Source organism: Aliiroseovarius marinus (assembly GCF_004360145.1).
GTDB lineage: Bacteria > Pseudomonadota > Alphaproteobacteria > Rhodobacterales > Rhodobacteraceae > Aliiroseovarius > Aliiroseovarius marinus.
On the sequence record NZ_ML178713.1, the window covers coordinates 113,130 to 226,293 of the forward strand.

Below are 113,164 nucleotides of genomic sequence, written 5' to 3' on the forward strand. Positions count from 1 at the left end.
GGCGCGGCAAACGGGGCGAGATCGACCTGATTGTGCGTGACCGTGACGAGGTGATTTTTGTCGAAGTCAAGAAATCCAGCGATTTCATGCGTGCTGCCGAAGCGCTGTCGAAGGCCCAGATCAAACGGCTTTATCTGACGGCAGCTGAGTTTCTGTGTGGTGAGCCCAAGGGCGACCTGACCCCCAGCCGTTTCGACGTGGCTTTGGTGAACGCGGCGGGTGAGGTCCAGATCCTTGAAAATGCGCTGGGTTACTGAATTGGGGTAATGACCCCATTGCGCCACGGGCGGCTCTGCCCCATTTATGGGGGACTGAATTCAGACGGAGCCCCCTATGTCGCTTAAAGTTGCCATCCAAATGGACCCGATCGACCATGTCGACATCAATGCCGACAGCTCGTTCCGAATTGCGGAAGAGGCGCAGGCGCGGGGGCACAGCCTGTTTTACTACACGCCTGACCAACTGTCGTACCGCGAAGGCCGCGTCATCGCCCGCGGTTGGCCGCTGACCGTTCGCCGTGAACAGGGCAATCACTTCACGCTGGGCGAACTTCAGGACATCGATCTGGCCGAGGTGGACGTGGTGTGGCTGCGCCAAGATCCGCCCTTCGACATGGGCTATATCACCACGACCCACATTCTGGACATGATCCACCCGGACACGCTGGTGGTGAACGACCCGTTCTGGGTGCGCAACTACCCTGAAAAGCTGTTGGTTCTGGAATTCCCCGACCTGACGCCCCCCACCATGATCGCCCGCGATTTCGAGACGCTGAAGTCGTTCAAACACGCGCATGGCGACATCATCCTGAAGCCGCTCTATGGCAATGGTGGCGCAGGGGTGTTTCGGCTGGATGAAAACGACCGCAACCTTGCCTCGCTGCACGAGCTGTTCGCCGGCATCAATCGCGAACCCCTGATCGCGCAAAAATTCCTGCCCGACGTCTCGAACGGTGACAAGCGTGTGATCCTTGTGGATGGCGAACCCGTCGGCGCGATCAACCGCGTGCCCGCAGCCGGCGAAACCCGCTCGAACATGCATGTCGGCGGACGGCCCGAGAAGATCGGCCTGACCGAACGCGACCTTGAGATCTGCGCTGCCATCGGCCCGCTTCTGCGCGAGAAAGGCCAGATATTTGTCGGTATCGACGTGATTGGCGACTATTTGACCGAGATCAACGTGACCTCGCCCACCGGCATTCAGGAGCTTGAACGGTTCGACGGCACAAACGTGGCCGAAAAGATCTGGCAGGCCATCGAAGCCCGCCGCGCATGAGCTGGCTGCGCCGCCCTCTGAACCTGTGGTTGCGCCTGACGGAACGTCCGGCGCTAACCCGCGCCACGCCCCATACGGTGCATCGCGTGCGCAGAAGGTTCGAGAGGGTGACGCGCCTGACGCTGCCTCCTCCGCGCGGTCTGCGGTATGATTGGCATGATCACATGACGCGCCCGGTGATGGAAATTGATCCGGGTGTGGCCAGCGATGCGCCGATCCTGTTGTACTTCCACGGTGGCGGTTATTTCTTTGGGTCACCCAGAACCGTGCGCAACATGGTTGGCCGCATCGCGCATGCGTCCAATGTTCGTGCGCTTTTGCCGGTCTATCGTCTGGCGCCGGAGCACCCATTTCCAGCCGCTCCAGAGGATGCGCTTGCCGCCTATTGCGACGTGATCGCTGCGCATCCCGATCGTCCCATCATTCTGGGCGGAGACAGCGCCGGGGGGGGGCTGGCGCTGGTGTTACTGTCGCAAATCGTAGCGATGGGGCTGCCAAAACCCGCGTTGACGGTCGCCTTGTCACCGCTGACGGACATGTCCACCAGCGGCGCGTCGATCAAAGACAACGATGCGACCGAAGTGGTTTTGCCTGCTGAACGGATGGACGATCTGGCCCGGTATTACCTTGACGGTGCTGATCCCCTCCACCCGCTCGCCAGCCCGCTGTTTGCCGAGTTTACCGGGGCGACGCCGGTCCTGATCACCGCCAGCCGGTCCGAGATTTTCTTGGATGACGCCCGCCGCATGGCGCAGGTGCTGGAAGATCACGGCGTGTCCGTCGATTTGCACGAGGCCGACGGCCTGCCGCATGTCTGGCAGATGTTTGCGGGAAGATTGCCCGAGGCCAATCACTCGGTGCGCCGCATCGCGGCGGCCATCGAGCAAGCCCTTGCAGATCACACAGTCTGACCGACCAGACGATACCCCAATGCCTCGGCCACATGGCTGCGCCCGACGCCGTCCGCCCCATCCAGATCTGCAATCGTCCGCGCCACGCGCAGCACACGATGATATCCGCGTGCAGACAGCCCGAAGCGATCTGCTGCCTTGTTCAAAATCTCGCGCCCTTCGTGATCGGGGGTGGCGACCTGCGTCAGAAGATCGCCTTCAATGTCACAGTTTGTCGTGACCTCGGGCTGATCCGCATAGCGCTCGGTTTGGCGGGCGCGGGCCTCGGCCACACGGGTGGCGATGGTTGCGGATGTCTCGCCTGTCGCTGGTAGATCGAGATCCTGAAAGCTGACCGGAGGCACTTCGAGCCGTAGGTCAAAGCGATCCAGCAATGGCCCCGAAATCTTGCCCATGTAATCCGCGCCGCAATTGGGCGCGCGGTTACAGGCGCGGGCCGCGTCGGTCAGGTATCCGCATTTACAGGGATTGGCCGCGGCCACCAGCAGGAAGCGACTGGGATAGCGCAGATGTGCATTGGCCCGTGCCACGGTCACGTCACCGGTTTCCAAGGGCTGGCGCAGGGTTTCCAGCGTCTGGCGGTTGAATTCGGGGAATTCATCCATGAACAGGACGCCGTTATGGGCCAGACTGATCTCGCCCGGTTTTGCGCCGCGCCCTCCGCCGACAATCGCGGCCATCGAGGCGGTGTGATGCGGCGCACGGAACGGACGGGTTTGCGAAATTCCGCCCGCATCCAGAAGGCCTGAGACCGAATGGATCATCGAGGTTTCCAATGCCTCGCGCGCGGACAAAGGCGGCAGGATGCCGGGTAAGCGCGCGGCCAGCATGGATTTTCCCGATCCCGGCGGGCCAACCATCAACAGGTGATGCCGTCCGGCGGCGGCGATCTCTAACGCTCGCTTGGCACGCTCTTGGCCTTTGACCTCGGCGAAGTCTTTCAAGGTGGCTTGCGTCGTGACCTGCCCTGCCGAGGCGGGCACAATGGGCGACTGCCCGGTGAAATGCTGCAACACGCCCGCAAGACTGTCGGCAGCCAGCACTTTGGTGGCGTCGATCCACGCGGCCTCGGCCCCGCAGGCTTTGGGGCAGATCAGGTCCAACTCGTGCTCGGCGGCGGCGAGGGCCGCGGGCAGGGCGCCCAGCACGGGGATCAGCGATCCATCCAGAGACAGCTCTCCGATCGCCAGTGTGTCCGCCAAGTCTTCGCGGGGAATCAACCCTGCCTCGGCCAGCAGGGCCAGCGCGATGGGCAGGTCGAAATGCGAGCCTTCCTTGGGCATATCGGCGGGCGACATGTTGATGGTGATTTTGCGCGGAGGCAGGGCGACCGACATAGACGCCAACGCCGCGCGCACCCGTTCGCGCGCTTCCGAGACCGCTTTGTCCGGCAAGCCCACGATGGCAAAGCTGGGCAATCCGGGCGAGAGGGCGCATTCGACCTCGACAATCTTGGCGTCGATGCCTTCGAACGCCACCGTGCTGATGCGTGCGACCATTGTTACCCTGCGATCCAACCTGCCCCGTTTCAGGCAGGCTAGACCGGCATGGTTAGCAAAGGGTTAACGCGCCTTAACCCTTCTGCGCCACCATGTTCATGAAAGCGGGCCACGCTTCTGGGTCGTTTACCGTCTTGTCGCGGCAGCCGGGATTGCAGAAGCCCCAGACCTGTCCGTTCAGCGACAGGAAATCGGTGACCGGATCGCCCGAATACGGGCAGGTATCGTTGATCGACGGGCCGTCGCAGGCGTGGGCCGCCAAGGGGGCGGGGCCGGGCCAGTCCGACAGGGGTACCCCGTCGATATAGGGCACCGGATCATAGGATTTCAGAAGCCCAACCGCGCGCCAGCGGCGGAAAGCAGGATCGGCCAAATGCGCGGCGACATAGGCTTGTGCTTCCGCGCTGACCGGCAGGCCGAACCCGGCGATCCGTGCGGCCACGGGGGCATAAAACACATCTGCCAGCGAGTAATCTCCAAACAGCCACGGGCTGTCGTCACGGCCGAATTTCGCGCGGGCGATGGTCCAAAGGTCTTCGATGCGGGCGAGGTCGGCCAGAACCTCGGCGGCGGGGTCAAACCCGTCGACCACACCCAAAAGCTGCATCGGGCAATCCTCGCGCAGAGCGCCAAAGCCCGAGTGCATCTCGGCCACCAGCCAACGGGCCAGCGCACGGGCGGCGGGGTCTTCGGGCCAAAGGCCTGCATCGGGGTGGGCCTCGGCCAAGGTCTCGGCCATGGCCAGCGTGTCGCCCACCGGGATGCCCTCGGGTGTTTTCATCACGGGCACAAAGCGTGCCGGGGCCAAATCGGCCAAATCTTCTTTCAATGTGCCGGTGTACAGCCCGGCCAAATGGGCGCGTTACGGGATGTTGAACGCTTCGAACATCAGCCAGCCGCGCAGCGACCAGCTCGAGAATGTGCGGTCGCCAATGTAAAGGTTATAGGTCATGCAATGAGCCTAGCGCAGGATGTGGCGCGATCAATTTCCAATTTGTGACGGGCCTGTTCACGGCAGGTGATTGATTGCCTCGACCGACCACGCGGCCCCGTCCCAGTGCAACTGTGTAACCGACAGGTTGTCGATCTTGTGGCCAAGTGCGTCATAGGCGCTCATGCCGCCTGCGCGTGCGATTTGGGTCAGGATCACGCCAAAATGGGCCACTGCGATGATGTGCCGGTGGCCTGCGGCATTCAGCCCGTCCACCACGCCCGACACGCGTGCGGCCAGTTGGTTCCAACTTTCGCCCCCCGGCGCGACGTGATCCCCGGGCGTTTCCCAGAACGCGCGTGACAGCTCTGGATCGCGGGCCGAGACCTCTTGCCAGCCCAGCCCGTCCCAATCGCCAAAGTGAAATTCACGTAGGTCGGGGTGATGGGGCAGGCGGGGCCGTTCACCCCCGATGGCGTCTGCCGTGGCCGAGGCGCGGATCAGGTCGGACGAAATCACCGCCGCCTCATCCGGTAGGTGGTTCGACAAACGCGCCAAGGCGTCCGTGTCCGACAGGTCCGCAGGCAGATCTCGCCAACCCACCATGTTCTTGGCATGGGTCGGGCCGTGACGCACCCACCACCACGTGACAGGCGTGGTCATGGCGCACCCTCGGGCAGGGTGCCTTTCAGCGCCAAGGGCAGACCGGCCATCACCGTGACCACCAGATCGGCACGCCCAGCGATGCGTTGGTTCAACTCGCCCTGCGCCTGTCGGAACCGCCGCGCCAAGGCGTTTTCTGGCACGATCCCTGCGCCGACCTCGTTCGAGACGACGACCACAGGGGCCGCGCAGTTCTCCATCGCTTTGAACAGAGTCGTTTCCGCTGCGCCCAGATCGGTTTCCGCGAACAACTGGTTCGACAACCACATGGTCGCGCAATCGAACAGAACCACTTCGGTCGCATGCGCACAGTCCAGCGCGACGGACGCTTCCAAGGGTGTCTCGATCGTGCGCCAACCATCACCGCGCCGCGCTTGGTGGCGGGCGATCTTGTCGTCCATCTCGGCGTCAAAGGACTGCGCGGTGGCGATGTATAACATCGGACGCGTGGTGGCGGTGACCAACCGCTCGGCATAGTCGGACTTGCCGGATGCCGCGCCGCCCAGCACGAGGGTCAAAGGGGGAAGTGTCATGCTCATCCATCTGACGTGGCATTGCGACACAGGGTGCGTCAAGGCGAAAGCGCTTGAGGGTGGCGGGACTGCACCCTAGCCTGACTGCATGAAACAGTTTCTGATTGCCCTGACCCTGTTTGCCACGTCCGCCTTGGCGCAAACCGCTGATGACTTGGCGCGCCTAAGGGCGACGGATGTCGTCATTCTGGGCGAGGTGCATGACAATCCGACCCATCACGACATGCAGGCACAGATCGTGCAGGACGTGGCCCCCGCCGCGCTTGTGATCGAGATGTTGGGGCAGGAGGACGCCGACGCCTTGACCGCAGATCCCGCCGCGTTCGCAGAGCGCTGGGCAGACACCGGTTGGCCGGATTTCCAGATGTATCTGCCGATTTTTCAGGCGCATGAGGGCCCAATCATCGGCGCCGCTGTCCCTCGCGAGATGGCACGCGCGACCTATGCTGATGGGGTTGAGGCGCATTTTCAGGGGGATGCGGTGGCCTATGGATTGACCGACGCACTGCCTGAGGATCAGCAGGCGCAACGGATCGAACTGCAGTTTCAGGCCCATTGCGAGGCGATGCCGCGCGAGATGATGGGTGGGATGATTGAGGTGCAGCGTCTGCGCGATGCGACGCTGGCCGCCGGTGTGGTGCAGGCGATGGCGGATACCGGCGGACCCGTGGCGGTCATCACCGGAAACGGTCACGCGCGCAAGGATTGGGGCGTGCCGTCCTATCTGGCGCGTGTTGCGCCAGAATTGCGCGTGATTTCGGTCGGGCAGAGCGAAGATGGCGTGCCGCCCGAGGGTGGGTTTGACATCGTTCTGGATGCGCCTGCACCGGATCGCCCTGACCCGTGTGCGCAGTTCAAATAGAAGCTCCCCATTGAAAGGCAGGCTGCGGTCCCGTAACTGTTTGATTGTACTTCAAAGGGGATCCCCATGCTGGCTGGCAAACACATCCTTCTGATCATCGGCGGCGGTATCGCGGCCTTCAAATCCTTGGACCTGATCCGGCGTCTACGTGAACGCGGGGCCGAGGTCACGCCCGTGATCACCAAAGCCGGGCAGGAATTCGTGACACCTCTGTCCGCGTCGGGGCTGGCGGCGAACAAGGTCTATACCGATCTGTTTGACCTGACGGACGAGGCCGAGATGGGCCATATCGAACTGTCCCGTGCTGCCGACTTGGTGGTCGTCGCGCCGGCCACGGCGGACCTGTTGGGCAAGATGGCGGGGGGGCTGGCGAATGATCTGGCCTCGACCCTGCTCATGGCGACAGACAAGCGCGTGCTGGTCGCGCCGGCGATGAACGTGCGCATGTGGGAGCATCCGGCCTGTCAGCGCAATGTTGAGACTTTGAAAGGCGATGGCGTGTTGTTCGTCGGTCCGAATGAAGGCGCGATGGCCTGCGGCGAGTTCGGTCCGGGTCGCATGTCCGAGCCGCTCGAGATCGTGTCGGCCGTCGAAGAGGCGCTGATGGATGGGCCTTTGAAGGGCAAGCACGTGCTTGTGACCTCGGGCCCGACGCATGAACCGATCGACCCGGTGCGCTATATCGCCAACCGCTCGTCCGGGGCGCAGGGCACCGCGCTGGGCCGCGCTTTGGCCGCACTTGGGGCGGATGTGACTTTTGTCACGGGCCCCGCAGATGTGCCGCCGCCCGAGGGGGTAAAGGTGGTGAAGGTGCAATCGGCGCAAGAGATGTTGAAGGCTGTGAAAAAGGCGCTGCCCGCCGATGCTGCAGTGTTTGCGGCCGCCGTGGCGGACTGGCGCGTGGCGTCGGCTTCGGACAGCAAGATCAAGAAGGACGGCAAGGGCAGTCTGCCGGTTCTGAAGTTCGCCGAGAACCCGGACATCCTTGCGACCGTCAGTCAGATGAAGAAAGGCCGCCCGCCGTTGGTCGTGGGGTTTGCGGCAGAGACGGACGACGTGATGGCCAACGCCACGTCCAAGCGTGAACGCAAGGGCTGTGACTGGATCGTCGCCAATGATGTCAGCCCGGAAACCGGGATTATGGGTGGGTCTGAGAATGCCGTGACGCTGATCTCTGAGGGTGGCGTCGATGTTTGGCCGCGCATGGGTAAGGACGGCGTCGCCCGTCAGCTGGCCGCGCGGATTGCGGATGCTCTGAAAGGGAATGGCTGATGCCTCAGATCAAGGTTACGCGCGACAAGGACAGCGACGCATCTGTTGCATTGCCGTCTTACGAAACAGCGGGCGCGGCAGGCGCGGATTTGCGGGCCAACCTGCCTGCCGAAGATCGCGCGACCGGCTGGACCCTTGCCCCGATGGAGCGGCGGATTGTGCCGACCGGATTGCGTGTTGAGATCCCAGATGGGTTTGAAATGCAGATCCGTCCGCGGTCCGGCTTGGCGGCCAAGCATGGTGTGACGCTCGCCAATGCGCCGGGGACAATCGACAGTGACTATCGCGGGCCGCTTGGGGTGATCTTGATCAATCTGGGCGCCGAGCCGTTCACCGTCGGACACGGCGAGCGCATCGCGCAGGCGGTGATCGCCCCCGTGGTGCAGGCGGAGTACGTTCAGGTGGACGCGCTGGGTGATACCTCGCGCGGGGCTGGTGGGTTCGGGTCAACGGGGCGCGGTTAAGATGGCGTGGGTCCTTCTGACATTGGCACTGATCTGGTTGGGCGGCGCGTATATGCGGTTCACCAAGCCGCAGCGCTGGTATCTGACGGGGCTTGTGGCAGTGGTCGTTTTGCTGAGCTTCGCGGTTCTGCCTGCTGGCAATCCCATCGCCGCCGGTTTGGGCGGCAACTTCACCATCTGGGCGGTGTTCTTTGCGATGATCGGTCTGATTGCGCTGTATGGGCGTGGGTTAGCTTGGCTGAAATCCCGCGTGCCAGAGGCGCCGGCGGCAGACACGGATGACGGCCCTTTCACGGATACTGAGCTGGATCGCTACGCCCGCCACATCGTCCTGCGCGAGATCGGAGGGCCGGGGCAGGTGGCGCTGAAAGAGGCGCGCGTGCTGGTCATCGGCGCTGGGGGGCTGGGTTCGCCCGTGCTGCTGTATCTGGCGGCGGCCGGGGTTGGCACCATTGGCGTGATTGACGATGACGTGGTCGACAATTCGAACCTGCAGCGGCAGGTAATCCACCGTGACGCCGACATTGGCGTGCCCAAGGTCTTTTCAGCCGAAGCCGCCATGAAGGCGCAAAATCCCGCCATCGAGGTACGCCCGTATAATCGCCGCCTGACGGAGGATATCGCCGAGGATTTGCTGGCCGACTATGACCTGATCCTCGAAGGCTCGGACAATTTCGAGACGCGCTATCTGGTCAACCGCGTCGCCGCCAAGCTGGGCAAACCCGTCATCGGCGGCGCGCTTAGCCAGTGGGAGGGGCAAGTCTCGACCTTCGATCCCGCGCGCGGCGCGCCATGCTATCAATGCATCTTCCCCGAGGCCCCGGCCCCCGGTCTGGCGCCGTCCTGTTCAGAAGCCGGCGTCGTCGGTCCGCTGCCCGCCATTATCGGCGGCATCATGGCGACGGAAGCGGTGAAAGAGATCACCGGCGCGGGCGAGGGGCTGCGCGGCCGGATGATGATCTATGACGCCATGTATGCCGAGACGCGGGTGATCAAGACCAGGCGGCGCGAGGGGTGTGAGACGTGTGGGTGAGCGAGCAGGACCGCGACGAGCGGCCCAGATGGTCGCCCGCCCTTAGTGAAACCAAGCCAGCCTATAGGAAAGAGCTCAGATCTTCTTCTGTTTCTTCGGAAAGACGACCGCGTTCCGTGAAAATGGCTACAGCATGCTCGGCAAACTTGGACAAGTTGACCCATTCTCTGGAGCGTTTTAACCATGCAACGTCCTGAGTGTCCTCGTGAACAGTATTGGCTGCAAGGTCGACAAGTTTCAGGAACTCTAAAACAGCGTTTCGTTCTCTTGCGCTGAATACATATGGCGCGTCATCATAGTCTAAAGGAAGTAGGTCATCCGTAAGGTTGATGATTTCAAATGCACCAAATCGCGCAATCGCATCGACTGACGCCACTACTTCGAACAACTCGATTACTCGGTTGCGAAGCCGTTGATAGAGCAATTGCTGGGTTATTTCTTCCATAGAGATTCTTGTAGTTTAGATCGGGCCAGCGCCTCAAGATATGTCTTGGGAAATCGGGTGCTTCACATTGAAAGACATCTTACTCTCTTCCATTCCCCATCCTCTCCCCCTAGCTTTCCCTCAAAGGAGATCCCCATGAACAACCCACTTTTGTCCGCTTGGGACACGCCCTTTGAGCTGCCGCCGTTTGATCTGATCACCGACGCCGACTTCGAACCGGCCTTTCATGCCGCGTTGGACGACACCCGCACGGCGATTGCGGCGATCACGGACAACAAAGACGCGCCGACATTTGCCAACACGATCGAGGCGCTGGAGCTTGCAGACGCGCCACTCGACCGGGTTCTTGGGGTGTTTTACAACGTGGCCGGGGCCGACAGCAGCCCTGCGCGGGAAGAGTTGCAGCGGACGTTCTCGCCCTTGCTTGCAGCGTTTTCGTCCGAGGTAACGATGAATGCGGATCTGTTCCAGCGGATCGAGACGCTGTGGCAGTCCCGTGACACGCTGGATCTGAGTGATGAACAAGCCCGCGTGCTGATGCTGACTCGCCGTCGCTTCGTGCGGTCTGGTGCTCTGCTGGAAGGCGCGGATCGGGATCGGTTGAAAGAGGTTCTTGAACGGCTTGCAACGCTGGGGACTGAATTCACCCAGAACCTTCTGGCGGATGAGCGTAGCTGGTTCATGCCCTTGGGTGAAGGTGACTTGGAGGGGCTGCCCGATTTCGTGCTCGACGCCGCCCGCGCCGCTGGTGCGGAAAAGGGCGTGGATGGACCTGCTGTCACGCTCTCGCGTTCGGTCATCACGCCGTTTTTGCAGCACTCGACCCGCCGCGATCTGCGTCAGAAAGCGTACGAGGCCTACACCGCGCGTGGGGCCAATGGCGGCGACACGGATAACCGCGCGATTGCCGCCGAGACGCTGAAACTGCGTGAAGAACGGGCGCGGCTGTTGGGCTATGACAGCTTCGCCGCCTTCAAGCTGGAAACCGAGATGGCGGGCACGCCTGACCGGGTGCGCGAACTGCTGATGCAGGTCTGGGAACCGGCGCGGGATGCGGCCAACAAAGACGCCACCCGCATGACCGAAATGCTGCACGCAGACGGCCACAATGGTGATTTGGAGCCGTGGGATTGGCACTTCTATGCGGAACGCCGGCGCGAGGCCGAGCATGATCTGGACGAGGCCGAGATTAAGCCGTTCCTGCAGCTCGACCGCATGATTGAGGCGTCGTTTGACACTGCGAACCGCCTGTTCGGGCTGGAATTCGCGCCCTTGGACGTGACGCTCTACCACCCCGACGCCCGCGCGTGGGAGGTGACCCGAAATGGCCAGCACATCGCGGTGTTCGTGGGAGACTATTTTGCCCGTGGCTCGAAGCGCTCGGGTGCGTGGTGCTCGGCAATGCGCAGCCAGCAGAAACTGGCGGGCGACATCCGTCCCATTGTGGTCAACGTGTGCAACTTCGCCAAGCCCGAAGACGGACAGCCCGGTCTTCTGTCGTGGGACGACGCGCGCACGCTGTTTCACGAGTTCGGCCACGCGCTGCACCAGATGCTGTCTGACGTGACTTATCCGTCGATCTCGGGCACGTCCGTGGCCCGCGATTTCGTCGAACTGCCCAGCCAGCTTTACGAACACTGGCTGGAGGTGCCCGAGGTGTTGGGCAAGTTTGCCACCCACGCCAAGACCGGCGAGGCGATGCCGAAGGCGCTGCTGGATAAACTGCTGGCAGCATCGACCCATGATACCGGGTTCCAAACGGTTGAATTCCTGTCCTCGGCAATTGTCGATCTGGACTTCCATGATAGCAAAGCCCCGGCTGATCCAATGGAGGCGCAGGCGGCGACGCTGGACCGTATCGGCATGCCTGCGGCCATCCGCATGCGCCACGCCACGCCGCATTTCGCGCATGTGTTTGCGGGCGACGGATATTCGTCGGGCTATTACAGCTATATGTGGTCCGAGGTGATGGATGCTGACGCCTTTGACGCGTTCACAGAAACGGGCAATGCGTTCGATCCGGCTATGGCCGCGAAACTGGAAGAGCACATTCTGTCGAAAGGCGGATCAGTGGATGCCGCAGACCTATACACCGCCTTCCGGGGCCGTTTGCCCGGGGTCGAGCCGCTTCTGAAAGGGCGCGGGTTGGCGTAGAGTCCTGACCTTAAACCTTCTGGGGGTCGTCTGGATGTGTTTCGACCCCCACAGGATCCTTGTGGATCAGCACATCCGTATTCGGGTAAGCGCGCAGAATGGCGCGTCGGAGGCTGGCGCCGATCGCGTGCGCCTCGTCCAGCGTTTGTGCGCCGTCCAGCTCGATATGCAGGTTGATAAAGGTGATCGAGCCTGACCGGCGGGTTTTCAGATCGTGAAATCCGTGGATGCCGGGATGGTCGCGGGCAATCGCCTCGACCCCTTCGATCACGGCGGGATCGGCGGCGCGGTCCATCAAGGCGTCCCACGCGGTTTTGAAGATGCGCAACGCACCCACGGCCAGCATGATCGCGGCGCCGATGGCGACAATGCTGTCGATTTGCTCCATCCCGAACCACGCAGCCGCCCACAGCGACAGGATCGCGCCGATATTGGGAATAAGGTCGCCCAGATAGTGCAGGCTGTCGGCTTTCACCACCGCTGACCCGGTGCGCGTGGCCACATGGCGCTGCCACAGGACCAAGACCAGCGTCAGCACGATCGAGACGACCATGACGAAGATGCCGCTTTCATGGGCCATGATCGGGGCCGGTTCCCCTGACAACAGGCGCGCCACAGCAGCCCACGCGATGATCCCGGCGGACACCAGAATGAACAGGCTTTGTCCTAACGCGGCCAGATCCTCGGCCGAGGAATGGCCAAAGGCGTGATCCTCGTCCGCGGGACGTGACGCGTACCAGATCGCGGCAAGCGCCCCCAGCGACACCATCAGATCCATTGCACTGTCTGCCAGCGATGCGGCCACGGACAGCGCCTGAGTTTCGCCAAGCGCCCATAGCTTCAACGCCACAAGCGTGACAGCGACAAGCGCAGAAGCGGCACCCGCCGAGAGGTTCAGTTTGGTGTCGTCAGGTTTATTCATATGTCTGGGCTAGCCCACGCGGGCGAGGGGCGCAAGTTGCGTGCGCTACTTGATCTCTTCATCGGGGCCAACGCCCCAGATCGTATCTTTGGTGGTCCAACCGCGAATCCCATCTGCTTTCAGCCGGCACCAGACCGGTCCGCAGTTTTCGATCCGCGCGATTACGCCCGCCTCGAGATAGGCGTTGATCTGGCTGTCAGGGTCCGCGCGGCTGTAGAGTGGCGTCAGGTCTTGATCGACAATTGCGGTACGTGCGCCGGACAAAAGCGAGTAGTGGACCCAACCGCCAACACCATCGCGATCCTGCACTTGGCGCCAATGTTCGAACTCTCCGATGACGCGCAGGGGCATGCCGCGTTGCGTGAACACCCAGTCGATGCGATGGCGCAGCGACGGACCGCGGCGCACGTTGCCTTCTGACCCTTTCAGGGACACGAAGCGGGGAATCGGCAGGTTGGTGACCGCGCCGCGCTTCACTTGAGGCTCGGCGGCTGGATCAGTCTGCGCATAAGTGATCTGCGCGGCCAGAATAGCAGCGCATATGGATGCCGCAAAACGGATGCCAAATCGAAAACTCACACTGATCTCCTGCTGCCCAACACCGCCCGCGCAATTTTATTTCGTCTGCGATCCGGAGAGAGCTTGTACCTTGCCTCGTTCCTTGTCACTTTGTCAGGGACACGCGCAAAAGAAAAGCCGTAGGGAGGGCTGGCATGAGTGCTGAACGTCTAAGTGTTGTTGTGACGCGACGGTTGCCCGAGGTTGTTGAGACCCGGATGATGGAACTGTTCGATGTCGAGCTTCGCGACAATGACAAACCGATGAGCCAGGCCGAACTTGCCGACGCGATGAAGCGTTGCGATGTGCTGGTGCCGACGATCAACGACCGGATTGACGCCAATATGCTGGCCGGTGCGGGCGAACGCCTGCGTCTGATCGCCAACTATGGCGCGGGTGTGGACCATATCGACGTGGGCTCGGCCCGTCAGCGCGGCATTCTGGTGTCGAATACGCCGGGGGTCTCGGCTGATGACACCGCAGATATGGCCATCGCACTGATTCTTGCTGTGACCCGTCGCTTCCCGGAAGGCATCCGCATGATGGCATCCGGCGAATGGGAGGGCTGGTCGCCCACCGCCATGCTGGGCCGCCGCATTCAGGGGCGCCGCGTGGGCATTCTGGGCATGGGCCGCATTGGTCAGGCCGTCGCCGCCCGTGCCCGCGCCTTTGGCATGCAGGTGCATTACCACAACCGCAAACGTCTGCATCCGCAGATCGAAGAACAGTACGAGGCGACCTATTGGGAAAGCCTTGACCAGATGGTCGCGCGCATGGACGTGATTTCCATCAATTGCCCGCACACGCCGTCGACCTTCCACCTGATGAACGCACGTCGCTTGAAGCTGCTGAAGCCCGATGCGGTGATCGTGAACACCTCGCGCGGGGAAGTGATCGACGAAAACGCGCTGACCCGCATGCTACGCGCGGGCGAGATCGCGGGCGCCGGTCTGGACGTGTACGAACACGGGAACGAGATCAATCCCCGTCTGCGCGATCTGCCCAACGTGGTGGCGCTGCCGCATATGGGCTCGGCCACGGTCGAAGGGCGCATCGAGATGGGCGAGAAGGTTCTGATCAACATCAAGACCTTTGCCGACGGCCACCGTCCGCCCGATCAGGTCGTACCCGGAATGCTGTAATCTGCCATGCGCCGCCTGCTGGCCCTTCCCGTGATGGTAGGCTTCGCCTGCGTGCTGGCCGGGGTCTATGGCATCGTGCACAACCAGATCAGTTTCACGATCGGGCCAGACTATTTCTATGCGCTGAAGTTCCCTCAATTCCGCATCCCCGAGCTTTTGCAAAGCCGGGTGGGGGCTGCCTATGTCGGTTGGCAGGCCAGCTGGTGGATGGGGCTGGTGATCGGTATTCCAATTGCAGTCATGTCGCTGGGGATCCCGTCGCCCGCACAGGCGCGCCGCGTCTTTTTGCGCGCGGCACTACTGGTTGTTGCAATCACACTTGCGCTGGGTTTGGTCAGCTTGGCGTTTGAGCCGCCGATGGACCATATCCCGGTGCCCGCCGCGGCCAAGGATCCCATCGGATACGGGCGGGCGGCGATGCTGCATGATACATCTTATCTGGCGGGATTGATCGGGTTGGTGGTCGGGCTGATCTATGTGGGGGCGCAGGTGCGCGCGGAACGCCGGAAGGCCTTGAAGCCCCGATCCGAGGGGCAATAGCATGCTGAAACATGCCGCTCTTGTTGCGCTGATCTGCTTGGCCGGCTGTTCACGTCCGCTGTCCGAGAACGAGGTCCAGATGTCGCAGACCCTGTTCGGAGACACTCTGGACACCAGCAAGGTCCGCGTGCGGGCTGGGATCGGCCTCTTGCCCCTGCCAAGGCCAAAGCCGATTGCCGAAGACGCACCAAAAACCGCGCCCCGCGACATTCCAAAAACCGTGTGTGACCGCGTGCCCCAGCCGGACCGGGAATGGGAGTTTCCGCCGGGCTTCGCCTTGTGGAATCACATCTATCTGAAACGCGCGCTTTATCGCGACGATATGTTCGCGGGCTGGCCCAAAAGCCTGCCCATGCCCCACGCGCTTCTGATGGCACACGAGCTGGTACATGTCTGGCAATGGCAGAACCGCGCCCGCACGGGCTATACGCCCTCGAAATCAGGCGCTGAAAGCTTTCAGCCCGGCGATCCCTATTACTGGCCGGGCCGCGAGGCGGGCGCTTTTCTGTCCTACAACTTCGAAGCGCAAGCCGCCTTGGTCGAAGACTATATGTGCATGACGCTGTTCGTTCCCGACCATCCCCGCCGCAAAGAGCTTGAGGCGCTGATCACGCCTGTGATCCCCGTCGACCAGTTGTCTGACGCTCTGGGGCGCTGAATCCGCCACCTATGTCGTTTTCATTCTGTGTAAGGTCGGGCAGGTTCGGACCTGACCGCTGCCTTTCGGCATCTATGATGCAACAGATTTTTCCCAAGGGAGTCGCCCCATGAAAACCAATGTAAAAGCGCTTGTCGTCGGCGGTGGTGCCGTCGGTACGTCGATCGCCTATCACCTGGCCAAAGCTGGCTGGGATGATGTGATGCTGATCGAGCGTGACGAGCTGACCTCGGGCTCGACCTGGCACGCTGCCGGTCTGCTGCCGCTGTTCAACATGTCCTATGCGACGACCCACATCCACGACTACTCGGTCAAGTTCTACAAGACGCTGGAAGAAGAGACCGGCCTGAATGCGGGCTTCGCCGTTGTGGGCAACCTGCGTATGGCTCAAACCGACGAGCGTATGGATGAATACCAGCTCTATGCCTCGACCGCGGATACCGTTGGCATCAACTACGAATTCCTGACGCCGGATCAGATCAAAGAGCGCTGGCCGCTGATCGAGACCTCGGACCTGAAGGGCGCTCTGTATCACACCGAAGATGGGTACATTAACCCGGCAGACGTGACGCAGGCGATGGCCAAAGGCGCCCGTCAGCGCGGCGTGGAAATCGTGCGCAAGCTGCAAGCCGACGCGTTCAACTGGACCGGCACCCACTGGGAAGTGACCTGCACCAAGATGGTCGAAAAGGGCGGCAACCTGATCGAGTCGGACGAGCAGGTCGTCATCACCGCCGAGCACGTCGTGACCGCCTCGGGTAACCACGCACAGCGCACCGCCAAGATGCTGGGCATCAAAATGCCCGCCATCCCGGTCGAGCACACCTTCATCGTCATGGACAAAGATCCCGAGCTGGTGAAATGGCGCGAAGCTGGCAACCCCGAGCACCCCGTTGTGCGCGACGCCGACAACGAATCCTATGCCCGTGAAGAACGCGGCGGCTGGATCCTTGGTATTTACGAACGCGGCGCACCCGCCCGCTTTGAGCATGGCGTGCCAGACAGCTTCCGCGCCGACCTGTTCCCGCTGGATCTGGACCGCATCGCGGATCAGTACATGGCAATGGCCGAGCGCGTGCCGTCCTGTGCTGAATCGGGTCTGAAAGACGACTTCAACGGCCCGATCTGCTACACCCCCGACGGCAACCCGCTGGTGGGTCCGGCACCGGGTCTGCGCAACATGTGGCTGGCGGAAGGTTTCAGCTTCGGGATCACCGCTGCTGGCGGCACCGGCTATTATCTGGCTCAGATGATGGTCGATGGCGAAGCCGAGATCGACATGGCGTCGCTTGACCCCAAGCGTTACTCGTCGAACTGGATGACCACCGAGTTCGCAGCGCGCAAGAACGAAGAATGCTACGAGCACGTCTACATCCTGCACCACCCGGATGAAGAACGCCCGGCATGTCGCCCTCTGCGTACCTCGCCCGCCTATGACCGCCAGAAAGAAAAAGGCGCTCAGTTTGGTTGGGTGAACGGTTGGGAACGTCCGAACTATTACGGCCCCATCGACGCGCCTTCGAACTTCGATGAAGAAGCACGTTCGTTCCGCCGTGGCGGCTGGTGGCAATATGCCGTGGACGAGGCGAAAGCTGTGCGTGAAGGCGTTGGCCTGATCGACGCAACCGCGTTCACCAAGCACGTCGTCAAAGGCCCCGGCGCGACCGCGTTCCTGGACTGGTTCACCTGTAACAAGCTGCCGCGCGTCGGCCGGATCAACCTGACCTACGCTCTGACCTCGGCAGGTACCACCCGCACCGAGTACACCATCGTCCGCAATGGCGAGAACAACTACTACCTCGTCTCGGCCGGTGCATGGACCGAGTATGACGCCGACTTCTTGCGTAAGGCGGCCGAGGACAAGATGGACGAGTTCGGCTATATCGAGATCCAGGACGTGACCACCCAGTGGGGCGTTTTCGCCATCGCCGGTCCGAAGTCGCGTGATGTTCTGAAAGAGATCATCGTCGATGCCGATCCGGAAAACGCGCTGACCAATAAGGCGTTCCCGTGGCTGTCGGCCAAGCAGATCGAACTGGGCATGTGCCCGGTGAATGCGATCCGTGTGGCCTATACCGGCGAGTTGGGTTGGGAACTTCACCACCCGATCGAGATGCAGAACTATCTGTGGGATCTGCTGGTCAATGCTGGCGAAAAGCACGGCATGAAGCTGGTCGGCGCCCGCGCCCAGAACTGGCTGCGTCAGGAGAAATCCTACCGCGCCTTCGGGACCGAGCTGGGCCGCGACGCGACCCCGGCCGAAGCCGACCTGCCGCGCTTTATCGATCTGGAGAAGGACTTCCACGGCAAAGAGGCCATGGTGGCCACCGGCGTGCGCGTGAAGTGCTGCACCCTTCTGATCGACGGGCCGGACGATGCGGATCCGTGGGGCCGCGAGGCGCTGTTCCTGGATGGCAAGAAAGTGGGTCGTCTGACCTCGGGCGGCTATTCGGTCGCGTTCGAGAAGTCGATCGGCATGGGCTATCTGCCGCCGGAACTGGCGGTGCCGGGCCAGAAGCTAAAGGTCAAGATCATGGGCGCGCTTTACGACGCCGAGGTCACGGTCGACAGCCCCTATGACCCGAAAAACGAAACGATCCGCGTCAACGGCTGATCGGTTCAAGATTGACGGAAACGGCCCCCAAGCGGGGCCGTTTTTGTTTGCACTGTTGACGGAATGTTTTCTTTTTGTTCTTGTGGGTTCAAGTGCCCAAGTTACGTGCGCAGGAGATAGCCATGGCAGAGAAGATCAACGGGTCGTGTCACTGCGGGGCCGTGACGTTCGAGGTCAGCGCGCCGAAGTTTGTGGTGTCCTGCAACTGTTCCATGTGCCGCCGCTATGGCGCGCTTTGGGCGCATTGCCCGCCCAATAAGGGCGCAATCCTGTCGGGGCAGGACCACACGAAAACCTACAGCTGGGGCGATCACATGATCGACTTCCACGCCTGCAAGACGTGTGGCTGCATCACCCATTGGGGGCCGGGGAAAAATGCGGATCAGGATCGGTTCGCGGTGAACCTGCGCATGGCGCCGCTTGAGGTCATGAACGCGTTGACTGTCCGCCATTTTGACGGGGCGGACAGTTGGGAGTTCTTGGACTAAGCCTTACTTCGATAGCTTTTCCATGATGTCGTCTACAAAGGACCCATCGCCATCTGCATCCAAAAGCGAGGTCAGCGCGGACAGGTCCGGACCGCCTTGCTGGCTGCCGCCCAGAAGACCACCGACAAGGCCCATCAGGCCGCCACCAGCCCCCTGCGATTGCGCCGCTTGCAGCGCATCGATCGAGGCATCGGGCATTTGTTTTTGCAGACCACCTTGCGCCATCGCGCCCAATGCGGGCAGGAAGGCCATGATCTGCTCCATGCCAATACCGGTACGTTCAGCCGCTTGTTCGGCCAGCGCGTTGGTGCCGTTGTCACCCAGCAACCCGTTCAGGAAGTTTGCACCCTGTGCCGCGCCTTCAGGGCTGGCCGCTTGGGCGGCGTCGTCAAACAGTCCAGCCTGTGCTTCGCCTTTCAGCGCGCCCAGGATGCTGTCCAGCCCACCGCTTTCGGCCTGCTGTTTGGCGGCCTTACCGATCACCGGGGCCAATAGGTTGGTCAGGTCTCCGGCCTGGGCCTGATCCAGACCGACCTGTTCTGCCAGAGCCGACAGGCCCTGACCATTCTGTGCTTGTTGCAGCAATTGCAAAAGGGACATGGTGTTCTCCTTATCTAGGTTGCCGTCAGAATGACCTGTGGGCGACGCTGACTTAAGGGGAAAGCAGGGCGTTTCGTACCCACGCTGCGGTTGGCTAGATCGAGATCGGGACCAGATGGTTGTCCCAGGCCCAGTCCCCCACGACTGGGATGAGTGTCTCAATGCCGTTTGCCCGATGCACAAGACCGCCATCACGGGTGATCATCAACCCACCGGTCGGGGCGCGCGCAACGCCTGCGGCAGTGCCGTGCTGGGCGGATCCATTGGGCAAGCCATCGGCGTTGAAGAACAGCACATGGCTGCCCTTGGGACCGGTTACGGCGATCTCGCCTGTCTCGGCGCAAGTGGCGATAGAGCCCGCATAGTGTTTCAGGTGCCGTTCGTCCGGGTGGGACAGGAAACCGGGATCGGCACCCGGTACGTGACGCAGAACCAGAGGCACATCGCGGGTGGGCGACCCCTGCCATTGCAGCGCGGCAACCACGTGGCCTTGATGATCCAGTGCGATATGGCGGATCGAGTTTTGATGCATCTCGCCGTCCAGCGCGACCTGATCTGTCATACTGCCGTTTGCGTCCAGATATGTCAGGTTGGTTTGCATGCTCGGCAGGTTCAACTTGGCACGGCCCATGTCGGGATGGGTCTGGATGCCGCCATTCGCAACGACAAGTCCCCCGCCCGGCAGGGTTAGAACCTCGTGCGGGCCGATGCCGCCGGACGTGACTTCTCCGATGCGTTTATATCCATCGGTCGCATCCCAGATGCCCAGCACGCCCGCAGGCGCGTCATAGTCGTTCTCGGTGGTGAACAGCAGCGCCCCGTCGGGCGAGAACGTCCCGTGCCCATAGAAATGTCGCCCCTCGGGGCTGTTTAGGCGGGCGATTTCGGTGCCAGAGGCGCAGTCAATGATGACGGCAAACCGACCGGGGCGGCGGGCGAAGGCAACGGCTTCGGGCCGGGTTGGGTGCAGGGCGGTAGCGTGTCCACGTCCGGGGATCGGGATTTGAAAGAGCACGTCCCCGCCGGTATTCAGCCCCACTAGCCATGTCGAGTTGTCGGGCATGTTCCCCGCAGTCACGAAATCCGGCGCACCTGCGTCGGCCCAGACCGGAAGGGGCAGGGCGGCGGTGCCCAGCCCGGCCAGCACGTTGCCAAAGAAATCACGGCGGCGCATGGGGTCAATCTCCGTCCCCGGCGCTAAAGCCGGATTGTACGCCCAGATCTGGGCTGACGTTTTCGTCCAGATGCGTTTTCAGATGGTCAAGTTTGGACATGATCCCCTCGATCCGAATGCGCATCAGAGGGTCCTCGACCGCGTCGGCCAGAGGGCCCCCGATGGCGTCGATGCGGGTCCGCAGTTCATCAAGGATCTTGAGCGCCTCGTCGCGCGCGGGGGGCGATATCGCATCGGCAAAACCCAGATCGATCAGGGCGACAATCCCGTCAATCTGCGCAGTTAAAATCTGATTGGTCAGCCCAGAGCGCCAAGCCTCGGCCCGTTTGGGGAAGGCGCGTTCATAGGTGCCAAGCGGGCGGGATAGGCGGTGGTCTTTCAGCCGCAGGATCGAGAAGTCGATGGCGGTGTAGATCTGCTTGGTGAACTCGGGATGACCCAGATACACCGGATTGTCCGGCCCCGCCTTGCGCACCAGATCCGCCCAGCCGTCCGCCGCGAACCAGCCGTCGTAAAGGCTTTGTGCGATCTGGGACAGGTTGCCGGTGATGCCGACCAGCGCAGGGCAGGTTTGAAGGTCCTCAAACAACAGGCGCTCGATGGCAGGTAGCCCCTGCAGCGCAGCGCTGGACGCGCCGACAATGGCGGGATCGCCCTGTTCTGCATCAGGCCGTTTCAGGTGTTGGAGCAGCGCCCGCCCGGTGAAATTCTTCTTGTCGGGGAAGAAGTTGACGGTCAGCGCGGCGGCTTGTTGTTCGATGGGGCCGAATTGATATGCATCGAGCGGCGCCCACGCCAGCCACGTGGCCTCTAGCGCGTCGAGAACCGGTTCGCGGGCGCCTCCGTTACAATGGATCGTCGCCGTCTGTGCAAGCGCGGCGCTGGCATCGCGAAACGCGCTGAACTGGCTTTCGATCACGGTCAGAGCGCGGTCCGAAATTCCGGCGTGGTCTATAGCAGCGGGCGCCTGCGCAGAGAGGATCTGGGCGGGCAGAAGGCAGGCGGCTGCAAAGGCGAAAAGACGCATCAGAGCGACTCCAGAAATGTGATCAGCGCGGCCCGGTCCGGCGCGTCCATCAGGCGCACGGTTTCGCGCGCGGTGAAGGCTTCGCCGCCATGCCACAGGATGGCTTCAAGTAAGGTGCGCGCCCGCCCGTCATGTAGGAAACTGGCTTGTCCGCTGACTGCAGCGGTCAGGCCAATGCCCCACAAGGGCGGCGTGCGCCACTCTTGCCCCGAAGCTTGCCACTCGGGCCGGTGATCCGCCAGACCTTCCCCCATATCGTGCAACAACATGTCGCTATAGGGCCAGATCAGCTGGAACGACCGCGCGGGGTCGTCGGGCAGGCGGTGGGTGACGAAGGCGGGTGTGTGACAGGCGGTGCAACCGGACTGATAGAACAGCTCTTTGCCGCGCAGAACCTGCGCGTCCGAGGCATTGCGACGTGCGGGCGGGGCGAGCGTGGCGACATAGGTGGTCAGCACGTCCAGCACGGTGTCGCCCAGTTCAACCCCGTCCTGTGCATCGGTCCCGCCATGACGTTCGCGGCGGCAATCGGCTTGCACCTCGGTGCAGTCACCCCAATGGGCCGGGAAGAGGGTCGATGACAGGCCAATGTCCCCGTTCGCGGCATCGGCGGATTGCTGGCGCAGGGTCGGGCTGCCCGCTTTGTGGCCGAAGCGGCCCAGCATAGGTTGGTCGAACTCGCGCGACCAGACGACGTTGGGGCGGCCCGAGATGCCGTCGCCATCCGCGTCATCCGGATCGGCACCTGCCAGAATGTCGGCCTCGGGGATGGCTTCCAGCAGGCCCAGCCCAATCATCTGCGGGGCGATGCGCGGCGAGGTCATGGTGTCGGGTGCCAAATCGCCCAGCGTGCTTTCCTGAACCGAATAGCGCGGTGCGCGCAGCGTGATGATGGTTCCGTCGCCCAGTGTGACGGGCATGTCCTCATAGGTGATGCCCAGCATACCTTCGGCTTGGTGGCCCGAGATCGCGCGGGTCTGCAGTTGGAGCCCATAGGTCGGTTCGGGCTGCATCCCATTGCCGGGCACGGACAGGCGCAGGACCAAACCGGTGTGGTTGTCTGGCCCAGCGACAACGCCGCGCCCGTCGTTCAGATGACAGGCAGAACAGGCGCGCGTGTTGTAGAGCGGGCCAAGACCGTCCGACGAAATGGTAGAGGCAGGCGCCTGCACCCAGAGCTTTTCGAACATGGCTTCGCCCAGCGTGAAGTCGAGTTTTTGATCGGTGGGCAGATTGGGGAAGGGCGTTGAGAACAGCGTGCGGGGGTGCGGGGCCATCTGCGTGGCCGCCCCGGCGCTGCGGGTCTCATACCCGTTGGGGGACGAGAAATCGGTGGGCGGCGCAAGAGCTGCCTGGATGCGCGCACGTTCGGCAGATGTAAGGGGCGCCGGGGACAAATGCGGCTCACCCCAGGGGCCGAGGTCTTCGGCGCGGCACGGCATTGCAGCCACCACCATCCATACCAAGAAAGCTGTTTTGCGCATTGTCTCTGCCTCTGTTTCAAGGGCGTTCTAGGCTGGGATCGCAGCGAGGTAAAGGTAGTTGACAAAAATACTCTGAAATAGCCCGCGACATATGCGCAACGTGCCTCATCGGCAGGGATTTTGCGAATTCCTAGAAATGGGTTACGCTTGTCTCAGATTCCGAGGCAATTTTTTTATGTCTGAACATATTTCGAAAACTGACGTGACCATGGGGTCCGATAGAAGCTTTGGCTTGGTCTTTGGCAGTGTCGCTGCATTGATCACCTTGTATCTGTTGATCCGCGGGGGGGCGGCTTGGCCGGTCACGGCTGCGCTGGCAGGGGGCTTTTATGTGCTGGCGCTTGTCCGTCCGGGGCTGCTGAACCCGCTTAACAAGCTGTGGTTCAGATTCGGCTTGGCTTTACACGCGATCATATCGCCCTTGGTGATGTTTCTGGTCTTCGTAATTGCCTTCGTCCCGATCGCGCTGATCTTTCGGGCGAAGGGCACAGATCCTTTGGACCGAAAATTTGACCCCGATGCGCAGTCCTATTGGAAGCCGCGGACGAGTAAGCCGGAAAGTATGTCTCGGCAGTATTAGTAATGATTTTTGGATGGGTGGAGAGAAAACATGTCATTTCTAGGAGAGCTTTGGTCCTTCCTGCGGGTCAGGAAGAAATTCTGGTTGGCGCCAGTCTTTTTGATCCTCGTGATTTTCGGCGGCTTGATTGTGCTCAGTCAGGGGTCGGCTATTGCACCGTTTCTGTATCCACTGTTCTAATGTGATATGACCTATATTCTTGGTATCTCGGGGCTTTATCACGACAGTGCTGCGGCCTTGATCCATGACGGCGACGTTATGGCGGCCGCGCAGGAAGAGCGGTTTACGCGGCAAAAACACGACGCGCGGTTCCCCGAGCACGCGATCCGCTATGTGTTAGACGAAGCAGGCATCAGCCTGTCCGATGTCGATCACGTGGCCTTCTACGACAAGCCGTTTTTGAAGTTTGAACGCCTGCTGGAAACCTATGTGGCGACCGCGCCGCGTGGGTTTGCCTCGTTCCGGGTGGCGATGCCGATCTGGCTGAAGGAAAAGCTGTTTTTGCGCCGGTTTCTGGTGAAAGAGCTGCAGAAGCTGTGGCCCAAGTTTGACATGTCGCGGCTGTTGTTCTCCGAACACCACATCAGCCATGCAGCCAGCGCCTATTACCCCTCGCCGTTTGACGAGGCCGTGGTGCTGACCATTGATGGCGTGGGCGAATGGGCCACGACCACCTTGGGCATCGGACGCGGGAGCGATCTGGAGATCTTGAAAGAGATCCACTTTCCGCATTCGCTGGGCCTGCTCTATTCCGCCTTCACGCATTACACCGGGTTCAAGGTGAACTCGGGCGAATACAAGGTGATGGGCTTGGCGCCTTATGGCGTGCCCAAATACAAGGATCTGATCCTTGAGAAGTTGGTCGATGTGAAAGAGGACGGGTCCTTCAAGCTGGACCAGCGCTATTTCAACTACACCGCCGGACTGACCATGACCAACAATGCCTTTTCCAAGGTGTTTGGGGAGCGTCACCGCAAACCGGAAAGTGATCAGCTGACGCAGTTCCACATGGATATCGCAGCCTCGATCCAAGCGGTGACGGAAGAGATCGTCCTGCGCATGACCCGCGCGGCGGCGGCTGAATACGGGATCGAGAACCTGTGCATGGCGGGCGGTGTCGCGTTGAACTGCGTGGCCAATGGCAAGATCCTGCGTGATGGCGCGTTCAAGCAGCTTTGGGTGCAACCTGCCGCCGGGGATGCTGGCGGTGCGATCGGGACAGCGCTGGCCGCGTGGCATCAAGAGCTTGGTAATCCCAGCTTGTCGCATGACGGGGACCAGATGAAGGGGGCCTACCTTGGGCCCTCGTATGACACCGACCAGATCTGCGCTGAGCTGGACAAGCTGGGCGCGGTTTATACCACCATGACCGAAGATCAGATGATCGCGGAAACCGCTGCTGCCATCGCCAATGGCAAGGCTGTCGGGTGGTTCCAAGGCCGCATGGAGTTCGGACCGCGTGCCTTGGGGGGGCGGTCAATTCTTGGTGATCCCCGCTCGCCCGAGATGCAGAAGACCCTGAACTTAAAGGTGAAATACCGCGAAAGCTTCCGCCCCTTTGCCCCATCTGTCCTACGCGAGGACGTGGCGGACTGGTTCCAGTTGGACGATGACAGCCCCTATATGCTGATCGTCGCGGATGTGGCCGAGGCGCGCAAGAAGCCCATGAGCGCCGAGGACGAGGCGCTGTTTGGCATCGATAAGCTGAACGTTCCCCGGTCCGAAATCCCGGCGGTGACCCATGTGGACTATTCGGCGCGGATCCAGACGGTGCATGCGGATACCAACCCGCTCTATCACCGGCTGATTACGCAGTTCAAACGGATGACGGGCTGCCCGGTCGTGGTGAACACCTCGTTCAATGTGCGGGGCGAGCCGATTGTCTGCACACCCGAAGACGCGTTTCGCTGCTTCATGGGGACCGAGATGGATGTGCTGTCCATCGGCAATGTGATCCTGCGCAAGCCCGATCAGGATCCCGCGTTGAAAGAGGACTATACGTCGAAATACGAGCTGGATTGATGAAGCGTAGGCGTTGCGGAAAAGGTGTCTTGGTATGATTTCGCGGATTGGATCGATCCTGTGTCTTATCGTCGCTGGGTATTTTCTGGCAACCGCAGGCTATGCGCTGATCAATGCCTCGGATTTCGCGGTCGGGACGGCGCGGGTGATGCGCTATGTGATTGTGCCGGGTGTGATTGGAGCGCTGTTCCTGCTGGTGGCGCTGCGGGTGAAAAGCGACCGAAAGCTGTTGGTCGGGATCTATGCGTTTTCGGCTTTGATCGGGCTGTTCGCGTTCGAGGCGCTGCTGACGTGGCGCTCTATTCAGGGCGCCGTCGGGTTGTCGGGGTTCATACAGGATGATGACGCCTCGTATGACCGGTATAAGCGGACCATCCCGCCATCCTACACGCTGAAGGCGCTGAACTGGGATCTGGGCGTGACCTCTCTGGCCGAGATGTCGATGGGTGCTGTGCCGGGGGAAGAGGTGCTTCTGTGCGCGCGCGATGGGCAGCCGGTGACCTATGTTGCGGATCGCTATGGGCTTCGAAATCCTGACACGGTGCATGACGGGCCGGTCAACCTGCTGCTTTTGGGGGATTCGTTCACCGAAGGCATCTGCCTGCCCGAGGGCGAGGATATCGCTAGCCAGATCCGCGCCGAAGAACCCGCGATGGTAAATACCGGGACGCGCGGGGCAGGGCCGCTTTATGAACTCGCGGTGCTGCGTCGGTGGGGGCCTAAACTGCGCCCGGAACACGCGGTCATTTTCTTTTTCGAAGGCAACGACTGGCAAAATCTGGACGGAGAACTGACCCTTGGTTTTCTGACCGAGGCACTTGACCCCGCAAAACCTGTGGGGCCGGTTGAAAGTGCCGTGAACAGCGCACAGGCGATCGAGCGCGTGTTGTCCGGTTGGTGGAGCGAACAGCGCCAGTCGCTGGAAGGCTACCTGAGCCGCAGATCGTGGCAGCGAAATTTCCTGGCGTTGCAGCAATCTGCGTTGGTGATGGGGATTCACTATCCCAAGGCGACCGTGGACAAGCCCGAATACCTGCAGATCCTGCGTGCCGCGAAGGCGACCGTGGACGAATGGGGCGGGGGGCTAACGCTGGTCTACGTGCCGCAGGTGGATCGGTTCGTGGGGCTTTTGCCCAGTGCCTCGGTCTATGACGAGCTGCGCAATCGGGTGCGCGATGCCGCGGATCGGGCTGGGCTGGCCTTCGTCGATCTGGTGCCCATCATTGCAGCACAGTCACCGCCCCGATCCGTTTTTGCTGCCGATGGACATTTCAACGCGTTAGGCGCGCGCCTGACCGCAGAGGCGGTGCTGGCGCATTTGGGGAAGTGAGGCGCTAGAGGCGCGCTTTCGACCGCACGAATTGCTCGATGGCCGGGGCAGGGACGGCACCCGCCTGCCGGGCGATTTCTTTCCCGCCTTGAAACAGGATCAGCGCCGGAATGCCACGAATGCCGAATTTGCGCGAGACATTCGGGTGGTCCTCGGTGTTGATTTTCGCAAAGCGGGCATCGGGCGCGACTGATCGTGCGGCTTGCTCAAACGCAGGGGCCATCATCCGGCATGGGCCGCACCACGGCGCCCAAAAATCCACCAGAAGCGGCGTGTCGTCATTGCGCTGTGCCTTGGCCAGCGTAGCCGGGTCCAGTTGACGGACCTTACCGTCATTCAGCTTGGTTCCACAGGTGCCGCATTTCGGACCCGCCGACAGTTTGTCTTTTGGCACACGGTTCACCGCGCTGCATTCCAGACAGGTCATTTTCAAAGCGTTCGACATGACGGGCTCCATTTATATTCCGTAAATCGCATATGTGTCCTGCCTTCGGGCAGGTCAAGATCAAACGGTGCTGAGAAGAATGCTGGTTTCACTGTTGGTGATTCCTTCGACCACCCGCACCTCGCGCAACACGCGGTCGAAATCGGTCAGGCTGTCCGCGGTCAGCTGCGCGACCAGATCCCACTTGCCGTTGGTCGAATGCAGCGAACGTAGCTGAGGAAGCCCGCGCAATCGCTTGATTACGGCGGTGGTGGACCGCCCCGACACCTCGATCATCATGATCGCGTGTACGCCGTCCGGCCCGTGATCTTCCCGTGCTCGGATGGTGAACCCCAGCACCGCGCCACTGTCCAGAAGCCGGTCCAGACGCGACTGCACCGTGGCGCGCGACACGCCAAGGATCGTCGCCAGCTTCGAGATCGGCGCCCGCCCGTCCTCGCGCAGGATGGCAATCAGTTCTCGGTCAAGGTCATCGAAAATATGCATATCTATTAGCTAAATAAGTTATAGCAAATTGTCAAAAAGTGACGCTCAGATTGTGCAATAATGATCTACTTGATGAAATAGTGACATTGTTAATCTGTTCATAGTCTCCAATGCGAACAGATTCACAATGCCCCAGACATCGCTTCAGGCCCCGAGTGCCGTCATCATGATCCGCCCGCACCATTTCCAGCCCAACGCGGAAACAGCGCAGGATAACGGGTTTCAAACCAAACCTGTAAATGGCACGGCGCAAGAGCTTGCCAAGCGCGCCCATGACGAGGTGTCGGGCATGGTGGACGCCCTGCGCGGCGAAGGGATCGAGGTGAACCTGTTCGAAGACCCGCGCGAGGATCGCCCGGATGCGGTGTTTCCCAACAACTGGTTTTCGACCCATCCCGGCGGGCATGTGGCGGTCTATCCGATGTACTCGCAAAACCGCCGGATCGAGCGGCGTCAGGACGTGCTGGAAATGCTCAAGACGCGCTATCGTGTGCAGGACATCATCGACTATTCGGGGCTCGAGCAGGACGGTCTGTTTCTGGAAGGCACCGGTGCGATGGTGTTGGATCACGTGGAGCGCGTCGCCTATGCAGCGCGCTCAAAACGCACCAGCGAGGTGCTGTTGGAGCGCTTCTGCACCCATTTTAACTATGAGCCGATGGTGTTTGACGCCCATGATGCGGACGGGCTGCCGATCTATCACACCAACGTGTTGATGTGCATCGGGACGGATGTGGCGCTGATCGGGTTGGATACCATTTTGGATGCGCACCGACGCGAAGAAGTGCGCGAACGTCTGGCGCGCGGTGGGCGCGACGTGATCGCTTTGTCGCAAAAACAGATTGCTGAGTTCGCCGGGAACGCCATCGAGCTGCAGGGCAAAGAGGGCCGCGTCTTGGCCATGTCGGCACGCGCACTGGCTGCCCTTGAGCCCGAACAGAAATGGCGCATCGAAGCGCATCTGAAAATCCTGCCGCTGAATATCCCGACCCTTGAAATGGCTGGCGGGTCGGTGCGCTGTACCATCGCCGGCATTCACCTCAGCCCCCGCCCCGTAGCAAAGCCCGAAGGAGCCGCCGCATGACGAACATTCACCTTCTAGGCGTCCCGATGGAGGAAGGCGCGGGTCGTCGCGGCTGCATCATGGGCCCCGCCGCCTATCGCACGGCTGGGTTGGCCGAGGAATTGGCTGCATTGGGCCATGACGTGACCGATCTGGGCGATGCCGCGCGCGATGATGTGAACGCGGTCGAGACCGAGCACACCCACCTGAAGTTCCTGCCCGAAGTGGCCGGGTGGACGCGTAGCCTTCACGCCCATGCGTTCGAGCAGGCGCAAGGGGACGCGCTGCCAATCTATATGGGCGGCGATCACGCACTGGCGCTGGGAACCGTGACGGGCCACGTGGCGGCGGCGGCCCAGATGGGACGTCCGCAATACGTGCTGTGGCTGGACGCGCATTCGGATTTCAACACGCCGGCCAGCTCGCCCAGTGGGAATATTCACGGCATGCCGATGGCCTTTGCCTGCGGTTTGCACGGATTTCCAGATCTGCTGGGTAAGCCGTTGCCAGCGAAGCTGGACCCCACAAAGCTGTGCATGATGGGGCTGCGGTCCGTGGATCGCGAAGAGCGTGATCTTCTGCAAAGCTCGGGCGTGCAGGCCCATGACATGCGTGCGATTGACGAACATGGCGTGGCGCGGATCCTGCGTCCGTTCTTGGACGAGATCGCTCAGGAAGGCGGGCTGCTGCATGTCAGTCTCGACGTCGATTTCATCGAACCCGACATCGCCCCTGCCGTCGGCACCACCGTCCCCGGCGGCGCGACCTTCCGCGAGGCGCACCTGATCATGGAGATGCTCCATGACAGCGGCCTTGTTACCTCGCTCGATCTGGTCGAGCTGAACCCTTTCCTTGACGAACGTGGCCGCACCGCGCGTCTGATGGTCGACCTCACGGCAAGCCTGTTTGGCCGCCGTGTCCTTGACCGTTTCACCACCAGCTATTGAGGCCCAGAATGCCCCCTCTTCCTTCCGAACTTGCCTATGTCCCCTTCGTCTCGGTCGAGCACATGATGGGCTTGGTCCATCACATCGGGATCGAAACCGTCCTGCGCGATCTGGCGGACGAGATCGAAGCCGATTTCAAGCGCTGGGAGCTATTTGACAAAACACCCCGCGTCGCCAGCCACTCGGATGTGGGGGTGATCGAGCTGATGCCGACCTCGGATGGCGAGATGTATGGGTTCAAATACGTAAACGGCCACCCGAAGAACACCAAAGAGGGGTTGCAGACGGTGACGGCGTTCGGGCTGCTCGCGGATGTGGACACCGGCTATCCGAAGCTCTTGACCGAGATGACGGTGCTGACCGCCCTGCGTACCGCCGCGACCAGTGCGATGGTCGCCAAGCATCTGGCACCCAAAGGCTCGAACACCATGGCGATGATCGGCAATGGCGCGCAGTCTGAATTCCAATGTCTCGCTTTCAAAGCGATCTGCGGCATCGACACCGTGCGACTTTACGACATTGACCCGGCGGCGACTGCGAAGGCCGCGCGCAACCTCGCGGGCAAGGGGCTGACCGTGGTGCCGTGCGCGTCCGGTGAAGAAAGCATGGAAGGCGCGCAGATCATCACGACCTGCACCGCCGACAAGCAATACGCGACGATCCTGACCGACAACATGATCGGCGAAGGTGTGCATATCAACGCCATCGGCGGCGACTGCCCGGGCAAGACGGAACTGCACAAAGACATCCTGCTGCGGTCCGATATTTTCGTGGAATACCCGGAACAGACCTGGGTCGAAGGCGAGATCCAGCAGTTGGACCACGGTCACCCGATCACCGAGATGTGGCAGGTTATCACCGGTCAGGCCAAGGGGCGCACGTCGGACAAGCAGATCACGCTGTTCGACAGTGTCGGCTTCGCGATCGAGGACTTCTCGGCCTTGCGCTATATCTCGAAAGCGATCGAGGGCACGGCTTATTTCACCCGGCTAGATATGCTGGCGGACCCGGATGACCCACGCGACTTGTTCGGGATGCTCGAACGGTCGAAGGACTGACATAGAAAAAGGGGCGCGTACCGGTCTGGTCCGCGCCCCTTTTTGTTCAATGCGAAGCGATCAGGCGATGAAGTTTTTATACGCCGCTTCGTCCATATAGTCGTCCAGCGGACCGGTGTCAGAGGCTTTGATCTTGAACAGCCACGCGTCGCCTTCGGGGTCGTCGTTGACCTTGCCAGGCTCATCCACCATGGCCTCGTTCACTTCCGTGATCTCGCCATCCAGCGGGCTCAGGATGTCGGACGCGGCTTTCACGCTTTCGATCACCACGATCTCGTCATCTTTCGAGACCGTGTCGCCTGCTTCCGGCAGTTCCAGAAAAACAACGTCGCCCAGCTGCTCGGCGGCGTGGGTGGTGATGCCCACGACGTAAACGCCATCTTCTTCGCGCAGCCACTCGTGCTCTTCGGTGTAGTACATTCCGTTTCTCCTGAAGGTTTTCACCTGACCGTATCTCTGCCTGCGCGCCTCGGCAAGAGCTTGTATCCCGCTGCATGCGGGTGCAGTCTGCTGCTATGACGACCCCGGTGAATGATCCTCATTTCTTTGGCTACGGTTCATTAGTGAACCGGCAGACGCACAGCTATGACAACCCGCGTGCGGCGCGGGTGACAGGGTGGCATCGCGCGTGGCGGCGGTCTGAACATCGGGCGCTGTGTTACCTGACGGCGGTGCCGGACAGTTCGGATTATATCGAGGGGATGATCGCCTCGGTCCCCGGTGCGGATTGGGCGGCGTTGGATGAACGTGAACGCGCCTATGCGCGGGTGACTTTGGGGTCTGAGATCCGCCATGATGGCGGCGATCTGGACGTGGCGATCTATGCGATTGCCCCGGGTGAACATCACGCGCCGACAGACGACAATCCGGTACTGCTCAGCTATCTCGACGTGGTGGTGCAGGGCTATTTTCGCGAATTCGGGTTGGACGGCGTGACCCATTTCTTCGAGACGACCGAAGGCTGGAATGCGCCGATTTTGAACGACCGTGCGGACCCGATTTACCCGCGCGCGCAGGTGCTGAGCGCGGAAGAGACCGCGCTGGTCGACGAAGGCCTGTCCCGCTTATCGACGGTTGTGAAAGAGCGAAATGAGACGGGTCTGTCGCTGGTACGGATGCGCGGTACCGGGGCATAGTCCGGCCTCGGCCTTGCGCAGCACATTCGCCGACAGGACCATCGCAACGCCTGCAAAGATCAGCCCGCCTGCCGCTTGGCCGATCAGCACGCCGGGGGCACCCCAATAGGCAGCGCCGATGATGACCAGCGGGATGGTGCCCAGCGTCTGGCGACCCCAGTTCACCCATGTGGAATAGAACGGGTGGCCCAGATTGTTGAAGCTGGCATTGGTGACGAAGATCACGCCGTTGAAATACCACGCCAGCGCCAGCGGGCCGCAAAAGAGGAAGACCAGCTCTCGGCTAAGGCCCTCGGCGCTGAACAGATCCGCGATGGCACCGCGCGCCAGATACAGGATGCCGGTAACGACCAGCACCACGACCAGCACGAACAACAATCCGTCGCGGATCGATCCGCGCACCCGGTCCAGTTTTCCTGCGCCGAAGTTCTGGCCCACGATGGGGCCGATGGCCCCGGAGAGGGCAAAGATGGTCCCGAAAGCCACGGGGGTCAGGCGGCCGATGATTGCCATGCCCGCGACGGCGTCCTCGCCAAATTCGGCCATGGATCGCGTAACATAGGCCTGTCCTACCGGGGTGGCGAACTGGGTTAGGATGGCAGGCAGGGCGATGGTGGCGATGGCAGGGAAGTCCACGCGGAACTCGGCCCGGGTGGGGCGATCCAATCCGCCGTAGAATTTGAAGATCGGATAGATCGACATGACGGCGACCGTCAGGCGGGCGGCGACGGATGCCAGTGCGGCGCCGGTCAGGTCCAAGTTGAGGCCGAAGATCAGGATAGGATCGAGGATCGCGTTCACCACGCCCGCGCCGATGGTGGCCATCATGGCGCGGCGGGCGTCCCCGTGCGCGCGCAAGATCGCGCCGCCGACCATGCCGGCGATCAGGATGGGCAAACTGGGCAGGATGATCCGCAGATAGGACGTGGCAAGGGCCAGCGTGTCCCCTGACGCGCCCAAAAGGGCGACCAGATTGGGGGTGTAATACCAAACTATGGCCGCGAAAACGGCCCCGATAATCATGCCATAGAACAGTGCAGTGGCGGCGCGGCGGCGGGCGGTCTGAGGATCACCCTCGCCCAAAGCCCGCGCCACCAGAGCACCGGCTGCGATGGACATGCCGATCCCAAAAGACGAGGTAAAAAACAGCAGCGCACCGGCGTATCCAACCGCCGCAGCCAACTCGTCCCGGCCCAACATCGAGATGAAGATCATGTCGACCAGATCGACAAGGAAAATCGCCATCAACCCGATCGATGATGTCAGCGACATCACCGTGATGTGCCGAAGTAGACTGCCCTCTAGAAACTTCGCCTGTGCCTCGGCCATGATCGTCACCTTACCTGTTCGCTACCCGCCAGCATGACGTAGAACGACGGTTAGCGCCAGAGGGCGGGGCGCACAGGGTATGTGCGGGGATGTGGGAGCGGGTCAGCTGCGGCGCAGAAGGACCACGCCGACCCACGCAAACCACAGGATGAAGCCCAATCCGAAGACCATGCCAAAGGCTTCGAGTGGCGGTAGGATGGTCAACAGCCCGCAGCCTCCGATGACAAAGCCAAATGCGTTCAGCAGGCGCGGCAGGATGCCCGAGCTCCACGCCGCCAGCCCGACAGCGATGACCCAGACGGATCCTGCAATCTCGTTTCCGCCGCCAAGGCCGTTCTCGATCGTGGTGACCATGTGCCAAAGCTGGGCGGCTTGTTCGGGCGATCCTGTGTGCGATAAGGTTTCGGCCAGGCCAACATTCGCGATCATGCCTGCGCCCATGACCAAAGTGGCCCAGATCAGGCCAAAGCCAAGTGACAGGTCAGACAGGACCGGCGCATGCGGGCGCAACAGCGCACGCAGGGCGATGACCAGCGCGGCCAGCGCCACCGCGTTCACCACGTAGATGACGAGATACCAGACCGACAGCGTTGCCTGTTGGGCGCTTAAAAAGGCGAGCAAATCTTGCGGCGTGGGCGCGGACGAGCCAAAGCCTGCAGGCTCTAGCACCGTGACCATGATCACGATGCCGAAAAGATATGTGGCGGCGCAGACAAGCCCGCCAATTGCGCCAGTGGTGCGGTATCCGGCCATGATGTGCTCCCTCGGGGTTTGCAACCTGAGGTGAAGTTAGCCTTTGGCGCGCACCACTTGCAACAGCGGCATCAGCGATGACATGTCCGGGCCGCGCTCCATGCCGGTGACGGCTTTGCGCAGCGGCATGAACAGGCCTTTGCCTTTGCGGCCGGTGGCCTCTTTCACGGCCGAAGTCCAGTTCGACCAGCTGTCAGCGTCATAAGGCGCATCGGGCAGAAGGGTCATGGCTTCGGCGATGAACTCCTTGTCCTCGTCGTCAATAAGTGGCTCGGCGCCGTCGCGGCAGAGGATCCACCAGCCTTCCAGATCGCCCAACGTGGTGATGTTTTCGCGGGCGACGGACCAGAAGGCCTCGGCCATGTCGGCGGGAACACCAATTGCGTCCAGCTTGTCGGCCACTGCGTCAACGGGCAGGGCCGCAAGATAACGGGCGGTCAGCGGGAACAGGTCCTGCACGTCGAACTTGGTGGGCGCTGCGCCGAAGGTCGACAGGTCGAAGCCCTCTATGATCTCGTCCAGCGAGCTGCGCAGCTCGACCGGTTGCGACGATCCCAGACGGGCCAGCAGGCTCAGCAGCGCCATCGGCTGGACGCCCTGTTCGCGCAGGTCGCGGATTGCCAGCGTGCCAAGACGCTTGGACAGCGCCTCGCCCTGCGGGCCGGTCAGAAGCGAGTGGTGGGCAAAGCTGGGCACTGCGCCGCCAAGGGCCTGAATGATCTGGATCTGCGTGCCGGTGTTGGTCACGTGGTCCGAGCCGCGCACGACGTCGGTGATGCCAAAGTCGATGTCGTCACAGACGGATGCCAGCGTATACAGGAACTGCCCGTCACCCCGGATCAGCACCGGGTCCGACACGGATGCTGCATCGATCGACATGTCGCCCAGAATGCCGTCGGTCCAGTTGATCCGTTCGTGATCCAGTTTGAAACGCCAATGGCCCTGACCGCGTTCGGCGCGCAGGGTGGCTTTCTCGTCATCCGACAAGGCCAGCGCCGAGCGGTCATAGACCGGCGGCTTGCCCATGTTCAGCTGCTTCTTGCGCTTCAGGTCCAGTTCGGTCGGGGTCTCGAAACACTCATAGAAACGGCCCATGTCACGCAGTTCCTGCGCTGCGGCCTCGTAGCGGTCCAGACGGTCCGACTGTTTTTCAACGCGGTCCCAGGTCAGGCCCAGCCATTCCAGATCTTCCATGATCGCGTCTGCATATTCCTGCTTCGAGCGTTCCGGGTCCGTGTCATCCAAACGCAGGATGAACTGGCCACCCGATTTGGCAGCGATCAGATAGTTGAACAGCGCGGTGCGCAGGTTGCCCACGTGGATATAGCCGGTGGGCGAGGGGGCGAAACGGGTGGTGGTCATGGGTTGATCTCCTTGGCGGTCCCTCTTTCATATTGGCCCGGATTTGTCCATAATATTCCCATGGAAACGTCTGCCCCAAGTTTGGCGCAGATCGAGCAACTGGCGCTAGAAGCGCGTGCCCATCTGCCCGACCCCTTTGCCGAGCCCGCCTTGGATGTTGGTATTCAAGTGGCCGAGATGCCGGATGCCAGTATTTTGGCAGACAATGATATCGGTGATCCCTACACGCTGACCGGGCTATATGTCGGCATCCCCATGACCGAGAAATCCGTCAGCGATCAGCCGCTTGCGATGGATGCGATCTGGCTGTTTCGCCGCGCGATATTGAACGAACTGGCGATCCGCCACGATGTCACCTTGGCCGAGCTGGTGAATCATATCGTCGTGCATGAATTCGCGCACCATTTTGGCTGGTCGGATGAAGACATCGCCATGATCGACCAGTGGTGGGAATAGCGCGCTTAGGTCGGCTGAACCGGCCATATCTGGTTTAGGTCTGCCAAACCCGCACGGATCAGCTCGGCCAGCACGTCCAGATCAATATCCGCCAGTTTGTTCACATAAAGGCAGGATTTGCCCATCTTGTGCTTGCCCAGACGCGCCAGAATGTCCCCGAAATCCGCATAGCCCGGCATGATATAGATCGAGTGGCGCGTCTTGCGGGGTGAAAATCCGGTGGCCAGAAAATCGCCCTGCCGCCCGCTGTCATAGACATAGTGGTACTGCCCATAGCCAATGATCGACGGCCCCCACATAATGGGTTGAAACCCGGTCACCTCGCGAAACAGGCGGTCAAGCACCTGCGCGTCGTCGCGTTTCGCGGCGGGTTCGACGGCGGTGATGAAGGACTGCACGCTTTGATCCGTGGGGACAGTTTTGTTCTGGGACATGGCTTTCACAATCCGGTGACGAGTGATCCAAGAGGGCGAGATTAGAGTATACTTCCCGATAACCAAACCAACAAATTAAGGGAGATACTGATGTCTGAGTTTCCAATTCCCAAGCTGTCCCGCCGCCACTTTATGGCGCTCGGCGCGGCGGCCCCGACCCTTGGGCTGGCATCGCAGGCAAGGGCGATGGCACCGCAACTGGGCGCGCAAACCATTGACGCCCGCCGCTTCAAACTTGGTGCATTCGAGGTGACGACGCTGCTGGCGGGCGCGCGCACGGTGCCGGATCCGCAGACGATTTTTGGTATGAATGTCGGTGCGGATGAGTTCGCTCAAGCCAGCGCCAGCGCCAACATTCCCACGGATGCCGCGCAGTTTTTCTTTACGCCCACATTGGTGAATACCGGCGTTGATCTGGTGCTGTTTGACACCGGCTTGAACCCCGAGGGGATCCGCGCAGCGGTGACGGCGGCGGGCTACACCCCCGAGGATGTCGATATCGTTGTCATCACCCACATGCACGGCGATCACATCGGCGGGTTGATGGGCGATGCAGGCGCCACCTTCCCGAATGCGCGCTATGTTACCGGCGCGGTCGAGTTCGATCACTGGGCCAAAGCGGGCAATGAGCGGTTCGATGCCAAGGTTGCCCCGCTGGCCGAACAGATGACGATGCTGAACCCCGGCGACGCAGTTCTGTCGGGGATCGAGGCCGTCGAGGCCTTTGGCCATACGCCCGGTCACATGGCATTCCGCTTGGACAGCGACGGACAGTCGCTGCTGATCGCAGCAGATTTCGCCAACCACTATGTCTGGTCGCTGGGCTATCCCGAGTGGGAAGTGAAGTTCGATATGGACAAATCAGCCGCCGCCGCGACACGCAAATCGCTTTTGGGCATGTTGGCGGCCGAGAAGATGCCTTTCATCGGCTACCACATGCCGTTCCCGGCCGTCGGCTATGTCGAAGCCCGTGATGCGGGTTTTCAATACGTGCCGCACAGCTATCAGCTGTTGATGGGATAAAAGTTGCAGGCGGGGTGGGTTATGTACCGTCCCGCCAGCGGTTCACGATCGGATAGCGGCGATCCAGCCAGAAGCTGCGCTTGGTCAAACGGGTGCCCGGCGCGGACTGGAAGCGTTTGTATTCGCTGATGTAAATCAGGTGCTCGACCTTTTTGACGGTCGCCTTGTCAAAGCCTTCTGCAACCAGCTCGGCTACGGATTTCTCGTCGTCAATAATCCCCTCAAGGATCGCGTCCAGCACGTCATAGGGCGGCAGGCTGTCTTCGTCCTTCTGGTCCGGGCGCAGCTCGGCAGAGGGCGGCTTGTCGATGATCGAGACCGGGATGACCTCGCCTTCGGGGCCTTTCATCCAGTCGCGGTGATTGGCGTTGCGCCAGCGGCATTGCTCGAACACGCGCGTCTTATAGAGGTCCTTGATCGGGTTATAGCCACCCGACATGTCGCCATAGATCGTGGCATAGCCCACCGCGACCTCGGATTTGTTGCCGGTGGTCAGAAGCATCGCGCCGGACTTGTTGGACAGCGCCATCAAAAGCAGCCCACGCAGGCGGGACTGGATGTTTTCTTCGGTGATGTCGGGTTCCAAGCCTTCAAAAAACGGGGCGAGCGTATTGGTGATCGCGTCGCGGCCTTCCTTGATCGGCACGAAGTCATAAGTGCAGCCAAGGCGGTTTGCGATGTCTTTGGCGTCGTCCAGCGACCCTTGCGAGGTGTATTCGGACGGCAGCATCACGCAGCGCACGTTTTCCGGGCCAAGCGCATCGGCGGCGATGGTGGCAACGATCGCACTGTCGATCCCGCCGGACAGGCCCAGCAGCACCTTTTTGAACCCGGTCTTGCCCATATAGTCGCGCAGGCTTTCGACCATCGCGCGGTAGTCTTGCTCCCACTCGTCGCCATGGGTGGCGATGGGGCCGGGCGTGATGCGCCAGCCATCGTCCGTGCGGGTCAGGTCGATGTGCTGAATCTCCTCGTCAAAGGCGCTCATTTTCAGGGCCATTTCGCCGCCGGGGTTCAGCGCGAAGGTACCGCCGTCGAACACTTGATCATCCTGCCCGCCAACCATGTTCAGATAGACCAGCGGCAGACCCGTTTCGACCACGCGGCCCACCATGTGGTTCAGGCGCACGTCGAACTTGTTGCGGTAATAGGGCGAGCCGTTGGGGATCAGCAGAAACTCGGCACCGCTTTCAGCGAGCGTTTCGCAGACGTCCTCGGCATGCCATGCGTCTTCACAGATCGGGGTGCCGATGCGGATCGGACCCATGGAATACGGACCTTGCGGGTCGGCCGAGGTAAAGTGACGTTCCTCGTCAAAGACAGTCTCGTTCGGCAGGCGCTGCTTCAGGATCCGCGTGGCGATCTTGCCGCCTTTCAGGATGTAATAGGCGTTATAGAGGTCTTTGCCATCGTGATACGGCGCACCAATGCCCATCGCGGGACCGTCCGCGCAGTCTTTCGCCAGCGCCTCGACCGCGTCCATCGCGTCGCGGAAGAACTGCGGGCGCATCACCAAGTCCTGCGTCTGATAGCCGGTCACGAAAGCCTCGGGCAGGGCCAGCATATCGCTGCCAGCCTCTTTTGCCGCATGCCATGCCTCGCGGGCCTTGTCGCAATTGCCAGAGATGGCGCCCACGGTCGGGTTCAGTTGTGCCAGTGTCAGGCGGAAATTGTCACTCATCGCGCTTGTCCTTCTTCCCGGCAATGCGGGGGGATGGTTCGGCACAGATGTAGCAGGTTTGCCCGCAGGATAAAGGGGTGGTGCGGGAAAAGCGTTGTCTACGCTTTTTGGACGGCATAGTCTGTGCCCGAATGGGCTTCGGCCGTCCAAGAATAAGTCAAAGAAATTGAACGAGGTTTCGAGATGCAAAGCCCCCTGATCGGATTTCGCAGCATGGTCGCTTTGGCGCTTGTGTTGCCCACGGTGGCTTTGGCGCAGGTCGATACCAAGCAATACGAAGACGGATCGGTCTACGAGGGGACGTTCAAGGACGGGCTGCAGCACGGGATGGGCACGCTGACCCTGCCGTCGGGCTATGAGTATACCGGCGAGTTCATTGAGGGCGAGATCGTCGGTCAGGGCGTTGCGCGCTTCCCCAATGGGTCGCTTTATGAAGGCAGCTTTGCCAAGGGTAAGCCGGAAGGCTTTGGCAAGATCACCTTTGCCGATGGCGCCAGCTTTGAAGGCGACTGGGTGGACGGCAAGATCAATGGCTCTGGCATGGCGCTGTATGCCAACGGCCTGCAGTACGAAGGTGGATTTCGCAACGCAATGCATCACGGTCAAGGGAGGCTGCAAAGCCCGTCCGGCTATGTCTATGAGGGCGATTGGGTTGCGGGTGTAAAGGAGGGTCGGGGCAAATCGACCTATCCGGACGGCTCGGTCTACGAAGGCGGTATGCGCGGCGGAGAACGCGACGGTGCGGGCAAGCTGACCCAGCCCGATGGCATGATGTACGAGGGCAACTGGACACAAGGCCAAATGGACGGTGACGGCGTGCTGACGCAGGCCAATGGCGATGTCTATTCGGGCCAGTTTCAGGCCGGGTCTCGTCAAGGGGCCGGGACGGTCGACTATGCCAACGGGGATCGCTACGAGGGCGGTTTTGACGCTGACCAGCGCCACGGACAGGGCGTTTTCGTCGGCACCGACGGCTATCGCTATGAAGGCGGCTGGGTTGCTGGCGTGATCGAGGGGGATGGGAACGTGACCTATCCCGACGGGTCCGTCTACAAAGGCCAGTTCCGCGCAGGTCTGCCCGATGGTGTGGGCATGATCACCTATCCCGATGGCGGCAGCTTTGAGGGTGACTGGAAAGGCGGCGTGATTGAAGGCAACGGCGTGGCGCTGCTTGCCGATGGTGCGCGCTATGAAGGGGCGTTCAAGGATGCGCTGTTCGACGGCGAAGGCACGTTAGAGACCGCCGATGGTGCCAGCTATACCGGTGGTTGGCAGGCAGGCAAGTTCCACGGGCAAGGTGTTTCGAAACTGGCGGATGGGTCAGTTTACGAGGGCGGGTTCGTGAATGGCGCACGCGAAGGGCGCGGCGTCTACACCACGGCAGATGGATTCAGCTATGACGGCGATTGGGCCGCGGGTGTGTTCGACGGGCAGGGTGTTGCGATCTATCCCGGCGGTGACCGCTATGAAGGTGGCTTTAAGGGTGGCAAACGGCACGGGCAAGGCGTGGTCACGCGCGCTGATGGCAGCCAAGAGGAAGGCGTCTGGGAAGACGGCCTGATCGCAGGTGCAATCGAGACGGCTCCGGCCCCTGCATTGGACAGCGACGCGGCGGCGGCTGCGGCAGAAGCGGCGGGCGCGGCTTCGACCGCGGGGGCGACTGATAGCGAATAACACCCGCCAGATTGGCCCCCGTCGGGTGATTTTCCCGAAAAAAGGACTTTAACTCGACGGAAACCGACGTATATTTGCGCCCATGACCACGCAGACCCATATCGCTTTCCGCCCCGCACTGGGCCTTCTGCTACTGCTTAGCCGCCTCTGAGCGTGCCGTTTTGGCGCGACCGCTCAGGGGTACCGCCGACCGCGCCACGAACCGGCCCGAACCTTGTGGGCCACTAAGGCTAAGAACTTCTATCTAAAGAGACCAAGATAATGACCAATCCCTCGGATCACGTGTTGATTTTCGACACCACTTTGCGTGACGGTGAACAAAGCCCCGGCGCGACCATGACCCATGACGAAAAGCTCGAGATCGCCGAGATGCTGGACGAGATGGGCGTGGACATCATCGAGGCGGGCTTCCCGATTGCGTCGGAAGGCGACTTTGCTGCCGTGTCCGAGATTGCCGAGCGTTCGAAGAACTCGGTGATCTGTGGCCTGAGCCGCGCGAACTTCAAAGACATTGATCGTTGTGCCGAAGCGGTGCGCAAGGCCGCCAAGCCGCGCATTCACACCTTTATCGGCACCTCGCCCCTGCACCGCGCCATTCCGAACCTGACCCAGGACGAGATGGCCGACCTGATCCACGAGACCGTAAGCCACGCGCGCAACTTGGTGGACAACGTACAGTGGTCGCCGATGGACGCGACGCGGACGGAGCATGACTATCTGTGCCGCGTGATCGAGATCGCGATCAAGGCGGGTGCGACCACGATCAACATCCCTGACACTGTGGGCTATACTGCCCCGCGCGAAAGTGCCGACCTGATCCGCATGCTGATCGAACGTGTGCCGGGCGCGGACGAGATCGTGTTTGCCACGCACTGCCACAACGATTTGGGCATGGCGACTGCCAACGCCTTGGCCGCTGTCGAAGCCGGTGCGCGCCAGATCGAATGCACCATCAACGGCTTGGGCGAACGTGCTGGCAACACCGCATTGGAAGAGGTCGTCATGGCCCTGAAAGTGCGCAACGACATCATGCCGTACTCGACCAGCATCGACACCACCAAGATCATGAACATCTCGCGTCGCGTGGCGCAGGTGTCGGGTTTTGCGGTGCAGTACAACAAGGCCATCGTCGGTAAGAACGCTTTCGCCCATGAAAGCGGCATCCACCAGGATGGCATGCTGAAGAACCCGGAAAACTTCGAGATCATGCGCCCCGAAGACATCGGTCTGGCTGGGACATCCTTGCCTTTGGGCAAGCACTCAGGCCGGGCAGCGTTGAAGGCGAAGCTGAACGATCTGGGCTTTGATGTAGGTGACAACCAGTTGAAGGACGTCTTCGTGCGCTTCAAGGAACTGGCCGACACCAAGAAAGAGGTGTTCGACGAGGATATCGTCGCCCTGATGACCGACGGCACCGATGACGCCAATGACCAGCTGCAGGTGAAATCTCTGCGCGTGGTTGCGGGCACCGAGGAAAAGAACACCGCCGATCTGACCATGACCGTAAACGGGGTCGAGCATAAGGTTAGCTCGGAAGGGGACGGACCCGTGGATGCCGCGTTCAACTGCGTGAAGATGATCTTCCCGCACGAGGCACGTCTGCAGCTGTACCAAGTGCATGCCGTGACTGAAGGCACCGACGCGCAGGCGACGGTCTCGGTGCGGATGGAAGAGAACGGCAAGATCGTGACCGGCCAGTCTTCGCACACTGATACGATCCTGGCATCGGTTCGGGCTTACGTGAACGCGCTGAACAACCTGATCACGCGTCGCGAAAAGACCAAGCCCGAGGGCGTCTGATCTGAAACAAGGTGCGGGCAAAGCAATTTGCCTGCATTTTTGCGTTTGGTTCGAAAAGTGAAAGTCGAGCGCCGATAATTTGGGCGATCTTTCACCAATTGTTCGATTTCTCCCGTCCTTGGCGATAAGCCGCTCGCCCGTTTGTATTAGGGCTTTCACCGCAGGGCTTAGAGGCTTATATATCCACCGGTCTGCACCCTATGGGAGTCGCGGGCTCAAAGGGGATAGGAACGGGATAGGCATCCAAATGGCAGGGTTTTCGAGATTGTTTTCGTCGGACATGGCGATTGACCTTGGGACCGCGAATACGCTGGTCTACGTAAAGGGCAAGGGCGTCATTCTGAACGAGCCCTCGGTTGTGGCCTATCACGTCAAAGATGGTGTGAAGAAAGTTTTGGCGGTCGGTGAAGACGCCAAGCTGATGCTGGGCCGCACCCCCGGATCGATCGAAGCGATCCGCCCGATGCGTGAAGGCGTCATTGCGGACTTCGATAGCGCGGAAGAAATGATCAAGCACTTCATCCGCAAAGTGCACAAGCGCACGACCTTCTCGAAACCGAAAATCATCGTCTGCGTCCCGCACGGCGCGACCCCGGTTGAAAAGCGTGCCATTCGCCAGTCGGTCATGTCCGCAGGCGCACGCCGCGCCGGACTGGTGGCTGAGCCCATCGCCGCCGCCATCGGGGCAGGCATGCCGATCACCGATCCGACCGGCAACATGGTTGTGGACATCGGCGGCGGGACGACCGAAGTGGCGGTTCTGTCGTTGGGCGACATCGTCTATGCGCGCTCGGTGCGCGTGGGTGGGGACCGGATGGATGATGCGATCATCAGCTATCTGCGTCGCCAGCACAATATACTGGTGGGCGAAACCACCGCAGAACGCATCAAGACCACCATCGGCACCGCACGGATGCCCGATGACGGTCGTGGCACCTCGCTTATGATCCGCGGGCGTGACCTGCTGAATGGCGTTCCGAAAGAAACCGAGATCAATCAGGCGCAGGTCGCCGAGGCGCTGGCCGAACCGGTGCAGCAGATCTGCGAAGCCGTGATGACCGCGCTGGAAGCCACGCCGCCGGATCTGGCGGCTGACATCGTCGACCGTGGCGTTATGCTTACCGGTGGCGGCGCGCTGCTGGGTGAGCTGGATCTTGCCCTGCGCGAGCAAACCGGCTTGTCGATTTCGGTCGCGGATGAAAGCCTGAACTGCGTGGCGCTGGGCACCGGCAAGGCGCTGGAGTTTGAAAAGCAGCTGCGCCACGTCATCGACTACGACAGCTGATCGGGTCTGCCCCGCCGGTGGGGCGCGCCCGTCGGGTAACCGGAGGCCAGATTGGCACGCAAACCGAACCAGACCGAGGAATACGGCCGTCCGCTGCGCAGGCTTTTTGTCGGCCTGCTGATGCTGTGCCTGTTTCTGGTCTTTCTGGTCTGGCGGATCGACAGCCCGCGGGTCGAACGCTTCCGCGCCAATCTGATTGATACGGTGGTGCCAAGCTTTGACTGGGCGATGGTGCCGGTGACCAAGCTGGTCGGGATGGTCGAGGACTTCCAGTCTTACCAACGCATCTACGAACAGAACCAAGAACTGCGCCGCGAGTTGCAGCAGATGAAGGCGTGGAAAGAAGCTGCCCTTCAGTTGGAACAGGAAAACGCCCAGCTTCTGAACCTGAACAATGTGCGGCTGGATGCGCAGCTTTCCTATGTGACCGGTGTTGTGCTGGCCGACAGCGGTTCGCCCTTCCGGCAGTCAGTGCTACTGAACATCGGCACCCGCGATGGGCTGGTCGATGGCTGGGCAGCGACCGATGGTCTGGGGCTGGCCGGGCGGATTGCAGGCGTGGGGAAAAGCACCAGCCGCGTGATCCTGCTGACTGACAGCAACAGCCGCATTCCCATCACAGTCCAGCCCTCGGGCCAAGATGCGCTGCTGGTCGGCGATAACTCGGCTGCGCCGCCGATCGAGTTTCTGGAAAGCCCTGAAAAGGTCCGCCCAGGCGACCGCGTGGTGTCGTCTGGCGACGGTGGCGTGTTCCCGGCAGGGCTTTTGGTCGGGCATGTGGCAATGGGCACCGACCGGCGCCTGCGCGTCCGATTGGCTGCGGATTATGAACGGCTTCAGTTCCTGCGCGTGTTGCGCAGCCACCCCGGCGAAATGGTCGAGGGCGAAGGCAGTTTGATCGTCGCAAGCCCTGCTGTGCCACCCGAACCGGTCGATGCCGCCCCCGAGGACGGAGGGCAGGGCGAATGACCGATCGCGTCACGCTTCTGCGCTGGGCCTTCTGGGGGCTGCTCGTCGCGATCTCGGCGGGTCTTCTGTTCGTGAAAATGCTGCCGCTGGACCTTAGCGCCGGGCGCTTCCCTGGCCCTGACATCTTCATGGCTGTCGTTGTCGCATGGATGCTGCGCCGTCCCGACTATGTCCCCATCCTTTTGGTCGCTGCGCTGATCTTCCTGACCGACCTGCTGTACCAAGATATCCCCGCCGTGGGCGCCTTGATGGCGGTGATCGGGCTCGAGGTTCTGCGCCGCCGCGAACCCGGCCTGCGCGAGCAGTCCTTTGTGGTGGAATGGGGCGTCGTCGCCGCCGTGTTGTTAGCCATGCTGCTGGCCGAGCGGTTTTTTCTGGCGATTTTCTTTGTCGACCAGATCCCTTTTGGCCGCGCCTTGTTGCAGTTTGTCAGCACCGTCACGATTTATCCGGCCGTGGTCTTCACCTCGGTCTTCGTGTTGGGGGTTGTGAAACTGCAACCCGGTGACGATCCAGTGCGGAGTCAGGCAGCATGAAGCGGTCCCCCCAAGATACCGAGGCAAGCGCCCGCAAGATCACCCGGCGGGGCTTGTTTCTGGGCGGGCTTCAGGTCTCGTTCGCGGCGATGCTGGTGGGACGGATGCGGTATATGCAGGTCGAACAGGCCGATGAATATCGCGATTTGGCGGAAGAAAACCGCGTGAAGTTCTCGCTCCTGCCGCCCGCGCGGGGGCTGATCTATGACCGCAACGGCGTGTTGATCGCGGGCAATGAACAGAACTATCGGATCGTCATCGTGCGCGAGGATGCGGATGACCCCGAAGCCGTACTGAACCGTCTGCGCAAGATCGTATGGCTCGACGATGCGGACATAAAACGCACCTTGGATGAAATGCGCCGCCGTAGCGCCTTTGTGCCGGTGACCGTCGCCGACCGCGTCGCGTGGGAAGACGTGGCCGAGGTCGCTGTGAACGCCCCCGCGCTGCCCGGCATCACCGCCGAGGTCGGCCTGTCGCGCAGCTATCCGCGCGCCGACGATTTCGCCCATGTGATTGGCTATGTGGGTCCCGTGTCGGACTATGACCTGTCCAAGCTTGAAGATCCTGATCCTCTTCTGCAAATCCCGCGTTTCCAAATCGGGAAAAGCGGCGTGGAAGCGAAGATGGAGCTGGATCTGCGCGGATCCGCTGGGACGCGCGAGGTCGAGGTCAACGCCGTCGGTCGTGAGATGCGCGAGTTGGGTCGCGAGGAAGGCCGCGCGGGCGACAACATCCAGCTAACCGTGGATGCCGACCTGCAGGCCTATGTGCAAGCGCGACTGGCTGGCGAAAGTGCCGCTGCGGTGGTGATGGATACCCAGACGGGGGACGTGCTGGCCATCGGCTCGGCGCCCACGTTTGATCCCAACAAGTTCGTGCGCGGGATTTCCAGCAAGGACTACAGCGCGCTTCTGAACGACAAGTATCGTCCGCTGGCCGCAAAACCGGCGCAGGGCACCTATCCGCCCGGATCGACCTTCAAGATGGTCACCGCGCTGGCCGCGCTGGAAGAAGGCGTGATCGACCCGGGTGAAACCGTCAAGTGCTACGGCCATGTCGAGGTCCACGGGCGCCGGTTCCACTGCTGGAAACGCGGGGGGCATGGGTCAGTCGATTTGGCGAAAAGCCTGCGTGAAAGCTGCGACATCTATTATTACGACATCGCCCAACGCGTCGGGATTGAAAAGATCGCCGAGATGGCGCGCAAGCTGGGGCTGGGCGAGCGCCATGATCTGCCGCTGTCCGCCATTGCGCAGGGTCTGATCCCGACCAAGGCGTGGAAACGCGAGGCGCGGGGTGCAGATTGGGTGATCGGTGACAGCCTGAACGCGGGCATCGGGCAGGGCTTCGTTCTGGCCTCGCCCTTGCAACTGACTGTGATGACTGCGCGGCTGGCGACGGGGCAGGCGATTTCTCCGCGGCTGGTGCGCTCGGTTAATGGGATTGAGACCCCCGTCCGCAATGACGGCCCGCTTGAGATCAGCACCAGCAATCTGAATGCCATCCGCGAGGGGATGTACGAGGTTGTAAATGCCCGACGTGGCACGGCAGGACGGTCCAAGATCGTGGGGGACGACCTGCGCATGGCAGGGAAAACCGGCACCAGTCAGGTCCGCAACATCACCGCTGCCGAACGCGCGCGTGGGGTGTTTCGCAACGAAGACCTGCCGTGGGAACGGCGCGACCACGCGCTGTTTGTCTGCTACGCGCCCCATGACAACCCGCGCTATGCGGTGACCGTCGTGGTGGAACATGGCGGCGGCGGATCGACAGCGGCGGCGCCTATCGCGCGCGATGTGATGCTGCAGGCGTTCTATCAAGGCAAGCCCCCGCTGGAAGCCTATCCAGCGAACCAGCGCGGCACGATCCAGACCCGCCAACGCGACATCGAAGAGATGCTCGAGATGCCACATGACGAACGCGTCAAAGCTGCCGAGGGTCGGGCATGAGTTATCTTGAATATAACGTCAAAACCGTCCCCTCGGGATTGCGCAAGGTGCTCTATCTGAACTGGTCACTTGTGCTGCTGCTGATCGCGGTGGCCAGCGTCGGCTTCCTGATGCTGTTTTCGGTCGCAGGCGGCAAGATGGACCCGTGGGCGATGGCGCAGATGAAGCGTTTTGCCTTAGGCATGTTCCTGATGTTTGTGATTGCGATGGTGCCCATCTGGTTCTGGCGCAACATGGCCGGGGTGGGATATCTGCTGTCGCTTGTCCTACTGGTCCTGGTCGAGGTCATGGGCTCGGTCGGCATGGGCGCGCAGCGCTGGATCGACCTTGGTTTCATGCGCTTGCAACCGTCCGAGCTGATGAAGATAACCTTGGTGATGATGCTGGCGGCCTATTACGACTGGCTGGATATCAAGAAGGTCTCGCGCCCGCTTTGGGTGCTGATCCCGGTGATCCTGATCCTGCTGCCGACTTTTCTGGTGCTGCGCCAACCGGACCTGGGCACCTCGATCCTTCTGGTCACCGGCGGTGGCGTGATCATGTTTCTGGCAGGCGTTAGCCTGTGGTATTTCGGGGCGGTCATTGCTTCGGGCGTGGGGCTGGTTACCTCGGTGTTCATGTCACGCGGGACGGAATGGCAGCTGCTGAAGAACTATCAGTACCGCCGGATCGATACGTTCCTTGATCCGTCCTCGGACCCGTTGGGAGCGGGCTATCACATCACCCAGTCCAAGATCGCACTGGGGTCCGGGGGCTGGACCGGGCGGGGCTTCATGCAGGGCACGCAGTCGCGCCTGAACTTCCTGCCGGAAAAACACACCGACTTCATTTTCACCACGCTGGCCGAGGAATTCGGCTTTCTGGGTGGCGCGTCGCTGCTTACGCTCTACGTGCTGATCCTGATCTTCTGCGCCGTCTCGGCCTTCCAGAACAAGGACCGCTTCAGCTCGCTTCTGATCCTTGGGATTTCCGTCACCTTCTTCTTGTTCTTTGCGGTGAACATGTCCATGGTGATGGGCCTTGCCCCGGTGGTCGGGGTGCCGTTGCCGATGGTTAGCTATGGTGGATCTGCCATGTTGATTTTGCTGGTCGGATTCGGTTTGGTCCAAAGCGCACATGTGCACAGAGCGAGACAAAAGTGATGCCCATCAACGTCCTGTATGCCGGCAATCCCAAGCGTTGGGATGTCTATCACCGCGAGATCAGCAAAGCGCTTGATGAGATTCAGATCGAGGCGACGCTGTCCTGCGATCTGCCCGCCGATCAGGTGGATTACATCGTCTATGATCCCAACAGCGCGCTTCAGGATTTTACACCCTTCACCCGCGCCAAGGCGGTGCTGGGCCTGTGGGCAGGGGTCGAGCGGATCGTCTACAACCCGACGCTGACCCAACCCTATGCGCGCATGGTGGATCAGGGGCTAAGCGAGGGCATGACCGAATGGGTCGTGGGCCATGTGCTGCGTCACCATCTGGAAATGGATCAGGACATCCACAACACCACCCCCGCTTGGGGCCGTCTGGCCCCACCGCTGGCCCGCAACCGTCGCGTCGGCATTCTGGGGTTGGGCGAACTCGGGCGCGTCTGTGCCAAGGCACTGACCGATCTGAACTTCCCCGTGTCCGGCTGGAGCCGGGGTGCCAAGTCCATCGACGGCGTCACCTGTCTGCACGGCGATGACGGGTTGGAGCAGGTGCTGCGCAACTCGGACATTCTGGTTCTATTGCTGCCCGCTACCAAAGCGACTGAGAATATCCTGAACGCCGAACGGATCGCGATGCTGCCCGAAGGTGCCGTGATCATCAACCCGGGCCGTGGCCCGCTGATTGACGATGCCGCCCTGCTGGACGCGCTGGATCGCGGCCACATCGCCCACGCCACGCTGGATGTGTTCCGCGTTGAACCGCTGCCGGATGACGACCCCTACTGGGCCCACCCGAAGGTGACGGTCACACCGCATATCGCCTCGGACACCCGCCCTGACACGGCAGCTAAGGTCATCGCCGAAAACATCCGTCGTGGCGAGGCCAAGGAACCCTTCCTGCATCTTGTCGACAAGAAAGCAGGCTATTAAGCCCCCATCCTCTTGCCACAAATACCTTGGGGTGAATGCGCGCAGCGCAGAGGGGCAACGCCCCTACAGGCTCACAACGTGAGCCACCTTAGCCCTAGAACTCCATCCAGATCGTAACCGGCCCGTCATTCACCAGCGACACTTTCATGTCTGCCCCAAAACGCCCCTGCGCGACCTCTATCCCATGCCCGCGCAGCTGGTCCGCAAAATAATCATACAGCCGCTCGCCCTCGTCTGGACGGGCCGCCGTTGAGAACCCCGGACGGTTCCCGCGCGAGGTGTCGGCGGCCAGCGTGAACTGGCTGACCACGAGCGCCGCACCACCGGTATCCAGCAAGGATCGGTTCATCTTGTCCGCGTCATCCTTGAAAATCCGCAGCTTCGAGATTTTGGCCGCCAGCGTGTCGGCATTCGCCTCGGCGTCGCCCTCCATCGCGCAGACCAGAACCAGAAGGCCGGGGCCGATTTCGCCAATAACCTCGCCGTCGACACGAACGGTGGCCTCGCTGACGCGTTGGATCAAAGCTCTCATTTACTGTCCTTTCCGTGCCAATGCACCCATTCGTCCAGATCTGCCCGTTCGGTGCGGAAGCTGTTGGCGGGGTGCTCCTCGTCGCTCAAACCAAAGGCAATGCCGCACAGGATCACGCGATTGTCGGGCAGATTAAACCAGTTGCGCAGGAACGGTGCGAAGGCGGCGACGGCGGCTTGTGGGATTGTCGCGACACCTTGGGCGGTGGCGGCCAGACAAAACCCGGTCACGAAGCCCCCGCAATCTAGATAGGCATAGGGGCCAAGCTCGGCGGGTGCGGTGATCAGTGCAATATGCGGCGCGCCGAAGAAGCGGAAGTTTTCCAGCATCTGCTGGCCGGATGCAGCACGATCCCCCGGCGTCACACCCACGCTTTTGTAAAGCTGCAAACCACAGGTCTTGCGGCGGCGCTGGTGCAGGCCAGTGTAGGCGCTGGGCCAGTCGACGTCCGGCGTCTGCGCAGCTTCCATCGCATGGGCATAGAACGCGTCGCGCAGCCGGTCGGTCTCAACCGCGGTGGTCACTTCGACCTGCCACGGTTGCGCGTTGCACCAGCTTGGCACCTTCTGGGCGGATTGCAGGATTTGCTCGATTACCGGCGCGGGGATCGGATCCGGGCGGAAGGCGCGGCAGGAGTGTCGGGCGCTGAGAAGCGCGTCGAATTGGTCGGGGGTCATTGGCGAACCTCTATTGGCTTTGCGCCGACAGATAGCCGATCACGCCGGCCACGATCAGCCCCAAAATCACCGCGAAAGTGATCTTCCAGACCGAGTAGGGGCGCTCCCCTTGGACCCGTCCATTCTGCCCGTTCACCACGAAGCGATAGGTCTTGCCGCGGTATTTATAAGCGGCCAGCCAGACCGGCAGCAGGATGTGCTTGAAGGTCAGGTCAGACATATCCGTGTCCATCGAGGTGACACGCTGGCGATCCCCACCAATGTCAAACTTCACATCGCGCAGGATGATACGGTTCATATAGTCACGCGCTTCGGTAAAGCCCTCGTCCAAATCGACGGTGTAGCCCTCGGCGCGGAAACCCGCCAGAAACTCGGGGCGATACGGCTCCAGTCGCGACAGATCCCACGGCTCCAGCGAGTCGGTGTATTTCTTCGGCAGACCTTTTGAGGCCAGCACCAGCACATCGTCAAAGAACCGCGCCACGCGGCCGGACACGGACGTCCAGCGTACCGTGCGCGTCGTGCGCTGTTCGCGTTGGCCATTCACCGTGACGGTCCGGGTACGTTCATGCACGATCCCACGCTGGCCGGTGTAGTGTGTCTTGGTGTCCGCATCGAAGGTCCAATAGGGCACATAGATGCCCGTCATCTTGCGGCCCTTGCGGGCGTATTCCTGCAATCCGTTCGGGGCGAACCACAGGCGGCCCAGCCAGTCACTCATGGCCTTGCGCGCCTCGCGCTCTTCGATCTCGAACGGGGCGAGGCCTTTGGGTTTGATATGCCGATGTGTGCCGGTATCCGTGACGACCGGTGTGGCGCAGAAGGGGCATTCGGCGGCATGGGTTGTGCTGTCGAATTCGAATTGGGCGGCACAGTTGGGGCAGCTCACCACCCGCGTTTCTTCCATCTCGTGATCCGGAAGATCAGCGGACAGCGCGCGCTTCAGGTCCAGCTCGCGAATGACGGGTTGGGCGGGTTGGCGATCCTCGATCGGCGCCTTGAAGCCGCAATGGTCACAGGTCAGCTGATTGTGCTCGGGATCAAATCGCAGATCCGCGCCGCATTGGTCGCAGGGAAAGCGATGTTCCTCGATAGGCGATTGAGTGTCTTCGCGCGGATAGGCCATCCGGAGTCCTCAGAGATATTTGTGCAGCACTTTCGGGACCATGATGCGCAGCGCGTTATCCTTCAAGCCGAAATGCCGCCAAATGTGAAACCCCGCATGGGCCAGCATCAGGATGATGAAGGCATCAAAGGCGATCTCGTGAATTTCTTCGGCGATATTATGCAGCCCTTTGGGCGCGTTGCCCGGGTTGATTTGCACCAGACCGAATGCCCGAATGGCGAACGGCGCGGCAAGACCGGCGAAGGCACCGGTGGCGACCGTCACAGGTAAGCCGATTTGCAGCACCTTGTGCGACAGCGCGTGGAACTGTTTGCCCCAGCCGGGCAGCTTTGGCCCCGCCCTGCCTGCCAACCCTTTTGACAGGTACATGCCAAGCCAGATCGCAGCCACCAGTGCCAGAAGGATGCCCATGCCCGAATGCGTGGCCAGGCCAAGCCCCGGATTGCCGCGTATTTCCTCGGGTTCGACAAGGAAGAAATACAGGATCAATCCAAAGGCCAGCCAGTGAAGCCATTTGATGGTTGTGCGACGGGTCACAGATCAGGCACCCGGCGGGGGCGGCGGCAGGATGGTGAAAAGCTGGGCCAGCTCGGCCACGTCCTCGGCGCGCATCCAGCCGTCTTGGCCGGGGGTCCAGACGTGGCTGTCGCGGGTCAGGCTGCCTGCGGTCGCCATGCGCCCCATCGCGGCCTTGGAAAACGGGCCTTTGGTTTCGCCGTTCTCGGCCACGTGCCAGACATGCTCCACCGGCGGCGGGGGCGGCGGTGTTTGTGCGCGTGCAGCCGGGGCAGCGGGTGCGGCGCCCCACGGGCCGGATTGCATCTGACCGGCCATGCCCATGCCCATCGCGGCCCCCATGCCGGCCCCCATCGACGATGCCATGGCCGAATTCTCGGCCCCCATCGCCTCGGCGGCGTTGAACTTCATGTAGTTGTCCAGATTGCCCGCAATGCCCATCGACGTGCGCTTGTCCAACACCTCTTCCACGGCTGGGGGCAGCGAGATGTTCTCGATGTAAAACTCAGGGATCGACAGCCCGTATTCGGCGACAATGCCCGAGATCTCGGTGGCGACGATCTTGCCCAGATCAGCGGTGTTGGCGGCCATGTCCAGAACCGGAATGCCTGCGCCTGCAATCACGCGACTGAAGGCTTGCACGATGATGTTGCGGATCTGGAAGCTGATCTCGTCCATCGTGAATTCGCCATCGGTGCCGACAATCTCCACAAGGAATTTCGCCGGATCCGTCACGCGGACCGAGTACGTGCCATAGGCGCGAATGCGGGTCGGGCCGAATTCCGGATCACGCAACATGATCGGGTTCTTGGTGCCCCATTTCAGATCGTTGAAGCGGGTCGTGTTGACGTAGTAGATCTCGGACTTGAAGGGCGATTTGAAGCCGTGATCCCAGTGATTCAGCGTCGTCAGGATCGGCATGTTGTTGGTCTCGAGCATGTAAAGCCCGGGCGTAAACACATCCGCCAACTGGCCTTCATGCACGAACACGGCGGCCTGTCCTTCGCGCACGGTCAGTTTCGCGCCGTACTTGATCTCGTGATCTTCGCGTTCGAAACGCCAGACCATCGTGTCGCGCGTGTCATCCACCCAATGAATGACGTCAATGAATTCTCCGGTCAGAAAATCAAGAATACCCATGGTTAAATCCTCCTGGGGGGCAATGGGGTCACGCAGAGCCGCCCTTAAGTTCGGCTGCAATTTTGGTAAAGATCGGGCGCGCCTGATCGGCGGTCATGCCGGGCTGCAGGCGCTTGTCATAGAGCATCTGCAACAACAACTCGTCATGCGAGGTCAGAAGCCCGAATTCGTCGGAATCGTTGAAGATCGAGGGACGCGCCTCTGGGCTGTCATTGGGCAGACCAAGGCCTTGCGCCAACTCCTCGTGGATACAGGCCGCGCGCATCAGGTCGGGCAGTTCGGCCCGGATGACCGCGACGGCACGCTCGATCTGGTTGTTGTCGCCCCGGTCGGCGGCGAAGATCACGCAATGTGTGTCACGGTTCAGATTGGCGATTTGAGAAAGGTCGGCATCACTGATGCCCGGCACGGCACGGCGCAGTGCGGCGGCACTGGCGCGGCGTTCGGTTTCGGTCAGGATCATGACGGTGAAGTTCACACCCAGCGGAACGGCGCCCGTTGCGGCACTGATTGGATGGCCGGTCAAACGGGCCAGTCGGGCCACGTAGGGCGCAAAGACCTGCCGGTCGATCTCGCGCTGATCTTCTGGCACCGCGTCCCCGAAGCTCAGCCCAAAGCGCACGGGTCGGGTCCAGCGTGTCAGCCTAACTGCGTGTTCCTGAGTGATCCGGCGATCGCCTACCTTGCTGTATTCGCTGTTGAAGGCGATGCGTTCAAAATTCCGCGCCAGCATCACGTCGGTGAAGGGCGTGTCCGGTCCGCCGCCGTCACGGCGCAGCTGGTCATGCACCAGACGGCTGGCCTGTATCTTGGCATAGTAATTGCGCAGATAGGCGCTGCTGTCTTTCGTATGGCCAACCGTTAATTGTGGAAGGGTTTCAATAGGCTTAGGTGGTGCCGAGGCTTGCGTCTGCAGCGTGCAGCCCGCCATAGCAGTCAGGGCCGTCATCGCGATAACGGCCCTTGATATCTTGTGAAACGCGGTTCTGCTCACCTGTTTGCCTTTCGGGTTTTCGCCCTTCTTAGCTGTCCGACACGCTTTCGGCCAGATTGTGGCCCGATGCGGTGCCACGTGCCTTGGCGGCAGCCAAGGTCTCTTTCAGCTCGGCTTCCATTTTCACCAGTTCTTCTTCGGCAGCGGCGCGCTTGGCTTTGCCTTCGTCGGCGATGGCCAGGCTTTCCTCGATCGTCGCGATCAGGGTGGCGTTGGCCGATTTCACGGCTTCGATGTCGAATACGCCGCGCTCCATTTCCTGACGGACCATGCGGTTGGCCTCTTGCAGGTTTTCGGCGTTGGCGGTCAGCAACTCGTTGGTCAGGTCGGTGGCGTCCTTCACCGCGGCAGCGGCTTCGGCCGAGCGCTGGATGGTCACGGCCTGCGCCAGCTGGGTTTCCCACAGCGGTACGGTGTTCACCAAGGTTGAATTGATCTTGGTCACCAGCGACTTGTCATTTTCCTGAACCAGACGGATCGAGGGCAGCGACTGCATCGTCACCTGACGGGTCAGTTTCAGGTCATGCACCCGGCGTTCCAGATCATCCCGCGCGGCGCGCAGGTCACGCAATTCTTGGGCTTTGATCACGCCATCCTCTTCCGGGGCGGCAGCGACTTCGGCTTCTTTGGCGGGGATCACGGTCTCGTCCAGCTCGGCCAGTTTGGCCTCGCCTGCTGCGATATACAGGGCCAGCTCGTCATAGAAATCGAGCGTCTTTTCATAGAGCTTGTCCAGCGACTTGATGTCTTTCAGCAGCACATGTTCGTGGTTCAAGAGGTTGTCAGTGATCTTGTCGATCTGGCCCTGAACATCCTCATACCGCGCCATGAACTTGGCGGCGGGCGCCATGCGGCCCAGCAGTTTTTCCCACCAGCTGCGCTTGCGGCGCATGTCGAGTTCACTGATCGAGAAGCCGCGGATCGTGGTGACGATGTTGCGCAGGCTATCGCCCGCCGGGCCAACATCCTTGTTGCGCACGCCCTGCAGCATGTCTTGGCTTATCACCTGCAACTCTGACTGCGCGGCCGAGCCGAATTCGATGATCGACTGCGAGTTCGCCATGTCGATCTCGTCCATGCGCTTCTGGATCTCGGCGCTGGTGGGCTTGTCGGCCTCGGCCAAAGGAACCAGAGCGGTCGAGGGCTCGGGCAGAATCACGGCGGTGGCTTCTTCAATCTCTTTCAGGGCGGCTTGCGCCTGTTCGCGGGTCGTCTGGGTCATCAAATTATCCTCGTCACTTAATCTTCGCTTCGCACACCTTCGCGTGCCAGCCGTTCGCGCAGAACCTCGATTTCGACATCAAGATCGCTGCGATCATCTTTCAGGAATTGCTTCGTTTTGGCCGCAAAGTTTGCTTCCAAATCATCCAGCAGCGTTTCGTAATCCCCCAGCGCGCCGCCATGCGGGTCGCGCAGGTGGATGTCGACAAATTTGGTCGTCGCGTCGCGCGCGCCCAGCAGATAGACGCCCAAATACTTCCGGGCCGAGGTCAGGTCGCGCGGGTCGTCCTCGACCGTGCGGAACATGTCGCGGGCGGTGGCGATGAACTGATCAAGACGCGCCTCAACCCGGCGGTCGCGGATGCGGGACACGGCCTCGCGCATGGCGTTCAGGTGCTTTTCAGCCTCGCCCACGGCGCGGGCCACGCGGTCGGTCTGAAACTCGTCCACGCCCTCGGCGCCCTTATTGCGCAAGGGATCAGGGCCAAACGCGGCCAGATGCAAACCAGCGCCAAGTGCGCCAAAGATCGCCGCGTTCAGGGCCGAGCCGCCCGCAAAACCCACCAGCGACAAACCGGCGCCCATCAGGACCGTTCCGAAAAGCTTGCGCGGGATCGCAGGGCGGCGGGCGATTTTGCGGGCATCATAAGCCTGATGGGCCATGACGCCATCACGGGTCAGCCAGGCCGATCCGATCAGAATGCCGAAGGCCACGAGGGTCAGGGCCATCTCTGTCGGCGGTTGAAAAAATGCGCGGATCGCAAGGGGCAGGGGGGCAAGGAACAGAAAGTTCACACGCCCGGCGCTGCGGGCTGGTTCTTGCCCGTCAAATGGACGTCGGGTGGGTGGCGGGGTTTTGGGCTGTCCACCGGGGCTGAACTCGCCCCCATATCGCTGTGCCATTACGCGCCCCCCATGATCGAGACATAGAGGATCAGCGCGAGAAGCATGAAGAATGCAGTTTTCTGCAATCCATTTTCCGACACGTTCGGGCCCCCTTCCAGAAACGGCGCATCAACACCCAACAAGGCCGGGACGCGGATACGCGCCGTGCGGCCTTTCAGATCAACACCTTCCATGTGTTTTGTATCAGGAAGAAGAATAAGCGCGGTGGGGTGATAAACAAGGGGGAATGGTTCTGAACACTCCCCCTTGGCGGGAAATGACGCAGTCGGATTGGACCCGCGGCATGGGTGGCCGCAAAAGGCGCTTTGCGTTTCGGCATATACATGGCTGGACTTGCGCATCAGAGTGACATTGCGGGTCTACGCAATCCGTCATGCGTATGTCGTTTTTGAATGGCGCGGCGTGTCGGGAGGTCGCTATGATACGCGGGTGCTTTAAGGGGAACATCATGGCGCTGGACGACAAAAAAGGCATCTGGAAATCGGGCAAAGGCAAAGGGCGTCGGACGCCCAAGGGCCGTCAGCTGAACATGGACGCACTGGAGCGTGTGCAGGCGTTGCTGGGCGACCGTCCGCGTCGCCGCGACCTGCTGATCGAGTTTTTGCACCTGATTCAGGACGAATACGGCCATTTGTCCGCCGACCACATCCGCGCACTGGCGCAGGAGATGGGCACTGGCCAAGCCGAGATTTACGAGGTCGCCAGCTTCTATGCCCATTTCGATGTGGTGAAAGAAGGCGAGACCCCTCCGCCCGCGTTGACCATCCGCGTCTGTGATTCCCTGTCCTGCGAACTGGCGGGAGCCGAGGCGCTGCAAAAAGCGCTTGAGGATGGTCTGGACGCGTCCGAAGTGCGCGTCGTGCGTGCGCCCTGCATGGGGCGCTGCGATACCGCGCCGGTGCTTGAGCTGGGTCACAACCACATCGACCACGCCACGTTTGATAAAACGCTGGCGGCGCTGCAGGCTGACGACACCCACGCCCATATCCCCGACTATCAGGATCTGGCCGCCTATCAAGCCGAAGGCGGCTACGCCAAACTGGCCGAGCTGCGCGACGGCGGTGACTGGAAAGACGTTCAGGAAACCGTTCTGAACGCGGGTCTGCGCGGCCTTGGCGGCGCGGGCTTCCCGTCGGGCACCAAATGGGGCTTCGTGCGCGCAAATGAGGGTCCGCGTTATCTGGCCGTCAACGGTGACGAGGGCGAACCGGGCACGTTCAAAGACCGCTATTATCTGGAGCGCACCCCGCATTTGATGCTGGAAGGCATGCTGATCGCCGCTTGGGCGGTCGAGGCCGAGACCTGCTTTATCTACATGCGCGACGAATACCCCGCCGTGCTGGAGATCCTGCGCCGCGAGATTGCAGCGCTGGAAGATGCGGGCATCGTCGCCCCCGGCTTTATTGACCTACGCCGTGGTGCGGGTGCTTACATCTGCGGCGAAGAAAGCGCGATGATTGAATCGATCGAAGGCAAACGCGGCGAACCGCGTCACCGCCCGCCCTTCGTGGCGCAGGTCGGCATCTTCAACCGCCCGACGCTGGTCCATAATGTCGAGACCCTGCTGTGGGTCGCGCGTATCCTACGTGAGGGGCCGGAAATTCTGACCTCGGTCGAGAAGAATGGCCGCAAAGGTCTGCGGTCCTATTCCGTATCCGGTCGCGTGGCCAATCCGGGTGTGCATCTGCTGCCCGCAGGCTCGACCATCACCGACATTATCGAGGCCGCTGGTGGCATGGCCGACGGTCACAGCTTCAAAGCCTATCAGCCGGGCGGCCCGTCCTCGGGTCTGTTGCCCGCGTCGATGGCCGACATTCCGCTGGACTTCGACACGCTGCAACCGCATGGCACCTTCATTGGCTCGGCCGCGGTGGTGGTTCTGTCCGATAAGGATAGCGCCAAAGAGGCCGCGCTGAACATGCTGCGCTTCTTCGAGGATGAAAGCTGCGGTCAGTGCACCCCGTGCCGCGTTGGTTGCGAGAAAGCTGTGAAGCTGATGCAGGCGGACAAGTGGGATCAGGATCTGCTGGAAGAGCTGAGTCAGACGATGGTTGACGCGTCGATCTGTGGTCTGGGGCAGGCGGCGCCGAACCCGATCCGTCTGACCATGAAGCACTTCCCTGACGAAGTTTGATCTGGCGAAGTTTGATTTTCCAACTACGGTTACGTCAAGCTTGACCCGCGCGTCACGCGCGGGTTGGCTGGGCGCGTGTTGACGGTGGTCAATACGTCGTTAACCCAGTTGGATTATCCAAAGACATGGCCCAATTGCCCCTCATCCTCGGCCTGCTGATCTCGCTAGCCTATTTCCCGCTGACCTCGCGCGCGCCTACGTGGCCCCGCTCGATCATCAAGACGATCCCGCTGCTGGCGTTTTCACTGGCCGCCTATGCGGGTGGAGGTTCCGCCTATCTAGTGGCCGGATTGTTCCTGTCTGCTCTCGGCGATTTCGGCCTGTCGCGGGATGGGGACGGCCCGTTCCTGTACGGCCTCTCTGCCTTCGCCTTGGCGCATCTACTCTACATCCTGCATTTCCTGGGCCTGTCCGGCGCCCCCATCTATGACGCGTTCACCACCGCGCCTATCCCTGCGCTTGTGCTGGTGGGGCTGATGGTCTCGACCGAGCTTTGGTTGGCGACCCATACGGGGCATCTGCAATGGCCTGTGCGGATCTATGTGATCATCATTGGCGTGATGGGGCTGACCGCGCTGGCGCTGCCCTTTGGGTGGACCGTGATTGGTGCCGGGTTGTTCATCATCTCGGACGTCATTCTGGCGGTCAGCCTGTTTCGGATGTCCGACACTTATCACCACCGGCTGAAGGCAGGCTATGCAATCTGGGGCTTCTATATCGCCGGGCAGGTGCTGATCCTACTGGGTGGACTGCCCGCGCCCGCGATCAGTTAGCCTGCCCCCTTCCATCCGCCCCCAATGTGGCTTACTTGGAAGGGAAAGGGACTATGAGGGCGCTTAGATGGCATTCTTCTCGAAACTGAAGGACCGGTTGTTCAAATCGTCGTCGAAGCTTGAAGAAGGGCTTGAGGCGATCGTCGAGGACGGCGGCGAAGAAGAGCTGGTCGAGGCGGCAGAGGCAGAAGCACCTGCCGAGACGCCGGAACCCGCACCGGTTGACGTACAAGCGCCCGTCGAGGAAGCAACTCCCGAGCCCGAGCCCGAGCCCGAGCCCGAGCCCGAGCCCGAGNTGTCGCCGAAGCGCCGGTCGAGGTGACGCCCGCACCGGAACCTGTGACCCAAGCCGCCGAAAAGCTGGTCGAGGACGCGCCGCAAGCCCCTGAAAAATCGGGCCTTCTGGGCCGTATGTTCGGGCGTCGCGAAGCGCAGAAGGTTGTGCGCCGCACGGTTGACGACGACATGCTGGAAAGCCTTGAGGATCTGATGATCACGTCCGATATGGGCGTCGACACCGCGATGCGCGTGACGGCGAACATCTCGGAACGTCATTTCGGCAAGAAGCTGTCGGTGGACGAAATCAAGGCGGTGCTGGCCGATGAGGTCACTCGGATTATGGAACCCGTCGCGGTCCCGCTGCCAATCTACCCCAAACGCCCGCAGGTCGTGCTGATCGTCGGCGTCAACGGCGCTGGCAAAACCACGACCATCGGCAAGCTGGCCAGCCAGTTCACCGCCGCCGGCAAAAAGGTTGTGATCGCTGCGGGCGACACGTTCCGCGCCGCTGCGGTCGAGCAGCTTCAGGTCTGGGGTGACCGCGCGGGCGTACCGGTTCTGACGGCGCCCGAAGGCTCGGACCCCGCGTCGCTGGCGTTCGACGCTATGACACAGGCCGAGGCCGATGGCGCTGACCTGCTGATGATCGACACGGCCGGGCGTCTACAGAACCGGTCCGACCTGATGGAGGAGCTGGCCAAGATCGTTCGTGTCATCAAGAAAAAGGATGAAACCGCGCCGCACAACACGCTTCTGGTTCTGGATGCGACGACAGGTCAGAACGCACTGTCTCAGGTCGGGACGTTCCAAGATCTTGCCGATGTGTCGGGCCTTGTGATGACCAAGCTGGACGGCACCGCGAAAGGCGGCGTGCTTGTGGCACTGGCGGACAAGTTCGCCTTGCCCATCCATGCCATTGGCGTGGGCGAGCAGATCGACGATCTGGCCCCGTTCGACCCCGAAGAATTCGCCCGCGCGTTGATCGGCATTACGGATTGATAGGGCATGAGCGACTGGCTCACCTCGCTTGAAGGTACGCCCGCCGGGCATGACCTTGCACTGGCGCTCGCCCTGTTCGCGGCCTTCCTGCATGCGCTCTTTGGCGCACTACAGAAAGGGCGGCATGATCCGTGGCTGTCACGTGGGGCGATTGATTTCAGCTATGGCGTGATCGCCGCCCCCTTTGCGCTGTTCGTGGTGCCCTGGCCCGAACCGCATATGTGGCCGATCTTCGCAATCGTGTTCCTGATCCACGTGGGCTACAAGCTGGCACAGAGTTATACCTATGTGCTGGGCTCTTACACGGTGGTCTATCCGGTGGTGCGCGGCACCGGGCCGCTGTTCACTGTGATCGGCGCAGGCTTCCTGTTCGGCGAAAGTTTCACTGGGATGCAATGGGTCGGCGTCCTGACCCTTGTTGCCGGGATCTTCGCGCTGGCAGCCTATAACCTGCGCCATTGGCCGCTTGGCCGCGCGCAATTGAAACCCGCCCTTGCCATGGCGGTTCTGACCGGCGGTTTCGTGGCCGCCTATACCACCTATGACGCCTATGGCATTCGCGCGACGGCGGACCCGTTTACCTTCCTTGCGTGGTTCTTTTTTATCGACGGGTTCTTCATGCCGGTGATTGCAGCCCTTAGATGGAAGAACATGGCCGAGCGTCCCGCGCTTGCTCCATTGATGGGGCGCGGTGTTTTGGGCGCGTTCGTGGCGTATTTCAGCTTCGGCTCAATCATGTTGGCCACAAGGCTGGGCGGCGTGGGCGAGGCGGCGGTGCTGCGTGAAACCTCGACTGTGTTCGCAGCGCTGATCGGCTGGGTCGTGCTGGGTGAAAAGGTCGGGCCGCGACGGTTGGTGATGATGGCTTTGATTGCGGCAGGGGCCGTGCTAGTCGAAATGGGCGGATGAAGGAGTTCCCATGACAGAGAAACAGGTAAATCCCGCCCTGCGTGGCGCGTTGGAATACGGACCCATCATCCTGTTCTTCGCCGCCTACACCTTCCTGAAGGATCAGACCTTCATGGTCGCTGGGACCGAATATTCGGGCTTTGTCGCCGTCACCGCGATGTTCATTCCGGTGTTGGTCGCGGCCACGCTGGCGATGTGGAAACTGACCGGGCACCTGTCGAAAATGCAGATCGTCACGCTGGTCTTGGTGATCGGGTTCGGCGGGCTGTCGATCTGGTTTAACGACGAACGGTTCTTCAAGATGAAGCCCACGATGATCTATCTGCTGTTTGCGGGGCTACTGGGCTTTGGCCTTTTGCGTGGCGAAAGCTACCTGGAAGCCGTGATGGACAAAGCCCTGCCGCTTGAACGACAGGGCTGGATGTTGCTGACCAAGCGGCTGGCGGTGTTCTTCCTGCTGCTCGCCGTCGCGAACGAGGCGATCTGGCGCATGATGTCCACCGACGCTTGGGTGAACTTCAAAACCTTCGGCCTGCCCGCTGCGACCTTCGGGTTCTTCATGTCTCAAGCAGGGCTGTTCAAGCGGTTCGGGACGGACGAGGAAGCCTCCTAAGCCCGTCCCTTGCCGGGCTTATCGCTTGAATAGAAGATCCTGCGCCTTGCGGTCATCCTGCAAGTTGCTACGCTTTTCAGCTGCCACCGCACGTCCGCGCTGAACGGCGGGGCGTGCGCCGACTTCCTCGAGCCAACGCGCCAAATGCGGTTTGTCGTCCAGATCCTGCTGCTGGCCTTCCCAAAGCGACGCCCAGCCCCAGCACGCCATGTCCGCAATGGAAAAGAAGTCCCCAGCCAGATAGCGGTTGCCCGCCAGACGGCGATCCATCACGCCATAAAGCCGTCCGACCTCGGCTCGATAGCGATCCTTCGCGTAAGGCAGATCCTGCGGCGGATCCATCGCGGGGGCGTATTTCAGGAAGTGATGCGCCTGACCGGCCATCGGCCCAAGCCCGCCCATCTGCCACATCAGCCATTCTTCGACGGCGACGCGGTCCCGCTCGCTCTCGCCATAGAACTTGCCGGTTTTGCGGGCGAGGTATTGCAGGATGGCACCGCTTTCAAACACGGAAATGGGCGCGCCATCCGGCCCGTACGGATCAATAATGGCAGGCATGCGATTGTTCGGCGCGATTTTCAGAAACTCAGGCGCAAACTGGTCGCCCGCGCCAATATTGATCAGCTTCAGCTCGTAGGGCAGGCCCATCTCTTCCAAGGCGATCGAGATTTTCCAGCCGTTCGGCGTCGGCCAATAGTAAAGTTCAATGGGATTGGACATCGTGTTTCCTTTTTGCGTCCCACTGAACATGGCAGTCGGCCCGGAAATGACAAGTATGCAGCTTTCACGATATGGCGAGCCAATCTTTCGTCGCTCTTGACGCCTTAGTTTACAGGCGATATGGCGATGTTCGAGGCGATTTGTCCACCGGATTGCGGGCCTCGTTAAACATTCCGCTAAAGAGGTCAGGGTAGGCGCGACATCCCGTGCCGCAATCCCCCGACGCTCGCAGCGGTGGGGGTTTTTTTGTGCGAAAGGAACGCGCGGTGACAAAATGGGGTAAACGGACCGAGGCCGTACACGGAGGCGTACGCCGCAGCCAGTATAACGAGCTGTCCGAGGCCATGTTCATGACGCAGGCCTTCGTCTATCCGACGGCAGAAGCTGCCGAGCAGCGCTTTATCGAAAGCGGCCCGGACGAGTTCATCTATGCGCGTTACGGCAACCCCACCAACCGCATGTTCGAAGACCGCATTGCGGCGCTGGAAGGCACGGAAGACGCGTTTGCCTGTGCCTCGGGCATGGCGGCGGTGAATGGTGCGTTGATGGCGCTGACGCAGGCGGGCGACCACGTCGTATCCTCGCGCGCGCTGTTTGGGTCGTGCCTCTATGTGCTGGAAGATATTCTGGGCCGGTTCGGTGTCGAAATCACGCTGGTCGATGGCACCGACAACCAAGCGTGGGAGGATGCAATCCGCCCCGATACCAAACTGGTGTTTCTGGAAACCATCTCGAACCCGACGCTGGAAGTGATTGACTTGGCGCATGTGGTGAAGGTTGCGCATGCCAATGGTGCACTGGTTGTGGCAGATAACGCGATGCCGACGCCCGTGTTTTCCTATGCGTCCAAGCTGGGCGCCGATCTTGTGGTCTATTCGACGACCAAACATGTAGATGGCCAAGGCCGGATGCTGGGCGGCGCGATCTGCGGCTCGCGCGAGCTGATCCGCGGCCCGATCGAGACCTATGTCAAACACACCGGCGGGGCGATCAACCCCTTTGCGGCATGGACCCATCTGAAAGCGCTGGAGACGCTGGACCTGCGTGTGCGGGCACAGGCGGACGGCGCGCTGAAAGTGGCGGATGCGCTGCAGGGCCATCCCAAGCTGTCGCGTATCAGCTATCCGACCCACCCGTCGCACCCGCAATATGACATTGCGATCCAACAAGCGCCCTCGGGCGGGACGGTACTGGCGATCGAGGTGGACGGCGGCAAGGACGCCTGCTTCCGCTTCCTGAACGCGCTTGAGATCTTCACGATTTCGAACAACTTCGCAGATGCGAAATCCATCGCGACCCACCCGGCCACCACAACACACCAACGCCTGCCGCAAGAGCAGAAAGATACGCTGGGCATTTCGGATGGTTTGGTGCGCCTGTCGATTGGGCTTGAGGACGTCGATGATCTGATCACCGATCTTCTGAACGGCTTGGACGCGGCCTGATCTGTCGCATTTCGTCCATCGCGTTTGGCGTTTATGTGTCAAATGCATATGATATAGACGTGCGATGGCAGGATGGGGGTTCGCGATGAACCAGATGAAGCGCAAGAGCGGGGACGCGGTGGATACCGCGCAGGCGCAGGATGCCCTTGAGGTCCTGCGCAACTGGGCTGCGAAAGCGGACCCGGTTGAGGTTGCTGCGCTGGACCCGGCGATTGCGCGGCTTCTGCCCTCGGCCGAGCTTCCGAATTACCCCGAACTCAGCCGCACCTACCCGGACGATTTCACCCCGGATGCGGATTACAAGGCGTCGATGCCCGATTTGCAAAACGGTCCGGCCAGCCTTATCCAAGGTGCCAAACGGCATATTCAGCATGTGGGGATTTCCAATTTCCGCCTGCCGATCCGTTATCACACTCGCGATGGATCGGACGTGACGCTGGAAACCTCGGTCACTGGGACGGTCAGCCTTGAAGCTGGCAAGAAGGGCATCAACATGTCGCGCATCATGCGCAGCTTCTATGGCCACGCCGAGAAGACCTTCAGCTTTGATGTGATCGAAGCGGCGCTGGACGACTATAAAACCGATCTGGAAAGCTTGGACGCCCGGATCGAGATGCGGTTTTCCTATCCGGCACGGGTGGAAAGCCTGCGGTCGGGCCTGTCCGGCTATCAGTACTACGACATCGCGCTAGAGCTGGTCGAACATCGCGGGAAACGTCGCAAGTTCCTGCATCTGGACTATGTCTATAGCTCGACCTGCCCCTGTTCGCTGGAACTATCTGAACACGCCCGCCAGATGCGCGGGCAGTTGGCCACACCGCATTCGCAGCGCTCGGTCGCGCGGATTTCGGTCGAGAAGATCCACCAGCCCACGGGCACCTTGTGGTTCGAGGACCTGATTGACCTGTGCCGCGTGGCGGTGCCGACGGAAACGCAGGTGATGGTCAAACGCGAAGACGAACAGGCCTTTGCCGAGCTGAACGCCGCAAACCCGATCTTCGTTGAAGACGCTGCGCGCCTGTTCTGCGAGCAGCTTCAGCAAGACGACCGGATCGGAGATTTCCGCATCGTTGCCAGCCATCAGGAAAGCCTGCACAGCCACGACGCTGTGTCGATCCTGATCGAAGGCGACACGTTCGAGGCTGAAAGCCTGGACCCCAAGCTGTTCTCGACCCTGTTCCACGTCGGCTGACTGTTAGCGCATAGCAGGATTGCAGATTTAGCAATGGTTGCGTCACCACTGCTGACCTAACCTGATGTCAGGGAGGAAACCAACGGCTTTGACAAGAGGTTTCCAATGGCTACGCAAACAACAAATCTCCACATACCAGCATTTTCGCTGTTCGCACCTGTCCGCGCCTTTTTTGCAGCAATCGGCCGTGGCTTGGTCGTCGCTGCTGAAAATTCGTCGCGCATGAAGCGGATTGAAGCTTTTAACGCGATGACGGACGAACAACTGGCCGAACGCGGCCTGAAACGCGACGAGATTGTGCGCCACGTTTTCCAGGATTTGATGTACGTCTAAGCAAAGACGGCACTGACGGTGCTTGACACTATGGGCGTAGGGGGCCAACCCTGCGCTCATGTTGGATCTGCGACCTGTCATCTATGTTATCGGGCTTCTTGTCGCCGTTCTGGGCGCGACGATGCTGATCCCGGTCGTGATCGACTTGGCGGACAACAACCCCGATTGGCAGGTGTTTTTACAAAGCGCCGTCGTGACGATGCTGATCGGCGGGTCGATGGCTCTGTCCACTGCGAATGGTGTGGGCAAAGGCCTGACGATCCAACAAACCTTCCTTCTGACCACCGGTGTTTGGGTGGCGTTGCCGATCTTTGGCGCACTCCCCTTCGCACTGGGCGAACTGGACGCCCGCCCCGTGGACGCGTTTTTCGAGGCGATGTCCGGCCTGACCACCACCGGATCAACCGTGTTGTCCGGGCTGGATGACCTGCCCAAGGGACTTTTGTTCTGGCGCGGGCTTCTACAGTGGTTCGGCGGCATCGGCATCATTGTTGTGGCGATGGTGTTCCTGCCCGAACTGCGCGTCGGCGGCATGCAGATCTTCCGGTCCGAGGGCTTTGACACCTTCGGCAAGATCCTGCCCCGCGCGACCGAGATTTCCTCGCGTATCTCGGTGATCTACTTCACCCTAACCGCGCTGTGCGCACTGGCCTATTTCGCGCTGGGGATGAGCTTTTTCGACGCTGTCACCCACGCGATGACCACCATCGCAACGGGGGGCTATGCCAACTATGACGCCTCATTCGGGGCGTTCGGGGCGGGGCCGGAATATGCGGCCGTGGTGTTCATGCTGCTGGCCGCGTTGCCCTTCGTGCGCTACGTGCAGATCCTGCAAGGCACCGCGCGTCCGCTGTTGCATGACCCGCAGGTGCGCGGCTTCTTCATGACGCTGGTTGTGATCGTCGCCATCATGGTGCTGTGGCGCTGGCTGGCAGATGGGCAGCTAAGCGAGCAGTCCCTGCGCAAAACGCTGTTCAACCTGACCTCGATCCTGACGGGGACAGGCTATGCGTCGCAGGACTATATGCTTTGGGGCGGTTTCCCGGTGGTCGTGTTCTTCTTCGTGGGCCTGATTGGCGGCTGTGCTGGCTCGACCGCGTGTTCGATCAAAATCTTCCGCTATCAGCTGCTGCTCTCGTCAATCAAGGCGCAGATCCAATCGATCCACTTGCCACACGGGATATTCACCCCCCGCTTTGGCGGACGCCGCGTGGACGAAGAAGTCCTGTCCTCGGTCATGGGGTTCTTCGTGTTCTTCGTCGTCACCTTGGGCGTGACGGCAGTTGCGCTGGGGCTGACGGGCTTGGACTTTACCACCTCGATGTCCGGCGCAGCGGCGGCTTTGGCCAATATTGGTCCCGGCTTGGGGGATCAGATCGGGCCAGCGGGCAACTTTGCGGGGCTGAACGATACCGCCAAATGGATCCTGATCGCTGCCATGCTGGTCGGCCGGTTGGAGCTTCTGGCCGTCTTCGTCCTGTTCACCGTGACCTTCTGGCGGGGCTAAAGTGCCCCGAACCAACAAAAAAGGCCCGAAGCGATCTGCCCGGGCCTTTTTGATTTCTATGCGCTGAGGATCAGTTCCAACAGCTGACCAGAACCGTCATGTCAGCGGCCTTGGTGTTCAGCTCGACCGGATCGACCGAAGTGGCGCTGTCCGTCGTGCTGGTGGTCACACCGTTTGCGGCCAGGAAGGCGGCCACGGTGCCTGCGTCCATCGCGAAGCTGGTGTCGGCGGGCAGGGTGCGGCCTGTGGTGCCGCCAGCGGGCAGCAGCATCCCCATCACGGACCCGCCCGCATCCAGAACCGGGCCGCCGGCATCGCCGGGCAGGGCGGAAAGGGTCAGGCGGGACAGTTCAGCCTCGCCATTCAGGCCGGTCAGTTCGGACAGGGTGCCGAAGGTCAGGCTGGGCGCGCTGAGGCGACCCTCATACGAGAAGCCCGCGACGGCCACGTCCGATTTCAGGCGCGGCTCGGCGGTCAGGAAGGACGCGAACGAGATTGGCGCCTGCGCGGTGGCGGGTTCGAGCAGGGCCAGCCCCAGTGCGTCGTCGGTGGCCACGACATTTGCGTCAAACTCGTCGTTGATCGAGATGCGGGCGCAGGACTGGACGGCCTCGGTCGTGGTCAGAATGCGCCCGGCGCCATCCACATAAAAGCCCGAGCGCGAGCGATCTGGTGTGCGGATGTCCAAGCCGGACAACAAATCAAGGCTCTGCGTAGCGTCATCCAATCCGGCGTCATCGGCCAGCGCCTGTGCGCCCAGCGACGAAAAGCTCGCCCGCATGTCCCGCAGGGCCAGATTGCGGCGCTTTTCATCGCCTTTGGGCCAGACCAGCGTGAAGCCCTTCACGGTGCCGTCCGCCAGCTTGACCTGCGTGAAGGACGAGATCTTGTCGTCGGTCCCTTCGATGGTGAACCCGGTCTTGCCACGCTCGCGCGGGCCCTCGGTCGGGACGATTTCCAGCGTTTGCAGGATGTCATAGAGGCCATAGAGCGTGTTCTGATCACCGGTCTGGCTGATCATCACCAGTTGGACATCGCTGTCGCCCTTGGTTTTGAAATGCACGAAGGGGGCTTCGTAGCGGTCAAACGCGACCATGCCAGCGGGGATCGCCATCGAGATGCCCGCGTTCTGGTCCTCGAACGGGGCCATGCCAAGCGCATCCAGAACAGACTGATAGCTATCCAGAAGCACCGCGCGTTGGCGGGTGGTCAGCACACCGGTCGGGTCATAGCCTTTGTCCGTCTGCCACGCCGCCATCGAGCGGCGGGTGCCCGCGCCGAACGCGCCGTCAATGGCCGAGGTGTAATAGCCTTCCCACTGCAGCGCGACCTGCAGGGCTTTACGTGCATCGCGATCTAACGCCCGCTCGCTTGCCTGCGCTTCGCGCTTGGTTTCTTCCTGCACGACGACAACTGGTTCTGCGGGCGTTGCAGGAGCCACGGCGACGGTTTCGGCTTGGGGCTCTGGGCTCGCTTCGACAGATGGCGCTTCAATCGGTGCGGCGGTCAGGGTGCTGGCCCCCACAGGCCAGTATTGCTGGCGGAATTGATCGGGCAGCGCGACAAAGCTGTCTTGCGGGATAAGCCCAGCGTTCTTCAGATTGCGCAGCTGCAGCTCGGCGGCGCGCTCGGTATAGGGTCCCAGAACGATGGCATACCAATTGCCCCCGATGCGAAATCCGCTGACTCCCTCAAGGCGCCCTGCATAAGCACGCGCACGCGCTTCGGCTTGGCCGAGCGTTGGCTGGGCTTCAACCTGGATCCACCGCACTGCCTGACTGTTCGCGGCTTGCTGTGCCACGGCTGGCCCAGCCGATAGCAGCGCGGCAACGCTGGTGGCAGACACCGAGCTCACGATGGGAAGAAGGCCGGTGGCCAAAGCAATTGCAAATTTATTGGTCATGGATCCTCGTCGCCCTAAAGGCAAATTAGGCTGAATTTCGCGCAAGTAACACATCGGCGCCCGCGAAGGTCAATATCACCGCGCCGCCTTTCGGAAATTTCTGCCACGCTGGGGCAGGAAAACCCAACCCTTGTGCCCGTTTCCCGCGTTGACCCGACCCAGACCAACGCCTATTGAGTGGCAGACTTTGTACAAACCAGTTCAGGGCAGCGCCATGGCCACGACCAAGACCAAACCGCAATGCTTTCAGGAAATCATCCTGCGGCTTCAGAATTACTGGGCCGAAAAGGGCTGCGCCGTGATGCAGCCTTACGACATGGAGGTCGGCGCAGGGACGTTCCACCCAGCCACCACGTTGCGCTCGCTGGGCTCGCAGCCGTGGGCCGCCGCCTATGTGCAGCCCTCGCGTCGTCCGACAGATGGCCGCTATGGTGAGAACCCGAACCGTCTGCAGCACTATTACCAGTACCAAGTGCTGATCAAACCCAGCCCGCCTAACCTGCAAGAGCTGTATCTGGGCTCGCTCGAAGCCATTGGCATCGACATGGAGCTGCACGACATCCGCTTTGTGGAAGACGACTGGGAAAGCCCGACGCTGGGCGCGTGGGGTCTGGGTTGGGAAGTTTGGTGCGACGGCATGGAAGTCAGCCAGTTCACCTATTTCCAGCAGGTCGGCGGCCATGACTGTAAGCCGGTCTCGGGCGAGCTGACGTATGGTCTGGAACGTCTGGCCATGTATGTGCTGGGCGTCGATCACGTGATGGACATGCCGTTCAACGCGCCGGATGCGCCGATCGCGCTGACCTATGGTGACGTGTTCAAGCAGACCGAAGAAGAATACGCCCGCTGGAACTTCGACACGGCCAACACCGACGTGCTTCTGCGCCATTTCGAGGAAGCCGAGGAAGAGTGCCGGATGATCCTTGATCAGGCCTATGACGACCCCAAGACCGGCAAGCGCATCATCATGGCGCACCCGGCCTATGACCAATGCATCAAGGCCTCGCACCTGTTCAACCTTCTGGACGCGCGCGGGGTGATCTCGGTCACCGAACGTCAGGCCTATATTGGGCGTGTGCGTGCGCTGGCAAAGCTGTGTGCGGATGCCTTCGTGCAGACCGCTGCTGCGGGTTGGACACCGGAAGGGGACGCGGCGTGAGTGGTCGCCTGCTTGGGAGCTTCATCGTGATAACCGCCCTGATCTCTGGCGGCTTGATCTACTGGATCCAGCTTTACGCCTTCTATGACGAGGTCTCGGCCGAGGACGGGATCCGCATGACCAATCTGGTCACCGGCCAGCCTGAAATCGTGCTCTACGACAGCTTTGAAGGCATCGATGCCGACAGCTCGCCCCTGCGCTATCGTGGCTGCTTTACCACCACGATGAGCCTTGCCATGCTGACCGAAACTTTCGTGCCTTATGAAGAGGCCACGCCCCTGACCGCACCCGGTTGGTTCGACTGCTTTGACGCAGTCCAGATCGGCGCAGATATCGAACAGGGCAACGCCTTGGCCTTTCTGGGCGAACGTAACATCAAAGATGGGGTCGACCGCGTCGTCGCCATCTATCCTGACGGCCGGGGCTTTGCCTGGCATCAGCTGAACGAAAAATATCAAGAGTAAGCACCATGCCTGACCTGCTGATTGAACTCTTTTCCGAAGAAATCCCGGCCCGTATGCAAACGCGCGCGGCGGAGGATCTGAAAAAGCTGGTGACAGACGGTCTGGTCGAGGCTGGCCTGACCTATGCCGGGGCTGCTGCCCTGTCGACGCCGCGCCGCCTGACGCTGGCTGTCGAGGGCCTGTTGGCGCAATCGCCGGACACGCGCGAAGAGCGCAAGGGTCCGAAAGTGGGCGCGCCGGACAAGGCCATCGAGGGCTTCCTGCGCGGAGCAGGCGTGACCCGCGATCAACTGGAAGAGCGTGAGACCCCCAAGGGCGCGGTCTATTTCGCCACGATCGAAAAGAAAGGTCGCCCCGCGGCCGAAATCATCGCGGAAGTTCTGGAAAACGCCGTCCGCAACTTCCCGTGGCCCAAGTCGATGCGCTGGGGTTCCGGCAGCTTGCGCTGGGTGCGTCCGCTGCACTCGATCCTCTGCATCCTGTCGGACGAGGCAGGCGCCACCGTGGTGCCGCTGGACGTTGACGGGATCGCCTCGGGTGACACCACCGAGGGCCACCGCTTCATGGCGCCGGGCCGTTTCGCGGTCACTGGCTTTGCCGACTACGAGGCCAAGCTGAAAGCCGCCAAGGTGATCCTGTCGCCCGCCGAGCGTGCCGATCACATCTGGGCAGAAGCGCAAAACGCCGCCTTCGCCCAAGGGATGGAGATCGTGGAAGACAAAGGCCTGCTGGCCGAGGTCGCCGGTCTGGTCGAATGGCCCGTTGTCCTGATGGGCGACATCGCCGAGGACTTCATCCACCTGCCGCCCGAAGTGCTGCAAACCTCGATGAAAGAGCACCAGAAGTTCTTCTCGGTCAAGAACCCAAAAACGGACCGGATCGAGAAGTTCATCACCGTTGCCAACCGCGAAACCGCGGACCACGGCGCGACCATTCTGGCAGGCAACCAGAAAGTGCTGTTCGCCCGTCTGGCAGACGCCAAGTTCTTCTGGGAAAACGACATTCGCGTGGCTGAAGCGGGTGGTCAGCCGTGGCTCGATAGCCTTGGCAACGTGACCTTCCACAACAAGCTGGGCACGCAGGCCGAACGCATCGACCGCATCGCCGCCATGGCACGCGCGCTGGCGCCGTCGGTGAATGTCGACGCCAAGCTGGCTGAAAAAGCCGCTCGTTGGGCCAAGGCCGATCTGTCTTCGGAAATGGTCTATGAGTTCCCGGAACTGCAGGGCCTGATGGGCAAGTACTATGCAGCTCCCGCCGGCTATCCGACTGAAGTCGCCGATGCAGCACTTGAACACTACTCGCCGCTTGGTCCGTCTGACGATGTGCCATCGGCTCCTGTCTCGGTTGCTGTTGCTATGGCTGACAAGCTGGACACGCTGACCGGCTTCTGGGCGATTGATGAAAAGCCCACCGGCTCGAAAGACCCGTTCGCGCTGCGCCGTGCAGCACTTGGCGTCATTCGTCTGGTGCTGGACAACAACCTGCGGGTTGAGTTGGACAAGCTGTTTGACGCGCAACTTCTGCGTCACGAGATTGCCCTGAACGAAGACGGAGAGTCGCGCGCCGCGCTTCTGCGTGATCTGGACAACGAGATCGCGGACCACGGCGTGTTTGGCGCCGCCATCCGCACCATTCTGGACCATTTCGATGGCGATCTGTCCAAGCATCTGGCCGAGGTTAAGGATAGCCTGCCCGATGTCTCCAGCGATCTTCTGTCGTTCTTCCACGATCGCCTGAAAGTTTACCTGCGCGACAAGGGCATCCGCCACGACGTGATCGACGCCTGTCTGGCGATGCCGGGCAATGATGACCTGACACTTCTGGTCAAACGGGCCGAGGCGCTGGCCACGTTCTTGTCGACCGAAGATGGCGAAAACCTGATCCAAGGGGTGAAACGCGCGTCGAACATTCTGGCCCAGGCCGAAGAAAAAGACGGTGTCGAGTACTCGTATGGCGCGGATGTGAAGTTCGCCGAGGATGACAGCGAAAAGGCGCTCTTTGCTGCGCTGGATGCGGCCGAAGCGGCGATCACCCCGGCGATGGAGGCTGAAGATTTCGCTGCTGCCATGACCGCTATGGCCGCCCTGCGCGCGCCGATTGATGCGTTCTTTGAGGCCGTGCAGATCAACGCGGACAATCAGGTGATCCGGCGCAACCGCCTGAACCTGTTGTCGCGTATCCGCATGATCTGCGGTGGCGTGGCGGATCTGTCGAAAATCGAGGGCTGATCCTCTTCCTCTTGCTCAAATACCTCGGGGTGAGGCCGCAGGCCGAGGGGCAGCGCCCCTTACCCTTGCTGCATTTGTCCGATGCCCCCCTTGTGTGACGCCGCATCCGCGCTATGGTGACGGGTGAAAGGCGGTGCTGCGGTGCAGAAAGATCAAGACTTGGGTTTCACGGAAATCACCCCGACGGCCGAGATTGAAACGTCTCGGCATGGGGGGCGGGCGAAGTGCCTGCAACGGCTGATCCGGCTGGATATGCCGGTGCCGCGCACGGTGGCACTTGATTTTGACGCGGTGCATGGCGTTTCGGCCGGAGAACTTCCCGATCTGGACGCGATGATGGAGCTGTTTGGCCCTGATCCGCTGGTGTCGGTGCGTCCGTCATCCGAGGATCCTGACTGGGGCGGACCGGGGGCCATTCTGAACATCGGGATGAACGACAAGGTGCATGCCCACCTGATCGAAAGCCACGGGGAAACCGCCGCCAACGCGCTGTATCTGCGGTTTATCCAATCCTATGCCGTGCATGTCGGGCGCCTGGACCCGGATGAGTTTGACGCCTTGGACACGCCGACCGCCGACACGTTGCGCGAGGCGCTGGAGCTTTATGAAGAAGAGACCGACGAATACTTCCCGCAAGATCCAAAGGTTCAGCTGAAGGAAATCCTGCGCTCGATGGCGCGCGCATGGGAAGGCACCACGGCGCGACTGTTGCGTCAGGCCAAAGGGGCGCCTGCAGATGCTGGGCTTGGGCTTGTTGTGCAGAAGATGGTGCTGGGTGTCGGGCAGGGGATTTGCGGCTCGGGTGTGATCCAGTTTGTGAACGGCACCACCGGACATCGCGAAATCCGTGGCCGTTATCTTTGCAAAAGCCAAGGACGTGATGCGCTGACAGAAGCTGAAGACCGCGATGTCATGTACCTGACCAAGGACCCGCGCGGTCGGTCCATCGAAGAGGTGCTGCCGCAGAATTTTGCGGACCTTGTCCGCTATGGTGATTTCTGTCGCGCCCGCCTGCGCGAAGAGATGGAGATCGAGTTCACCATCGAAAACGAAGAGCTGTTCATTCTGGACGCCGTGCGCGTGCCGCGCTCGGAACGGGCCAATGTCCGCATCGCGGTTGGCTTGGCCAAGGACGAGATCATCACGCGTTCCGAAGCCGTGTTGCGCATTCCGCCCCGCGCTTTGGCCGAACTGCTGCACAGCCAGATCGACCCAGAAGGCACCCGCGACCACTTTGCCAGAGGTATCGCGGCCAGCCCGGGGGCGGCAACGGGCAAGATCGTATTCAATGCCCGCGCGGCGCAGACATTGGCGTCGCAAGGGGAAGACTGCATTCTGGTGCGCCGCGAGACCAGCCCTGAAGACATTCGCGGGATGCATGCGGCCAAGGGTATTCTGACCATTCGCGGCGGGATCACCAGCCACGCCGCCGTGATCGCGCGTGGTCTTGGCTTGCCCTGCGTTGTGGGTGCTGGGGACTTGACCTTGAACAAGCGCAAAGGCGAGTTGGTTAATTCGGATGGGCGTACGCTTCGTGAAGGTGACGTGATCTCGATTGATGGTAGCGCCGGCGAGGCCTTGGTAGGTTCCGTCGACATGCTGCCGCCTGAACTGGGCGAAAGCTTCCAAACACTGATGACATGGGCGGACGAGCTGCGCGACATTGGCGTGCGCGCGAATGCCGACACGCCGCCGGATGCGCGCAACGCACGGATGTTTGCCGCCGAAGGGATCGGGTTGTGCCGAACCGAGCATATGTTCATCGACGATGACCGCCTTCTGGCCATGCGCGAGATGATCTTTGCCGATCACACCGATGACCGACGCGCCGCGCTGGACCGTTTGCTTCCCATGCAGCGCGCTGACTTTACCGAGCTGTTCGAGATCATGCAGGGCCAGCCGGTCTGCATCCGCCTGTTCGACCCGCCCCTGCACGAGTTCCTGCCGCATGGCCGCGAAGGCCTGCGTGAATTGGCCGAGGCGCTGGACCTACCCTTGAAAGATGTCGAGCGCCGCGTGGCTGGTCTGCGTGAATTCAACCCAATGCTGGGCATGCGCGGGGTGCGGCTTGGTGTCACGGTGCCTGAAATCTATGACATGCAGGCACGCGCCATTTTTGAAGCGACCGTCGAGGCCTCGAAATCCGGGGCGCCGGTGGTGCCCGAAGTAATGATCCCGCTGGTGTCCGCCAAGCGCGAGGTTGAGATCGTGAAGGCCCGTGTCGATGCGGTGGCCGCAGCTGTGCGGATCGAGACCGGTGCCGACTTCACCTATCGTTTGGGCGTGATGGTGGAAACGCCGCGCGCAGCCCTGCGGGCGGGTGAAATTGCCCAGCACGCGGCTTTTATGTCCTTTGGAACCAATGACTTGACCCAGATGACCTATGGTTTGTCGCGTGACGATGCGGGGCGTTTTATGGGCGAATACGTGTCTCAGGGCGTGTATGAGGAAGACCCGTTCCACATGCTAGACGCGGATGGGGTTGGCGAGCTTCTGGAAATCGGCGCGAACCGTGGCCGGACCGAGAACAGCGACCTGACCCTGTCGATTTGTGGCGAACATGGCGGTAACCCTGAAAGCATCCGCTTCTGCCGCGATGCGGGATTTGACTATGTCTCGTGCTCGCCCTTCCGGGTGCCCGTGGCCCGCTTGGCGGCGGCCCATTTGGCGATCACATCTCCGAAACCTAATGTAACGTAGATCGCGCAGGCCTAGACGTACGGATAGTAAACACCTATGTGACCCGGCGAAATTGTCAGGGACGTGTTGTTCTATGCGTATTACTTGGAAATCTCAGCTACTGGCTGTTGTTGCAGTAGCGGCGAGCGCGCTTATGCCTGCTTTGGCCTCGGATTCTGACCCGTCGGCCTCGCCCTTCGGTGCTGCGCTTTTGCAAGAGCATTCGGGACTGGGTGCAATGGGAAGCGCGAAGCTGAACGCGATTTCGGTGTTGCCTAAGATGCGCAAATCCGGTTCGGACAGCTTCGAGCGCTCGGTCGCGTGGTTGTCCGCGCAGCCCGCGCCGAAACAGGATGCCGAATGGACCTGCCTGACAGAAGCGCTGTATTTTGAAGCCCGTGGCGAAAGCATCTATGGCCAGTTCGCCGTGGCCGAGGTGATCCTGAACCGTGTTGATGACGCCCGTTTTCCGAACACGATCTGCGGGGTGGTCAACCAAGGCACGGGCCGGAAATTTGCCTGTCAGTTTACCTATACCTGCGATGGCCGGGCCGAGGTCATCCACGAACAGACCGCCTATGACCGTCTGGGTCGCATTGCGCGTGCGATGATTGATGGTGCGCCGCGTGACCTGACGCTGGGCGCCACGCATTACCATACCAAGGCTGTCGCGCCGCGCTGGGCACGTGCGTTCCAGAAAACCGCCTCGATCGGCGTGCATCGCTTCTATAAGATGCCCGGCTAAAGACGTCTGATCGCGCCGATCCGTCGCTTTGGGCTGGCGTTTCGGGGCGCGTTCGGGGCATGGTCCTGCCAAGTAAAAGAGGACATGCGATGACCGAGGCAAGCTTGGCATTTTCTGACTTAGAAGCACGCGCGCGCGCCATGGCGGGGGATGCGCCTGCGGACCGTATTTCCGTGCGCGACCATGTCGTCGACGTGGAAATCGGTGCCTTTCAGGCCGAACGTGGCGTGACGCAGCGCCTTAGCTTCAGCGTGGTGGTCGAGGTTTCCGATCACGGCGGAGCCGACACAGACGATGTGGACGACATCCTGTCCTATGACACGATCACCGAAGCGATCATGGCCGAGCTTGAGGCCGAGCGGCTGAACCTTCTGGAAACTCTGGCTGAACGGATCGCGCAACGCCTTCTGCTGGCCCCGCAGCCCCAGCGCGTGTTCGTGCGGATTGAGAAGCTGGACCGTGGTCCCGGTAAGCTGGGGGTCGAGATTGTGCGCGACCGCAATAGCGGTGACGCCGAGGTCGAGGCACAGGATGCCCCGGCGCCCATTCTGCTCTTCCTGTCCTCGAACGCCCTGAACGACGAGGGGCTGCTGACCTTCCTCGATCAATTCGAGGAAGATGGCGCGCCGACCATCCTGATCGTCGATGCGGAGCTGCCGCTGGTGCAAGACAGCTGGGCCGCGCGTAACATCGTGCTGCTTCAGGCGGATCAGGCGGCGTGGCAGCTGGCGACGATTGATCCGCGTGCTGTCCCGGTGGGAACCCGGACCGAGCTGGACTGGGGGCTGAAGAACGGGCAGCTTAGCGTCTGGGCGCCGTCCAAGATGGTGCTGGATGCGGTGGATGCGCCCGTCGCGATCTCTCTTCCCGATCTGACCTTGTGGTTTGCTGAGCAGGTGCAGGCCTGCCAGATCCTCTGGGTCGGTTGCGACGCGCCTGACACGCCGGGTATCGCATCGCATTCTGTCATGTTGGAGGACCTGTCATGAGCCAACGCATTCAGCCCATCGCCCGCACGGGCCGTCCGTTCTCGGGTCAATCTTTGTGCGGCAGCGACAGCCTGTGGTTCGATCAGGTCTTAGAGCGCCAGCGCGGGGGCGAGGTGCGGACGGTCGACCTTGCCGATCTGGATACTACCGCAATTCAACGCCTCAGCGCCCCGCGCCCGACGCTGTGCGGCCTGACGCTGGACCAACCGCGCCTGATGGGCATTCTGAACGTGACGCCGGACAGCTTTTCGGACGGGGGCGAGCTGGACACCATTGAGGCTGCGGTCACCCGCGCCCGCCAAATGGCTGGCGATACCGACATTCTGGACATTGGTGGCGAAAGCACCCGCCCCGGCGCGGAAGAGGTGGCCATTCAGGAAGAAATCCAGCGTACCGCGCCGGTGATTGAAGCGATCCGTGCGGCGGGCGTGACCACGCCGATCTCAATCGACACGCGCAAAGCCCGCGTGGCCGAGGCCGCGTTGGATGCAGGCGCGGATATTGTGAATGATGTGTCCGCCTTCACCTTCGATCCCGAGCTTGCCGACCTTGTGGCCGAACGCGATGTGCCCGTCTGCCTGATGCATTCACAGGGCCGACCTGAGGATATGCAGAACGATCCGCGCTATGACGACGTGCTGTTCGACGTGATGGACTATCTGGAAGAACGTATCAGCTTTGCGGAAGGTAAAGGCATCAAACGTGAGCGGATTATCACCGATCCGGGCATCGGTTTCGGTAAGACTCTGGAACACAATGTGACTTTGCTGCGTAACCTGTCGCTGCTACATGATCTGGGTCTTCCGGTGCTGCTGGGTGTGTCGCGCAAGCGTTTCATCGGCACCATCGGACAGGCCGAGGTGGCCCGCGACAGGGTTGCTGGATCCGTGGCCGTCGCGATGCATGGCATCGCGCAGGGCATGCAGATTTTGCGGGTCCATGACACATTTGAAACACGGCAGGCATTGCGCCTTCACGCAGCCATGACCGAGAATAAGTAAGAACAAGGCGGCAGTATGGTCGAAAAACTCTTCGGAACCGACGGAGTACGTGGGCTGACGAATTCCTGGCCCATGACAGCAGAGATGGCGTTGAAACTGGGGGCGGCTGCGGGCCGTCACTTCCGACGCGATCATTCCAACGGGCACCGGGTCGTCATCGGCAAGGACACCCGTCTGTCGGGCTATATGCTGGAGAACGCGCTGACGGCGGGGCTGACCTCGACGGGTATGAACGTGCTGCTTTTGGGGCCGGTGCCGACGCCGGCCGTGGGGCGTGCGACCCATTCGATGCGGGCGGATCTGGGCATCATGATCTCGGCCTCGCACAACCCGTTCCATGACAATGGCATCAAGTTCTTTGGCCCCGACGGCTTCAAACTGTCGGATGAGGACGAGGCCGAGATCGAGCGCATGGTCCACGATGGCGTCGACCCGGTGCAGCCGCAAAACATCGGCCGCGCCAAGCGGATCGAGGAAGCCCGCCAGCGCTATACCGAATATCTGAAAACCACCTTCCCGCAGCACAAGCGCCTGAACGGCATGAAGGTCGTGATCGACTGCGCGAATGGCGCGGCCTATCGCGCGGCGCCTGACGCCCTGTGGGAGCTGGGGGCCGAGATCATCCCCGTTGGTGTCTCGCCCGACGGGACGAATATCAATAAGGGCTGCGGATCGACCGACACTGCTTTGGCGGCGCGTACCGTGCTGGAACATGGCGCGGATCTGGGCATCTGTCTGGACGGCGACGCGGATCGCATCATGATCATCGACGAGAAGGGTCAGGTGGCGGACGGTGATCAGCTCATGGCACTTTTCGCGACGCATTGGGCGTCTGAAGGGCGCTTGAAGGGTGGCAAGCTGGTCGCGACGGTGATGTCGAACCTCGGGTTAGAACGCCATCTGGCAGCGCAGGGGCTTGAGCTTCTGCGCACCAAAGTGGGCGACCGCCACGTGGTCGAAGCGATGCGCGCGGGCGGCTATAATCTGGGCGGCGAGCAGTCTGGCCATATCGTGATGACGGATTATGCGACCACGGGCGACGGCCTGTTGGCGGGGCTTCAGTTCCTCGCGTGCATGGTCGAAACCGGCAAGCCTGCGTCTGAACTGTGCCAGGTCTTCGAGACCGTGCCGCAGATGTTGAAGAACGTGCGTTACACCTTGGGCCAAACCCCGCTTGAGGTCGACAGTGTGAAAGCTGCCATCGCTGATGCCGAAGGCAGGTTGAACGGAAAAGGACGGCTGCTGATCCGCAAATCCGGCACGGAACCCCTGATCCGCGTGATGGCGGAGTGCGAAGATGACGCCCTTCTGTCGCAAGTCGTCGACGGCATCGTCGCCGAGGTCGAGGCCGTCACCTAAGCCCGCCCCCTATGGCTCTTGGATGAGCGTTGGGCGCAGGAAGACGATCAGCTCGGCCTGCGTCGCGTAGGCGCGGCCGACCCGTGTCCTGAACAGTGCGTCAAGGCCGGGTATGTTCTTTATCGCCAACTTTCTGGCGCGTTGTTTGATCTGCCACTCGATGTCGTCATGGGTGACTGCGCATCGTCTTGGGAGCGGCGTGTTGGAAACTGGGCGCAACGCCAACAAGTTTTCATACAGAAAGACATCACCCCACGGCACAGCACCGGCCAGTCGTGCGGGTAATGTTGCTCGCAAGCTGTTTAAGGCAAGCGCCCCAAGCAAGGCGGATGCGACCGGGAATTGAGGGAAGTTCCTTCTCAGGTTCCATCCGTATGGGCCAGCCGCCGTCAAGGCAAGCAAGGCGATCGGTACGATCCGTAAGCCATTGCGAATAAAGTGAATGCGGGCTTCGGAAATGCGGCGTTCACGTTGGGTGGCAAGCAGCAGGTTGGGTGTGCAAATCGCAGCTGCGCTTGCATGCGTAATAAGAGTTCTTCGTTTCATGACAATCCTCCCCTTTAGGCAGGGTATCACGATTGCCGATATTCACGAAATCCGCGGCGCGTTCAGCGCCCCGCCAACATCTTACGCAGGCTGTACCATTGGCTGATCGCCAGTCCTGCCATGATCAGGGCAAGCGCTGCGAAGAAGCGCAGCGGAAGCGCCTCGGACAGGATCCACGCGCCGAAAACCATCGACCATGCGGGAACTTGGTAGTTCACCAGCGTCATGAAAACCGAGCCCGCGCTGATGATGATCGCGACACGCAGAAGTGTTGCCAGTGCTGTGGGTAGAAGCCCCAAGGCGACGATTGCCAGCCCCGAGCGGGTGCCTTCCCATGCCGGCCATCCTTCGGTCATCAGCATGATTGGGAACAGGACAACCGATCCCACCACAAGTGTCAGCGCCGCCAATACCAGCGGATCAATCGGCGGGCAGCGGCGCGTCAGGATCGACGCAATGGAATAGCACAGCGCGGCCCCGATACAGGCCAGTTGCGCGAGGGGTTCTGTCCCTTGTCCAAGTTGCGCCAGCCCCGGTCCGATCAGAACCAGCGCGCCGCAAAATCCCAGCGTAACCCCGATGAATTTGCGCATGTTCAAAGGTTCGTCCGAGAAGAAGTGAGCCAAGGGCAACACCATCAACGGGATCGAGGCCATGGAGAGACCAGCAAAGGCCGATGGGACGTATTGTTGCCCCCAGCTCAGCAGCACGAAAGGCAACGCGGTGGACAGAATGCCAACGATCGAGATGATCCACCACAATGTGGCGTCCCATTTTGGCATGCTGCGCCCCGTTGCCATGACCAACCCCAGCAACGCTACAGCGCCCAAAGTGGTGCGCGACGTGGCGACTGTCACCGGGCCGTACCCTTCAAGCGCGATAGCTACGACCATGAAGGTGCCACCCCAGATCAGACCAAGGGCAATGACGCCCGCCCAGTCGCGGGTGGTAGGATTGTCGGTCATGGAACCTCGCAGTGATGCGCAAAGAAGAAAGGGCGCCCGGTGTCGGACGCCCCACTTGATCTTTAGTTGCGATGGAAATCAACCCACCGCGTGACCGTGTTCAGGTCTTAGTTCTTTTCTTGGTCAACCAGCTTACCAGCCGAGATCCAAGGCATCATGTCGCGCAGTTTCTTACCGACAACCTCGATCTGGTGCTCGTCGTTGTGACGGCGGGCAGCTTTGATGGTCGGCTGACCAACAGCGTTCTCCAGCATGAAGTCACGCACGAATTTACCGGTCTGGATGTCTTCCAGCGATTCTTTCATGGCTTTCTTGGTGGCTTCGTAAGGCAGGATGCGCGGGCCGGTGACGTACTGGCCGTATTCTGCGGTGTTCGAGATCGAGTAATCCATGTTGGCGATGCCGCCTTCATAGATCAGGTCTACGATCAGCTTGGTTTCGTGCAGACACTCGAAGTAAGCCATTTCCGGTGCGTAGCCGGCTTCAACCAGAGTTTCAAAACCGCAACGGATCAGCTCGACGATACCGCCGCACAGAACAGCCTGCTCGCCGAACAGGTCGGTTTCGCACTCTTCACGGAAGTTGGTTTCGATGATGCCCGAGCGGCCGCCACCGATGGCCGAGCAATAGGACAGGCCGATTTCCAGCGCTTTGCCGGTTGCGTCGGTGTCAACAGCGACCAGACAGGGTACGCCGCCGCCTTTGACGTATTCGCCGCGTACGGTGTGACCCGGGCCTTTGGGGGCCATCATGATCACGTCAACGCCTTCTTTCGGCTCGATCAAGCCGAAGTGAACGTTCAGGCCGTGAGCGAATGCAATCGCTGCGCCCGGCTTGATGTTGTCGTGAACGTATTTCTTGTAGGTTTCAGCCTGCAGTTCGTCGGGCATGGTGAACATGATCAGGTCACACCAAGCAGCTGCTTCGGCGATGCCCATAACTTCCAGACCTTCAGCTTCGGCTTTCTTGGCCGATGCCGAGCCTTCGCGCAGGGCAACAACAAGGTTCTTGGCGCCCGAGTCGCGCAGGTTCAGCGCGTGTGCGTGGCCTTGCGAGCCGTAGCCCAGGATGGCAACTTTTTTGTCTTTGATCAGGTTAATGTCGCAATCGCGATCGTAGTAAACGCGCATATCGGGTGCTCCGTTGCATGAGTTGTTCTCTGAGGCCGCATCATAGGTATGAATGGGCAGGGTTCGAGATGAATAACGGGTATATTTTGCGAAAAATTATGGCTAACTATTCGTCAATAGGCATGATAATAGAAAATTCATGTTAGATGATCTCGACAGACGAATTCTGCGACAAATGCAGGCGGATCCGACTCTCGGCGGGTCCGAGTTGGCAGACCGGGTGGGTTTGTCCGCGGCACGCTTATCGCGCAGGGTCGAACGACTGCGCGATCAGAAAATCCTGCGCGGCCCGCGTGCGGTGATCAACTGGCGTGCTTTGGGCTATGAGGTCGAGGTCAGTCTGCGGGTGACGCTCGATAAGACCCAGCCCCGCGCTTTTGATGATTTCATCGACGCCGCCCGCGCCATCCGGGAAGTGATCGAGATCCAGACCTTCGTGGGCCGCGTCGATGTGCGCCTGTCCGTCATCGCCCGCGACATGCCGCATTATCAAGGCATCTATCGCGACCAAATTCTGGCGCTGCCGCACATCGCAGATATCGAGGCCTTGATGCATGTGGCGCGGATCAAATCGGATGAAAGCCTGCCGCTATGACCGAGTTTGACGAGATTGATCTGGCCCTGCTGCGCCTGCTGGCCGAGGATGCCACGCAATCCGCTGGCGCTCTTGGACGCGAAGTGGGCCTGAGCCAACCTGCCGCGTGGCGCCGTATCAAGCGCCTGACCGATCTTGGTGTCATTGCCGGACGGCGGCTGGATCTGGACCGCGAGGCGCTGGGGTTCGGCGTGACCGTGTTTCTGGGCGTGAAGCTCGCCACCAAGGGGCGAGTCAGTCTAGACGATTTCGAACGCGCCGTGTCAGCGATCCCCGAGGTACAGACGGTCGAGCACGTACTGGGTCTCTATGACTACCGCCTGCGGGTTGTGGCCCGCGATATCTCGGATTTCGAACGTGTGCTGCGGCGCCGGATCATGACCATGCCGGGCGTGGGGGATGTCGAGGCCAACGTGCTTTTGTCGGAAGAACGACGGCCCGGGCCGGTTTGAAGACTTTCCTGCTGCCGGATTCTGGTTAATGTTGTCCACTCATTGCGAAGGAGACCTGACATGCCCGCACTTCTGCCCGACATTGATCCTGATGGGATGCTTGAGTTTTCGGTCGTGTTCACCGACCGATCCCTGAACCACATGTCCCAAGCCTTTCAGGGCGTGATGACGGACATCTCGACCACGTTGAAAGAGGTCTATAACGCCGATGCCGTTGCGCTTGTCCCCGGTGGCGGCACCTACGCGATGGAGGCTGTTGCGCGTCAGTTCGCGACCGGCAAGCGGGTGATGGTCATTCGCAACGGGTTCTTTTCCTTCCGCTGGAGCCAGATTTTCGAGATGGGGGCGATCCCGTCAGCGGAAACCGTGATGAAAGCGCGCCGCGTGGGCAACGCTCCGGACGCACCCTTTGCGCCTGCTCCAATTGACGAGGTCGTCGCGAAAATCAAGGAAGAGAAGCCAGACGTCGTGTTCGCCCCGCATGTGGAAACCGCGTCGGGTATGATCTTGCCCGATGACTATATCACAGCGGTGGCCGATGCCGTGCACGGCGTTGGTGGGATCTTCGTTCTGGACTGCATTGCCTCGGGCTGTGCGTGGGTCGACATGAAGGCGACCGGCGTGGATGTCCTGATTTCGGCCCCTCAAAAGGGCTGGTCGGCCCAGCCTTCTGCCGGAATCGTCATGATGAACGACACCGCGCGGGACATCGCGAAAGCCGCGACCTCGACCTCGTTCGCGGTGGACCTGGGCAAGTGGCTGTCGATCATGGAGGCCTATGAAGGTGGTGGGCATGCTTATCACGCGACGATGCCCACCGACGCGCTGCGCGCGTTTCGCGATACGATGCTGGAAACCAAGGAATATGGGTTCGAAAAACTGCGAGACGCCCAGTGGGAGCAAGGGCGCCGTGTCCGTGCGTTGCTGGCAGAGAACGGCATTAAATCCGTGGCTGCCGAAGGGTTCGAAGCGCCGGGCGTGGTCGTGTCTTACACCGCAAATCCCGACATCAAGGCGGGCAAGGCCTTTGCTGCCGAAGGTGTGCAGATCGCAGCAGGTGTGCCGTTGATGGTGGACGAGGGCGACGACTATTCGTCCTTCCGTTTGGGTCTCTTCGGGCTCGACAAGCTTTATGATGTCGATGCCAGCGTGGCCCGGCTTGAGGATGCGCTGAAGAAAGTGCTTTAAATACAAAACGGCGCGCCTTCCGGACGCGCCGTTTCTTTGTCCGGGGCGGGCTTAGCCCTTACCGCCTGCCATGATGACCAGCAGCAGATAGATCACGGGGACGGTTGCCAGAGCAACAAGCCCCACGCCCATCACACCTTTCAGAAGGAAGCCCCCGACAAGGGCGGCAAGGATCGCGCCGATGATCATGAAGGCGATTTTCTCGGCGCGGGCGTCTTTGGCTTGCTGTTCCGGGGTCAGTTCGGTTGCCATGGTAAAGTCTCCTGTTCACGTTGCGGGGCGTATATCCTGCATGTGTTCAGAAGGTGGAATGCGACAATCCTGTCATGTGACGGCCTGCCGCAGGTGGGTTAGCTTGGGCCAAGCCCCGCCCGCATCACGCGCTTGCGCATGGGGGCCACATCATGCACCGCTTTCAGGCCCAAAAGGCGCACGGTTTGCATCACACCGTCGCCAGACCGCGTGACCCGGTTGAACAGGTCGATGGCGCGGGCGCGGCGGGCGATGTCGGGCGCGCGGGCGGCGTCATAGGCCTTCATCATCGCGGGATCACCTAGGGCGCTTGGATCGGCCTCGGCCAGTTCCAGCAGGGCGATGACGTCATTCAATGACGTGTTCAGCCCCTGCGCGCCAATCGGGGGCAGGGCATGGGCGGCTTCGGCAACCACGGCCACACGGCCTGCGACCAGCTGATCCGCCGTCTGCGTGACGATCGGCCAGACCGAGCGGTTGCCTTCCAGATGCATCCGCCCCAACAACCCGGTCGAGCGCTGGAACATCACATCTTCAAACTCGGCCACATCCATGTTCATCAACTCGACCGCACGCGGACCCTTGTTCATCCAAACGATGGCTGATGCCGGTTTGCCATCCATGTCGGGCAGCGGCACGATGGTGAAGGGGCCGCCCTCGTTATAGATCTCGGTCGAGATGTTGCCGTGCGGCAGGTCGTGCGTGACTGTGAAGGCCAGTGATTTCTGTCCATAACGGGTGGTGGACACCGTGATCCCCGCGGCTTCGCGCAGGGGCGAGAACTTGCCATCCGCCGCGATCCCCATTCGGGCGCGCACGCGGTCGCCGTTCGTGAGGGTGACGATGATCTCGCCGGTGCGCTGCACCATCGAGCGGAAGCCCGTGCCGTAGAGCGGCGTGATCAGCGGCTGGTTTTGCAGATAGGCCCAGATCTCGCGCCGGACGACCCAGTTCATCAGGTTCCAGCCGAAAGGCTCGTCCCCCATATCGTCCGAGCGGAACACCCGCCGGTCGCGCACTTCGGGCGGCCAGCCGGTCGTGTCGATCACGGCCAATTGGTCCAGCGGCTTGGCATGGTCTTTCAGATGCGGCCAGAGGCCCACGCGGTCGAACAGTTGGCGGGCAGGGCGCAAAAACGCGGTAGACCGCAGGTCGGATTTATCTTCATTCGCCGTGGTGACGGGTACGAAGGGATCAGCCATGACCACGCTGAACCCAGCAGCGGCAAAGGCGGCTGCGGACACCTGACCGGCGATCCCGCCGCCCGAGATGAAAATGTCAGCACGATGTTCGGTCATGATGTGTCCTTTGGCTACTTCACCAGCCGCTCCAGAAACGCGGTCAGGTCGTCGGTATGGTGGTGAATGTGATCGGCGGGCTCGGGCGTTGGCGCGACGTGGACGGTTTTCATGCCCAGTTCATGCGGTACGGCCAGATTGCGGGGGTCGTCTTCGAACATGGCGGCGACATCGGGTTTCACGCCGTCGCGCGCAAAGACGGCATCAAAGGCGGCGCGGTCGGGCTTTGGGTGGAAATCAGCGTGCTCAACCCCATAGATTGCGTCAAACAGCCCCGACAGTCCGCGCGCGGCCAGTACCTGTTCGGCATAGGGGGCCGAACCGTTGGTATAAACGATCTTGCGCCCCGGCAGGTTGGTGATGTGGCTGGCCAGATCGTGGTCGGGTTCCAACGCATCAAACGAGATATCATGTACGTCATGCAGATAGGGACCGGGATCCACCCCATGCTCGCGCATCAAACCGGCCAGCGTGGTGCCATGCTCGCGCCAGTATTTTTGGCGCAGGCGATCCGCCTCGGCCCGGTCAACGCCGAGTTCATCCATCACCCAGTTGGTCATGCGCACTTCGATCTGGTCAAACAGCCGAACCCGCGGCGGGTACAGCGTGTTGTCCAAGTCAAAAACCCAGTGACTGACATGAGAGAACAGATCGGCGACCATGGGGGGAAAATAGACCGCCGCCGGGGCAGGTTAAAGGTCTTATTCGACGAAAACGGGCTCTGCGACGTCGCGACGCGTGCTTGGTGTTTGCCATGTTCATGGCAGCATGCTTATCTGTGCGGATCAATAAAGGCCGGAAGGACAGAATGGTGGCTGAGGGTAAACAGGGACAACGCGACGCGTATGAGATGATCCTCGATGCGATTGACACGGGCACATATAAGCCCGGCGATCGGCTGGTCGAAAACGAGCTGGCCGAGCGGTTTGGCGTGTCCCGGACCCCAATCCGCGAGGCGCTGCAGCGCTTGGAAACGCAGTCGCTTTTGACCCGCGACGGGCGCAGCCTGATCGTGGCGTCACTGGACCACAGCCAATTGGCCGAGCTTTACGTGGTGCGAGCCGAGCTGGAAGGTCTGGCCGCATCGCTGGCAGCCCAACACGCCGCCCCTGAAGAGATCCGCGTGCTGCGCGAGATGGTCGAGGAAGACCGGCAGTTGCTGGACAACCCGTCCGCATTGTCACGCGCCAACCGCCGTTTTCACAAGCAGCTTCATTTGGCCTCGCACAACCGCTATCTGGTGCAGCAATTGGATCTGGTTCATCGTTCGATGGCACTTTTGGCAACGACATCCTTGGCTGCGGAAGGGCGTAGCGAGGACGCGATTGCAGAACACGACGCGATCGTCTCGGCCATCGAGGTGCGCGATCAGGACGCGGCCCGTGCGGCGCTCAGAAAGCACATCTCGCGGGCGTTCGAGACACGGATCAAGCTGGATTCGACGCTGGGGGACTAAGCGTCGCCTCATCCGTTGCCGTTGGCTGATCGAACTTCCCGTGCTGGGTTTTGTCCCAGTAAAACGGCTTGGTCATGATCTCGAAAAAACCTTTCATCGCGGCCAAGGACGCCAGCGGATAATAGAAGTGCAGGGTGGGCACCCAATATCTGAGCCAGCGATGCTTCGGGTTGCTGACCGCCTGCACGCCCACGGTGATTGTCAGCAGTTCGGCTGCCATGAACACCGTGCCCAGCACGACCAGCAGATTGTGCGGTGCGACCCCGCGCAGCGGGTGGGGCAGGCCCAGAGGGAAGGCCCAGAAGGTCCACAGAATTGGCGCCAGTAGGAATTGCGACAACGCGCCCAGAAACAGGATTTGGAAGCCCGTGAATTTCCACCAGCCAAGTTCGCGGCGCAGTTGGCGCGGGTTGCGCATGTGCACGCCATAGGTCATCGCATAACCCTTGATCCAGCGCGACCGTTGCTTGATCCACGGCCAGACACGGCAGTTGGCTTCTTCTTCGGTCACGGTGTCAATCAGCTCGGTCCGGTATCCGCGACGGGCCAGACGGATGCCAAGATCGGCATCTTCAGTCACGTTATGGGCGTCCCACCCACCGAGTTCCTCAAGCGCATTGCGACGGAAGAACAGGGTGGTGCCGCCCAACGGAATGGCAAATCCCATACGCTCGACCCCCGGCAGGACCAGCCCCCACCATGTGGCGTATTCCACGGTGAAACAGCGGCTCAGCCAATTGGTGCGGGCGTTGTAGAAATCCAGCTTCCCTTGCAGGCAGGCGACCTCGGGCCCGCGTTCCGAGAAGCGACGCACGACCTTGTGGATCTGATCGGGGGCGGGGGCGTCCTCGGCATCGTAGACGCCGATGATCGAGCCCTTGCAGAAATCCAGCGCGAAATTCATCGCGCGGGGTTTGGTTTTCACGACGCCGCGCGGCACCACGATCTGGCGCATCCAGCGCGGCAGCTCAGAGCGGGCGAGGGTTTGCTGGGTCAGGCTATCGTCCTCCTCGACCACCAGACAAATATCCAAAAGCTCGCGGGGATAAGACAGGCGTTCCAGCCGCTTCACCAACCGCCCAGCGATCTCGCGTTCCTTATAGAGCGGGACAAGGATGGATACGGTGGGCAGCTTCAGAAAACCGTGCGGCGATTGAGAGAGGTCAGGGGCGTCATCGTCGTGTCGCGCGCGCAAGAACTGCCACGCGGCGATGGCTTTCAGAGACGAATTCAGGATCAGCGTTAGCACGGCCCAGCCGACCAGCACAGCGAACCCGGCGAAGCTTGAGACCACGAAGACCGCGCTAATCGCCAGCACCAAGGACAACCCGAAGCGCATCACCGCGGTTTGGCTCCAAGTGCGGCAGCTGTCCTCTGCGGCGACGCGGCTTTCCGCGCGCTGGGCAAGGCTGCGATGGCGCAGGTCAACGAGGGCAGTGTGGATGTCGTCCTCGGGCGCGATGGCCAGATAGCATTTCCCCCAAGAGGCCGGGAAGTTCTTAGAGAGGCTTTCGAACTGGTCGGGACGTGCGCAGATGATGATGGTGGCCCCGCCCGCGCGTTTCCACGGGACGATGCCGTTCCGGATACAGAACTCGGCCCCGATCTGGTCGATCAGGCGCACGTCGGGGCGGTGTGTCTTTAGGTCTGCGATCTCGCATCTGTATTGAAGTGCCAAGGCGGAATAGAGGTCGGATTTGCTGATCCAGCCATTGGCCAAAAGGATGTCACCAAAGCGCGCATCCTCGCGCGCCATCAAGGCGACGGCCATCGACAAGTTTTCGGGGGACAGCGCGCCCATTTCCACCAGCACTTGGCCCAAAGGCTTGCGGCGCGCGGGCGTGGGGATTGGCTGCGCTGGGGCGACCGGTCGGGCCGCGTGAGATCCGAATGCGCGGTGTTCTTCGATCCCTGCCTGAACCGAAGCCGCATCATTCGTGTGGATGATACGTAAATCTGGAGATGGCATTTTATGCTCGTTGTTCTGTCAGACCAGACGAGCTTGGGTCCAGAATGGTTAATGGCGGGTTAACCAACCCGCCATCACGTTTGAAAAGTGCAATTTTGTCGCGGCCGCATGGGCCGTGGCGCCCTAGATCAGGCGCGCGCGTCCATCGCGTCCGAGAACCGCTCGAACAGGTAATAGCTGTCCATCGGGCCCGGGCTGGCTTCGGGGTGATACTGCACCGAGAAGACCGGGCGGGTTTCCATGCGGATCCCGCAGTTCGAGCCGTCAAACAGCGACACGTGGGTCTCGATCACACCTTCAGGCAGGCTGGCTGCGTCGACGGCGAACCCGTGGTTCATCGAGGTGATCTCGACCTTGCCGGTGTCGTTGTCTTTGACCGGGTGGTTTGCACCGTGGTGGCCGTGGTTCATCTTGATCGTGCGTGCGCCAAGGGCCAGTGCCAACATCTGGTGACCCAGACAGATCCCGAAGACGGGCAGGTCCGTGGTGTCCAGAATGGTCTTGATCATTGGCACAGCGTATTCGCCGGTGGCTGCCGGGTCGCCGGGGCCATTCGACAGGAATACACCGTCGGGGCTGTGGGCCAGAACTTCTTCTGCGGTCGCGGTGGCGGGCAGAACGGTGACGTCACAGCCAGCCGAGGCCAGACAACGCAGGATGTTGCGCTTGGCACCGAAGTCAAGCGCGACGACTTTGTGGCGCGGCTTGTCCTGCTTGGGGTAACCATCCGGCCACGCCCAACGCATCTCGTCCCATTTATAGCTTTGGGCGCAGGTGACCTCTTTCGCCAGATCCAGACCTTCAAGGCCCGAGAAGCCACGGGCCTCAGTGATCAAGGCTTCGATGTCGAAGTTTCCGTCCGGGTCATGGGCGATGGCCACATGCGGTGCGCCTTGATGACGGATTGCACGGGTCAGGCGGCGGGTGTCGACACCCCCGATACCGATGCGACCGGTCTTGGCCAGCCAATCCACCAGACGTTCGGTCGAACGCCAGTTCGAGGGCTCGGTCGGATCCCACTTGACGACCATCCCGGCGGCAACCGGGTTCGTGGTCTCGTCATCTTCCGGGTTCACACCCACATTGCCCACATGGGGGAAGGTGAAGGTGACAACCTGCCCTGCATAGGACGGATCGGTCATGATCTCTTGATACCCGGTCATGGCGGTGTTGAAGCACAGCTCGGCTGTAGTGATACCGGTGGCTCCGAACCCCTGACCGTAGAAGATCGTGCCGTCAGCAAGGACAAGACAGGCGGTGGGTTTGGCATTTTCCTGAGAAGGGGCGGTGGCAGCGGACATTGGGCGACTCCCGATCGACAAATTGGCGCGAACCTAGTGTCGCGGTCGGGGCGGGTCAAGGCCGCTTTGTGCTGAAAAGGCACGGCTGTTAATTTTTACGCTGTTAGCGCCTGACAGATTGGTTGATTGCCCTGCGGCTTTTGGGTAAAACCCCGTCTTTGTGAATGCCACAGATTATGGATGGACCCATGGACATGCGCAGCCGGCTGAATGACGCCCTGAAAACGGCTATGAAAAACAAAGACGCCGAGCGGTTGACGACGCTGCGGCTGATCAATGCCGCGATCAAGGATCAGGACATCGCCCTGCGGGGAAAAGGCGAGGACGCTCAGGTGTCGGATGCCGACGTGCTGGCCATTCTGGGCAAGATGGTCAAACAGCGTCAGGAAAGCGCGCGCGCCTATGAAGAAGGCGGACGTCTGGAGCTGGCCGAGAAGGAACGCTCTGAGATCACGGTGATCGAGGATTTCCTGCCCAAGCAGCTGTCGGAAGACGAGGCAGAGGCCGCCGTGGCTGCCGCCATCGCCGAAGTCGGCGCCGAGAGCATCCGCGACATGGGCAAGGTGATGGGCGCGTTGAAAGCCAAATTCACCGGCCAGATGGACTTCGGCAAAGTCGGCCCGATGGTGAAGGCCAAGCTGGGCTGATCAACCCAGAATACGATTGGGAAGAATGCGGGGCCGTGGCCTCGCATTTTTTATTGGTGCGACTTTAGCTGCATCAGCTTTTCCGACAGCTCTTCATGTAGCAGGGGGCGCTCATCCTCGGACAGGAACGCGCCCAGTTCGACCTCTCGTCCATTACCTTTCAGGGTCACATAATCCGGGATCGGCCCGCCTGACTTGTGCAGGTGCACAGAGACCCAATAGGGGTTCGCGTCCCATTCCTGCAGGTCGCCGCGTGGGCCGTGGCGGGTCAGGGTCATGTGGTCGGGCCAGATGCAGAGTTCTTCCAGGATCTCGCCATCCTTGTAGCTTTTCTCGATGAAGAACCACAGCGCACCTAGGGCGGCCAGCCCGAAGGGCAGTAATCCCCACAGGGCCATTGTCCCGATCACGCCCAACAGGGGCAACAGCATCAGTCCGAATCCCATCCCCATGATCCAGACAAATCCGCGCCGGGGCAGGGACCGGTAGGGCCACAGGTGCAGCTCGGCTTTGGGGGCGTCTGGGCCGTCGGGTTGAACCCACTCATAGGGCATCGGGGAACCTCTTTCTGAACGGGTGAATTTTCGCAAATCACGGGCGGGCTTGGCAAGAGGCGCGGGGCGTGCTCGCTGCCATGTGATTGGTGTTTTCGCCGTGATGGGCGCAGTCTTGTGGCCAAGACAGGAGGTCGCGATGCGCACATATATACTGGGGCTACTTGTGATGGCCGGGCCTGTGTGGGCTCATGATGCGGTGATTGACGGCGCGACAGCGCGGGCAAGTGGCGCGGGGTGGAGCATCAGCGTCACCCTGACCCATGAAGAGGCCGGCTGGGATGACTATGCCGATGGCTGGCGGGTCGAGACCGAGGGCGGCGAGGTGTTGGGCACCCGCGTGCTGGCGCATCCGCATGTGAATGAACAGCCCTTTACCCGCAGCTTATCGGGCGTCGATGTGCCCGAAGGCGTGACGACGGTCTGGATCCGGGCGCGAACCAGTGCGGATGGCTGGGGGCAGGAACGGTTCCGGTTGGACTTGCCCTGACCCTTCCGACCAAAAGAAAAAGGCCCGGAAGATCCGGGCCTTTTCCATATTCAGTCTCACCTTAGTGCGAGTGGCCTTTGTCCCACTCTTCCTGCTTCGGCAGGATTTCAAAGGTGTGCTCCGGCGGCGGGCTGGGCAGGGTCCATTCCAGCGTATCCGCATATTCGTTCCAGTAGTTGGCGCGGTTTTCACGACGGCCAGCCAGCAGGGTGTAGAACACGATGCCGATGAACAGCAGGAACGACGCGAACGAGATCATTGCACCGATCGAGCTGATCTTGTTCCAGTAGGCGAAAGCTTCCGGATAGTCGATGTAACGACGCGGCATGCCCTGACGGCCCAGGAAGTGCTGCGGGAAGAAGGTCACGTTCACGCCGATGAAGAACATCCAGAAGTGAATCTTACCTGCCAGCTCGGGGTACTGACGGCCCGACATCTTGGCGAACCAGAAGTAGATGCCTGCGAAGATACAGAAGGCCGCGCCCATAGACATGGTGTAGTGGAAGTGCGCCACAACATAGTAGGTGTCGTGATACAGACGGTCGACGCCAGCCTGCGACAGCACAACCCCGGTCACACCACCGATGGTGAACAGGAACAGGAAGCCGAAAGCGAACAGCATCGGTGTCTTGAACTCGATCGAGCCGCCCCACATCGTTGCAATCCACGAGAAGATCTTAACGCCGGTCGGAACCGCGATGACCATCGTGGCCAGCATGAAGTAGGACTGCTGCTGCAGCGACATGCCAACGGTGTACATGTGGTGTGCCCACACAACGAAGCCGATAACGCCGATGGCGATCAGCGCCCAAACCATCGGCAGGTAGCCGAAGATCGGTTTGCGCGCGAAGGTGCCGATGACGTGGCTGATCAGGCCGAAGCCGGGCAGGATCACGATGTACACTTCCGGGTGGCCGAAGAACCACAGGATGTGCTGGTACAGGATCGGGTCGCCACCGCCCGACGGGTCAAAGAAGGTCCCGCCGAAGTTACGGTCGATCAGCAGCATGGTGATGGCGCCTGCCAGAACCGGCAGCGACAGAAGGATCAGCCATGCGGTCACGAAGATCGACCACGCAAACAGAGGCACTTTGAACAGGGTCATGCCGGGGGCACGCATGTTCAGGAACGTGGTGATGATGTTGATCGCACCCAGGATCGACGACGCACCCGAGACGTGAACGGCGAAGATCGCCAGATCCATCGAGTATCCGCCCTCGGTCGTGGACAGCGGCGGGTACAGAACCCAACCAACGCCCGACCCCAGCTGGTCGTTACCACCCGGCGCCAGTAGCGAGGCAACGCCAAGTGCAACACCCGTGGCATACAGCCAGAACGACAGGTTGTTCATGCGCGGGAACGCCATGTCCGGTGCACCAATCTGCAGCGGCATGAAGTAGTTGCCGAAACCACCAAACAAGGCAGGAATGACGACGAAGAACATCATCAGTACGCCGTGATAGGTGATCATCACATTCCACAAGTGGCCGTTGGGTGTACATTCAGCCGCGGCATCCGCGATGAAACGCGCACCTTCAAGGCACATGTACTGAACGCCGGGCTCCATGAGCTCCATGCGCATGTAGACAGTGAAAGAAACCGAGATGAAACCCGTCAGACCTGCAAGGAACAGGTACAGAATACCGATGTCCTTGTGGTTGGTCGACATGAACCACCGGGTAAAGAAACCACGATCGTCGTGGTGGTCATGGTCGTGGATGGCTGCGTCCGCCATGTATCCCTCCCTTTGGGGTTAAACGTAACCAAGGCAGGGAGTCACCCTGCCCGGCTTTTTAACGTGTTTAATATGCTGGGTGGGTCAGGGGCAACGCTGCAATGCAACGAAATGCCAAAAAAAATGCGTCCCGTGGACATAAATTCCATGCGGGACGCACCGTTAGCGCAATAACGCGACCTGTTGGTCGGGTTTCTTAGTTGGTGGTCGTCGATTCGGCCTCGGCAGCTTCGCCTTCAGCGGCTTCTTCTGCCGGCATCTCAGCCGAGAAGGTGGCCAGATAGGCGATGATGTTTTCCGGTTTGCCCCATTTGAAGGTCATCTTCGACTTGGCTTTGCTGTCGCCGGTCACCTCTTTCAGGTAACCTTTGGGGTCTTTGATGTAGGCGGCCAAGCTGTCAGCATCCCATACCAGGCCAGCAGCACCGGCATCTACAATCGAGTTGCCATATTTGAAGCCTTCAACGGTGCCAGCCTGACGGCCAACAACGCCGTACAGGTTCGGGCCGGTTTTACCGCCTTTGAACAGAACTTCACCTGCATCATCTACGATGGTGTGGCAGGATTTGCACTTTTTGAAGTCTTTTTCGCCTGCTGCGGCATCGCCTTCGGCAAACGCAGTGCCGGACAGAGCGATGATCATGGCTGCGGATGAGAGAATCGTTTTCATAATAGTCCTCTTGCTTGATCACATGCGCCAGATGACGCGAATTCCGGGGGAACCTGCGTCAAATTGGTGCCAAATGGAAGTGGTACCTATGTCGCAGGCGCGAAAAGACGCAAATTAGCGCTGATCGGCGCCAAACACGTCATCAAATATACGGCGCAGAGCCACATCCAGATCATCCATCGTGACCGGAAGACCCAGATCCACAAGGCTGGTGACGCCGTGTTCCGAGATCCCACAGGGCACGATACCCGAGAAATGTTCGAGATCCGGTTCCACATTGATCGAGATGCCGTGGAAGCTGATCCATTTGCGCAGGCGCACGCCAATGGCGGCGATCTTGTCTTCAGGCGGCTGCCCCAACGCGGTCAGCGGCTTGTCATCGCGCACGACCCAAACGCCCACGCGGCCTTCGCGCCGTTCGCCGGTCACGTTGAACTCGGCAAGGGTCTTGATGACCCACTCTTCCAGTGCGGCCACAAAGGCACGCACGTCGCGCCCGCGCTTGCCGACATCCAGCATGACATAGGCCACACGCTGTCCGGGGCCGTGATAGGTATATTGCCCGCCGCGTTTGCTCTCAAAGACGGGGAAGCGATCCGGCGCGACCAGATCCTTCGGATTGGCCGAGGTGCCTGCAGTATAAAGGGGCGGGTGCTCTAACAGCCAGATCAGCTCGCCCGCTTCGCCGCGCGCCATGGCGTCGGCATGTGCTTCCATACGGGCGACGGCGGTCTCGTAATCTACCAGATCGGTGGCGACTTCCCACGTGACGGGGGGCATATCCAAAGCGTTGTCCATGACCGTCATTTGGCACCTGAAAGGCCGCTTGTCAAAAAGCACGCGGAAATTCTTTTCGCGCGTCGGTTTTGGTCTTCACAATAACCAGCCCCTTCGCTATGAAGCGCGTCACCTAGCCTGACATGCGGTCGTGGCGGAATTGGTAGACGCGCAGCGTTGAGGTCGCTGTGAGGTAACACTCGTGCGGGTTCGAGTCCCGCCGACCGCACCATCCCCCTGAAAATCATGACGCCTAAACTGTTTTGTACCGGGTTTTGGTACTGGGCGGAATTCTTGACCTTGATCAATATTCCGATGGCGCTGCTCATGTTACTGTAAGCTATGACTTCGGTGCATGACACAGACCACGCCTTTAAGGTTCAAGGCCTGACCAAGACCTATGGCGAAGGCCACTCGGCGGTGCATGCGCTGCGAGGGGCTGACCTCGAGATCGGCGATGGCGAAATTGTCGTGCTGCTTGGGGCGTCGGGCAGCGGAAAGTCCACGCTGCTGAATATCTTGGGTGGGCTGGATCGCGCCACGTCCGGCTCTGTTCAGTTTCGCGATCAGGATTTGACGCAGATGAGTGACCGCGCGCTGACCAATTATCGGCGCCGCCATGTGGGGTTTGTCTTTCAATTCTACAACTTGATGCCTAGCCTCACTGCCCGCGAGAATGTCGAGCTGGTGACCGAGATCGCCGAGAACCCCATCACCGCCGAACGCGCGTTGGAACTTGTCGGGCTGACCAAGCGCATTGATCACTTTCCGGCGCAATTGTCGGGGGGCGAGCAGCAACGCGTCGCCATTGCCCGTGCGGTCGCCAAGCAGCCCGATGTTCTGTTCTGTGACGAACCCACGGGCGCGCTGGACAGCACTACGGGCCGTGCGGTTTTGCGGGTCATACAAGATGTGAACGAAGCGCTGGGAACGACTGTCCTGTTGATCACCCATGCCGCGGCGACAGCGGCGATGGCCGACCGGGTCATTCACTTCGCAGACGGCCAAATCCAGAAAGTCGAGCTGAACAAGAACCGTCTCTCTGCCGAGGAGATCCACTGGTGACCCCGCTTCACGCCAAGCTCATGCGCGATCTGTGGCGGATCAAGGCGCAAGCGGCTGCGATCATGGTGGTGATCGCGATTGGTGTCGGTCTGCAGATCATGATGACCGGCTTCGTGTCCTCACTGACCCTGACCCGCGACGCCTATTACGAACGCCACCAACTGGCCGACATCTTCGCGCCAGTGGTGCGCGCGCCGAATTACGTGGAAAGCCGACTGGCCGACATTCCCGGCATTCGCACGGTCGAGACGCGGCTGAACAGCATGGCGTCAGCCAAGGTGGATACCCGCGAGTTTTCGATTTCGATGCAAGTGCTGTCTTTGCCTCTGCATGGGCGGCGGCACCTGAACGAAGTGCGTCTGACACAGGGGCGGATGCCGGATGCGCAGCGGCCCGATGAAATCCTGTTGCTGGAAAGCTTCGCAACCGCCCACGGCATCGCGCCGGGGGCGCAATTGGAAGTCACGCTACATGGCGTCCGGCGCTGGTATAGCGTCGTGGGCACCGCGCAATCGCCCGAGTTCATCTATTTCGCAGCCCCCGGAGAGTTCATCCCCGACGACGCGCGCTTTGGTGTGATCTGGATGGGCCGTCCCGCCCTTGCTGCGGCGCTGGACCTTGAAGGCGCGTTCAACGAGGCTTTGGTGTCGCTTTTACGCGGGGCCAATAAAGACGCAGTTCTGGATCAGATCGACCAAGTGCTGGATCCGTTTGGCGCACCGGGCGCCTTCGGGCTTGAGGACTTCCAGTCGGACCGGTTCCTGAGCGAAGAGATCTCGGGCCTTGAGGTCACCTCCAGCACCGTGCCGCCTGTCTTCATGATGGTCGCCGCCTTCCTGCTTTACATCGTCACCAGCCGCATGATCACCGCCGAGCGGGAAGAGATCGGGTTGGTCCGGGCCTTCGGTTACTCAAAGCGGGAAGTCGCCAGCCATTATCTGGAACTCGCCCTGTTCATCGCCGTCACCGGCGCCGCGCTGGGCTGTCTGCTTGGTGTGCTTCTTGGGCGTGCCATGGTGCCGGTCTACACGACCTACTACAAACTGCCTTTCCTGCTGTTCCGGTTGGAGTTTGCCTCCTTTGCGTCGGGACTGTTGCTGAGTATCACCGTCGCCACATTGGGCGGGATCTGGGCTTTGCGCGGGATCTTCCGGCTGACCCCGGCCCAGGCGATGCGTCCGCCAACCCCGCCGGACTTCTCGCATTCGTTCTCGTTCAAAAAAGGCGTTTTCGCACGATTGGATCAGCCCACCCGCATGGTGCTGCGCCGGCTGATGCGCCAGCCGTGGCGGATGCTGGGCGCGGTCATCGGGATCGCCTCGGGCATGGCATTAAGCCTTGCAATGCTGATCATCTATGACGGGTTTGACGTCGCCATCGACCGAACCTTCAACGTGGTGGATCGATCCGATGCGACGGTTAGTTTCGTGCAGAACGTGCCTATGCGGACGATCTATGATCTGCAGGGGATGGAGGGGATTTCGCACGCGGAACCCGTCCGCTTTGTCCCCGTGGTGTTTCGAAATGGTCTTCGGACCTACAAGGGCAGCATCACGGGACTGTCCCAAGCCCCCATACTCCACCGCGCCTTGGACAAAGGCCTGCAGCCGATTGCGCTGCCTGAACGGGGCATCGTTCTGTCTACACCGCTGGCGGATGAGTTGGACGTCGCGGTCGGTGACACGCTCATGTTGGAAATCCGAGAGGGGCGACAGCAGACCGTCATGACCCAAGTGGCCGGGATCGCAGAAAGTCTGCTGGGCGCACCCGCCTATATGGATCTGGCTGCGCTGGGCCGACAGGTTGGCGAACCAAACCGGTTCTCAGCCGCGTATATCGCGATGCGCGACGGGGCGCAGTCAAAGGTCTATGCAGACCTCAAGGACATGCCCGCCGTCGCCGGGATCAGTCTGCGTAGCGAAGCCGAGGAAGCCTTTCAGAAGGTCATGGACGAAGGCGCGGGCTCGGCCCGGTTCATCATGGGGGCTATGGCCTTCGCGATCACTTTCGGGATTGTCTACAATGTCGCCCGCGTCGCGCAGGATGAAAGCGCGCGCGACCTGGCCAGCTTGCGGGTCTTGGGGTTCAGACACTCGGAAGCGGCGTTCGTGCTGTTGGGCGAACTAGCCGTCGTCGTCCTGCTGGCCCTGCCGCTTGGCTTATGGATGGGGACAGGCCTGTCCCATCTGATCGCGCAGGGTTTCTCGACCGACCTCTACCAAATTCCGGTCATCTTCGCGCCGAAGGCCTATGGCAGCTCGATCTCGGTCGTTGTTTGTGCGGCCGTGGTTTCCGGATGGCTTGTGCAGCGTAGAATTCGATCTACAGATATCACTCTAGCCCTTAAAACAAGGGAGTAATGGGAATGCATAAACACGCGAAACTCTCTCGGAGCGTCCTGATCTTTGCGGTTGTCGGCTTTATCGGCGCTGCGATCATAGCGCTGCTGATGCCCAAGCCGATCCCGGTGGATTTCGGCACCGTGCAGCAAGGGCCGATGGAGGTCACGATTGTCGAGGAAGGGCGCACCAGCGTGCGCGAGACCTATATCGTGTCGACCCCCGTTGCGGGCAGGCTGTTGCGTGTGCGGGTGCATCCCGGGGACGCGGTGACACGCGGGGAAACGGTGGTGGCGCGGATGCTGCCCACCAACCCGGCCGTTCTTGACAGCCGCACGCGTGAACAGGCCGTCGCCGCGGTCGAAGCCGCGTCTGCCGCCGTGCAACTGGCCCGTGCCAGTCTAGAGGCAGCCCTTGCCAACGAGGAGTTGGCGAACTCCGAAGTCGAACGCTCGCGCGCGCTGTTTGACAGTGGCATCGCCAGTAAGGCCACACTGGACCGCGCGGAAAGCGCGTGGCGGGCAAGCCGGGCAAGCCGCGCGACGGCCGAGGCATCCATCGCGATGCGCGAGGCGGAGCTGGCAAATGCACAGGCCATTCTTGTGGGGCAGGACGATCTTGGGTCGACGGGTGGCAACAGCAACCTGCCGGAGATCCCGCTTCTGTCGCCCATCGACGGACGCATTCTGCAGGTGTTCCAAGAAAGCGAAACCGTCTTGCCCGCCGGCGCACCGATCATGGAGATCGGCGATGTCGCGTCGGATCTTGAGGTCATCGTGAACCTAATCTCGTCAGATGCAGTCCGGGTTTCGGTTGGCGATACGGTGATCTTGCGCGATTGGGGGCAGGACAACGAGTTGATTGGCGCCGTCACGCGGGTTGATCCGTTCGGGGTCACCAAAGCCTCGGCCCTAGGGATCGAGGAACAGCGCGTGCGGGTCGAGATCGAAATCCAAAGCCCGCCGGAGGACCGCGCGGGGCTGGGGCATGGCTATCGTTTGGAAGCTGCGATTGTCGTGTGGCAGGCCGAGGATGTTCTGTCCGTGCCAACCAGCGCATTGTTCCGCACCAATGGGGATTGGTCGGTGTTTAAGGTGACGGACGGCGTTGCCATATTGACCCCAGTCGAGATCGCCAACAGCAACGGCGTGTTCACGGAGTTGCGCCAGGGGCTTGCCGAAGGCGACACGGTGATCTTGTATCCTTCCGCACTGGTCGAAGACGGCAGCAAGGTGGAAAGCCGGCAATAAGCCTATTCCACCGCAACCCGCGGGCGACCGCTGGCTTCGACCATGATGGTGCCTTCGACGAACACGTTCTGACCTTCAATCTGGGCCGAACGGACATCGCGTTCGGTGACAAAGTGGATATCTGTTGCACCTGCCGTTCTTGCGGCCTCTTGCGAGACGTCGCGCAAATGCTGCTCCAGCGCCGTCATGGCCGCGTCGGCGTCCAGATAATCCTCGGGGCCAGTTTCCAGATGCACGCGGTACTTGCCCTCGGCGGGCGAGGTCACGGTGCCGGATCGACGGAAGGTCACGCGGCCCACCACTGCGCCGACCGCGTTGGCGACACCCGCATGTTCAGGCAGCCGCATTTTGCAATGCAAACGGTCGCCAACCGCGGGGTAGTAGCTGGGCGCAGAGGCCCCAAGCCCCACGACTTCGACATTCAATGCCGCGTCCAGCGCCAGCAGCCCACGGTGATTGGCGAGCGCGCGTTGGGTCAGGACATGGCGTGCGAGGGTCTGGGGCGGTAGCCCGAAATCGTCCGCTTCCTCGGCAAATGCGGTTTCTAGCAATGTCAGCGCCGTTTGTTCGGTCATCTGGTCGATGATCTTCTGCGCCATCTCTTCGGGCGAGGTCGCCAACCGCGCGCCGTTGCCGCTGCGTTTGCGGGAAAACAGCTCCAGCCCCTTGCGCGCGGCTTCGGTGTCCCACGCGTCCAGACGGCCCAGAACATGGCTGGCATCGGACGGCGTCACGCCCGAAACCTGAACGATCCCGCGATCAATCAACCGGGTCAGCGCGCTGCTTTCCAGACGGGACTGCAGAAGCTTGTTCAGGGGCAGGACCGCGTCACCAAGGCGCGCCAGCAAGGTTTCTGCCCGAGTGTCGATCCCGTCGGTCGGGACATTAGGCACACGGCGAGCAAAGCGGGTGTCATGTTCCCCCGGAGCCGTCATGCGCAATTGTTCGTCGAGTGCTGCGTGGACGGCCTCGGGCGCCTCGGTTGCGATCAGTGATACAGGCAGCACACGGCGCGGGCCCAAAGTGACTCCGCCCGTCAGACCTTCGCTGACGGGATGGACCTGACTATCACCGCCCAGCCCATGGGTGCGCATGGCGACGGCCTCGACCATCGTACGGAAGCCGCCGACCTGAGCCCCTGCCGGGTCGATCATGGGCTTTCCATCTCGGATCACTGCAATATCGGTGGTGGTGCCCCCGATGTCCGACACCAGCGCATTGTCCACATTTGTCAACCAGCGCGCGCCCACGATCGAGGCGGCGGGACCGCTGAGAATGGTTTCAATGGGGCGTTCGCGGGCTTGCTCGGCGCTCATCAACGCGCCGTCGCCCCGGACGACCATCATGGGGGCGTCGATGCCGATGTTGCGCAAGGCGTCCTGAGCGCGGCCAATCAGCCGGTCGATCATCCCAATCAGGCGTGCATTCAGAACGGCAGTCACGGCACGCTTTGGACCGTTCAGCTTGGACGACAGCTGGTGAGAGCAGGTGACCGGCGCTCCGGTGACCTCGGTGATGATCTGCGCGGCTTCGAGTTCATGCGCGGGATTGCGGGTGGCGAATTGCGCGGCGACCGCATAGCCCGAGATGCCGTGATGCGCTGCCAGAAACGCGCGAAGCGCGTCAACATCCAGTTCAGCGGCAACTCCGCCCGCATGGTTGTGCCCGCCGGGGATCACCAGTGCAGGATCGCCCTTCAGCGCGTCGTGTAAACCATGCTTACCAAGATCAGCTTCCCTAAACCCGATGTAAATCAACGCGACGCGCCCGCCTTGCCCTTCGACCAACGCGTTCGTTGCAAGGGTTGTGGATAGCGATGCCATCGCAATCTCGGCTGGCGCGACAGCGGCCTTTTCCAGCACGGCCTGAATGGCTTTGCCGACGCCGATCGCCAGATCCGTGCGGGTGGTCAGGGATTTCGCGCTGGCGATGACTTCTGCCTCGTCCCGGATCAATACCGCATCGGTATATGTTCCGCCCGTATCGACCCCCAAAGACAGTACCATGTTCGCGCCCTCACTCTATTCGCCGGACTTACAGAGCTTTATTCCACGTCCGTTTCAAGCGAAAGAACGGCATATACTTGACGTTTTCTGTCTATGATTTCCACTTTTCGTAAGCTTTTGCACTTTACCATGGGGCATGCGGACATTTTGTCAGCTTGAAGATCGTCAGAATTGGCGCACTCTGCTTGTGAACGTGCTGACGGCGTTAAGCAGGACAGGATGCGCAGGGTGCTTAAACGCGTACCGGATTCTGCCCGCCGAATTCCGAGAAGATCAAAATTGGGCCATCTTAACGTCCATTTTTACTGAGATCCTTGGGATTGTAAGGGTGCGAGTTTGAGGGGGGCATATGACACGACACGGGGCGGACACAACGCAGGCACTGGCCACACATCACGACCTTCCGTCATGGTACGAGGAGTTCAGCTCGGCGGTGACCTATGCGGATCATATCATCCTGTCGGGCAATATCCGTGACCTTTATCCGTCCTTCACCGGCCAGGGGAATCCGTTCCCTGATTTCGAAGAAACGTTGTGGGATTTGCTGCGATCTCAGGGTTTCCGGGCGTTTTTGCATTACGATCCCGTCGCCGGGCTGATGATCCATAAGACGTCTTCGGACGCGGAAGCAGACGCATTGAAGGAAATGGATATCTTTCAGGATAAACCGGATGCGCAGCCAGATGATATTCGGGACATCCACGCGGCGGTCGCGGATTTTGACACGTTTCCGATTGCGCTGATGTTGGACTATGCCTCGCATTTCCGCACCCATGACGCGGTTGCCTATGACGATTGCATGGTGGCCATCGACCAAAAGTCGCGCGTGCGCAGACAGGCTGGTACGGGGCGTCCCAATCCGACCATTTGGGTGGCCGATCACCTTGCGGATTTGCCAGACTGGTTTGTGTTGCAAAACGCGTCGGTCCGCGAAGTTCAGCTTGAGCTTCCCAACCTTGAAGACCGCTACTTTTTCGGTCGGCACCTTGCCGAAGACAGGGGTTGGATCGATGCAGACCCGACGCCTGATCAGGAAAGGTTGCTCCAGCAGTTTGCGTTTGAATGCGACGGAGGTCCGCTGCGCGCGATGCAGTGCATCGGCATGGTCGCCAAGGAAGAAGGGTTCAACCTGTCTCACATCTCGGACGCGGTCAGGGTGTTCAGAACGGGTGCCAGACGGAATCCTTGGGCCTCGCCTGTGTTGCGCGAGCGGATGAAGCGCGCGAACGAGATTTTAGGGCATCGCATCAAGGGGCAACCGCATGCGTTGGAACGGACGCTCGATATTCTGGCGCGCTCCATCCTTGGTCTGTCCGGCGCGCAGTCCGGGTCGATGCACACGCGCCCACGGGGCGCTCTGTTTCTGGTTGGTCCCACGGGCGTAGGCAAAACCGAGCTTGCCAAAGCGATCACCGAGCTTCTGTTTGGCGACGAAGCCGCCTGTCACCGCTTTGATATGTCTGAATTCATGGAAGAAAGCTCGGTCGCGCGGCTGATCGGCGCGCCGCCCGGGCACCATGACCACGAAAAGGGCGGGCAGCTGATCAATGCCGCGAACCGGCGGCCCTTTAGCGTGTTTTTGTTTGACGAGGTCGAGAAAGCACACCCTCGGGTTCTGGATCTCTTCCTGCAGATCCTTGACGAAGGACGCCTTGCCGATGCGCGCGGATCCACCGCCTATTTTTCCGAGGCGCTGATTATCTTCACCTCGAATATCGGCATGGTGGAAGGGTCGCGGGCGACCAACATGGGCATGAATGTCCTGCCGTCAGATACCTATGCGCAGTTGTCGATGAAGATCACGAAGGCCGTCGAAGAGCACTTCCGGAATGACCTGAAACGCCCCGAGCTTCTGAACCGGATTGGCCAGAATGTGGTGGCCTTTGATTTCCTGAAACCCACCGGGATGGCGGCGATTTTCGATGCAATTCTGGAACGCGTCCAAAACACCGTCGAACAAGAGCATGGCGTGAAAATCACGCTCAGCGATGTTGCCTATTCCAAGCTTAAACAGGTGTGCACGCAGGACTATTTTTACGGGGGGCGCGGCATCGCCAACCGGATCGAGGCGCATTTTATCAATCCGCTGGCCCGCCAGTTCTTCCTGACCGGCATCGAGACCAGCCTGCAGATCGTGGATGTCCATGTGACTGACGACAAAACGACATTGCGGATTGACGGGGATACATCCTATGCGAGCGCCGACAACGCGCCGTTTGCACCGCCGCAGAAGTCGCGATTTCAGGTACGCAAATCCCGCCTTCGACGACCGGCAGAGCTTCATGTCGATCAGCGCAGACGGACTGATTCCGAATAAGTTTGCTATTCCTGCGGGAACTTAGGGCGCAGTTGATGTAGACTATCAACTGCGCCCAAACTGATGTCGGTGAACACAAGAATGACAACGCCCTGCGAAATCCTGACCATCACGCTGAAGCCCGCAGTTGATTACGCAACCTCGACGGAACGCGTAACGGCGGGGCCAAAACTGTACTGCAGCGCTCCGCGGATTGATCCCGGCGGGGGCGGCGTGAATGTGGCACGGACGATCCTGAAACTGGGCGGGCGCGCGAAGGCATTCGTGGCGGTCGGCGGATCCATGGGGGATTTGCTGTTAGAGCTGCTCGCGAAAGAAGGCGTGCCGGTCATTGCCAGTCGGATCACGGGGGAAACAGGGTACAGTCTGGCCGTCATGGACGAGGAAGCGCAAAAGCAGTATCGGTTTTCGTTGCCGGGCGCGCTGTTGCATGCGGTTGAGGGGCAAATGCTGCTTGACCAGATTGCGCCCGAAGTGCCGACGCACGGCATTGTTGTTCTAAGTGGCGGAATGGCGGCAGGGCTTGCCGATGATTTTGTGCAAGAGGTGCAGAAGGTTACGCAACGCCACGACACGCGTCTGATCGTCGACACGTCCAAGACCCCGCTTCAGCACATGATCGATAACCCGCACGCCCCTGTTGACGTGTTGCGGCTGGATCGTAGCGAAATCGAGAAGGCGTTCGGCAGAACGCTGACGTCGATCTCGGACAATCTGTATTTCTCGGAAGAGCTTGTGCGCCGGGGTGTCGCAAAGATCGTCGTGGCAGGGCATGGCGCCGCGGGATCGTGCATGGTGGCGGGCGGCCAGAGGTTCTTTTGCCGCGCGCCCAAAGTGCCCGAGCGCAGCAAAGTCGGCGCCGGGGACGCGCTGGTCGGGTCTTTCACGCTGTCGCTCTCCCGTGGCGATCCGCCCGAGCAAGCCTTGCAGTGGGGCGTCGCCGCCGCCGCCGCAACCGTTAGTACAGAGGGCACCGCCTTGTGCGAACAGGCCGTGACCGAAGCGCTGTTAGGGCAGTGCCGGCTGGAACAGTTCTAGCACCGCCCAGCCTGCACTGATCCAATCACTTCCGCCGTTTCGGCGTGTCGTTCCCGCCCGCTGCCTTGGCTGCCGCGCGTGCACGGTTCTTCTTGCTGCTGGGTTTGCCCTTCGGCGGGGGCGGTCCCTTGGGTCCATCCTTGCGGTGTTTGGGTTTGCCACCGTCAAAGCCGCCAGAGGCCTTCTTCGGTTTGCCCTTGTTCTTGGTGTCGGACGATTTTCGCGGTGCCAAAGCACCATGTGCGCCCTCGTCCAATTCGCGCTTCTTCGGCCCCTTGTGGCGCGGTTTGCGATCTTCTGGCTTGGGTTTGCGCGGCTTGGGCGCGGGATCGTCGTTCCAGTCGACCGGCGGCGTGTTCCCTTTGCGGTGACGCGGCTTTCCAGAAAAGTCGCGGTCCCGTTTGGGGCGTTTGAAATCGGGCACGTCGGGTGCGCCGTCAAGGCGGACGATCTCTTTGGTCTTCTCAACCCGCATGCCCGGGCCAATGGCCGCGACGAACCCGTCCACGGCTTGCTCGCGGATTTCGATAAAGCTTTGATCGTCCGCGATGCGGATCGCGCCGATGTCGTCCTTGGTGATGTTGCCGGCCTTGCAGATCATCGGCAGCAGGAAGCGCGGCGAAGCATGCTGGTTGCGGCCTTCCGAGACCGAGAACCACACGCTGGGGCCAAACGGCGCCTTCGGCTTGCGTTTCTGATCGGTGAATTCCTGCAGCTCTTCAGCGGGCGCGTGGCGCGTTTTGTATTGCCGCAGATAGGCAGCGGCCAGTTGCTCGGGCGAGAAGTTTTCGACCAGCTGGGCCACAGCGCTCTGTTCGCTGTCCATGATTTCGACCGTCCAGTCGTCCGAGGCCAGCATGCGCTCTTCGTCGCGGCTGTTCACGGCGTCAGCAGAAGGCGCAGGACCCCATTCCGCGTTCAGCTTGGCGAACTTTAAAATGCGTTCGGCCTTCTTGCGCGAGGACGGCACAACGACCAGAGCACTGACGCCCTTACGTCCTGCCCGACCCGTCCGGCCCGAGCGGTGCAGAAGCGTTTCATGGCTGCTGGGCAGTTCGGCATGCACCACGAGGTCCAGATTGGGCAGGTCAATGCCGCGCGCGGCCACATCGGTCGCCACGCAGACACGCGCACGCCCATCGCGCATTGCCTGAAGCGCGTTAGACCGTTCGCTTTGGGTCAGTTCACCCGACAGGGCCACGACCGAGAAGCCCCGGTTCGACAAGCGTGCCGTCATGCGCGACACCATCGCGCGGGTGTTGCAGAACACGATGGAGTTCGGCGCTTCGTAATAGCGCAGCACGTTGATGATCGCATTTTCACCATCGCGGGGGGACACCGTCATGGCGCGGTATTCGATGTCGCTGTGCTGTTTCTTTTCACCCACGGTCGACACACGTTCCGCATCGCGCTGATAGCTTTTGGCAAGCTTGGTGATCGCAGCGGGCACGGTGGCCGAGAACAGCAGCGTCTGACGGTCTTCCGGCGTTTCTTCCAGAATGAACTCCAGATCTTCGCGGAAGCCCAGATCCAGCATTTCGTCCGCTTCGTCCAGCACCACGGCGCGGATCTGGGTCAGGTCGATGGACCCGCGCATGATGTGATCGCGCAGACGTCCCGGCGTGGCGACAACCACATGGGCACCACGGGCCAAGGCGCGACGTTCATCGCGCATATCCATCCCACCCACGCAGGATGCCAAGAAGGCCCCCGCATCTTTATAAAGCCAACCAAGTTCACGCTTCACCTGCATTGCCAGCTCGCGCGTGGGCGCGATGACCAGCGCAAGCGGCGCACCAGAGGCGCCGAACGTGTCGTCGTCCCCAAGGATCGTCGGCGCGATGGCCAGCCCGAACCCAATCGTTTTGCCCGATCCGGTTTGGGCCGATACCAGCAGGTCACGCCCGTCCAGATCCGGGTTGGTGACCGCCTGCTGAACAGGGGTCAAAGTGTCATAGCCCTTGCGGGCAAGCGCATCTGCGATGGTTTGTTTCACGAGTAAGGTTCTTTGTATGTCCCGGCTGGCGCACACCCATTGCCTGCGCCTTGTCCTAGGTTAAGGGCGCCGTGTATCGGGTGTCGACGCGTTTGTATAGGTGTCGAAACCCAATGTTTTAAGAATGCACGCGCCGAAATGGCACCTTTTCCGCGTTATTCGGCGGGTTGGTCCGCTTTGACGTCCTGCATCCGTCCGCGCAGCTGTTCTTGCCATTCCTCCATCATCTCGTCGACGCGCGCCATATAGGCCTCGTTTTCCAACGGGGGGATGTTGATGTCATATAGCCCGGCCAAATCCAGCATCGACTCGCGGTCAGCGGCCTCGAATTCGCCCAACAGCTTCTCGGCTTGCGCGCGGCTGTGCCCCAGTGCTTCGAAGACCGAGCGGCTGGCGCGGATCGAGCTGTCATAGGTCTCGCGAATGATGTCGCGGCAGCCAACGGACCACAGGTCGTAGACGTGATTGCGGTCGATGGCACGGGCGACCAGATGCACATGCGGGTGGTGTTCGACCATGTAGCGGACCAGTTCGGTGATCGCCTCTTTGTCGTCAATGGCGATGACCAGAACCTTTGCCTCGTCAATGCCTGCCGCATGCAGAAGGTCGGGGCGGGTGGCGTCTCCGAAATGGACACTGATGTGGAAGCGGCGCAGCATTTCCAGCTGCTCGGACGAGTAATCCAGCACGGTCGTGTCATAGCCCGCCCCCCGCAGCGCGCGGTTCACGATCCCGCCGAACCGGCCGTGACCGGCGATGATAATGGGGGCCTCGCCCTCGATTTCGTCCGCCTCGCGCTCTTCTTGCGCGCTGTATTTCGGAGCGATGACGCGGTCATACAGGATGAACAGGGCAGGGGTCAGCAGCATCGACAGTGCCACGACCAACAGAAGAAGGTCTGCGATATCCTGCGGGATCACCGAGTTGGCGACAGTGAAAGACAGAAGCACGAAGCCAAACTCGCCCGCTTGCGCCAAGCCAAGGCCAAACAGCCATTTGTCGCCGCCTTGCAGGTTGAAGGCACGCCCCAGTACCAACAGGATCGCGGATTTTAGCAGGATCAGCCCCAGGGTCAGTCCGATGATCAGGCCGAAATTGCTGCCCAGCAGGCCGAAGTTGATCCCGGCGCCCACGGTGATGAAGAACACGCCCAAGAAGATGCCCTTGAAGGGATCAATGTCACTTTCCAGCTCGTGCCGGTATTCGCTGCTGGCCATGACAACCCCCGCAAGGAAGGTTCCCAGTGCGGGCGAGAGGCCAACCAGTGTCATCAGAAGGGCGATGCCCAAAACCATCATCAGGGCGGTGGTGACAAACAGTTCGCGCAGGCGTGCTTTGGCGACGAAGCGGAAAATTGGCGTGGTCAGATAAGTGCCAATAAAGATCACGCCAGCGATGGCTGCCAGCGTCACCAGCGCGGTTTGCCACCCGTTCAGCCCGTCAACAAGGCTCAGATTCAGCCCGCCGCCATGCCCGTCACCGTGGCCATCCCCATGTCCACCGCATCGGCCAGTTCCGGCATCGCCAGCAAAGGAATCAGCGCCAGCATGGGAATCACTGCGATGTCCTGCATCAACAGAACCGAGAAGCTCGCCTGCCCCCCGTCCGAGCGCAAAAGCCCCTTTTCCCGCAGGGTTTGGTTCACGATGGCGGTCGAGGACAGTGCCAGTACCAGCCCGATCGCCAACCCGACCGTCATTGGCAGCCCAAAGGCCAAACACACCGCCAAGACGGCACCGGTCGTGATTCCGACCTGAAGCCCGCCCAGAACGAAAATACGGCTGCGCATTTCCCACAGGGATTTCGGGTTCATTTCCAGCCCGACAATGAACAGCATCATCACCACGCCAAACTCGGCAAAATGCTGAAGCGCAATGACGTCCGCGCCCGCCCAATGCAGGATCGGACTGATCGCGATGCCCGCCACAAGATAGCCTAACACCGACCCCAACCCGAAGCGCGATGCGATGGGAACGGCGATCACCCCGGCCAGAAACAAAGTGAATGTGATCAGCATGAATTCAGCGGTCATGGTGCCCTCGCAATCGGTAACGTTGTAAATATGCCCTGTTCGCGGTGGGCGATGCCTCTAGAAAAGCCGTCCGGGCGCGGTAGGTCAAGCAAGCGGCGCTAAGGCCTAGGCGACACCTGCGTGGAAATCCGACGGAAAAAGCGCTTTTGACCCTTGCCCCTGCCGAGCGACATAGCTAAACGGGTCGACGGAGACGTGGCCGAGTGGTCGAAGGCGCTCCCCTGCTAAGGGAGTAGGCGGGAAACCGTCTCGAGGGTTCGAATCCCTTCGTCTCCGCCATTTTACCTCAGTTTCAGACTATTGGTTCGCGCGTGACCGAGTGATGCCCGACGTCGTCCCGGCGCGCGGTTCGGTGGGCAGTGTGGTCAAGGCCTCCCCCGGAGTGTCGAGGGGGCCCTTCTGTTTCAGCTATCGCCCAAAAAGCCCTGCAGGACCGAGGTGCAGGATCGAGAGGCGGCTTCTTTCACAGGTCCGAATCCACGAACGTCTAAGGGTGCGGCCAGAATGCGACGTAGCTTGTCACGGTCGTGGCGTCCTGCTTGCTTCGGATATTCGGCCAATACCGTTTCGAACAACGCCAGCAGCGCCCGTTCTTCTTTTCGCTCTTGTGTGTAGCCGAAGAGATCGAAGCCAGTGCCGCGCACACGTCGGATGCGTGCTAGCGCGCCAAGCACGCGTGTCAGCCATGGCCCAAAGCTGCGTTTGACCGGGCGTCCGCGGGCATCTTGCCGATGCGAAATCAGGGGCGGCGCCATGTGATAGTTGATGCGGAATCCGGGTTCGAATTCGTCTTCGAGCATTGCCAAAAAATCAGGAGAGCTGTGCAGTCTTGCGACCTCATACTCATCCTTGATGGCCATCAGCTTGAACAATGATTTCGCCGCCAGAGACCCCATTTCTTCCCGATCAGATGCAGAAAGTGCAGCGCTAAAGCGGTCAATCGCAGTCCTGTATCGCTCTGCGTAGTCCGACGAATGGTAGTCCGTCAGGAACACCGCATTCCGGTCAATCAGTTCAGAGAGTGAAAGCGTGGCAGCAACGGTGGGCGCATTTGGGAACTTATTGGGGGTCTCGGCAAGGATGCGGCCCAAGTCGAATGCCAACTTGTTTTTGTCGACCGCGACCGCATTCAGCTCGATCGCTTGTTTAAGGGCGTTTTCGCTTACGGGAACCAAACCTTTCTGCCACGCAACACCCAGCATTATGACATTGGCAAAGACGCTGTCACCCAGCAACCGTTCTGCCAGCTCATTTGCGTCAAGGCTGTGGACAGCGTCATCGCCGACCAGATTGCGAATTGCCGTCTCGCGTTGATCAACCTTCAACTGTGCATCACGGTGCAGCACCAGATCTCCGGTCGGCATTTCCGCCATGTTCAGTACAACCTGCGTCCCCGTCCGATAATGCACCGAGGCCTTCGGGGCAGAGGAGACCACGATATCGCAACCGATCACGGCATCCGCCGACCCTTGGTCGATCCGCACTTGATTGATGGCCTCGGGCGTTTTGCCCAGCCGGATATAGCTAAGTACCGTTCCGAATTTCTGCGCAAATCCCGTGAAGTCCAGAACGCTGGAACCCTTGCCCTCAAGATGCGCGGCCATGGTGATCAGCGCACCAACAGTGACCACGCCGGTGCCCCCGACACCCGTCACAAGCAAATCAAAAGGCACGTCCAATTGGTTCTCGGCGGGGCGCGGCAGATCAGTCACCGCGCCAGCAATATCCAGCTTTGCGCCCTCCTTTTTGCGGCGCGTTGCACCTTCAAGCGTCACAAAACTGGGGCAGAATCCGTTCAGGCAGGAAAAGTCCTTGTTGCAGGTCGACAGGTTCACCTTGCGCTTGCGCCCGAACTCCGTTTCCAGAGGTTCGATGCTAAGGCAGTTGCTTTCGACCGAGCAATCGCCACAGCCTTCGCAGACGGCAGGGTTGATGAATGCAAACCGTTTGGGATCTTCCATTTTGCCCCGCTTGCGGCGGCGGCGTTTTTCCGTCGCACAGGTCTGTTCGTAGATCAGGACCGTAACGCCGGGGATGTCGCGTAGCTCTTGCTGCACGGTGTCAAGCGCGCTGCGGGAATGGAGGCTTGTGCCCGCGGGAAAGTCCGAGGGGCTGAACTTAAGGATGTCATCTGAAACCAAAGCGATCCGCTCGACCCCTTCCGCACGGCATGTCTGGGCGATGCCATGCACGCTGACAGGTCCGTCCACGGGTTGGCCACCGGTCATGGCGACTGCGTCATTGTAGAGGATCTTGTAGGTGATATTGGTGCCAGCGGCGACAGCCTGTCGAATGGCCAGCGATCCAGAGTGATACCACGTGCCTTCGCCAAGGTTCTGAAAGATGTGTTTTCCGCCATTGAACTTCGAACTGACAGCGTGCGGCACGCCTTCGCCGCCCATTTGCGCATAGCCGACGGTGTTTCGGTTCATCCAACTTGCCATCACATGACAGCCGATGCCTGACGCTGCGGTGCTCCCGTCCGGTAACTTGGTCGACGTGTTGTGGGGGCAGCCAGAACAGAAATAGGGCGTGCGCGTCGCACCGGGAACGCTGAGGAGCGTTGGTGGTCTGTCGGTCAGCTCTTTTGCCTTCTGCATAAGCTTCTCGGCAGGGAAAAAGTTGTCCAGTCGCTCGGCCAAGACCGGGACCAACTGCAACGGGCTTAGCTCGCCTGTCCAAGGTAGAAGAGGATCGCCTGCGGCGCGATGCTTGCCCACCATCTTGTCCGGCTTGTCCCCGGGCCAGTCGTAGAAGTATTCCTTGAACTGACTTTCGATGATGCCGCGTTTCTCTTCGATGACCAGCACCTCTTTCTTGCCGCGTACGAATGCCAGCGCGTCCCGTCGGGCCAGCGGCCAGACCATGCCAACTTTGTAAATGTCGATGCCCAGTCGTCGGCAGGC

103 protein-coding genes, 2 tRNA genes, 3 pseudogenes and 1 riboswitch (2 of these 109 only partly in view) are annotated in these 113,164 nt (G+C 61.0%); of the genes and pseudogenes, 62 read left to right on the forward strand and 46 right to left on the reverse strand.

Translation table 11 applies throughout. From position 1 onward, the window contains the following. The 3 genes from EOL43_RS03950 to EOL43_RS03960 form a co-directional block, all read left to right on the forward strand. Nucleotides 1–257, forward strand: partial view of a YraN family protein gene (locus EOL43_RS03950; protein WP_133485779.1) — the 3' portion only. The gene continues 97 nt to the left of window position 1, outside the view; only the last 257 of its 354 coding nucleotides appear in the window; its start codon lies off the left edge, out of view; its stop codon occupies nt 255–257. 76 nt (nt 258–333) lie between these two features. After that, nucleotides 334–1,275, forward strand: a complete 942-nt coding sequence (gene gshB / locus EOL43_RS03955) for a glutathione synthase (RefSeq protein WP_133485780.1) — start codon at nt 334–336, stop codon at nt 1,273–1,275. Then, a complete protein-coding gene (locus EOL43_RS03960) occupies nt 1,272–2,186 on the forward strand; it encodes an alpha/beta hydrolase (RefSeq protein WP_133485782.1) in 915 nt (304 codons plus the stop codon). Before gshB ends, EOL43_RS03960 begins: the two co-directional genes overlap by 4 nt. On the opposite strand, the gene EOL43_RS03965 is transcribed toward EOL43_RS03960, so the two are convergent. From EOL43_RS03965 to cobU, 4 genes and pseudogenes are all read right to left on the reverse strand, one after another. After that, nucleotides 2,174–3,685, reverse strand: a complete 1,512-nt coding sequence (locus EOL43_RS03965) for a YifB family Mg chelatase-like AAA ATPase (protein WP_133485784.1) — start codon at nt 3,683–3,685, stop codon at nt 2,174–2,176. The genes EOL43_RS03960 and EOL43_RS03965 overlap by 13 nt on opposite strands. Nucleotides 3,686–3,758: 73 nt before the next feature. Beyond that, nucleotides 3,759–4,637 (reverse strand): annotated as a pseudogene (locus EOL43_RS03970) (glutathione S-transferase). Nucleotides 4,638–4,694: 57 nt separating this feature from the next. Further along, nucleotides 4,695–5,279 (reverse strand): histidine phosphatase family protein, encoded by a 585-nt coding sequence (locus EOL43_RS03975; RefSeq protein ID WP_133485786.1) that lies wholly within the window; start codon nt 5,277–5,279, stop codon nt 4,695–4,697. After that, nucleotides 5,276–5,812, reverse strand: a complete 537-nt coding sequence (cobU, locus tag EOL43_RS03980; protein ID WP_166636195.1) for a bifunctional adenosylcobinamide kinase/adenosylcobinamide-phosphate guanylyltransferase — start codon at nt 5,810–5,812, stop codon at nt 5,276–5,278. Before cobU ends, EOL43_RS03975 begins: the two co-directional genes overlap by 4 nt. Nucleotides 5,813–5,900: 88 nt before the next feature. Between cobU and EOL43_RS03985 the strand changes: the two genes are divergently transcribed. From EOL43_RS03985 to EOL43_RS04000, 4 genes are all read left to right on the forward strand, one after another. Continuing rightward, nucleotides 5,901–6,674, forward strand: coding sequence for a ChaN family lipoprotein (locus EOL43_RS03985; RefSeq protein ID WP_133485790.1), 774 nt, complete (start codon nt 5,901–5,903; stop codon nt 6,672–6,674). Nucleotides 6,675–6,740: 66 nt separating this feature from the next. Then, on the forward strand, nt 6,741–7,946 hold the full coding sequence (gene coaBC / locus EOL43_RS03990) for a bifunctional phosphopantothenoylcysteine decarboxylase/phosphopantothenate--cysteine ligase CoaBC (protein WP_133485792.1): 1,206 nt from the start codon (nt 6,741–6,743) through the stop codon (nt 7,944–7,946). Then, on the forward strand, nt 7,946–8,410 hold the full coding sequence (gene dut / locus EOL43_RS03995) for a dUTP diphosphatase (protein ID WP_133485794.1): 465 nt from the start codon (nt 7,946–7,948) through the stop codon (nt 8,408–8,410). Before coaBC ends, dut begins: the two co-directional genes overlap by 1 nt. 1 nt (nt 8,411) lies before the next feature. After that, a complete protein-coding gene (locus EOL43_RS04000) occupies nt 8,412–9,443 on the forward strand; it encodes a HesA/MoeB/ThiF family protein (protein ID WP_133485796.1) in 1,032 nt (343 codons plus the stop codon). A 61-nt stretch (nt 9,444–9,504) separates the two neighbouring features. Here the strand turns inward: EOL43_RS04000 and EOL43_RS04005 are convergent, their stop codons facing one another. Then, nucleotides 9,505–9,888 (reverse strand): hypothetical protein, encoded by a 384-nt coding sequence (locus tag EOL43_RS04005; RefSeq protein ID WP_133485798.1) that lies wholly within the window; start codon nt 9,886–9,888, stop codon nt 9,505–9,507. A 135-nt stretch (nt 9,889–10,023) separates the two neighbouring features. Here EOL43_RS04005 and EOL43_RS04010 point away from each other — a divergent pair, with 135 nt between their 5' ends. Then, nucleotides 10,024–12,042: a M3 family metallopeptidase gene (locus EOL43_RS04010; RefSeq protein ID WP_133485800.1), complete on the forward strand. Its 2,019-nt coding sequence runs from the start codon at nt 10,024–10,026 to the stop codon at nt 12,040–12,042. A 10-nt stretch (nt 12,043–12,052) separates the two neighbouring features. On the opposite strand, the gene EOL43_RS04015 is transcribed toward EOL43_RS04010, so the two are convergent. Together EOL43_RS04015 and EOL43_RS04020 are read right to left on the reverse strand one after the other, a co-directional pair. Next, nucleotides 12,053–12,964 (reverse strand): cation diffusion facilitator family transporter, encoded by a 912-nt coding sequence (locus tag EOL43_RS04015; RefSeq protein ID WP_133485802.1) that lies wholly within the window; start codon nt 12,962–12,964, stop codon nt 12,053–12,055. A 45-nt stretch (nt 12,965–13,009) separates the two neighbouring features. Further along, nucleotides 13,010–13,543: an SH3 domain-containing protein gene (locus EOL43_RS04020; RefSeq protein WP_133485804.1), complete on the reverse strand. Its 534-nt coding sequence runs from the start codon at nt 13,541–13,543 to the stop codon at nt 13,010–13,012. 134 nt (nt 13,544–13,677) lie between these two features. Here EOL43_RS04020 and EOL43_RS04025 point away from each other — a divergent pair, with 134 nt between their 5' ends. From EOL43_RS04025 to EOL43_RS15490, 5 genes are all read left to right on the forward strand, one after another. Then, entirely contained in the window at nt 13,678–14,664 is a 987-nt protein-coding gene (locus EOL43_RS04025) for a 2-hydroxyacid dehydrogenase (RefSeq protein WP_133485806.1), read from the forward strand. Between the two features lie 6 nt (nt 14,665–14,670). Further along, nucleotides 14,671–15,204 (forward strand): hypothetical protein, encoded by a 534-nt coding sequence (locus tag EOL43_RS04030; protein ID WP_133485808.1) that lies wholly within the window; start codon nt 14,671–14,673, stop codon nt 15,202–15,204. A gap of 1 nt (nt 15,205) precedes the next feature. Continuing rightward, nucleotides 15,206–15,862, forward strand: a complete 657-nt coding sequence (locus tag EOL43_RS04035) for a hypothetical protein (RefSeq protein ID WP_133485810.1) — start codon at nt 15,206–15,208, stop codon at nt 15,860–15,862. A 109-nt stretch (nt 15,863–15,971) separates the two neighbouring features. Beyond that, nucleotides 15,972–18,476 (forward strand): GcvT family protein, encoded by a 2,505-nt coding sequence (locus tag EOL43_RS04040; RefSeq protein ID WP_133485812.1) that lies wholly within the window; start codon nt 15,972–15,974, stop codon nt 18,474–18,476. A gap of 122 nt (nt 18,477–18,598) precedes the next feature. Next, nucleotides 18,599–18,964, forward strand: a complete 366-nt coding sequence (locus EOL43_RS15490; RefSeq protein ID WP_133485814.1) for a GFA family protein — start codon at nt 18,599–18,601, stop codon at nt 18,962–18,964. A gap of 3 nt (nt 18,965–18,967) precedes the next feature. On the opposite strand, the gene EOL43_RS04050 is transcribed toward EOL43_RS15490, so the two are convergent. The 4 genes from EOL43_RS04050 to EOL43_RS04065 all read right to left on the reverse strand — a co-directional run bounded on the left by EOL43_RS04050 (nt 18,968) and on the right by EOL43_RS04065 (nt 23,249). After that, nucleotides 18,968–19,564 (reverse strand): DUF937 domain-containing protein, encoded by a 597-nt coding sequence (locus tag EOL43_RS04050; protein ID WP_133485816.1) that lies wholly within the window; start codon nt 19,562–19,564, stop codon nt 18,968–18,970. Nucleotides 19,565–19,658: 94 nt separating this feature from the next. After that, on the reverse strand, nt 19,659–20,738 hold the full coding sequence (locus tag EOL43_RS04055) for a DUF1513 domain-containing protein (RefSeq protein WP_133485818.1): 1,080 nt from the start codon (nt 20,736–20,738) through the stop codon (nt 19,659–19,661). A 4-nt stretch (nt 20,739–20,742) separates the two neighbouring features. Then, nucleotides 20,743–21,765 carry an imelysin family protein gene (locus EOL43_RS04060; protein WP_133485820.1) on the reverse strand — a complete coding sequence of 341 codons (1,023 nt, stop codon included), beginning with the start codon at nt 21,763–21,765 and terminating at the stop codon, nt 20,743–20,745. Beyond that, a complete protein-coding gene (locus tag EOL43_RS04065) occupies nt 21,765–23,249 on the reverse strand; it encodes a di-heme oxidoreductase family protein (RefSeq protein ID WP_205669517.1) in 1,485 nt (494 codons plus the stop codon). Before EOL43_RS04065 ends, EOL43_RS04060 begins: the two co-directional genes overlap by 1 nt. 175 nt (nt 23,250–23,424) lie before the next feature. Between EOL43_RS04065 and EOL43_RS04070 the strand changes: the two genes are divergently transcribed. From EOL43_RS04070 to EOL43_RS04080, 4 genes are read left to right on the forward strand one after another with little or no spacing between them, the layout of a single operon-like run. After that, nucleotides 23,425–23,829 (forward strand): SxtJ family membrane protein, encoded by a 405-nt coding sequence (locus EOL43_RS04070; protein WP_133485822.1) that lies wholly within the window; start codon nt 23,425–23,427, stop codon nt 23,827–23,829. Nucleotides 23,830–23,859: 30 nt separating this feature from the next. After that, a complete protein-coding gene (locus EOL43_RS15495; protein WP_240686454.1) occupies nt 23,860–24,009 on the forward strand; it encodes a DUF5989 family protein in 150 nt (49 codons plus the stop codon). A 6-nt stretch (nt 24,010–24,015) separates the two neighbouring features. Further along, entirely contained in the window at nt 24,016–25,851 is a 1,836-nt protein-coding gene (locus EOL43_RS04075) for a carbamoyltransferase family protein (RefSeq protein ID WP_133485823.1), read from the forward strand. A 34-nt stretch (nt 25,852–25,885) separates the two neighbouring features. Further along, a complete protein-coding gene (locus tag EOL43_RS04080) occupies nt 25,886–27,181 on the forward strand; it encodes a GDSL-type esterase/lipase family protein (RefSeq protein ID WP_133485825.1) in 1,296 nt (431 codons plus the stop codon). A gap of 4 nt (nt 27,182–27,185) precedes the next feature. Here EOL43_RS04080 and trxC read toward each other — a convergent pair whose 3' ends face one another. Both trxC and EOL43_RS04090 read right to left on the reverse strand, forming a co-directional pair. Beyond that, nucleotides 27,186–27,626: a thioredoxin TrxC gene (trxC, locus tag EOL43_RS04085; protein ID WP_133485827.1), complete on the reverse strand. Its 441-nt coding sequence runs from the start codon at nt 27,624–27,626 to the stop codon at nt 27,186–27,188. Nucleotides 27,627–27,686: 60 nt separating this feature from the next. After that, nucleotides 27,687–28,112 carry an Lrp/AsnC family transcriptional regulator gene (locus EOL43_RS04090; RefSeq protein WP_133485829.1) on the reverse strand — a complete coding sequence of 142 codons (426 nt, stop codon included), beginning with the start codon at nt 28,110–28,112 and terminating at the stop codon, nt 27,687–27,689. Nucleotides 28,113–28,239: 127 nt separating this feature from the next. On the opposite strand from EOL43_RS04090, the gene ctlX reads away from it, so the two are divergent. The 3 genes from ctlX to EOL43_RS04105 are packed head-to-tail and all read left to right on the forward strand — an operon-like array spanning nt 28,240 to nt 31,180. After that, the gene (ctlX, locus tag EOL43_RS04095; RefSeq protein WP_133485831.1) at nt 28,240–29,196 is read left to right on the forward strand and encodes a citrulline utilization hydrolase CtlX; all 957 of its coding nucleotides are present in this window, start codon (nt 28,240–28,242) and stop codon (nt 29,194–29,196) included. Further along, a complete protein-coding gene (rocF, locus tag EOL43_RS04100) occupies nt 29,193–30,122 on the forward strand; it encodes an arginase (RefSeq protein ID WP_133485833.1) in 930 nt (309 codons plus the stop codon). Before ctlX ends, rocF begins: the two co-directional genes overlap by 4 nt. Before the next feature lie 8 nt (nt 30,123–30,130). Continuing rightward, nucleotides 30,131–31,180, forward strand: a complete 1,050-nt coding sequence (locus tag EOL43_RS04105; RefSeq protein WP_133485835.1) for an ornithine cyclodeaminase — start codon at nt 30,131–30,133, stop codon at nt 31,178–31,180. A gap of 60 nt (nt 31,181–31,240) precedes the next feature. Here EOL43_RS04105 and gcvH read toward each other — a convergent pair whose 3' ends face one another. Further along, nucleotides 31,241–31,600, reverse strand: coding sequence for a glycine cleavage system protein GcvH (gcvH, locus tag EOL43_RS04110; RefSeq protein ID WP_133485836.1), 360 nt, complete (start codon nt 31,598–31,600; stop codon nt 31,241–31,243). A 95-nt stretch (nt 31,601–31,695) separates the two neighbouring features. Here gcvH and EOL43_RS04115 point away from each other — a divergent pair, with 95 nt between their 5' ends. Further along, complete coding sequence (locus EOL43_RS04115) at nt 31,696–32,316, forward strand: gamma-glutamylcyclotransferase family protein (protein WP_166636196.1); 621 nt, start codon at nt 31,696–31,698, stop codon at nt 32,314–32,316. On the opposite strand, the gene EOL43_RS04120 is transcribed toward EOL43_RS04115, so the two are convergent. From EOL43_RS04120 to gltX, 3 genes are all read right to left on the reverse strand, one after another. Then, nucleotides 32,245–33,645 carry an MATE family efflux transporter gene (locus EOL43_RS04120; RefSeq protein ID WP_133485839.1) on the reverse strand — a complete coding sequence of 467 codons (1,401 nt, stop codon included), beginning with the start codon at nt 33,643–33,645 and terminating at the stop codon, nt 32,245–32,247. The genes EOL43_RS04115 and EOL43_RS04120 overlap by 72 nt on opposite strands. A gap of 102 nt (nt 33,646–33,747) precedes the next feature. After that, nucleotides 33,748–34,398, reverse strand: a complete 651-nt coding sequence (locus EOL43_RS04125) for a DUF4386 family protein (RefSeq protein ID WP_133485841.1) — start codon at nt 34,396–34,398, stop codon at nt 33,748–33,750. A gap of 36 nt (nt 34,399–34,434) precedes the next feature. Next, nucleotides 34,435–35,760 (reverse strand): glutamate--tRNA ligase, encoded by a 1,326-nt coding sequence (gene gltX / locus EOL43_RS04130; protein WP_133485843.1) that lies wholly within the window; start codon nt 35,758–35,760, stop codon nt 34,435–34,437. Between the two features lie 60 nt (nt 35,761–35,820). Here gltX and EOL43_RS04135 point away from each other — a divergent pair, with 60 nt between their 5' ends. Continuing rightward, nucleotides 35,821–36,216, forward strand: a complete 396-nt coding sequence (locus tag EOL43_RS04135; protein ID WP_133485845.1) for a metallopeptidase family protein — start codon at nt 35,821–35,823, stop codon at nt 36,214–36,216. Between the two features lie 5 nt (nt 36,217–36,221). Here EOL43_RS04135 and EOL43_RS04140 read toward each other — a convergent pair whose 3' ends face one another. Beyond that, nucleotides 36,222–36,650: a DUF1801 domain-containing protein gene (locus EOL43_RS04140; RefSeq protein WP_133485847.1), complete on the reverse strand. Its 429-nt coding sequence runs from the start codon at nt 36,648–36,650 to the stop codon at nt 36,222–36,224. A 90-nt stretch (nt 36,651–36,740) separates the two neighbouring features. On the opposite strand from EOL43_RS04140, the gene EOL43_RS04145 reads away from it, so the two are divergent. Further along, entirely contained in the window at nt 36,741–37,673 is a 933-nt protein-coding gene (locus EOL43_RS04145) for an MBL fold metallo-hydrolase (protein ID WP_133485849.1), read from the forward strand. Nucleotides 37,674–37,692: 19 nt separating this feature from the next. Here EOL43_RS04145 and EOL43_RS04150 read toward each other — a convergent pair whose 3' ends face one another. After that, a complete protein-coding gene (locus EOL43_RS04150) occupies nt 37,693–39,354 on the reverse strand; it encodes an NAD+ synthase (RefSeq protein ID WP_133485852.1) in 1,662 nt (553 codons plus the stop codon). Nucleotides 39,355–39,537: 183 nt separating this feature from the next. Between EOL43_RS04150 and EOL43_RS04155 the strand changes: the two genes are divergently transcribed. The 8 genes from EOL43_RS04155 to EOL43_RS04190 all read left to right on the forward strand — a co-directional run bounded on the left by EOL43_RS04155 (nt 39,538) and on the right by EOL43_RS04190 (nt 49,644). Beyond that, on the forward strand, nt 39,538–41,028 hold the full coding sequence (locus EOL43_RS04155; protein ID WP_240686455.1) for an MORN repeat-containing protein: 1,491 nt from the start codon (nt 39,538–39,540) through the stop codon (nt 41,026–41,028). 261 nt (nt 41,029–41,289) lie between these two features. Continuing rightward, on the forward strand, nt 41,290–42,828 hold the full coding sequence (locus tag EOL43_RS04160; RefSeq protein WP_133485854.1) for a 2-isopropylmalate synthase: 1,539 nt from the start codon (nt 41,290–41,292) through the stop codon (nt 42,826–42,828). Between the two features lie 247 nt (nt 42,829–43,075). Then, entirely contained in the window at nt 43,076–44,113 is a 1,038-nt protein-coding gene (locus EOL43_RS04165) for a rod shape-determining protein (RefSeq protein WP_133485856.1), read from the forward strand. 51 nt (nt 44,114–44,164) lie between these two features. Next, nucleotides 44,165–45,082 (forward strand): rod shape-determining protein MreC, encoded by a 918-nt coding sequence (mreC, locus tag EOL43_RS04170; protein ID WP_133485858.1) that lies wholly within the window; start codon nt 44,165–44,167, stop codon nt 45,080–45,082. Further along, nucleotides 45,079–45,618 carry a rod shape-determining protein MreD gene (locus EOL43_RS04175; protein WP_133485860.1) on the forward strand — a complete coding sequence of 180 codons (540 nt, stop codon included), beginning with the start codon at nt 45,079–45,081 and terminating at the stop codon, nt 45,616–45,618. The genes mreC and EOL43_RS04175 overlap by 4 nt, the downstream gene beginning before the upstream one ends. After that, nucleotides 45,615–47,570: a penicillin-binding protein 2 gene (gene mrdA, locus EOL43_RS04180; RefSeq protein WP_133485862.1), complete on the forward strand. Its 1,956-nt coding sequence runs from the start codon at nt 45,615–45,617 to the stop codon at nt 47,568–47,570. Before EOL43_RS04175 ends, mrdA begins: the two co-directional genes overlap by 4 nt. After that, nucleotides 47,567–48,712, forward strand: coding sequence for a rod shape-determining protein RodA (rodA, locus tag EOL43_RS04185; protein ID WP_133485864.1), 1,146 nt, complete (start codon nt 47,567–47,569; stop codon nt 48,710–48,712). Before mrdA ends, rodA begins: the two co-directional genes overlap by 4 nt. Then, nucleotides 48,712–49,644, forward strand: a complete 933-nt coding sequence (locus EOL43_RS04190; protein WP_133485866.1) for a 2-hydroxyacid dehydrogenase — start codon at nt 48,712–48,714, stop codon at nt 49,642–49,644. The genes rodA and EOL43_RS04190 overlap by 1 nt, the downstream gene beginning before the upstream one ends. A 94-nt stretch (nt 49,645–49,738) precedes the next feature. Here EOL43_RS04190 and dtd read toward each other — a convergent pair whose 3' ends face one another. The 9 genes from dtd to EOL43_RS15325 form a co-directional block, all read right to left on the reverse strand. Beyond that, on the reverse strand, nt 49,739–50,176 hold the full coding sequence (dtd, locus tag EOL43_RS04195) for a D-aminoacyl-tRNA deacylase (RefSeq protein ID WP_133485868.1): 438 nt from the start codon (nt 50,174–50,176) through the stop codon (nt 49,739–49,741). Then, complete coding sequence (locus EOL43_RS04200; protein WP_133485870.1) at nt 50,173–50,853, reverse strand: nitroreductase; 681 nt, start codon at nt 50,851–50,853, stop codon at nt 50,173–50,175. The genes dtd and EOL43_RS04200 overlap by 4 nt, the downstream gene beginning before the upstream one ends. 10 nt (nt 50,854–50,863) lie before the next feature. Beyond that, nucleotides 50,864–51,979: a TFIIB-type zinc ribbon-containing protein gene (locus tag EOL43_RS04205; RefSeq protein WP_133485872.1), complete on the reverse strand. Its 1,116-nt coding sequence runs from the start codon at nt 51,977–51,979 to the stop codon at nt 50,864–50,866. A gap of 9 nt (nt 51,980–51,988) precedes the next feature. Next, a complete protein-coding gene (locus EOL43_RS04210; protein WP_133485874.1) occupies nt 51,989–52,516 on the reverse strand; it encodes a cytochrome b in 528 nt (175 codons plus the stop codon). Nucleotides 52,517–52,519: 3 nt separating this feature from the next. Continuing rightward, a complete protein-coding gene (locus EOL43_RS04215; protein ID WP_133485876.1) occupies nt 52,520–53,635 on the reverse strand; it encodes an SPFH domain-containing protein in 1,116 nt (371 codons plus the stop codon). 28 nt (nt 53,636–53,663) lie between these two features. Further along, the gene (locus tag EOL43_RS04220) at nt 53,664–54,584 is read right to left on the reverse strand and encodes a DUF2927 domain-containing protein (protein ID WP_133485878.1); all 921 of its coding nucleotides are present in this window, start codon (nt 54,582–54,584) and stop codon (nt 53,664–53,666) included. Nucleotides 54,585–54,657: 73 nt separating this feature from the next. After that, nucleotides 54,658–55,851, reverse strand: a complete 1,194-nt coding sequence (locus EOL43_RS04225; protein ID WP_133485880.1) for a toxic anion resistance protein — start codon at nt 55,849–55,851, stop codon at nt 54,658–54,660. Nucleotides 55,852–55,868: 17 nt separating this feature from the next. Further along, nucleotides 55,869–56,753, reverse strand: a complete 885-nt coding sequence (locus EOL43_RS04230) for a 5-bromo-4-chloroindolyl phosphate hydrolysis family protein (RefSeq protein ID WP_133485882.1) — start codon at nt 56,751–56,753, stop codon at nt 55,869–55,871. Continuing rightward, nucleotides 56,753–56,929: a hypothetical protein gene (locus EOL43_RS15325; RefSeq protein WP_166636197.1), complete on the reverse strand. Its 177-nt coding sequence runs from the start codon at nt 56,927–56,929 to the stop codon at nt 56,753–56,755. The genes EOL43_RS04230 and EOL43_RS15325 overlap by 1 nt, the downstream gene beginning before the upstream one ends. A gap of 275 nt (nt 56,930–57,204) precedes the next feature. Here EOL43_RS15325 and EOL43_RS04235 point away from each other — a divergent pair, with 275 nt between their 5' ends. The 6 genes and pseudogenes from EOL43_RS04235 (at nt 57,205) to EOL43_RS04255 (ending at nt 62,463) form a co-directional block, all read left to right on the forward strand. Further along, nucleotides 57,205–58,890 carry an NAD(P)H-dependent oxidoreductase subunit E gene (locus tag EOL43_RS04235; protein ID WP_205669518.1) on the forward strand — a complete coding sequence of 562 codons (1,686 nt, stop codon included), beginning with the start codon at nt 57,205–57,207 and terminating at the stop codon, nt 58,888–58,890. Between the two features lie 125 nt (nt 58,891–59,015). Then, nucleotides 59,016–59,663: a lysoplasmalogenase gene (locus EOL43_RS04240; RefSeq protein ID WP_133485885.1), complete on the forward strand. Its 648-nt coding sequence runs from the start codon at nt 59,016–59,018 to the stop codon at nt 59,661–59,663. A 67-nt stretch (nt 59,664–59,730) separates the two neighbouring features. Then, nucleotides 59,731–59,958 (forward strand): annotated as a pseudogene (locus EOL43_RS15500) (signal recognition particle-docking protein FtsY); the annotation flags it as partial. Between the two features lie 209 nt (nt 59,959–60,167). After that, nucleotides 60,168–60,941 carry a signal recognition particle-docking protein FtsY gene (ftsY, locus tag EOL43_RS04245; protein WP_420867496.1) on the forward strand — a complete coding sequence of 258 codons (774 nt, stop codon included), beginning with the start codon at nt 60,168–60,170 and terminating at the stop codon, nt 60,939–60,941. Between the two features lie 6 nt (nt 60,942–60,947). Then, nucleotides 60,948–61,850: an EamA family transporter gene (locus EOL43_RS04250; protein ID WP_133485887.1), complete on the forward strand. Its 903-nt coding sequence runs from the start codon at nt 60,948–60,950 to the stop codon at nt 61,848–61,850. Between the two features lie 10 nt (nt 61,851–61,860). Further along, complete coding sequence (locus EOL43_RS04255) at nt 61,861–62,463, forward strand: inner membrane-spanning protein YciB (RefSeq protein WP_133485889.1); 603 nt, start codon at nt 61,861–61,863, stop codon at nt 62,461–62,463. A gap of 18 nt (nt 62,464–62,481) precedes the next feature. On the opposite strand, the gene EOL43_RS04260 is transcribed toward EOL43_RS04255, so the two are convergent. Then, entirely contained in the window at nt 62,482–63,183 is a 702-nt protein-coding gene (locus EOL43_RS04260; protein ID WP_133485891.1) for a glutathione S-transferase N-terminal domain-containing protein, read from the reverse strand. Nucleotides 63,184–63,305: 122 nt separating this feature from the next. Continuing rightward, a riboswitch (SAM riboswitch) is annotated at nt 63,306–63,384 on the forward strand. A gap of 65 nt (nt 63,385–63,449) precedes the next feature. Between EOL43_RS04260 and metZ the strand changes: the two genes are divergently transcribed. From metZ to EOL43_RS04280, 4 genes are all read left to right on the forward strand, one after another. Next, complete coding sequence (gene metZ / locus EOL43_RS04265; protein WP_133485893.1) at nt 63,450–64,628, forward strand: O-succinylhomoserine sulfhydrylase; 1,179 nt, start codon at nt 63,450–63,452, stop codon at nt 64,626–64,628. A gap of 85 nt (nt 64,629–64,713) precedes the next feature. Beyond that, nucleotides 64,714–65,820: a GTP cyclohydrolase FolE2 gene (gene folE2 / locus EOL43_RS04270; protein ID WP_133485895.1), complete on the forward strand. Its 1,107-nt coding sequence runs from the start codon at nt 64,714–64,716 to the stop codon at nt 65,818–65,820. Between the two features lie 105 nt (nt 65,821–65,925). Continuing rightward, the gene (locus EOL43_RS04275; RefSeq protein ID WP_133485897.1) at nt 65,926–66,153 is read left to right on the forward strand and encodes a DUF1127 domain-containing protein; all 228 of its coding nucleotides are present in this window, start codon (nt 65,926–65,928) and stop codon (nt 66,151–66,153) included. Nucleotides 66,154–66,211: 58 nt separating this feature from the next. Continuing rightward, nucleotides 66,212–67,660 carry a TrkH family potassium uptake protein gene (locus EOL43_RS04280; protein ID WP_133485899.1) on the forward strand — a complete coding sequence of 483 codons (1,449 nt, stop codon included), beginning with the start codon at nt 66,212–66,214 and terminating at the stop codon, nt 67,658–67,660. 70 nt (nt 67,661–67,730) lie between these two features. On the opposite strand, the gene EOL43_RS04285 is transcribed toward EOL43_RS04280, so the two are convergent. Further along, nucleotides 67,731–69,563, reverse strand: a complete 1,833-nt coding sequence (locus EOL43_RS04285; RefSeq protein WP_205669519.1) for a trypsin-like peptidase domain-containing protein — start codon at nt 69,561–69,563, stop codon at nt 67,731–67,733. Between the two features lie 214 nt (nt 69,564–69,777). Here EOL43_RS04285 and EOL43_RS04290 point away from each other — a divergent pair, with 214 nt between their 5' ends. From EOL43_RS04290 to glmM, 8 genes are all read left to right on the forward strand, one after another. Beyond that, nucleotides 69,778–70,722, forward strand: coding sequence for a glycine--tRNA ligase subunit alpha (locus tag EOL43_RS04290; RefSeq protein WP_133485901.1), 945 nt, complete (start codon nt 69,778–69,780; stop codon nt 70,720–70,722). After that, the gene (locus EOL43_RS04295; protein ID WP_133485903.1) at nt 70,719–71,186 is read left to right on the forward strand and encodes a DUF6446 family protein; all 468 of its coding nucleotides are present in this window, start codon (nt 70,719–70,721) and stop codon (nt 71,184–71,186) included. Before EOL43_RS04290 ends, EOL43_RS04295 begins: the two co-directional genes overlap by 4 nt. Before the next feature lie 5 nt (nt 71,187–71,191). Further along, nucleotides 71,192–73,417, forward strand: a complete 2,226-nt coding sequence (gene glyS, locus EOL43_RS04300) for a glycine--tRNA ligase subunit beta (protein WP_133485905.1) — start codon at nt 71,192–71,194, stop codon at nt 73,415–73,417. 141 nt (nt 73,418–73,558) lie between these two features. After that, nucleotides 73,559–76,117, forward strand: coding sequence for a putative PEP-binding protein (locus EOL43_RS04305; RefSeq protein ID WP_133485907.1), 2,559 nt, complete (start codon nt 73,559–73,561; stop codon nt 76,115–76,117). 73 nt (nt 76,118–76,190) lie between these two features. Continuing rightward, a complete protein-coding gene (locus EOL43_RS04310; protein WP_133485909.1) occupies nt 76,191–76,841 on the forward strand; it encodes a cell wall hydrolase in 651 nt (216 codons plus the stop codon). Nucleotides 76,842–76,930: 89 nt separating this feature from the next. Beyond that, nucleotides 76,931–77,830 carry a dihydroneopterin aldolase gene (locus EOL43_RS04315; protein ID WP_133485911.1) on the forward strand — a complete coding sequence of 300 codons (900 nt, stop codon included), beginning with the start codon at nt 76,931–76,933 and terminating at the stop codon, nt 77,828–77,830. Further along, the gene (folP, locus tag EOL43_RS04320; protein WP_133485913.1) at nt 77,827–78,831 is read left to right on the forward strand and encodes a dihydropteroate synthase; all 1,005 of its coding nucleotides are present in this window, start codon (nt 77,827–77,829) and stop codon (nt 78,829–78,831) included. Before EOL43_RS04315 ends, folP begins: the two co-directional genes overlap by 4 nt. Before the next feature lie 15 nt (nt 78,832–78,846). Beyond that, nucleotides 78,847–80,190, forward strand: coding sequence for a phosphoglucosamine mutase (gene glmM / locus EOL43_RS04325; protein WP_133485915.1), 1,344 nt, complete (start codon nt 78,847–78,849; stop codon nt 80,188–80,190). A 9-nt stretch (nt 80,191–80,199) separates the two neighbouring features. Here the strand turns inward: glmM and EOL43_RS04330 are convergent, their stop codons facing one another. From EOL43_RS04330 to ilvC, 3 genes are all read right to left on the reverse strand, one after another. Further along, nucleotides 80,200–80,736: a hypothetical protein gene (locus EOL43_RS04330; protein ID WP_133485917.1), complete on the reverse strand. Its 537-nt coding sequence runs from the start codon at nt 80,734–80,736 to the stop codon at nt 80,200–80,202. 62 nt (nt 80,737–80,798) lie between these two features. After that, on the reverse strand, nt 80,799–81,701 hold the full coding sequence (locus tag EOL43_RS04335) for a DMT family transporter (RefSeq protein ID WP_133485919.1): 903 nt from the start codon (nt 81,699–81,701) through the stop codon (nt 80,799–80,801). Nucleotides 81,702–81,808: 107 nt separating this feature from the next. Next, nucleotides 81,809–82,831 (reverse strand): ketol-acid reductoisomerase, encoded by a 1,023-nt coding sequence (gene ilvC, locus EOL43_RS04340; protein ID WP_133485921.1) that lies wholly within the window; start codon nt 82,829–82,831, stop codon nt 81,809–81,811. Nucleotides 82,832–82,970: 139 nt separating this feature from the next. Between ilvC and EOL43_RS04345 the strand changes: the two genes are divergently transcribed. Genes EOL43_RS04345 through EOL43_RS04355 form a run of 3 tightly spaced genes read left to right on the forward strand, consistent with a single transcriptional unit; the run spans nt 82,971 to nt 85,066 of the window. Continuing rightward, the gene (locus tag EOL43_RS04345; protein ID WP_133485923.1) at nt 82,971–83,426 is read left to right on the forward strand and encodes an Lrp/AsnC family transcriptional regulator; all 456 of its coding nucleotides are present in this window, start codon (nt 82,971–82,973) and stop codon (nt 83,424–83,426) included. Beyond that, nucleotides 83,423–83,878, forward strand: a complete 456-nt coding sequence (locus tag EOL43_RS04350) for an Lrp/AsnC family transcriptional regulator (RefSeq protein ID WP_133485925.1) — start codon at nt 83,423–83,425, stop codon at nt 83,876–83,878. The genes EOL43_RS04345 and EOL43_RS04350 overlap by 4 nt, the downstream gene beginning before the upstream one ends. Nucleotides 83,879–83,938: 60 nt before the next feature. Continuing rightward, nucleotides 83,939–85,066: an aminotransferase class V-fold PLP-dependent enzyme gene (locus tag EOL43_RS04355; RefSeq protein ID WP_133485927.1), complete on the forward strand. Its 1,128-nt coding sequence runs from the start codon at nt 83,939–83,941 to the stop codon at nt 85,064–85,066. A gap of 51 nt (nt 85,067–85,117) precedes the next feature. Here the strand turns inward: EOL43_RS04355 and EOL43_RS04360 are convergent, their stop codons facing one another. From EOL43_RS04360 to EOL43_RS04370, 3 genes are all read right to left on the reverse strand, one after another. After that, the gene (locus EOL43_RS04360) at nt 85,118–85,318 is read right to left on the reverse strand and encodes a hypothetical protein (protein WP_133485928.1); all 201 of its coding nucleotides are present in this window, start codon (nt 85,316–85,318) and stop codon (nt 85,118–85,120) included. Nucleotides 85,319–85,416: 98 nt separating this feature from the next. Next, nucleotides 85,417–86,616 (reverse strand): FAD-dependent monooxygenase, encoded by a 1,200-nt coding sequence (locus tag EOL43_RS04365; protein WP_133485931.1) that lies wholly within the window; start codon nt 86,614–86,616, stop codon nt 85,417–85,419. Nucleotides 86,617–86,630: 14 nt separating this feature from the next. Further along, nucleotides 86,631–87,278, reverse strand: a complete 648-nt coding sequence (locus EOL43_RS04370) for a pyrimidine 5'-nucleotidase (protein ID WP_133485932.1) — start codon at nt 87,276–87,278, stop codon at nt 86,631–86,633. A 149-nt stretch (nt 87,279–87,427) separates the two neighbouring features. On the opposite strand from EOL43_RS04370, the gene EOL43_RS04375 reads away from it, so the two are divergent. Further along, complete coding sequence (locus tag EOL43_RS04375) at nt 87,428–88,072, forward strand: GntR family transcriptional regulator (protein ID WP_240686456.1); 645 nt, start codon at nt 87,428–87,430, stop codon at nt 88,070–88,072. Here the strand turns inward: EOL43_RS04375 and EOL43_RS04380 are convergent. Together EOL43_RS04380 and carA are read right to left on the reverse strand one after the other, a co-directional pair. Beyond that, a complete protein-coding gene (locus tag EOL43_RS04380) occupies nt 88,044–90,041 on the reverse strand; it encodes a glycosyltransferase family 2 protein (protein ID WP_133485936.1) in 1,998 nt (665 codons plus the stop codon). The genes EOL43_RS04375 and EOL43_RS04380 overlap by 29 nt on opposite strands. Before the next feature lie 128 nt (nt 90,042–90,169). Beyond that, entirely contained in the window at nt 90,170–91,342 is a 1,173-nt protein-coding gene (gene carA, locus EOL43_RS04385) for a glutamine-hydrolyzing carbamoyl-phosphate synthase small subunit (protein WP_133485938.1), read from the reverse strand. A gap of 188 nt (nt 91,343–91,530) precedes the next feature. Here carA and EOL43_RS04390 point away from each other — a divergent pair, with 188 nt between their 5' ends. Continuing rightward, nucleotides 91,531–91,989: a GatB/YqeY domain-containing protein gene (locus EOL43_RS04390; protein ID WP_133485940.1), complete on the forward strand. Its 459-nt coding sequence runs from the start codon at nt 91,531–91,533 to the stop codon at nt 91,987–91,989. 50 nt (nt 91,990–92,039) lie between these two features. On the opposite strand, the gene EOL43_RS04395 is transcribed toward EOL43_RS04390, so the two are convergent. Continuing rightward, a complete protein-coding gene (locus EOL43_RS04395; protein ID WP_133485942.1) occupies nt 92,040–92,543 on the reverse strand; it encodes a DUF2244 domain-containing protein in 504 nt (167 codons plus the stop codon). 139 nt (nt 92,544–92,682) lie between these two features. Here EOL43_RS04395 and EOL43_RS04400 point away from each other — a divergent pair, with 139 nt between their 5' ends. Beyond that, a complete protein-coding gene (locus EOL43_RS04400) occupies nt 92,683–93,033 on the forward strand; it encodes a hypothetical protein (RefSeq protein ID WP_133485944.1) in 351 nt (116 codons plus the stop codon). Between the two features lie 61 nt (nt 93,034–93,094). Here EOL43_RS04400 and EOL43_RS04405 read toward each other — a convergent pair whose 3' ends face one another. The 3 genes from EOL43_RS04405 to lipB form a co-directional block, all read right to left on the reverse strand. Continuing rightward, a complete protein-coding gene (locus EOL43_RS04405) occupies nt 93,095–94,768 on the reverse strand; it encodes a cytochrome c oxidase subunit I (RefSeq protein WP_133485946.1) in 1,674 nt (557 codons plus the stop codon). A gap of 196 nt (nt 94,769–94,964) precedes the next feature. Beyond that, nucleotides 94,965–95,438, reverse strand: coding sequence for a c-type cytochrome (locus EOL43_RS04410; protein ID WP_133485948.1), 474 nt, complete (start codon nt 95,436–95,438; stop codon nt 94,965–94,967). Between the two features lie 114 nt (nt 95,439–95,552). Next, nucleotides 95,553–96,236, reverse strand: a complete 684-nt coding sequence (lipB, locus tag EOL43_RS04415) for a lipoyl(octanoyl) transferase LipB (RefSeq protein ID WP_133485950.1) — start codon at nt 96,234–96,236, stop codon at nt 95,553–95,555. A gap of 124 nt (nt 96,237–96,360) precedes the next feature. Here lipB and EOL43_RS04420 point away from each other — a divergent pair. The 4 genes from EOL43_RS04420 to EOL43_RS04435 all read left to right on the forward strand — a co-directional run bounded on the left by EOL43_RS04420 (nt 96,361) and on the right by EOL43_RS04435 (nt 100,869). Continuing rightward, a tRNA-Leu gene (locus EOL43_RS04420) sits at nt 96,361–96,447 on the forward strand. Nucleotides 96,448–96,557: 110 nt separating this feature from the next. Then, nucleotides 96,558–97,280 carry an ABC transporter ATP-binding protein gene (locus EOL43_RS04425; RefSeq protein WP_133485952.1) on the forward strand — a complete coding sequence of 241 codons (723 nt, stop codon included), beginning with the start codon at nt 96,558–96,560 and terminating at the stop codon, nt 97,278–97,280. Next, nucleotides 97,277–99,640: an ABC transporter permease gene (locus EOL43_RS04430; protein WP_240686457.1), complete on the forward strand. Its 2,364-nt coding sequence runs from the start codon at nt 97,277–97,279 to the stop codon at nt 99,638–99,640. The genes EOL43_RS04425 and EOL43_RS04430 overlap by 4 nt, the downstream gene beginning before the upstream one ends. 5 nt (nt 99,641–99,645) lie before the next feature. Next, on the forward strand, nt 99,646–100,869 hold the full coding sequence (locus tag EOL43_RS04435; protein WP_133485954.1) for an efflux RND transporter periplasmic adaptor subunit: 1,224 nt from the start codon (nt 99,646–99,648) through the stop codon (nt 100,867–100,869). A 2-nt stretch (nt 100,870–100,871) separates the two neighbouring features. Here the strand turns inward: EOL43_RS04435 and EOL43_RS04440 are convergent, their stop codons facing one another. Then, entirely contained in the window at nt 100,872–102,875 is a 2,004-nt protein-coding gene (locus tag EOL43_RS04440) for a hydantoinase/oxoprolinase family protein (protein WP_133485956.1), read from the reverse strand. 349 nt (nt 102,876–103,224) lie between these two features. On the opposite strand from EOL43_RS04440, the gene EOL43_RS04445 reads away from it, so the two are divergent. Beyond that, on the forward strand, nt 103,225–105,192 hold the full coding sequence (locus EOL43_RS04445) for an AAA family ATPase (protein ID WP_133485958.1): 1,968 nt from the start codon (nt 103,225–103,227) through the stop codon (nt 105,190–105,192). An 81-nt stretch (nt 105,193–105,273) separates the two neighbouring features. After that, entirely contained in the window at nt 105,274–106,230 is a 957-nt protein-coding gene (locus EOL43_RS04450) for a 1-phosphofructokinase family hexose kinase (RefSeq protein ID WP_166636198.1), read from the forward strand. A gap of 25 nt (nt 106,231–106,255) precedes the next feature. Here the strand turns inward: EOL43_RS04450 and EOL43_RS04455 are convergent, their stop codons facing one another. Next, nucleotides 106,256–108,226 (reverse strand): DEAD/DEAH box helicase, encoded by a 1,971-nt coding sequence (locus EOL43_RS04455; RefSeq protein WP_133485962.1) that lies wholly within the window; start codon nt 108,224–108,226, stop codon nt 106,256–106,258. A 155-nt stretch (nt 108,227–108,381) separates the two neighbouring features. Further along, nucleotides 108,382–110,258 (reverse strand): annotated as a pseudogene (locus tag EOL43_RS04460) (cation:proton antiporter domain-containing protein). Nucleotides 110,259–110,447: 189 nt separating this feature from the next. Between EOL43_RS04460 and EOL43_RS04465 the strand changes: the two are divergent. Further along, nucleotides 110,448–110,537: transfer RNA gene (locus EOL43_RS04465), tRNA-Ser, on the forward strand. 125 nt (nt 110,538–110,662) lie between these two features. Here the strand turns inward: EOL43_RS04465 and EOL43_RS04470 are convergent. Continuing rightward, nucleotides 110,663–113,164 carry the 3' portion of an indolepyruvate ferredoxin oxidoreductase family protein gene (locus tag EOL43_RS04470; RefSeq protein WP_133485964.1) on the reverse strand. The gene runs 915 nt beyond the window's last position, so only the last 2,502 of its 3,417 coding nucleotides appear in the window; its start codon lies off the right edge, out of view; its stop codon occupies nt 110,663–110,665.

Excerpts from the sequence above, each read along its gene's own strand:
- dtd (WP_133485868.1), bottom strand. The coding sequence starts at position 50,176 with ATGAGAGCTTTGATCCAACGCGTCAGCGAGGCCACCGTTCGTGTCGAC.
- ilvC (WP_133485921.1), bottom strand. The coding sequence starts at position 82,831 with ATGCGCGTTTACTACGATCGCGATTGCGACATTAACCTGATCAAAGAC.
- EOL43_RS04060 (WP_133485820.1), bottom strand. The coding sequence starts at position 21,765 with ATGCGTCTTTTCGCCTTTGCAGCCGCCTGCCTTCTGCCCGCCCAGATC.
- trxC (WP_133485827.1), bottom strand. The coding sequence starts at position 27,626 with ATGTCGAACGCTTTGAAAATGACCTGTCTGGAATGCAGCGCGGTGAAC.
- EOL43_RS04275 (WP_133485897.1), top strand. The coding sequence starts at position 65,926 with ATGGCTACGCAAACAACAAATCTCCACATACCAGCATTTTCGCTGTTC.
- EOL43_RS04370 (WP_133485932.1), bottom strand. The coding sequence starts at position 87,278 with ATGGTCGCCGATCTGTTCTCTCATGTCAGTCACTGGGTTTTTGACTTG.
- EOL43_RS04190 (WP_133485866.1), top strand. The coding sequence starts at position 48,712 with ATGCCCATCAACGTCCTGTATGCCGGCAATCCCAAGCGTTGGGATGTC.
- EOL43_RS15325 (WP_166636197.1), bottom strand. The coding sequence starts at position 56,929 with ATGGAAGGTGTTGATCTGAAAGGCCGCACGGCGCGTATCCGCGTCCCG.
- EOL43_RS04280 (WP_133485899.1), top strand. The coding sequence starts at position 66,212 with ATGTTGGATCTGCGACCTGTCATCTATGTTATCGGGCTTCTTGTCGCC.
- EOL43_RS04050 (WP_133485816.1), bottom strand. The coding sequence starts at position 19,564 with ATGTCCCTTTTGCAATTGCTGCAACAAGCACAGAATGGTCAGGGCCTG.
- EOL43_RS04000 (WP_133485796.1), top strand. The coding sequence starts at position 8,412 with ATGGCGTGGGTCCTTCTGACATTGGCACTGATCTGGTTGGGCGGCGCG.
- EOL43_RS04395 (WP_133485942.1), bottom strand. The coding sequence starts at position 92,543 with ATGCCCTATGAGTGGGTTCAACCCGACGGCCCAGACGCCCCCAAAGCC.
- EOL43_RS04390 (WP_133485940.1), top strand. The coding sequence starts at position 91,531 with ATGGACATGCGCAGCCGGCTGAATGACGCCCTGAAAACGGCTATGAAA.
- EOL43_RS04005 (WP_133485798.1), bottom strand. The coding sequence starts at position 9,888 with ATGGAAGAAATAACCCAGCAATTGCTCTATCAACGGCTTCGCAACCGA.
- EOL43_RS04120 (WP_133485839.1), bottom strand. The coding sequence starts at position 33,645 with ATGGCCGAGGCACAGGCGAAGTTTCTAGAGGGCAGTCTACTTCGGCAC.
- EOL43_RS04165 (WP_133485856.1), top strand. The coding sequence starts at position 43,076 with ATGGCAGGGTTTTCGAGATTGTTTTCGTCGGACATGGCGATTGACCTT.
- ftsY (WP_420867496.1), top strand. The coding sequence starts at position 60,168 with ATGGGCGTCGACACCGCGATGCGCGTGACGGCGAACATCTCGGAACGT.
- EOL43_RS04090 (WP_133485829.1), bottom strand. The coding sequence starts at position 28,112 with ATGCATATTTTCGATGACCTTGACCGAGAACTGATTGCCATCCTGCGC.
- EOL43_RS04330 (WP_133485917.1), bottom strand. The coding sequence starts at position 80,736 with ATGAAACGAAGAACTCTTATTACGCATGCAAGCGCAGCTGCGATTTGC.
- EOL43_RS04315 (WP_133485911.1), top strand. The coding sequence starts at position 76,931 with ATGACCGAGGCAAGCTTGGCATTTTCTGACTTAGAAGCACGCGCGCGC.
- EOL43_RS03985 (WP_133485790.1), top strand. The coding sequence starts at position 5,901 with ATGAAACAGTTTCTGATTGCCCTGACCCTGTTTGCCACGTCCGCCTTG.
- gshB (WP_133485780.1), top strand. The coding sequence starts at position 334 with ATGTCGCTTAAAGTTGCCATCCAAATGGACCCGATCGACCATGTCGAC.
- EOL43_RS04240 (WP_133485885.1), top strand. The coding sequence starts at position 59,016 with ATGGCCCAATTGCCCCTCATCCTCGGCCTGCTGATCTCGCTAGCCTAT.
- EOL43_RS04425 (WP_133485952.1), top strand. The coding sequence starts at position 96,558 with ATGACTTCGGTGCATGACACAGACCACGCCTTTAAGGTTCAAGGCCTG.
- EOL43_RS04015 (WP_133485802.1), bottom strand. The coding sequence starts at position 12,964 with ATGAATAAACCTGACGACACCAAACTGAACCTCTCGGCGGGTGCCGCT.
- EOL43_RS04255 (WP_133485889.1), top strand. The coding sequence starts at position 61,861 with ATGACAGAGAAACAGGTAAATCCCGCCCTGCGTGGCGCGTTGGAATAC.
- lipB (WP_133485950.1), bottom strand. The coding sequence starts at position 96,236 with ATGGACAACGCTTTGGATATGCCCCCCGTCACGTGGGAAGTCGCCACC.
- EOL43_RS04125 (WP_133485841.1), bottom strand. The coding sequence starts at position 34,398 with ATGGCCGGATACCGCACCACTGGCGCAATTGGCGGGCTTGTCTGCGCC.
- EOL43_RS03975 (WP_133485786.1), bottom strand. The coding sequence starts at position 5,279 with ATGACCACGCCTGTCACGTGGTGGTGGGTGCGTCACGGCCCGACCCAT.
- EOL43_RS04365 (WP_133485931.1), bottom strand. The coding sequence starts at position 86,616 with ATGACCGAACATCGTGCTGACATTTTCATCTCGGGCGGCGGGATCGCC.
- dut (WP_133485794.1), top strand. The coding sequence starts at position 7,946 with ATGCCTCAGATCAAGGTTACGCGCGACAAGGACAGCGACGCATCTGTT.
- EOL43_RS04230 (WP_133485882.1), bottom strand. The coding sequence starts at position 56,753 with ATGGCACAGCGATATGGGGGCGAGTTCAGCCCCGGTGGACAGCCCAAA.
- EOL43_RS04225 (WP_133485880.1), bottom strand. The coding sequence starts at position 55,851 with ATGACCCAGACGACCCGCGAACAGGCGCAAGCCGCCCTGAAAGAGATT.
- EOL43_RS04220 (WP_133485878.1), bottom strand. The coding sequence starts at position 54,584 with ATGACGGCCCTGACTGCTATGGCGGGCTGCACGCTGCAGACGCAAGCC.
- EOL43_RS04345 (WP_133485923.1), top strand. The coding sequence starts at position 82,971 with ATGTTAGATGATCTCGACAGACGAATTCTGCGACAAATGCAGGCGGAT.
- EOL43_RS04070 (WP_133485822.1), top strand. The coding sequence starts at position 23,425 with ATGTCTGAACATATTTCGAAAACTGACGTGACCATGGGGTCCGATAGA.
- folE2 (WP_133485895.1), top strand. The coding sequence starts at position 64,714 with ATGAACCAGATGAAGCGCAAGAGCGGGGACGCGGTGGATACCGCGCAG.
- EOL43_RS04355 (WP_133485927.1), top strand. The coding sequence starts at position 83,939 with ATGCCCGCACTTCTGCCCGACATTGATCCTGATGGGATGCTTGAGTTT.
- EOL43_RS04250 (WP_133485887.1), top strand. The coding sequence starts at position 60,948 with ATGAGCGACTGGCTCACCTCGCTTGAAGGTACGCCCGCCGGGCATGAC.
- EOL43_RS04400 (WP_133485944.1), top strand. The coding sequence starts at position 92,683 with ATGCGCACATATATACTGGGGCTACTTGTGATGGCCGGGCCTGTGTGG.
- EOL43_RS04150 (WP_133485852.1), bottom strand. The coding sequence starts at position 39,354 with ATGAGTGACAATTTCCGCCTGACACTGGCACAACTGAACCCGACCGTG.
- EOL43_RS04360 (WP_133485928.1), bottom strand. The coding sequence starts at position 85,318 with ATGGCAACCGAACTGACCCCGGAACAGCAAGCCAAAGACGCCCGCGCC.
- glyS (WP_133485905.1), top strand. The coding sequence starts at position 71,192 with ATGCCTGACCTGCTGATTGAACTCTTTTCCGAAGAAATCCCGGCCCGT.
- EOL43_RS04435 (WP_133485954.1), top strand. The coding sequence starts at position 99,646 with ATGCATAAACACGCGAAACTCTCTCGGAGCGTCCTGATCTTTGCGGTT.
- EOL43_RS04055 (WP_133485818.1), bottom strand. The coding sequence starts at position 20,738 with ATGCGCCGCCGTGATTTCTTTGGCAACGTGCTGGCCGGGCTGGGCACC.
- EOL43_RS04155 (WP_240686455.1), top strand. The coding sequence starts at position 39,538 with ATGCAAAGCCCCCTGATCGGATTTCGCAGCATGGTCGCTTTGGCGCTT.
- EOL43_RS04030 (WP_133485808.1), top strand. The coding sequence starts at position 14,671 with ATGCGCCGCCTGCTGGCCCTTCCCGTGATGGTAGGCTTCGCCTGCGTG.
- rocF (WP_133485833.1), top strand. The coding sequence starts at position 29,193 with ATGACGAACATTCACCTTCTAGGCGTCCCGATGGAGGAAGGCGCGGGT.
- EOL43_RS04335 (WP_133485919.1), bottom strand. The coding sequence starts at position 81,701 with ATGACCGACAATCCTACCACCCGCGACTGGGCGGGCGTCATTGCCCTT.
- EOL43_RS04140 (WP_133485847.1), bottom strand. The coding sequence starts at position 36,650 with ATGTCCCAGAACAAAACTGTCCCCACGGATCAAAGCGTGCAGTCCTTC.
- EOL43_RS04290 (WP_133485901.1), top strand. The coding sequence starts at position 69,778 with ATGGCCACGACCAAGACCAAACCGCAATGCTTTCAGGAAATCATCCTG.
- glmM (WP_133485915.1), top strand. The coding sequence starts at position 78,847 with ATGGTCGAAAAACTCTTCGGAACCGACGGAGTACGTGGGCTGACGAAT.
- EOL43_RS04235 (WP_205669518.1), top strand. The coding sequence starts at position 57,205 with ATGGCGCTGGACGACAAAAAAGGCATCTGGAAATCGGGCAAAGGCAAA.
- rodA (WP_133485864.1), top strand. The coding sequence starts at position 47,567 with ATGAGTTATCTTGAATATAACGTCAAAACCGTCCCCTCGGGATTGCGC.
- carA (WP_133485938.1), bottom strand. The coding sequence starts at position 91,342 with ATGTCCGCTGCCACCGCCCCTTCTCAGGAAAATGCCAAACCCACCGCC.
- EOL43_RS04080 (WP_133485825.1), top strand. The coding sequence starts at position 25,886 with ATGATTTCGCGGATTGGATCGATCCTGTGTCTTATCGTCGCTGGGTAT.
- EOL43_RS03960 (WP_133485782.1), top strand. The coding sequence starts at position 1,272 with ATGAGCTGGCTGCGCCGCCCTCTGAACCTGTGGTTGCGCCTGACGGAA.
- EOL43_RS04065 (WP_205669517.1), bottom strand. The coding sequence starts at position 23,249 with ATGCGCAAAACAGCTTTCTTGGTATGGATGGTGGTGGCTGCAATGCCG.
- EOL43_RS04160 (WP_133485854.1), top strand. The coding sequence starts at position 41,290 with ATGACCAATCCCTCGGATCACGTGTTGATTTTCGACACCACTTTGCGT.
- gcvH (WP_133485836.1), bottom strand. The coding sequence starts at position 31,600 with ATGTACTACACCGAAGAGCACGAGTGGCTGCGCGAAGAAGATGGCGTT.
- EOL43_RS15490 (WP_133485814.1), top strand. The coding sequence starts at position 18,599 with ATGGCAGAGAAGATCAACGGGTCGTGTCACTGCGGGGCCGTGACGTTC.
- EOL43_RS04145 (WP_133485849.1), top strand. The coding sequence starts at position 36,741 with ATGTCTGAGTTTCCAATTCCCAAGCTGTCCCGCCGCCACTTTATGGCG.
- EOL43_RS04440 (WP_133485956.1), bottom strand. The coding sequence starts at position 102,875 with ATGGTACTGTCTTTGGGGGTCGATACGGGCGGAACATATACCGATGCG.
- EOL43_RS04105 (WP_133485835.1), top strand. The coding sequence starts at position 30,131 with ATGCCCCCTCTTCCTTCCGAACTTGCCTATGTCCCCTTCGTCTCGGTC.
- EOL43_RS04350 (WP_133485925.1), top strand. The coding sequence starts at position 83,423 with ATGACCGAGTTTGACGAGATTGATCTGGCCCTGCTGCGCCTGCTGGCC.
- EOL43_RS04405 (WP_133485946.1), bottom strand. The coding sequence starts at position 94,768 with ATGGCGGACGCAGCCATCCACGACCATGACCACCACGACGATCGTGGT.
- mrdA (WP_133485862.1), top strand. The coding sequence starts at position 45,615 with ATGAAGCGGTCCCCCCAAGATACCGAGGCAAGCGCCCGCAAGATCACC.
- gltX (WP_133485843.1), bottom strand. The coding sequence starts at position 35,760 with ATGACCACCACCCGTTTCGCCCCCTCGCCCACCGGCTATATCCACGTG.
- EOL43_RS04200 (WP_133485870.1), bottom strand. The coding sequence starts at position 50,853 with ATGACCCCCGACCAATTCGACGCGCTTCTCAGCGCCCGACACTCCTGC.
- EOL43_RS04450 (WP_166636198.1), top strand. The coding sequence starts at position 105,274 with ATGACAACGCCCTGCGAAATCCTGACCATCACGCTGAAGCCCGCAGTT.
- EOL43_RS04445 (WP_133485958.1), top strand. The coding sequence starts at position 103,225 with ATGACACGACACGGGGCGGACACAACGCAGGCACTGGCCACACATCAC.
- EOL43_RS04115 (WP_166636196.1), top strand. The coding sequence starts at position 31,696 with ATGACGACCCCGGTGAATGATCCTCATTTCTTTGGCTACGGTTCATTA.
- EOL43_RS04410 (WP_133485948.1), bottom strand. The coding sequence starts at position 95,438 with ATGAAAACGATTCTCTCATCCGCAGCCATGATCATCGCTCTGTCCGGC.
- EOL43_RS04205 (WP_133485872.1), bottom strand. The coding sequence starts at position 51,979 with ATGGCCTATCCGCGCGAAGACACTCAATCGCCTATCGAGGAACATCGC.
- ctlX (WP_133485831.1), top strand. The coding sequence starts at position 28,240 with ATGCCCCAGACATCGCTTCAGGCCCCGAGTGCCGTCATCATGATCCGC.
- coaBC (WP_133485792.1), top strand. The coding sequence starts at position 6,741 with ATGCTGGCTGGCAAACACATCCTTCTGATCATCGGCGGCGGTATCGCG.
- EOL43_RS04010 (WP_133485800.1), top strand. The coding sequence starts at position 10,024 with ATGAACAACCCACTTTTGTCCGCTTGGGACACGCCCTTTGAGCTGCCG.
- EOL43_RS04260 (WP_133485891.1), bottom strand. The coding sequence starts at position 63,183 with ATGTCCAATCCCATTGAACTTTACTATTGGCCGACGCCGAACGGCTGG.
- EOL43_RS04215 (WP_133485876.1), bottom strand. The coding sequence starts at position 53,635 with ATGGGTATTCTTGATTTTCTGACCGGAGAATTCATTGACGTCATTCAT.
- EOL43_RS04075 (WP_133485823.1), top strand. The coding sequence starts at position 24,016 with ATGACCTATATTCTTGGTATCTCGGGGCTTTATCACGACAGTGCTGCG.
- EOL43_RS04040 (WP_133485812.1), top strand. The coding sequence starts at position 15,972 with ATGAAAACCAATGTAAAAGCGCTTGTCGTCGGCGGTGGTGCCGTCGGT.
- EOL43_RS15495 (WP_240686454.1), top strand. The coding sequence starts at position 23,860 with ATGTCATTTCTAGGAGAGCTTTGGTCCTTCCTGCGGGTCAGGAAGAAA.
- EOL43_RS04035 (WP_133485810.1), top strand. The coding sequence starts at position 15,206 with ATGCTGAAACATGCCGCTCTTGTTGCGCTGATCTGCTTGGCCGGCTGT.
- folP (WP_133485913.1), top strand. The coding sequence starts at position 77,827 with ATGAGCCAACGCATTCAGCCCATCGCCCGCACGGGCCGTCCGTTCTCG.
- cobU (WP_166636195.1), bottom strand. The coding sequence starts at position 5,812 with ATGACACTTCCCCCTTTGACCCTCGTGCTGGGCGGCGCGGCATCCGGC.
- EOL43_RS04135 (WP_133485845.1), top strand. The coding sequence starts at position 35,821 with ATGGAAACGTCTGCCCCAAGTTTGGCGCAGATCGAGCAACTGGCGCTA.
- EOL43_RS04175 (WP_133485860.1), top strand. The coding sequence starts at position 45,079 with ATGACCGATCGCGTCACGCTTCTGCGCTGGGCCTTCTGGGGGCTGCTC.
- EOL43_RS04025 (WP_133485806.1), top strand. The coding sequence starts at position 13,678 with ATGAGTGCTGAACGTCTAAGTGTTGTTGTGACGCGACGGTTGCCCGAG.
- EOL43_RS04380 (WP_133485936.1), bottom strand. The coding sequence starts at position 90,041 with ATGCCATCTCCAGATTTACGTATCATCCACACGAATGATGCGGCTTCG.
- EOL43_RS04310 (WP_133485909.1), top strand. The coding sequence starts at position 76,191 with ATGCGTATTACTTGGAAATCTCAGCTACTGGCTGTTGTTGCAGTAGCG.
- EOL43_RS04285 (WP_205669519.1), bottom strand. The coding sequence starts at position 69,563 with ATGACCAATAAATTTGCAATTGCTTTGGCCACCGGCCTTCTTCCCATC.
- EOL43_RS03965 (WP_133485784.1), bottom strand. The coding sequence starts at position 3,685 with ATGGTCGCACGCATCAGCACGGTGGCGTTCGAAGGCATCGACGCCAAG.